The sequence below is a fragment of the Ensifer sp. BR816 genome, from assembly GCF_000378985.1.
Taxonomy (GTDB): Bacteria; Pseudomonadota; Alphaproteobacteria; order Rhizobiales; family Rhizobiaceae; genus Sinorhizobium.
The window spans coordinates 676,787-785,729 of record NZ_KB905370.1 but is presented as its reverse complement, the minus strand read 5'-3'; the positions used below and the strand labels follow the sequence as shown (position 1 = coordinate 785,729).

At 63.6% G+C, this 108,943-nt stretch carries 111 protein-coding genes and 4 pseudogenes (1 of these 115 only partly in view); 48 read left to right on the top strand and 67 right to left on the bottom strand.

Annotated elements, in window-relative coordinates; translation table 11 throughout:
• The 8 genes from RHIBR816_RS38220 to pheT all read left to right on the top strand — a co-directional run.
• On the top strand, positions 1 to 226 hold a 226-nt coding region (locus RHIBR816_RS38220), incomplete at its 5' end, for a hypothetical protein (RefSeq protein ID WP_210163045.1).
• A gap of 101 nt (positions 227 to 327) precedes the next feature.
• Positions 328 to 693: a PepSY domain-containing protein gene (locus RHIBR816_RS0103760; protein WP_245262554.1), complete on the top strand. Its 366-nt coding sequence runs from the start codon at positions 328 to 330 to the stop codon at positions 691 to 693.
• Between the two features lie 7 nt (positions 694 to 700).
• Complete coding sequence (locus tag RHIBR816_RS0103755) at positions 701 to 1,366, top strand: response regulator transcription factor (protein WP_018235200.1); 666 nt, start codon at positions 701 to 703, stop codon at positions 1,364 to 1,366.
• The gene (locus RHIBR816_RS0103750) at positions 1,363 to 2,733 is read left to right on the top strand and encodes a sensor histidine kinase (RefSeq protein ID WP_018235199.1); all 1,371 of its coding nucleotides are present in this window, start codon (positions 1,363 to 1,365) and stop codon (positions 2,731 to 2,733) included. Before RHIBR816_RS0103755 ends, RHIBR816_RS0103750 begins: the two co-directional genes overlap by 4 nt.
• A gap of 160 nt (positions 2,734 to 2,893) precedes the next feature.
• A complete protein-coding gene (gene rpmI, locus RHIBR816_RS0103745) occupies positions 2,894 to 3,097 on the top strand; it encodes a 50S ribosomal protein L35 (RefSeq protein ID WP_012710090.1) in 204 nt (67 codons plus the stop codon).
• 38 nt (positions 3,098 to 3,135) lie between these two features.
• Positions 3,136 to 3,540 (top strand): 50S ribosomal protein L20, encoded by a 405-nt coding sequence (gene rplT, locus RHIBR816_RS0103740; protein WP_012710091.1) that lies wholly within the window; start codon positions 3,136 to 3,138, stop codon positions 3,538 to 3,540.
• A 153-nt stretch (positions 3,541 to 3,693) separates the two neighbouring features.
• On the top strand, positions 3,694 to 4,776 hold the full coding sequence (gene pheS / locus RHIBR816_RS0103735) for a phenylalanine--tRNA ligase subunit alpha (protein ID WP_026186614.1): 1,083 nt from the start codon (positions 3,694 to 3,696) through the stop codon (positions 4,774 to 4,776).
• A 34-nt stretch (positions 4,777 to 4,810) separates the two neighbouring features.
• Complete coding sequence (pheT, locus tag RHIBR816_RS0103730; protein WP_018235197.1) at positions 4,811 to 7,237, top strand: phenylalanine--tRNA ligase subunit beta; 2,427 nt, start codon at positions 4,811 to 4,813, stop codon at positions 7,235 to 7,237.
• A gap of 367 nt (positions 7,238 to 7,604) precedes the next feature.
• Here the strand turns inward: pheT and RHIBR816_RS0103725 are convergent, their stop codons facing one another.
• From RHIBR816_RS0103725 to RHIBR816_RS0103680, 10 genes are all read right to left on the bottom strand, one after another.
• A complete protein-coding gene (locus tag RHIBR816_RS0103725) occupies positions 7,605 to 8,210 on the bottom strand; it encodes a deaminase (protein WP_018235196.1) in 606 nt (201 codons plus the stop codon).
• A 54-nt stretch (positions 8,211 to 8,264) separates the two neighbouring features.
• Complete coding sequence (locus RHIBR816_RS0103720) at positions 8,265 to 9,737, bottom strand: nucleobase:cation symporter-2 family protein (protein ID WP_026186613.1); 1,473 nt, start codon at positions 9,735 to 9,737, stop codon at positions 8,265 to 8,267.
• Between the two features lie 279 nt (positions 9,738 to 10,016).
• Positions 10,017 to 11,741 (bottom strand): ABC transporter substrate-binding protein, encoded by a 1,725-nt coding sequence (locus RHIBR816_RS0103715; protein WP_018235194.1) that lies wholly within the window; start codon positions 11,739 to 11,741, stop codon positions 10,017 to 10,019.
• A gap of 79 nt (positions 11,742 to 11,820) precedes the next feature.
• Entirely contained in the window at positions 11,821 to 12,102 is a 282-nt protein-coding gene (locus RHIBR816_RS0103710; protein ID WP_018235193.1) for a DUF2160 domain-containing protein, read from the bottom strand.
• Positions 12,103 to 12,132: 30 nt separating this feature from the next.
• Entirely contained in the window at positions 12,133 to 12,957 is an 825-nt protein-coding gene (locus RHIBR816_RS0103705; protein WP_018235192.1) for a carbohydrate ABC transporter permease, read from the bottom strand.
• Between the two features lie 21 nt (positions 12,958 to 12,978).
• Positions 12,979 to 13,845, bottom strand: a complete 867-nt coding sequence (locus tag RHIBR816_RS0103700; RefSeq protein ID WP_018235191.1) for a carbohydrate ABC transporter permease — start codon at positions 13,843 to 13,845, stop codon at positions 12,979 to 12,981.
• Between the two features lies 1 nt (position 13,846).
• Positions 13,847 to 14,917 carry an ABC transporter ATP-binding protein gene (locus tag RHIBR816_RS0103695; protein ID WP_018235190.1) on the bottom strand — a complete coding sequence of 357 codons (1,071 nt, stop codon included), beginning with the start codon at positions 14,915 to 14,917 and terminating at the stop codon, positions 13,847 to 13,849.
• Between the two features lie 22 nt (positions 14,918 to 14,939).
• Positions 14,940 to 16,010 carry an ABC transporter ATP-binding protein gene (locus RHIBR816_RS0103690; RefSeq protein ID WP_018235189.1) on the bottom strand — a complete coding sequence of 357 codons (1,071 nt, stop codon included), beginning with the start codon at positions 16,008 to 16,010 and terminating at the stop codon, positions 14,940 to 14,942.
• A 48-nt stretch (positions 16,011 to 16,058) separates the two neighbouring features.
• On the bottom strand, positions 16,059 to 17,576 hold the full coding sequence (gene glpD / locus RHIBR816_RS0103685; protein ID WP_018235188.1) for a glycerol-3-phosphate dehydrogenase: 1,518 nt from the start codon (positions 17,574 to 17,576) through the stop codon (positions 16,059 to 16,061).
• A 130-nt stretch (positions 17,577 to 17,706) separates the two neighbouring features.
• Positions 17,707 to 18,471, bottom strand: a complete 765-nt coding sequence (locus tag RHIBR816_RS0103680; RefSeq protein ID WP_018235187.1) for a DeoR/GlpR family DNA-binding transcription regulator — start codon at positions 18,469 to 18,471, stop codon at positions 17,707 to 17,709.
• Positions 18,472 to 18,646: 175 nt separating this feature from the next.
• Between RHIBR816_RS0103680 and RHIBR816_RS0103675 the strand changes: the two genes are divergently transcribed.
• From RHIBR816_RS0103675 to RHIBR816_RS0103640, 7 genes are all read left to right on the top strand, one after another.
• Positions 18,647 to 19,417, top strand: coding sequence for an SDR family NAD(P)-dependent oxidoreductase (locus tag RHIBR816_RS0103675; RefSeq protein ID WP_018235186.1), 771 nt, complete (start codon positions 18,647 to 18,649; stop codon positions 19,415 to 19,417).
• Between the two features lie 33 nt (positions 19,418 to 19,450).
• Positions 19,451 to 20,347 (top strand): LysR family transcriptional regulator, encoded by an 897-nt coding sequence (locus RHIBR816_RS0103670; protein WP_018235185.1) that lies wholly within the window; start codon positions 19,451 to 19,453, stop codon positions 20,345 to 20,347.
• Positions 20,348 to 20,520: 173 nt separating this feature from the next.
• Positions 20,521 to 21,000, top strand: coding sequence for a formate dehydrogenase subunit gamma (locus RHIBR816_RS0103665; RefSeq protein ID WP_018235184.1), 480 nt, complete (start codon positions 20,521 to 20,523; stop codon positions 20,998 to 21,000).
• Positions 20,997 to 22,553 carry an NADH-quinone oxidoreductase subunit NuoF gene (locus tag RHIBR816_RS0103660; protein WP_018235183.1) on the top strand — a complete coding sequence of 519 codons (1,557 nt, stop codon included), beginning with the start codon at positions 20,997 to 20,999 and terminating at the stop codon, positions 22,551 to 22,553. The genes RHIBR816_RS0103665 and RHIBR816_RS0103660 overlap by 4 nt, the downstream gene beginning before the upstream one ends.
• A gap of 226 nt (positions 22,554 to 22,779) precedes the next feature.
• On the top strand, positions 22,780 to 25,659 hold the full coding sequence (fdhF, locus tag RHIBR816_RS0103650) for a formate dehydrogenase subunit alpha (RefSeq protein ID WP_018235181.1): 2,880 nt from the start codon (positions 22,780 to 22,782) through the stop codon (positions 25,657 to 25,659).
• A gap of 8 nt (positions 25,660 to 25,667) precedes the next feature.
• Complete coding sequence (fdhD, locus tag RHIBR816_RS0103645) at positions 25,668 to 26,552, top strand: formate dehydrogenase accessory sulfurtransferase FdhD (RefSeq protein WP_018235180.1); 885 nt, start codon at positions 25,668 to 25,670, stop codon at positions 26,550 to 26,552.
• Positions 26,542 to 26,775 carry a formate dehydrogenase subunit delta gene (locus RHIBR816_RS0103640; RefSeq protein WP_018235179.1) on the top strand — a complete coding sequence of 78 codons (234 nt, stop codon included), beginning with the start codon at positions 26,542 to 26,544 and terminating at the stop codon, positions 26,773 to 26,775. The genes fdhD and RHIBR816_RS0103640 overlap by 11 nt, the downstream gene beginning before the upstream one ends.
• A 59-nt stretch (positions 26,776 to 26,834) precedes the next feature.
• Here RHIBR816_RS0103640 and RHIBR816_RS0103635 read toward each other — a convergent pair whose 3' ends face one another.
• From RHIBR816_RS0103635 to rocF, 3 genes are all read right to left on the bottom strand, one after another.
• Positions 26,835 to 27,314, bottom strand: a complete 480-nt coding sequence (locus tag RHIBR816_RS0103635; RefSeq protein WP_014766159.1) for a chemotaxis protein CheW — start codon at positions 27,312 to 27,314, stop codon at positions 26,835 to 26,837.
• A 194-nt stretch (positions 27,315 to 27,508) separates the two neighbouring features.
• On the bottom strand, positions 27,509 to 28,714 hold the full coding sequence (rocD, locus tag RHIBR816_RS0103625; protein ID WP_018235178.1) for an ornithine--oxo-acid transaminase: 1,206 nt from the start codon (positions 28,712 to 28,714) through the stop codon (positions 27,509 to 27,511).
• 61 nt (positions 28,715 to 28,775) lie between these two features.
• Positions 28,776 to 29,699: an arginase gene (gene rocF, locus RHIBR816_RS0103620; protein WP_018235177.1), complete on the bottom strand. Its 924-nt coding sequence runs from the start codon at positions 29,697 to 29,699 to the stop codon at positions 28,776 to 28,778.
• A 139-nt stretch (positions 29,700 to 29,838) separates the two neighbouring features.
• Here rocF and RHIBR816_RS0103610 point away from each other — a divergent pair, with 139 nt between their 5' ends.
• Both RHIBR816_RS0103610 and RHIBR816_RS0103605 read left to right on the top strand, forming a co-directional pair.
• The gene (locus RHIBR816_RS0103610) at positions 29,839 to 30,273 is read left to right on the top strand and encodes an Lrp/AsnC family transcriptional regulator (protein WP_018235175.1); all 435 of its coding nucleotides are present in this window, start codon (positions 29,839 to 29,841) and stop codon (positions 30,271 to 30,273) included.
• Positions 30,274 to 30,348: 75 nt separating this feature from the next.
• Entirely contained in the window at positions 30,349 to 30,828 is a 480-nt protein-coding gene (locus tag RHIBR816_RS0103605) for a VOC family protein (RefSeq protein WP_018235174.1), read from the top strand.
• A gap of 122 nt (positions 30,829 to 30,950) precedes the next feature.
• Here the strand turns inward: RHIBR816_RS0103605 and RHIBR816_RS0103600 are convergent, their stop codons facing one another.
• Positions 30,951 to 31,310, bottom strand: coding sequence for a nuclear transport factor 2 family protein (locus RHIBR816_RS0103600; protein WP_018235173.1), 360 nt, complete (start codon positions 31,308 to 31,310; stop codon positions 30,951 to 30,953).
• A 151-nt stretch (positions 31,311 to 31,461) separates the two neighbouring features.
• On the bottom strand, positions 31,462 to 32,457 hold the full coding sequence (locus RHIBR816_RS0103595) for an aldo/keto reductase (protein WP_018235172.1): 996 nt from the start codon (positions 32,455 to 32,457) through the stop codon (positions 31,462 to 31,464).
• A gap of 192 nt (positions 32,458 to 32,649) precedes the next feature.
• Between RHIBR816_RS0103595 and RHIBR816_RS0103590 the strand changes: the two genes are divergently transcribed.
• Complete coding sequence (locus tag RHIBR816_RS0103590) at positions 32,650 to 33,540, top strand: LysR family transcriptional regulator (protein ID WP_026186612.1); 891 nt, start codon at positions 32,650 to 32,652, stop codon at positions 33,538 to 33,540.
• 84 nt (positions 33,541 to 33,624) lie between these two features.
• Here the strand turns inward: RHIBR816_RS0103590 and RHIBR816_RS0103585 are convergent, their stop codons facing one another.
• Positions 33,625 to 34,116: a ferritin-like domain-containing protein gene (locus RHIBR816_RS0103585; protein ID WP_026186611.1), complete on the bottom strand. Its 492-nt coding sequence runs from the start codon at positions 34,114 to 34,116 to the stop codon at positions 33,625 to 33,627.
• A 219-nt stretch (positions 34,117 to 34,335) separates the two neighbouring features.
• Between RHIBR816_RS0103585 and RHIBR816_RS0103580 the strand changes: the two genes are divergently transcribed.
• Both RHIBR816_RS0103580 and RHIBR816_RS0103575 read left to right on the top strand, forming a co-directional pair.
• Positions 34,336 to 35,106, top strand: a complete 771-nt coding sequence (locus RHIBR816_RS0103580) for an SDR family oxidoreductase (RefSeq protein ID WP_026186610.1) — start codon at positions 34,336 to 34,338, stop codon at positions 35,104 to 35,106.
• Between the two features lie 21 nt (positions 35,107 to 35,127).
• A complete protein-coding gene (locus RHIBR816_RS0103575; RefSeq protein WP_026186609.1) occupies positions 35,128 to 35,751 on the top strand; it encodes a hypothetical protein in 624 nt (207 codons plus the stop codon).
• A gap of 175 nt (positions 35,752 to 35,926) precedes the next feature.
• On the opposite strand, the gene RHIBR816_RS0103570 is transcribed toward RHIBR816_RS0103575, so the two are convergent.
• Complete coding sequence (locus tag RHIBR816_RS0103570; RefSeq protein ID WP_018235167.1) at positions 35,927 to 36,877, bottom strand: aldo/keto reductase; 951 nt, start codon at positions 36,875 to 36,877, stop codon at positions 35,927 to 35,929.
• A gap of 311 nt (positions 36,878 to 37,188) precedes the next feature.
• Here RHIBR816_RS0103570 and RHIBR816_RS0103565 point away from each other — a divergent pair, with 311 nt between their 5' ends.
• Positions 37,189 to 38,175, top strand: a complete 987-nt coding sequence (locus tag RHIBR816_RS0103565) for a Gfo/Idh/MocA family protein (RefSeq protein ID WP_018235166.1) — start codon at positions 37,189 to 37,191, stop codon at positions 38,173 to 38,175.
• 55 nt (positions 38,176 to 38,230) lie between these two features.
• On the opposite strand, the gene RHIBR816_RS0103560 is transcribed toward RHIBR816_RS0103565, so the two are convergent.
• Positions 38,231 to 38,641: a hypothetical protein gene (locus tag RHIBR816_RS0103560; protein ID WP_018235165.1), complete on the bottom strand. Its 411-nt coding sequence runs from the start codon at positions 38,639 to 38,641 to the stop codon at positions 38,231 to 38,233.
• Between the two features lie 125 nt (positions 38,642 to 38,766).
• Here RHIBR816_RS0103560 and RHIBR816_RS0103555 point away from each other — a divergent pair, with 125 nt between their 5' ends.
• The 3 genes from RHIBR816_RS0103555 to RHIBR816_RS0103545 all read left to right on the top strand — a co-directional run bounded on the left by RHIBR816_RS0103555 (position 38,767) and on the right by RHIBR816_RS0103545 (position 41,924).
• Complete coding sequence (locus RHIBR816_RS0103555) at positions 38,767 to 39,561, top strand: helix-turn-helix domain-containing protein (protein ID WP_018235164.1); 795 nt, start codon at positions 38,767 to 38,769, stop codon at positions 39,559 to 39,561.
• Positions 39,562 to 39,613: 52 nt separating this feature from the next.
• Positions 39,614 to 41,197, top strand: coding sequence for an exodeoxyribonuclease VII large subunit (gene xseA, locus RHIBR816_RS0103550; RefSeq protein ID WP_026186608.1), 1,584 nt, complete (start codon positions 39,614 to 39,616; stop codon positions 41,195 to 41,197).
• A gap of 115 nt (positions 41,198 to 41,312) precedes the next feature.
• Positions 41,313 to 41,924 carry an NAD(P)H-dependent oxidoreductase gene (locus RHIBR816_RS0103545; RefSeq protein WP_018235162.1) on the top strand — a complete coding sequence of 204 codons (612 nt, stop codon included), beginning with the start codon at positions 41,313 to 41,315 and terminating at the stop codon, positions 41,922 to 41,924.
• A 5-nt stretch (positions 41,925 to 41,929) separates the two neighbouring features.
• Here RHIBR816_RS0103545 and RHIBR816_RS0103540 read toward each other — a convergent pair whose 3' ends face one another.
• On the bottom strand, positions 41,930 to 42,427 hold the full coding sequence (locus RHIBR816_RS0103540; protein WP_018235161.1) for a MarR family winged helix-turn-helix transcriptional regulator: 498 nt from the start codon (positions 42,425 to 42,427) through the stop codon (positions 41,930 to 41,932).
• A 127-nt stretch (positions 42,428 to 42,554) separates the two neighbouring features.
• On the opposite strand from RHIBR816_RS0103540, the gene RHIBR816_RS0103535 reads away from it, so the two are divergent.
• Positions 42,555 to 43,430, top strand: coding sequence for an EamA family transporter (locus RHIBR816_RS0103535; RefSeq protein WP_026186607.1), 876 nt, complete (start codon positions 42,555 to 42,557; stop codon positions 43,428 to 43,430).
• Between the two features lie 303 nt (positions 43,431 to 43,733).
• Here the strand turns inward: RHIBR816_RS0103535 and RHIBR816_RS0103530 are convergent, their stop codons facing one another.
• Positions 43,734 to 44,990, bottom strand: a complete 1,257-nt coding sequence (locus tag RHIBR816_RS0103530) for an aminopeptidase (RefSeq protein WP_018235159.1) — start codon at positions 44,988 to 44,990, stop codon at positions 43,734 to 43,736.
• 84 nt (positions 44,991 to 45,074) lie between these two features.
• Positions 45,075 to 45,761, bottom strand: coding sequence for a glutathione S-transferase family protein (locus tag RHIBR816_RS0103525; RefSeq protein WP_018235158.1), 687 nt, complete (start codon positions 45,759 to 45,761; stop codon positions 45,075 to 45,077).
• A gap of 86 nt (positions 45,762 to 45,847) precedes the next feature.
• Here RHIBR816_RS0103525 and RHIBR816_RS0103520 point away from each other — a divergent pair, with 86 nt between their 5' ends.
• The gene (locus RHIBR816_RS0103520) at positions 45,848 to 46,303 is read left to right on the top strand and encodes a MarR family winged helix-turn-helix transcriptional regulator (protein ID WP_026186606.1); all 456 of its coding nucleotides are present in this window, start codon (positions 45,848 to 45,850) and stop codon (positions 46,301 to 46,303) included.
• A gap of 5 nt (positions 46,304 to 46,308) precedes the next feature.
• Here the strand turns inward: RHIBR816_RS0103520 and ybaK are convergent, their stop codons facing one another.
• From ybaK to tatA, 4 genes are all read right to left on the bottom strand, one after another.
• Positions 46,309 to 46,782, bottom strand: a complete 474-nt coding sequence (gene ybaK, locus RHIBR816_RS0103515) for a Cys-tRNA(Pro) deacylase (protein ID WP_018235156.1) — start codon at positions 46,780 to 46,782, stop codon at positions 46,309 to 46,311.
• 5 nt (positions 46,783 to 46,787) lie between these two features.
• Entirely contained in the window at positions 46,788 to 47,138 is a 351-nt protein-coding gene (locus RHIBR816_RS0103510; protein ID WP_018235155.1) for an ArsC family reductase, read from the bottom strand.
• Between the two features lie 77 nt (positions 47,139 to 47,215).
• Positions 47,216 to 47,845 carry a YitT family protein gene (locus tag RHIBR816_RS0103505; protein ID WP_018235154.1) on the bottom strand — a complete coding sequence of 210 codons (630 nt, stop codon included), beginning with the start codon at positions 47,843 to 47,845 and terminating at the stop codon, positions 47,216 to 47,218.
• 12 nt (positions 47,846 to 47,857) lie between these two features.
• Entirely contained in the window at positions 47,858 to 49,027 is a 1,170-nt protein-coding gene (gene tatA / locus RHIBR816_RS0103500) for a tyrosine aminotransferase (protein ID WP_026186605.1), read from the bottom strand.
• 211 nt (positions 49,028 to 49,238) lie between these two features.
• Between tatA and RHIBR816_RS0103495 the strand changes: the two genes are divergently transcribed.
• The gene (locus tag RHIBR816_RS0103495; RefSeq protein WP_018235152.1) at positions 49,239 to 49,709 is read left to right on the top strand and encodes an Lrp/AsnC family transcriptional regulator; all 471 of its coding nucleotides are present in this window, start codon (positions 49,239 to 49,241) and stop codon (positions 49,707 to 49,709) included.
• Positions 49,710 to 49,727: 18 nt separating this feature from the next.
• On the opposite strand, the gene RHIBR816_RS0103490 is transcribed toward RHIBR816_RS0103495, so the two are convergent.
• From RHIBR816_RS0103490 to RHIBR816_RS0103460, 7 genes and pseudogenes are all read right to left on the bottom strand, one after another.
• Positions 49,728 to 50,786, bottom strand: coding sequence for a succinylglutamate desuccinylase/aspartoacylase family protein (locus RHIBR816_RS0103490; RefSeq protein ID WP_026186604.1), 1,059 nt, complete (start codon positions 50,784 to 50,786; stop codon positions 49,728 to 49,730).
• 79 nt (positions 50,787 to 50,865) lie between these two features.
• Positions 50,866 to 51,452, bottom strand: a pseudogene (locus RHIBR816_RS38975) (hypothetical protein).
• A gap of 4 nt (positions 51,453 to 51,456) precedes the next feature.
• Complete coding sequence (locus RHIBR816_RS0103480; RefSeq protein ID WP_157628138.1) at positions 51,457 to 53,136, bottom strand: SWIM zinc finger domain-containing protein; 1,680 nt, start codon at positions 53,134 to 53,136, stop codon at positions 51,457 to 51,459.
• Positions 53,108 to 53,533: a hypothetical protein gene (locus RHIBR816_RS35245; RefSeq protein WP_018235146.1), complete on the bottom strand. Its 426-nt coding sequence runs from the start codon at positions 53,531 to 53,533 to the stop codon at positions 53,108 to 53,110. Before RHIBR816_RS35245 ends, RHIBR816_RS0103480 begins: the two co-directional genes overlap by 29 nt.
• A 119-nt stretch (positions 53,534 to 53,652) precedes the next feature.
• A complete protein-coding gene (guaA, locus tag RHIBR816_RS0103470; RefSeq protein ID WP_018235145.1) occupies positions 53,653 to 55,215 on the bottom strand; it encodes a glutamine-hydrolyzing GMP synthase in 1,563 nt (520 codons plus the stop codon).
• Between the two features lie 106 nt (positions 55,216 to 55,321).
• Positions 55,322 to 55,960 carry a 5'-methylthioadenosine/S-adenosylhomocysteine nucleosidase gene (locus RHIBR816_RS0103465; protein WP_018235144.1) on the bottom strand — a complete coding sequence of 213 codons (639 nt, stop codon included), beginning with the start codon at positions 55,958 to 55,960 and terminating at the stop codon, positions 55,322 to 55,324.
• Entirely contained in the window at positions 55,957 to 56,409 is a 453-nt protein-coding gene (locus RHIBR816_RS0103460) for a PaaI family thioesterase (protein WP_018235143.1), read from the bottom strand. The genes RHIBR816_RS0103465 and RHIBR816_RS0103460 overlap by 4 nt, the downstream gene beginning before the upstream one ends.
• 159 nt (positions 56,410 to 56,568) lie before the next feature.
• On the opposite strand from RHIBR816_RS0103460, the gene RHIBR816_RS0103455 reads away from it, so the two are divergent.
• Positions 56,569 to 57,123 carry a GNAT family N-acetyltransferase gene (locus RHIBR816_RS0103455; RefSeq protein WP_026186603.1) on the top strand — a complete coding sequence of 185 codons (555 nt, stop codon included), beginning with the start codon at positions 56,569 to 56,571 and terminating at the stop codon, positions 57,121 to 57,123.
• A gap of 189 nt (positions 57,124 to 57,312) precedes the next feature.
• Here the strand turns inward: RHIBR816_RS0103455 and RHIBR816_RS0103450 are convergent, their stop codons facing one another.
• The 10 genes from RHIBR816_RS0103450 to RHIBR816_RS0103405 all read right to left on the bottom strand — a co-directional run bounded on the left by RHIBR816_RS0103450 (position 57,313) and on the right by RHIBR816_RS0103405 (position 69,321).
• Positions 57,313 to 58,395 (bottom strand): DUF1513 domain-containing protein, encoded by a 1,083-nt coding sequence (locus tag RHIBR816_RS0103450; protein WP_018235141.1) that lies wholly within the window; start codon positions 58,393 to 58,395, stop codon positions 57,313 to 57,315.
• Positions 58,396 to 58,628: 233 nt separating this feature from the next.
• Positions 58,629 to 59,618: a magnesium transporter CorA family protein gene (locus RHIBR816_RS0103445; RefSeq protein ID WP_018235140.1), complete on the bottom strand. Its 990-nt coding sequence runs from the start codon at positions 59,616 to 59,618 to the stop codon at positions 58,629 to 58,631.
• Between the two features lie 304 nt (positions 59,619 to 59,922).
• A complete protein-coding gene (locus RHIBR816_RS0103440) occupies positions 59,923 to 61,047 on the bottom strand; it encodes an imelysin family protein (protein WP_018235139.1) in 1,125 nt (374 codons plus the stop codon).
• A complete protein-coding gene (locus RHIBR816_RS0103435; RefSeq protein WP_018235138.1) occupies positions 61,047 to 62,558 on the bottom strand; it encodes a di-heme oxidoredictase family protein in 1,512 nt (503 codons plus the stop codon). Before RHIBR816_RS0103435 ends, RHIBR816_RS0103440 begins: the two co-directional genes overlap by 1 nt.
• 283 nt (positions 62,559 to 62,841) lie before the next feature.
• Positions 62,842 to 64,119, bottom strand: a complete 1,278-nt coding sequence (locus RHIBR816_RS0103430; RefSeq protein WP_018235137.1) for an imelysin family protein — start codon at positions 64,117 to 64,119, stop codon at positions 62,842 to 62,844.
• A 207-nt stretch (positions 64,120 to 64,326) separates the two neighbouring features.
• Positions 64,327 to 65,616, bottom strand: a complete 1,290-nt coding sequence (locus RHIBR816_RS0103425; protein ID WP_026186602.1) for an RsmB/NOP family class I SAM-dependent RNA methyltransferase — start codon at positions 65,614 to 65,616, stop codon at positions 64,327 to 64,329.
• A 130-nt stretch (positions 65,617 to 65,746) separates the two neighbouring features.
• Entirely contained in the window at positions 65,747 to 66,121 is a 375-nt protein-coding gene (locus tag RHIBR816_RS0103420) for a septal ring lytic transglycosylase RlpA family protein (protein ID WP_018235135.1), read from the bottom strand.
• Between the two features lie 464 nt (positions 66,122 to 66,585).
• Complete coding sequence (locus RHIBR816_RS0103415; RefSeq protein ID WP_018235134.1) at positions 66,586 to 67,458, bottom strand: SDR family oxidoreductase; 873 nt, start codon at positions 67,456 to 67,458, stop codon at positions 66,586 to 66,588.
• Positions 67,446 to 68,618: a tRNA epoxyqueuosine(34) reductase QueG gene (gene queG / locus RHIBR816_RS0103410; protein ID WP_018235133.1), complete on the bottom strand. Its 1,173-nt coding sequence runs from the start codon at positions 68,616 to 68,618 to the stop codon at positions 67,446 to 67,448. Before queG ends, RHIBR816_RS0103415 begins: the two co-directional genes overlap by 13 nt.
• A 10-nt stretch (positions 68,619 to 68,628) precedes the next feature.
• A complete protein-coding gene (locus tag RHIBR816_RS0103405; protein WP_026186601.1) occupies positions 68,629 to 69,321 on the bottom strand; it encodes a glutathione S-transferase family protein in 693 nt (230 codons plus the stop codon).
• Positions 69,322 to 69,570: 249 nt separating this feature from the next.
• Here RHIBR816_RS0103405 and RHIBR816_RS0103400 point away from each other — a divergent pair, with 249 nt between their 5' ends.
• Positions 69,571 to 70,377, top strand: a complete 807-nt coding sequence (locus RHIBR816_RS0103400; RefSeq protein WP_018235131.1) for an undecaprenyl-diphosphate phosphatase — start codon at positions 69,571 to 69,573, stop codon at positions 70,375 to 70,377.
• A gap of 132 nt (positions 70,378 to 70,509) precedes the next feature.
• Here RHIBR816_RS0103400 and RHIBR816_RS35570 read toward each other — a convergent pair whose 3' ends face one another.
• The 7 genes from RHIBR816_RS35570 to dnaN all read right to left on the bottom strand — a co-directional run bounded on the left by RHIBR816_RS35570 (position 70,510) and on the right by dnaN (position 75,775).
• Entirely contained in the window at positions 70,510 to 70,671 is a 162-nt protein-coding gene (locus RHIBR816_RS35570; RefSeq protein WP_018235130.1) for a hypothetical protein, read from the bottom strand.
• Positions 70,672 to 70,898: 227 nt separating this feature from the next.
• On the bottom strand, positions 70,899 to 71,879 hold the full coding sequence (locus RHIBR816_RS0103390; RefSeq protein ID WP_018235129.1) for a complex I NDUFA9 subunit family protein: 981 nt from the start codon (positions 71,877 to 71,879) through the stop codon (positions 70,899 to 70,901).
• Between the two features lie 132 nt (positions 71,880 to 72,011).
• On the bottom strand, positions 72,012 to 72,299 hold the full coding sequence (locus RHIBR816_RS0103385) for a DUF1330 domain-containing protein (protein WP_018235128.1): 288 nt from the start codon (positions 72,297 to 72,299) through the stop codon (positions 72,012 to 72,014).
• A 125-nt stretch (positions 72,300 to 72,424) separates the two neighbouring features.
• Positions 72,425 to 73,129: an orotidine-5'-phosphate decarboxylase gene (pyrF, locus tag RHIBR816_RS0103380; RefSeq protein WP_018235127.1), complete on the bottom strand. Its 705-nt coding sequence runs from the start codon at positions 73,127 to 73,129 to the stop codon at positions 72,425 to 72,427.
• A 7-nt stretch (positions 73,130 to 73,136) separates the two neighbouring features.
• Positions 73,137 to 73,718 (bottom strand): histidine phosphatase family protein, encoded by a 582-nt coding sequence (locus RHIBR816_RS0103375; RefSeq protein WP_018235126.1) that lies wholly within the window; start codon positions 73,716 to 73,718, stop codon positions 73,137 to 73,139.
• 11 nt (positions 73,719 to 73,729) lie between these two features.
• The gene (pmtA, locus tag RHIBR816_RS0103370; protein ID WP_018235125.1) at positions 73,730 to 74,332 is read right to left on the bottom strand and encodes a phospholipid N-methyltransferase PmtA; all 603 of its coding nucleotides are present in this window, start codon (positions 74,330 to 74,332) and stop codon (positions 73,730 to 73,732) included.
• A 324-nt stretch (positions 74,333 to 74,656) separates the two neighbouring features.
• A complete protein-coding gene (gene dnaN / locus RHIBR816_RS0103365; protein WP_018235124.1) occupies positions 74,657 to 75,775 on the bottom strand; it encodes a DNA polymerase III subunit beta in 1,119 nt (372 codons plus the stop codon).
• A gap of 234 nt (positions 75,776 to 76,009) precedes the next feature.
• Here dnaN and rsmI point away from each other — a divergent pair, with 234 nt between their 5' ends.
• The 9 genes and pseudogenes from rsmI to RHIBR816_RS33660 form a co-directional block, all read left to right on the top strand.
• Positions 76,010 to 76,957 carry a 16S rRNA (cytidine(1402)-2'-O)-methyltransferase gene (gene rsmI / locus RHIBR816_RS0103360; RefSeq protein ID WP_034814853.1) on the top strand — a complete coding sequence of 316 codons (948 nt, stop codon included), beginning with the start codon at positions 76,010 to 76,012 and terminating at the stop codon, positions 76,955 to 76,957.
• Complete coding sequence (locus RHIBR816_RS0103355) at positions 76,947 to 77,315, top strand: YraN family protein (protein ID WP_018235122.1); 369 nt, start codon at positions 76,947 to 76,949, stop codon at positions 77,313 to 77,315. The genes rsmI and RHIBR816_RS0103355 overlap by 11 nt, the downstream gene beginning before the upstream one ends.
• 107 nt (positions 77,316 to 77,422) lie before the next feature.
• Positions 77,423 to 78,721 (top strand): extracellular solute-binding protein, encoded by a 1,299-nt coding sequence (locus RHIBR816_RS0103350; protein ID WP_018235121.1) that lies wholly within the window; start codon positions 77,423 to 77,425, stop codon positions 78,719 to 78,721.
• Between the two features lie 125 nt (positions 78,722 to 78,846).
• Positions 78,847 to 79,767, top strand: coding sequence for an ABC transporter permease subunit (locus RHIBR816_RS0103345; protein WP_018235120.1), 921 nt, complete (start codon positions 78,847 to 78,849; stop codon positions 79,765 to 79,767).
• A gap of 10 nt (positions 79,768 to 79,777) precedes the next feature.
• Positions 79,778 to 80,620, top strand: coding sequence for a sn-glycerol-3-phosphate ABC transporter permease UgpE (gene ugpE / locus RHIBR816_RS0103340; RefSeq protein WP_026186598.1), 843 nt, complete (start codon positions 79,778 to 79,780; stop codon positions 80,618 to 80,620).
• Positions 80,621 to 80,861: 241 nt separating this feature from the next.
• A complete protein-coding gene (locus RHIBR816_RS0103335; protein WP_018235118.1) occupies positions 80,862 to 81,986 on the top strand; it encodes a sn-glycerol-3-phosphate import ATP-binding protein UgpC in 1,125 nt (374 codons plus the stop codon).
• Positions 81,983 to 82,972: an endonuclease/exonuclease/phosphatase family protein gene (locus RHIBR816_RS0103330; protein ID WP_018235117.1), complete on the top strand. Its 990-nt coding sequence runs from the start codon at positions 81,983 to 81,985 to the stop codon at positions 82,970 to 82,972. The genes RHIBR816_RS0103335 and RHIBR816_RS0103330 overlap by 4 nt, the downstream gene beginning before the upstream one ends.
• A gap of 176 nt (positions 82,973 to 83,148) precedes the next feature.
• Entirely contained in the window at positions 83,149 to 84,096 is a 948-nt protein-coding gene (gene gshB, locus RHIBR816_RS0103325) for a glutathione synthase (protein ID WP_018235115.1), read from the top strand.
• Between the two features lie 128 nt (positions 84,097 to 84,224).
• Positions 84,225 to 84,872 (top strand): annotated as a pseudogene (locus RHIBR816_RS33660) (magnesium chelatase domain-containing protein); the annotation flags it as partial.
• 95 nt (positions 84,873 to 84,967) lie between these two features.
• On the opposite strand, the gene RHIBR816_RS0103315 reads toward RHIBR816_RS33660, so the two are convergent.
• Complete coding sequence (locus RHIBR816_RS0103315; RefSeq protein ID WP_026186597.1) at positions 84,968 to 86,443, bottom strand: DNA sulfur modification protein DndB; 1,476 nt, start codon at positions 86,441 to 86,443, stop codon at positions 84,968 to 84,970.
• Between the two features lie 525 nt (positions 86,444 to 86,968).
• Here RHIBR816_RS0103315 and RHIBR816_RS0103310 point away from each other — a divergent pair.
• Positions 86,969 to 88,018 (top strand): hypothetical protein, encoded by a 1,050-nt coding sequence (locus RHIBR816_RS0103310; protein ID WP_018235110.1) that lies wholly within the window; start codon positions 86,969 to 86,971, stop codon positions 88,016 to 88,018.
• Positions 88,019 to 88,311: 293 nt separating this feature from the next.
• On the top strand, positions 88,312 to 88,827 hold the full coding sequence (locus RHIBR816_RS0103305; protein ID WP_018235109.1) for a hypothetical protein: 516 nt from the start codon (positions 88,312 to 88,314) through the stop codon (positions 88,825 to 88,827).
• 90 nt (positions 88,828 to 88,917) lie between these two features.
• Here the strand turns inward: RHIBR816_RS0103305 and RHIBR816_RS0103300 are convergent, their stop codons facing one another.
• Positions 88,918 to 89,487: a recombinase family protein gene (locus RHIBR816_RS0103300; RefSeq protein ID WP_018235108.1), complete on the bottom strand. Its 570-nt coding sequence runs from the start codon at positions 89,485 to 89,487 to the stop codon at positions 88,918 to 88,920.
• A 224-nt stretch (positions 89,488 to 89,711) separates the two neighbouring features.
• Here RHIBR816_RS0103300 and RHIBR816_RS35240 point away from each other — a divergent pair, with 224 nt between their 5' ends.
• On the top strand, positions 89,712 to 90,509 hold the full coding sequence (locus RHIBR816_RS35240; protein ID WP_018235107.1) for a GIY-YIG nuclease family protein: 798 nt from the start codon (positions 89,712 to 89,714) through the stop codon (positions 90,507 to 90,509).
• Between the two features lie 160 nt (positions 90,510 to 90,669).
• Here the strand turns inward: RHIBR816_RS35240 and RHIBR816_RS0103290 are convergent, their stop codons facing one another.
• From RHIBR816_RS0103290 to RHIBR816_RS33650, 5 genes are all read right to left on the bottom strand, one after another.
• Positions 90,670 to 90,924, bottom strand: coding sequence for a hypothetical protein (locus RHIBR816_RS0103290; RefSeq protein WP_018235106.1), 255 nt, complete (start codon positions 90,922 to 90,924; stop codon positions 90,670 to 90,672).
• A 14-nt stretch (positions 90,925 to 90,938) separates the two neighbouring features.
• The gene (locus RHIBR816_RS0103285; protein WP_018235105.1) at positions 90,939 to 91,325 is read right to left on the bottom strand and encodes a hypothetical protein; all 387 of its coding nucleotides are present in this window, start codon (positions 91,323 to 91,325) and stop codon (positions 90,939 to 90,941) included.
• A 213-nt stretch (positions 91,326 to 91,538) separates the two neighbouring features.
• On the bottom strand, positions 91,539 to 91,721 hold the full coding sequence (locus tag RHIBR816_RS37385) for a hypothetical protein (protein ID WP_157628137.1): 183 nt from the start codon (positions 91,719 to 91,721) through the stop codon (positions 91,539 to 91,541).
• 199 nt (positions 91,722 to 91,920) lie between these two features.
• Positions 91,921 to 92,544, bottom strand: coding sequence for a helix-turn-helix domain-containing protein (locus RHIBR816_RS0103275; RefSeq protein WP_018235103.1), 624 nt, complete (start codon positions 92,542 to 92,544; stop codon positions 91,921 to 91,923).
• Positions 92,545 to 93,174: 630 nt separating this feature from the next.
• Positions 93,175 to 94,770 carry a recombinase family protein gene (locus tag RHIBR816_RS33650; protein ID WP_245262553.1) on the bottom strand — a complete coding sequence of 532 codons (1,596 nt, stop codon included), beginning with the start codon at positions 94,768 to 94,770 and terminating at the stop codon, positions 93,175 to 93,177.
• Positions 94,771 to 94,825: 55 nt separating this feature from the next.
• Here RHIBR816_RS33650 and RHIBR816_RS33645 point away from each other — a divergent pair.
• Positions 94,826 to 95,722 (top strand): annotated as a pseudogene (locus RHIBR816_RS33645) (YifB family Mg chelatase-like AAA ATPase); the annotation flags it as partial.
• A gap of 64 nt (positions 95,723 to 95,786) precedes the next feature.
• Here the strand turns inward: RHIBR816_RS33645 and cysK are convergent.
• Positions 95,787 to 96,755 carry a cysteine synthase A gene (cysK, locus tag RHIBR816_RS0103260; RefSeq protein ID WP_018235100.1) on the bottom strand — a complete coding sequence of 323 codons (969 nt, stop codon included), beginning with the start codon at positions 96,753 to 96,755 and terminating at the stop codon, positions 95,787 to 95,789.
• Positions 96,756 to 97,003: 248 nt separating this feature from the next.
• Between cysK and RHIBR816_RS0103255 the strand changes: the two genes are divergently transcribed.
• Together RHIBR816_RS0103255 and RHIBR816_RS0103250 are read left to right on the top strand one after the other, a co-directional pair.
• Positions 97,004 to 97,636 carry a LysE family translocator gene (locus RHIBR816_RS0103255; RefSeq protein WP_026186595.1) on the top strand — a complete coding sequence of 211 codons (633 nt, stop codon included), beginning with the start codon at positions 97,004 to 97,006 and terminating at the stop codon, positions 97,634 to 97,636.
• Positions 97,637 to 97,715: 79 nt separating this feature from the next.
• Positions 97,716 to 98,465, top strand: a complete 750-nt coding sequence (locus RHIBR816_RS0103250; RefSeq protein ID WP_052522714.1) for a gamma-glutamylcyclotransferase — start codon at positions 97,716 to 97,718, stop codon at positions 98,463 to 98,465.
• Here the strand turns inward: RHIBR816_RS0103250 and RHIBR816_RS0103245 are convergent.
• Positions 98,429 to 98,734 carry an NIPSNAP family protein gene (locus RHIBR816_RS0103245; protein WP_018235097.1) on the bottom strand — a complete coding sequence of 102 codons (306 nt, stop codon included), beginning with the start codon at positions 98,732 to 98,734 and terminating at the stop codon, positions 98,429 to 98,431. The two genes, RHIBR816_RS0103250 and RHIBR816_RS0103245, sit on opposite strands and share 37 nt — an antisense overlap.
• On the bottom strand, positions 98,731 to 99,645 hold the full coding sequence (locus tag RHIBR816_RS33640; RefSeq protein WP_018235096.1) for a DMT family transporter: 915 nt from the start codon (positions 99,643 to 99,645) through the stop codon (positions 98,731 to 98,733). Before RHIBR816_RS33640 ends, RHIBR816_RS0103245 begins: the two co-directional genes overlap by 4 nt.
• A gap of 135 nt (positions 99,646 to 99,780) precedes the next feature.
• Here RHIBR816_RS33640 and RHIBR816_RS0103235 point away from each other — a divergent pair, with 135 nt between their 5' ends.
• Positions 99,781 to 100,215, top strand: coding sequence for an Lrp/AsnC family transcriptional regulator (locus RHIBR816_RS0103235; RefSeq protein ID WP_026186593.1), 435 nt, complete (start codon positions 99,781 to 99,783; stop codon positions 100,213 to 100,215).
• A 58-nt stretch (positions 100,216 to 100,273) separates the two neighbouring features.
• On the opposite strand, the gene dut is transcribed toward RHIBR816_RS0103235, so the two are convergent.
• Entirely contained in the window at positions 100,274 to 100,750 is a 477-nt protein-coding gene (gene dut / locus RHIBR816_RS0103230; RefSeq protein WP_026186592.1) for a dUTP diphosphatase, read from the bottom strand.
• Between the two features lie 92 nt (positions 100,751 to 100,842).
• Here dut and RHIBR816_RS0103225 point away from each other — a divergent pair, with 92 nt between their 5' ends.
• Positions 100,843 to 102,426, top strand: coding sequence for a peptide chain release factor 3 (locus RHIBR816_RS0103225; RefSeq protein ID WP_018235093.1), 1,584 nt, complete (start codon positions 100,843 to 100,845; stop codon positions 102,424 to 102,426).
• 7 nt (positions 102,427 to 102,433) lie between these two features.
• Here RHIBR816_RS0103225 and RHIBR816_RS0103220 read toward each other — a convergent pair whose 3' ends face one another.
• From RHIBR816_RS0103220 to RHIBR816_RS0103205, 4 genes and pseudogenes are all read right to left on the bottom strand, one after another.
• Positions 102,434 to 102,805 carry a hypothetical protein gene (locus RHIBR816_RS0103220; RefSeq protein ID WP_018235092.1) on the bottom strand — a complete coding sequence of 124 codons (372 nt, stop codon included), beginning with the start codon at positions 102,803 to 102,805 and terminating at the stop codon, positions 102,434 to 102,436.
• 93 nt (positions 102,806 to 102,898) lie between these two features.
• A pseudogene (locus RHIBR816_RS33635) lies at positions 102,899 to 103,593 on the bottom strand (B3/4 domain-containing protein).
• A gap of 18 nt (positions 103,594 to 103,611) precedes the next feature.
• Positions 103,612 to 104,514: a DMT family transporter gene (locus tag RHIBR816_RS33630; protein ID WP_018235091.1), complete on the bottom strand. Its 903-nt coding sequence runs from the start codon at positions 104,512 to 104,514 to the stop codon at positions 103,612 to 103,614.
• 179 nt (positions 104,515 to 104,693) lie between these two features.
• On the bottom strand, positions 104,694 to 105,506 hold the full coding sequence (locus RHIBR816_RS0103205) for an AraC family transcriptional regulator (protein ID WP_026186591.1): 813 nt from the start codon (positions 105,504 to 105,506) through the stop codon (positions 104,694 to 104,696).
• A 103-nt stretch (positions 105,507 to 105,609) separates the two neighbouring features.
• Here RHIBR816_RS0103205 and RHIBR816_RS0103200 point away from each other — a divergent pair, with 103 nt between their 5' ends.
• Together RHIBR816_RS0103200 and RHIBR816_RS0103195 are read left to right on the top strand one after the other, a co-directional pair.
• Positions 105,610 to 106,134 carry a helix-turn-helix transcriptional regulator gene (locus RHIBR816_RS0103200; RefSeq protein WP_026186590.1) on the top strand — a complete coding sequence of 175 codons (525 nt, stop codon included), beginning with the start codon at positions 105,610 to 105,612 and terminating at the stop codon, positions 106,132 to 106,134.
• Positions 106,135 to 106,209: 75 nt separating this feature from the next.
• On the top strand, positions 106,210 to 107,193 hold the full coding sequence (locus tag RHIBR816_RS0103195) for an NAD(P)-dependent oxidoreductase (RefSeq protein ID WP_018235088.1): 984 nt from the start codon (positions 106,210 to 106,212) through the stop codon (positions 107,191 to 107,193).
• Between the two features lie 268 nt (positions 107,194 to 107,461).
• Here RHIBR816_RS0103195 and RHIBR816_RS0103190 read toward each other — a convergent pair whose 3' ends face one another.
• From RHIBR816_RS0103190 to iolE, 3 genes are all read right to left on the bottom strand, one after another.
• The gene (locus RHIBR816_RS0103190; protein WP_018235087.1) at positions 107,462 to 107,863 is read right to left on the bottom strand and encodes a GFA family protein; all 402 of its coding nucleotides are present in this window, start codon (positions 107,861 to 107,863) and stop codon (positions 107,462 to 107,464) included.
• Between the two features lie 80 nt (positions 107,864 to 107,943).
• Positions 107,944 to 108,744, bottom strand: coding sequence for a 5-deoxy-glucuronate isomerase (iolB, locus tag RHIBR816_RS0103185; protein WP_018235086.1), 801 nt, complete (start codon positions 108,742 to 108,744; stop codon positions 107,944 to 107,946).
• A 163-nt stretch (positions 108,745 to 108,907) separates the two neighbouring features.
• Positions 108,908 to 108,943, bottom strand: the end of a protein-coding gene (gene iolE / locus RHIBR816_RS0103180; protein WP_018235085.1) for a myo-inosose-2 dehydratase. Its footprint extends 867 nt past the window's final position; the window shows 36 of its 903 coding nt (coding positions 868-903); its start codon lies beyond the right edge, outside the window; the stop codon is at positions 108,908 to 108,910.

Below are 108,943 nucleotides of genomic sequence, written 5' to 3'. Positions count from 1 at the left end.
GGTGGCGGCGGCGAAGGCGGAACTCCAGCGGGGAACTGATCCGCTTTCGGCTGAGCCTTTCACTGCGGCGGTGGCTTTCGCCATCGCCGTAGTCGTCAAATTCGTGCCTCTTGCAGCATTCCCGCTGCGAGGGGCGCATCCGCTTCAGCAAAAATCGAAGCGCCACCCGTGTTTCGGTCACTTTTCTGACCGATGTTGCCGCGACCTGTTATCGAGGGGACAATGAGAGACCAAATCTGCCTTGGGCGGGCTGCGCCGCCGCGGCCCTCTTTGCCGATGCGGCGAAGTCTGGCTGCGTTTCTTTGCTGGTCGTTGGCGTCGTGTATCGTGCCGTTGTCCGCGAGCGGGGCCGCTTTGGCCGACGACGGCAAGAGCGGCCGCGACAAGTCGGGTGCCGGCGGCAGCGCCGCCGATACCGGTACCGGCGGCGAGAGCCCGTCAGGCCCCGAGGACAACGGGAACCGGGAAACCGGGGGCCAGGAGGATGCGCGCGAGGCCGTCGTCAAGGGGGAGATCCTGCCGCTCAGGAAACTGCTCGCCCTCGTCGATCGCGATCGCTACGGCATGGTCATCGCGGTCGATCTGGTGCGGTACATGGGGAGCGCCATCTATCGGCTGAAGACACGTGATGGCGCAGGCGTCATCCGCGATTTGAGGATCGATGCGCGCACCGGCAGATTCGTGAAATTCTGAGGCAGACATGCGCATACTTCTGGCAGAGGACGATCCCAATATCGCTGGCCATGTCCGCGGCAAGCTCGAGGCCGAAGGCTACGCGGTCGATACGCTTGCGCACGGCCCCGACATTTGGGAGAGGGGCGAAGACGGCGGCTATGCGGCCATCATCCTCGACCTCGGCCTGCCCGGCCTCGATGGATTGTCGATCCTCAAGCGCTGGCGCCACGACGGCGTCGAAACGCCCGTCGTGGTCCTGACTGCCCGCGGATCCTGGATGGAACGCGTCGACGGTTTCGAGGCCGGCGCCGACGACTACATACCCAAGCCGTTTCGAGCCGAGGAACTGCTGGCGCGGCTGCGGGCGCTGCTGCGGCGCGCCGGCCCGCGTTTCCAGGTCATCAAGTCGGCGGGCCGCTTTACGCTTGACGAGGCGACCCGCCGCGTCACCTTCGACGGCGAGGCGCTCGAACTCAGCCCGCTCGAATTCCGGATGGTTGCCTACTTCATCGAACGCAAGGGCGAGGTGCTCAGCCCGCTCGAACTGGCAGGCCATGTCCAGGGACGCGACGACGATTCGGCCAAGAATGCCGTCGAAGCGATGGTCGCCCGTTTGCGCCGCAAGACCGAAAGCGGCGCCATCGAGACGCGGCGCGGTTTCGGCTATCTCCTGCCGGACGCCCCTGCATGATGCGCTCGCTGCGGCTGCGACTGGCGGTCGGAGCGGTAATCGCGATCGGCCTTGTCTTGCTCGTGGCATGGCTTTCCCTGACGCGGCTGTTCACCGACCACGTGGTCGGGCGCTACCGCAGCGAGATGATGACGACCGTCGACACGCTCGCCGCCGAACTCGCCGTGCGGGGCGGCAAGCTAGTGCTCGCCCGCGAGCCGGCCGATCCGCGTTTCGACCTGCCGAACGGCGGCCGCTATTGGCAGATCTCGCCGGTCGACGGCAACGATATGCTGCGGTCGCGCTCGCTTTGGGACGTGTCGATCGATCCCGGCGCGCCGCCCAGCCTCCACTATGAGGGGTTTACCACCAGCGAAGGTCCGGACGGGCGTCCGATGCTGGTGCACAGCCAAACGCTGTCGCTTGGCGAGGATGCCCGGCCGGTCCGCTTCGTCGCGTCAGCGGCGTTTCCGCAGCGGGAACTGGACGAGGCGCTGGGGGATTTCCAGGCGCCGTTGCGGCTGATGCTGCTTGCCACCGCCGGGGTCCTGGCCGCCGCCGCCTTTTTCCAGAATGCCATAGGGCTTGTACCGCTCCGCCGCCTCAGCGAGCGGGCGGCTGCCGTGCGCGCCGGCCGCGAACGGGATTTCGGGACCTCCGGCCCGAGCGAGGTGCAGCCGCTGGTCAGCGAGATCAATCTCCTCCTCAAGGAGCGCGAAGAGGCGGTCGAGCGCGCGCGTGCCCGCGCCAGCGATCTCGCCCATGGCCTCAAGACGCCGCTGACGGTGCTGGCGCAGCTTGCCGATCGGCTTCCGCCGGAGGATCGCGCCTTGGCGCTCAGACAGGTGGAACTCGCCCGCCAGCGGGCCGACCGGCAGCTGCAGGCCGCGCGCATGGGCGTCGAGCGGATGGCGACGACGTCGGTCATGGGGCTCGGCGGCAAGCTTGTCAGCGTCCTTCGTCCCGTCACAGCCGAGCGGAACGTCGCCTGGGAGGTCTCGATCGACGGCTCGCTCTCTCTTGACGTCGATCCGGCCGACCTTGCCGAGTGCCTCGGCAATCTCCTCGACAACGCCGCCAAATGGGCGCGCTCCTTCATCCGCTTCTCGGCACGCCGGGCGAACGATGCGATCACCATCGTGATCGAGGACGACGGGCCCGGCATTGCCGAGCGGGACCGCGAGGCGATCCTCAAACGCGGCGCGCGGATCGACAGCACCGACGAGCGGGAACCGGAAGGCACCGGGCTGGGTCTGGCGATCAGTGCGGATATCGCCGACGCCTACGGCGCCTCCTTGATCCTCGATCAGTCTGATCTCGGAGGGCTGAGAGCGCGGCTGACCTTTCCTGTCAGGGTCGTGCGGCGTCCGTTGCGCGGCCCCGCCTGACGCCGTGGGCTCAGGATCTACTGGCGGCTTGCGCTTTTGCGGGACTTCGGCTACAAGCCCTCGTCCGAACGGTCCGGCAGGGCATGCCGTGGCCGTTCTTAACGCTGGAAACCAGCCTCGTCAGCCGGTTTCGCATATCAAAGAACAATGGAGTAGCAAAATGCCCAAGATGAAGACGAAGTCGTCTGCCAAGAAGCGGTTCAAGGTCACCGCTACTGGCAAGGTGCGCGCTGCCGCTGCTGGCAAGCGCCACGGCATGATCAAGCGTACCAACAAGTTCATTCGCGACGCGCGCGGGACCATGGTTCTCGCCGAGCCTGATGGCAAGAAGGTCGTAAAGAACTACCTGCCGAACGGTCTCTGAGACTTCAGGCATATTGGACACGTTAAGGAGATCATGACATGGCACGTGTAAAACGCGGTGTAACCGCCCACGCCAAGCACAAGAAGACGCTCAAGGCCGCCAAGGGTTTCTACGGCCGCCGCAAGAACACGATCCGCGCCGCCAAGGCAGCGGTCGATCGTTCCAAGCAGTACGCCTACCGCGACCGCAAGGTTAACAAGCGCAATTTCCGCGCCCTCTGGATCCAGCGCATCAACGCTGCTGTCCGTGAATTCGGCCTGACCTACGGCCGCTTCATCGACGGCCTGAACAAGGCTGGCATCGAAGTCGACCGCAAGGTTCTGTCCGACATGGCGATCCATGAGCCGGCAGCATTCGGCGCGCTCGTCGAGGCTTCCAAGAAGGCGCTTGCCTATCTCAAGGAAGCCGGCACGGCAAACGAGTTTGAAAGCGCTGTCCGTTAAGCCAGCGTTTTCCCAAGACCGTTTCTGAAATTGTTGGGAAACCCGCGCTGGCAGGGCTGGCGCGGGTTTTTCTTGTTCGGCTCGATCGCCGGCGATCCCATCGCTGAAGTGCTTGAACCGATACCGAACCATTCCCGCATCGAGGCAGACAGAATGAGCGAATTGGAGACATTGGAACGGACGTTGCTGGCGGAAATCGATGCCGCCGCCGACGAGGGAGCGATCGAGGCGTTGCGCGTCGGCGCGCTCGGCAAGAAGGGTTCGATATCGGAACTCTTGAAGACGCTCGGCACGATGAGCCCGGACGAGCGCCAGACCCGCGGCGCCCGCATCAATGCGCTGAAGAATATCGTCAGCGAGGCGATTTCGGCCCGGAAGCTCGCCCTCAAGGATGCGGCGATCGCCGAACGTCTGGCGCGCGAGACCGTGGATATCAGCCTGCCGGTCCGCTCCTCGCCCGCCGAGCGTGGCCGCATCCATCCGATCAGCCAGATCGTCGACGAGATCACCGCCATCTTCGGCGACATGGGCTTCTCGATCGCCGAGGGGCCGGACATCGAGACGGACTATTACAACTTTACCGCCTTGAACTTCCCCGAGGGCCATCCCGCCCGCGAGATGCACGACACGTTCTTCTTCCAGCCGGACGAGAAGGGCGAGCGCAAGGTGCTGCGCACGCACACTTCGCCGGTGCAAATTCGCACGATGGAAGCTGAGCAGCCGCCGATCCGCATCATCATTCCCGGCAAGACCTATCGCCAGGATTCCGACGCCACCCATTCGCCGATGTTCCATCAGGTCGAGGGCCTGGTCATCGACAAGACGGCGAACGTCGCCAACATGCGCTGGGTGCTGGAAGAATTCTGCAAGGCCTTCTTCGAGGTGGACCAGGTGACGATGCGCTTCCGCCCATCCTTCTTCCCCTTCACCGAGCCGTCCTTCGAGGTCGATATCCAGTGCGATCGCTCTGGCCCGATCGTCAAGTTCGGTGAAGGCAAGGACTGGATGGAAATCCTCGGCTGCGGCATGGTGCACCCGAATGTCTTACGCGCCGGCGGCCTCGATCCGGACGAGTATCAGGGCTTCGCCTGGGGCATGGGCCTCGACCGTATCGCCATGCTCAAATACGGCATGCCGGACCTGCGCGACTTCTTCAACGCCGATGTCCGCTGGATGACCCATTACGGCTTCCGCCCGCTCGACATGCCGACGCTGTTCGGCGGCCTCTCTGCTTAGTTTGGCGTGAAAATATTAGGACACAGGTGAAATCATGAAGTTCACGCTTTCCTGGCTGAAGGACCATCTGGAAACCGACGCCTCGCTCGAGGAAATCTGCGCCCGCCTGACGATGATCGGGCTCGAGGTCGAGGACGTCGATGACAAGGCCGCCTTCAAGCCCTTTGTCATCGCCAAGATCGTCTCCGCCGAACAGCACCCGAACGCCGACAAGCTGAGGGTGCTGATGGTCGATACCGGCAACGGCGCGCCGGTGCAGGTGGTCTGCGGCGCGCCGAACGCGCGCAAGGGTCTCGTCGGCGCCTTTGCCGCCCCCGGCACCTATGTGCCCGGCATCGACGTGACGCTCTCGGTGGGTAATATCCGCGGCGTCGAAAGCCGCGGCATGATGTGCTCGGAAAAGGAGTTGGAGATTTCCGACGACCATACCGGCATCATCGACCTGCCCGAGGACGCCCCGCTCGGCACCAGCTACGCGGCTTACGCGGGCCTCGACGATCCGGTCATCGAAATCAACCTGACGCCGAACCGCCCGGATTGCACGAGCGTTCACGGCATTGCCCGTGACCTCGCCGCCTCCGGTCTCGGTACTCTGAAGACGCGGGCGGCGCCGTCATTCCCCGTCGAAGGCGCAACGCCGGTCAAGGTAACACTCGAGCTTGGCGAAGACAGGCATCTCTGCCCCGGTTTCGCGCTGCGCCTGGTGCGCGGCGTCAAGAACGGCCCGAGCCCGGCCTGGATGCGCCAGCGGCTGACGGCGATCGGTCTTCGGCCGATCAACGCGCTGGTCGACATCACCAACTACCTCACCTTCGATCAGGGCCGCCCGCTGCATGTCTTCGACGCGGCCAAGGTCGCCGGCAACCTGACGGTTCGCCGCGCCAAGGAAGGCGAGAAGGTGCTGGCGCTCGATACGCGCGAATACACGCTGTCGGCTGCCAATGTGGTGATCGCCGACGAGGATGGCGTCGAATCGATCGGTGGCGTCATGGGCGGCGAGCATTCCGGCTGCGACGAGGCGACCACCGACGTGCTGATCGAATCGGCGCTCTGGGACCCGATGAACATCGCCAAGACCGGCCGCACCCTCGGCATCATCACCGATGCGCGCTACCGTTTCGAGCGGGGCGTCGATCCGGAATACATGGTGCCGGGCCTCGAACGCGCGACCGAACTGGTGCTGGAGCTCTGCGGCGGTACAGCCGCGAAACTGGATGTCGTCGGCTATGACGGCGACACGGCCAAGGTCGTCGACTTCCCGGTCTCGGAAGTGAAGCGGCTCACCGGCCTCGAAGTATCCTCCGAGGAGAGCATCTCGATCCTGCAGAAACTCGGCTTCGGCGTCGAGGGCTCCGGCGAGCGCCTGTGTGTCACCGTGCCTTCCTGGCGGCCCGACGTCGACGGCAAGGCGGACCTCGTCGAGGAAGTGATGCGCATCCATGGCGTCGACAACATCGTCGCCGCAGCCTTGCCGAGCCACAACGCCGTCAACGGCAAGATCCTGACGACGCTGCAGATCCGCACCCGCCAGGCGAGACGTGCGCTTGCAAGCCGCGGCATGCTCGAAGCGGTTACCTGGTCCTTCATCTCGGAGGAGCAGGCGAAGCTCTTCGGCGGCGGCCAGGCGGCGCTGAAGCTCGCCAACCCGATCGCCGCCGACATGTCCGACATGCGGCCGTCGCTCTTGCCGGGTCTTCTGACCGCCGCGCAGCGCAATGCCGACAAGGGCTATGGCGACGTGGCGATCTTCGAAGTGTCCGGCACCTATGAGGGCGACACGCCCGAGGCGCAGCGCCGTGTCGCCGGCGGCGTCCGCCGTGGCACCGCATCGATGAACGGCGCCGGCCGGCTCTGGTCGAATGCCGCCAAGGGCGGCGGCAAGCCTGTCGACGTCTTCGACGCCAAGGCCGACGCGATCGCTGTCCTGGAGGCCTGCGGCGTGCCGATGGGCAATGTCCAGTTCGAGGCCGGCGGCCCGGCCTGGTACCATCCCGGCCGCTCCGGCACGATCAAGCTCGGCCCGAAGATCGTGCTCGGTGCCTTCGGCGAGTTCCACCCGAAGACGCTCGACGCGCTCGATGTCTCCGGCCCGATCGCCGGCTTCGAGATCTATGTCGATGCCATGCCGGAGCCGAAGAAGAAGACGACGCGCACCAAGCCAGCGCTGGAGCTCTCGCCCTTCCAGGCGGTCAAGCGCGACTTCGCCTTTGTCGTCGACAAGCAAATCGAGGCGGGCGCTGTCGTCCGGGCCGCATCCGGCGCCGACCGGAAGCTGGTGACAGCTGTCAACGTCTTCGACGTCTTCGAGGGCGCCTCGCTCGGCGAGGGCAAGAAGTCGATCGCCATCGAGGTCACGATCCAGCCGGTCGAGCGAACGCTCACCGACGAGGACTTCGAGGCACTGACCTCGCGGATCGTCGCCAACGTCGCCAAGTCCACCGGCGGCGTGCTGCGCGCCTGAGGAAGGGCGGTACGGCCAGAGTGAGACGGAGCGGCGGCGAATGCCTCTCAAGATTCGCGCCGAGGCCGAAGACCATCCGGCCGCGAGCGGACTGCCCCTCATCCCGCTGCCGCGAACTTCTCCCCGCAAGCGGGGCGAAGGGACTTGCCGCGCCGCCCAAATCCCCACTCCCCGCCTGCGGGGAGGGGGTTAGTCCTCGGGTAAGTCCGAGGAGAGGGGCATTCTTACGACCAGATCTCGAACTGGGAATTCGCCCGTTCAGTCCTCCGTTAAAAGCGGATGAGTTCACAGAGGTTCGCGCCGAAGCCCTCCCGGCAGGATGGATGCTTCGGTCCTGATCGAGATGATGCGATCTCCCGCAGAGCCGCTAGTTCAGCGGAATGGCGTTGTTCTCCTTCCCGGCCTGGTAGGCGGCTGAGAGTTCGGCGTATGTGCGGGTGATCGCCTCGGCGCGCTGTTGAAGCCGGTCACGGTCGGGCTCGGGAATGGTGGCAATCAGATCGTGGATCGACTGACCTTTCCAGAAGGCGTTCGTCCGATTGTAGCCGCCCGGCTCCAGCGTGAAGACTTCCTTGAGGATCTTCAGGTCGTGCGGGATCGAAAAGGAGTCGCGCGAATCCTCGTGGCTGAAGAAATAGTAGAAATTGTCGAAGCCCGCCCAGGTGATCGCCGACAAGCACATCGAACAGGGTTCGTGCGTCGACAGGAAAATGAGGTCGCGCGAATCCGGGCGTTCGGTGCCCGCCAATTCGTAGAACCGCTTCAAGGTATGCACTTCGCCGTGCCAGAGCGGATTCTCGGTTTCGTTGTTGGTCTCGACGAGGACGATCGAGAGGTCGGATTTCCTCAGCAGTGCGGCACCGAAGATCTTGTTGCCGGCGGCGACCCCGGCTTCCGTCGCCGGGATGATCCCGTCTTCCATCGTGGTCAGAAGGGCTTCGAGCAGCCCGAGCACTTCGTGTTGTTGTTGCATGATTGTTCCTTGTTGTGTCCGCGTCGCTCGGGCGAGACGACAATTCGATGTGGATCAGTGCGCTTCCGACGCGATCACCGGCACCTCGATGCCTTTCGCGTCGTAGAGCTTGCCATTGAGGAAGTAGTCGCCATCGTGCAGCCGCGCGATGTCCTGGTACCGGAGCGTCCGCTCCGTCCCGGCGACAAAGACCGATTGCTGGTCGGAGTTGCCGGTGGTCAGGTGGTTGAAGATCAGATTGAGGCTGATCGCCATCAAGGCGGCGGAACTGATGCCGGAATGGAAGATCGTCGCGAACCAGGCCGGGAAGTGCTCGTAGAAGCCGGGGGAGGCGATCGGGATCATGCCGAAGCCGATTGAGGTGGCGACGATAACGAGGTTCATATTGTTGTTGTAGTCGACCTTTGAGAGTGTCCGGATGCCACTCGCCGCAACCGTGCCGAAGAGCACGATGCCGGCGCCACCGAGCACGGCGCTCGGAACCGCTGCGACGATGCGGCCCATGACCGGCAGCAGGCCGAGCATCACGAGAAACAGCCCGCCGGTCGCCACCACGTAGCGGCTCTTGACGCCGGTGACCGCCACCAGCCCGACATTCTGGGCAAAGGCGCTCTGGGTGAAGGAGCCGAAGACCGGCGCGATGAGGCTCGACAGCATGTCCGCCCTCAGGCCGTCGCCGAGGCGGCGCGAATCCACTTTCGTCTCGATGATTTCGCCGACGGCAAGGATATCTGCCGAGGTCTCGACCAGCGTCACCATGATGACGATGAACATCGACACGATCGCGGCAATCTCGAAGGTCGGATAGCCGAAGTGAAAGATTGTCGGAAGTGCGAAGAACTGTCCTTCGGCGACCCGCGAAAAATCGGCCATGCCGGCGAAGTAGGCGATGCCGGTGCCGATGATCAGCGCCAGCAGGATCGAGAGCCGCGAGATCGCGGCGCTTCCGAGCTTGCTGAGCAAAAGCACGATGACGAGTGTTACCGCCGCAAGCTGGATGTTGGCCGGACTGCCGAAGTCCGGTGCGGCGCTGTTGCCGCCCATCGCCCAGCGTGCCGCGACCGGCATCAGCGTCAAGCCGATGGTGGTAATCACGATGCCCGTGACGAGCGGCGGGAAGAAGCGGGTGACCCGCGAAAAGATCGGCGTGATCAGAAGACCGATCAGCGATGCGGCCATGACCGCGCCCAGCACCGACTGCATGCCGCCATTGCCGGAAATGGCGATCATCGTCGCGACGCCGGAAAACGAAACCCCCTGGACCAGTGGCAACCGGCTCCCAAAGAAGGGCAGGCCGAGCGTCTGCAGGATTGTGGCGAGGCCGCCGGCAAAAAGCGACGCCGTGACGAGCAGGCCGATCTCGCCGGGACTGAGGCCGGCCGCCTGACCGAGGATCAGCGGCACGGCAACGATGCCGCCATACATTGTAAGCACGTGCTGCAGGCCATAGGCCAGGTTGGCGCCGATGCCGAGCTTCTCATCCTCCGGGCGCGCTTGCGCCGCAGTTTCCTCTGCGCTGTTTGCCAAGGTAATCTCCTCCAATACCTTTGCGTGCATTCCCCACACCTCCTCCACGAGATGGGTGGCAAACTATGGCATCGGCTGCGGAGCCTGACTTTATCGAAAAAGGGGAAACAGTTTACGGTTGCAACGCGGTAATGCGTTCGATCAGGTCCGATGCGCGAACAATGGACCGGCTCCCCGCCGCAAGGAAAGCGAAAACCGGAGCTGTTGCCAGCCCCGGCGCGCCGCATCTCCGTTCGTGTGCGCCGCCCGAACATCCGGGCGGCGCTTTTCTCGCTGGACTTAGTTGGTCTGCCAGCTCTTGACCAGCTCGTCGTAGTTGACGGTGACCGGCTTTTCCTTCTCGTTCTCGACCTTCAGCTGCGGCGCGAGGTTGCCGGCCTTCACCGCTTCCGCGTTCCAGTATTCGAGGTCGTGCTCTTCGGCGAGCTTCGGACCGATATCGCCCTGGATGCCGGCGCGCTCGAGGCGCTGCAGCACCTTCTCCTGCTCGGCGCAAAGCGAGTCCATCGCTTCCTGCGCGGTCTTGGCGCCGGAAGACGCATCGCCGATCGCCTGCCACCACAGCTGTGCCAGCTTCGGATAGTCAGGCACGTTCGTGCCGGTCGGCGACCATTGCAGGCGGGCCGGTGAACGGTAGAACTCGATCAGGCCGCCGAGCTTCGGTGCGCGCTCGGTGAAGCTCGGATGGTCGAGCGTCGACTGGCGGATGAAGGTGAGGCCGACATGGCTCTTCTTCACGTCGAGGGTCTTCGAGGTGACGAACTGCGCATAGAGCCAGGCGGCCTTGGCGCGGTCGTCCGGGGTCGACTTCAGCAGCGTCCAGGAGCCGGCGTCCTGATAGCCGAGCTTCATGCCGTCTTTCCAGTAGACGCCATGCGGCGAGGGGGCCATGCGCCATTTCGGCGTGCCGTCGGCGTTGACGACCGGCAGGCCGTCCTTGACCATGTCTGCGGTGAACGCCGTGTACCAGAACATCTGCTGGGCGATCGCACCCTGAGCCGGCACCGGACCGGACTCGGAGAAGGTCATCCCTTGAGCTTCCGGCGGAGCGTAGCTCTTCAGCCAGGTCAGGTACTTGTCGATCGAGTATACCGCGGCCGGGCCGTTCGTGTCGCCGCCACGTGCGACGCAGGAGCCGACCGGACGGGAATTCTCGTCGACCTTGATGCCCCACTCGTCGACCGGGCGGCCGTTCGGGATGCCCTTGTCGCCGTTGCCGGCCATCGACAGCCAGGCGTCGGTGAAGCGCCAGCCGAGCGACGGGTCCTTCTTGCCGTAGTCCATGTGGCCATAGACCTTCTTGCCGTCGATCTCGCGGCCGTTGAAGAATTCGGCAATGTCCTCATAGGCCGACCAGTTGACCGGAACGCCGAGGTCGTAGCCGTACTTGGCCTTGAACTCTTCCTGGATCTTCGGGTCGTTGAACCAGTCGTAGCGGAACCAATAGAGGTTGGCGAACTGCTGGTCGGGAAGCTGGTAGAGCTTGCCGTCCGGAGCGGTGGTGAAGGATTTGCCGATGAAGTCGTCGATGTCGAGATTCGGGTTGGTGACGTCCTTGCCTTCGTTGGCCATCCAGTCGGTCAGGTTGCGAGCCTGCTGGTAGCGCCAATGGGTGCCGATCAGGTCAGAATCGTTGATATAGGCGTCATAGACGTTTTCGCCCGACTGCATCTGCGTCTGCAGCTTTTCGACGACGTCGCCTTCGCCGATCAGGTCGTGGGTGATCTTGATGCCGGTGATCGCGGTGAAGGCAGGCGCCAGCACCTTCGATTCGTATTCATGGGTGGTGATCGTTTCGGAAACGACCTTGATTTCCAGGCCGGCAAACGGCTTCGCCGCATCGACGAACCATTGCATTTCCGCTTCCTGGGCGCCGCGGTCGAGCGAAGAGAGATCGCCGACTTCCTTGTCCAGGAACTGCTTTGCCTCATCCATGCCGGCGAAGGCCGAGCCGGTAAGTGCCAGCAGCATGGCCGCCGTCGTTGTCAAAAGGTGCCGTCGCATAAATTTCCTCCCTTTGGGTTTTGCGATTGCGTTTCCTTGCAGTTTCGAAGGGCGCAACCGCGCCCCTCATTCCGATGCCTCAGACGTAGCGGAACACGCCGATGGCGTAGATCACCGAGAGGGCGAGCGCCCACCAGAGATTTGCGCCGACCAGCCCCAGCCAGGCGAGGTGAATGAATGCGCTTCCGAGCAGCGAGACGAAGAGCCGGTCGCCACGGGTCGTCTCGAAGCGCAGGATGCCGACGCGCGGGTTGCCGCCCGGCGAGACATATTCCCAGACGCCCATGCCGAAGAGCATCAGCGCGATCGTTAGGAAGAACAGCGCCGTCGGCAGCGTCCAGGCCATCCATGAAAAGTCCATGTGCGAAATCTCCCTAGAGTGGTCGGAGGTCTAGACGCGGCCGAGCGCGAAGCCCTTGGCGATGTAGTTGCGGACGAAGTAGATGACGAGCGCGCCGGGGATGATCGTCAGCACGCCGGCGGCGGCGAGCACGCCCCAGTCGAGGCCGGAGGCCGAGACCGTGCGCGTCATGGTGGCGGCAATCGGCTTGGCGTCGGTCGTCGTCAGCGTGCGGGCGATCAGGAGTTCGACCCAGGAGAACATGAAGCAGAAGAAGGCGGCGACACCGATGCCCGAGGCGATCAACGGCACGAAGATCTTCACGAAGAAGCGTGGGAAGGAATAGCCGTCGATATAGGCGGTCTCGTCGATCTCCTTCGGCACGCCCGACATGAAGCCTTCCAGGATCCAGACGGCGAGCGGCACGTTGAACAGGCAGTGCGCAATCGCCACCGCGATATGGGTGTCGATCAGGCCGAAGGCGGAATAGAGCTGGAAGAAGGGCAGCGCGAAAACCGCCGGCGGCGCCATCCGGTTGGTCAAAAGCCAGAAGAACAGGTGCTTGTCGCCGAGGAAGCGGTAGCGAGAGAAGGCGTAGGCCGCCGGCAGCGCCACGCTGACCGAGATCAGCGTGTTCATCACCACGTAGGTGATCGAGTTGATGTAGCCGTTGTACCACGAGGGATCGGTGAAGATCACCGCGTAATTGCGAAGCGTCGGGTTCTGCGGCCACAGCGAAAAGGTGCTGAGGATCTCGCTCGTCTCCTTGAAGCTCATGTTGACGAGCCAGTAGATCGGCAGGAGCAGGAAGACGATATAGATCGTCGGCACCAGCCAGGAGAGGCGCTGCGAAAGTGGTTGTTTGTTGGTCATCATGATGGTTCCTCCCTCCTGTTCTCAGCCCTGCGCGTCGCTCGTGGTCATCACGGTGTAGAAGATCCACGAGAGCAGCAGGATGATGAGGAAGTAGATGATCGAGAGGGCTGCGGCGGGGCCGAGGTCGAACTGGCCGATCGCCATCTTGACGAGATCGATCGACAGGAAGGTGGTCGAGTTGCCCGGACCGCCGCCGGTAACGACGAAGGGCTCCGTATAGATCATGAAACTGTCCATGAAGCGCAGCAGGAAGGCGATCAGCAGCACGCGCTTCATCTTCGGAAGCTGGATGTAACGGAACACGGACCAGCGCGAGGCGCCGTCGATCTTGGCGGCCTGGTAATAGGCATCCGGGATCGAGACGAGGCCGGCATAGCAGAGCAGCACGACGAGGCTGGTCCAGTGCCAGACATCCATGATGATCAGCGTCACCCAGGCGTCGAGCGGGTTCTGCACGTAATTGTAGTTGATGCCGAGCGTGGCGAGCGTGCGGCCGAGCAGGCCGATGTCGACGCGGCCGAAGACCTGCCAGATGGTGCCGACGACGTTCCACGGGATCAACAGCGGCAGCGCCATCAGCACGAGGCAGATCGGCACGCCGATGCCCTTCTTCGGCATGTTGAGGGCAATCACGATGCCGAGCGGGATCTCGATCGCCAATATGATCGCCGAGAAGATCAGGTTGCGGGTGAGCGCATCCCAGAAGCGGTCGGATTCGAGCACGTCCAGGAACCAGTCGGTGCCGGCCCAGAAGAACTCGTTGTTGCCGAACGTGTCCTGTACCGAATAGTTGACGACGGTCATCAGCGGGATCACCGCCGAGAAGGCGACGAGCACCAGAACCGGCAGGACCATGAACCAGGCCTTGTTGTTCCAGGTCTTTTCCATGTCAGGCCTCCTCGCCGACGCGCCAGGAATCGGCGTAGATATTGATGGCCTTCGGATCGAAGGTGACGCGCGGCTCGGCGGGGATCTCGCCGTCTTCGTCGACGATGATCGAGATCGGCCGGTCGGCGAAACGGGCGCGGACGATCTTGTGCCGGCCGATGTCCTCGACCTTGGTGATCGCCACCGGCATGCCGTCGCGGCCGAGCGAGATGAATTCCGGGCGAATGCCGAGTTCGGTCTTGGCGCCTGCCGCGACCTTCGGCTGGAAGGTGAGGGCGATGCTCTCGCCGCCGACAGCTGCCCTGTTGCCGGCGATCTCGGCCGGCAGGACGTTCATGCCCGGCGAACCGATGAAATAGCCGACGAAGGTGTGGCGCGGCCGCTCGAAGAGTTCGGCCGGCGTGCCGATCTGGACGATCTGGCCGTCATACATGACGACGACCTTGTCGGCGAAGGTCAGCGCCTCGGTCTGGTCGTGGGTGACATAGACCATGGTGAAGCCGAACTGCTTGTGCAGCCGCTTGATCTGCGAGCGCAGCACCCATTTCATCTCGGGATCGATGACGGTCAGCGGCTCGTCGAAAAGGATGGCGCTGACATCGGAGCGCACCAGGCCGCGGCCGAGCGAGATCTTCTGCTTCTGGTCGGCCGTCAGGCCACGCGCCGTCTTGTTCGCCCAGCCGCCGAGGCCGGTCATCTCGATGATTTCCTTGACGCGGCGGTCGACTTCCGTCTCCGGCACATGGCGGTTGCGCAGCGGAAAGGCGAGATTGTCGTAGACGGTCATCGTGTCGTAGATGACCGGAAACTGGAACACCTGGGCAATGTTGCGGTGCTGCGTCGTCAGATGCGTGACATCGGTGCCGTCGAAGAGGATGCGGCCTTCCGACGGGTTGATCAGCCCGGAAATGATGTTGAGCAGCGTGGTCTTGCCGCAGCCCGAAGGGCCGAGCAGCGCGTAGGCGCCGCCGTCGTTCCATTCGTGATGGACTTCCTTCAGCGCGTAGTCGGCTTCCGACTTCGGCTTGGCGCCATAGGCGTGGCGGATATGTTCGAGATTGATGCGTGCCATGGTCTCCTCCCAGCGCCTCCCTTTAAGCGGTTCCGCCGATCGCCCGGCCATCAGGCCCGAAGGCCATCAGGTGGCGGGTGTCGACGAAGACCTCGAGGGTCGCGTCCGGTTCGATGTCGTGAACGCCGGGAGCCAGCATGACCCAGCGCGCGTCGGCGTAGCCGACGTGAATGAAGCTTTCCGACCCGGCGATTTCGGAAATGGCCGTCTTGACCGTGAGCGAGTTGCCGCTGCCGTCCGGCCGGTCGAAAGAGATGTGGTGCGGCTGAAAGGCGACCGTACACGGCCCGTCGGAGACCGCGGCAAGATGCGGGGGAACGGAAAGGACCGGCTTACCTTCGAGCGCGAAATGCGAACCCGCTTTGACCAGTTCGATCGTGTTCAGCGGCGGATCGGCGAAGGTGCGCGCGGTGACGATGTCGACCGGGCGGCGGTAGACGTCGATGGTGCGGCCGAACTGGGTGATGCGCCCCTCGCTCAACGAGGCCGTGTTGCCGCCCAATAGCAGCGCCTCCGAAGGTTCGGTCGTCGCGTAGACGAAGATGGCGCCCGAGGCGGCGAAGATCTTCGGCAGTTCCTCGCGCAGTTCCTCGCGCAGCTTGTAATCGAGATTGGCGAGCGGCTCGTCGAGCAGCACCAGATCGGCATTCTTGACGATAGCTCGGGCGAGTGCGGTGCGCTGCTGCTGACCGCCCGAGAGGTTGAGCGGCGTACGGTCAAGATAGGGGGTGAGCTTGAGGAGTTCGGCGGCCTTGCGGACCTCCCGGTCGATCGTGGCGTTGTCGGCACCCTTGATGCGCATCGGCGAGGCGATGTTGTCGTAGACCGTCATCGCCGGATAGTTGATGAACTGCTGGTAGACCATCGCAACCGAGCGGCTCTGCACCCGCAGCCCGGTGACGTCGGCGCCGTCGAAATGGATCGAACCGGAGGCTGGCTTGTCGAGACCGGCCATAAGCCGCATCAGCGACGTCTTGCCGGACAGCGTCGGGCCGAGCAGCACGTTGAGCGACCCCCGCTCCAGCGCAAGGTTGGTCGGGTGAATATGCGTCTCCCCGCCCACGACCTTGGATATGTTCTTCATTTCAAGCATTGAATTCTCCGGTGTTCCACCCAGCCATCGGCAGTTTCAATAAGGACGTCAGGCAGCGGCGTTGACCGCGCCGCGCATGTAGTCCTCCAGTTCCGCGGTCTCTGCCGGCGTGAGCTTCAAACCCAGTTTCGTGCGGCGCCAGAGCACGTCCTCGGCGCTGCGCGCCCATTCCTGCCCGATCAGCCATGAGACCTCGACCTCGTAGAGATCGGCACCGAAGCGCCGCCCGAGATCGGCCTCGCTCGCAGCGTGGCCGAGCAGATTTGCCGCCAGCGTGCCGTAGAGCCGGACCAGCCGGCGAGCATGCGAGGCTGCGAGAAAAGGGTAGCGCGCCTTCAGCAAATCGACTTCGGTGTCGTAGCCGGTTACCGGGAAGTCCCCGCCCGGCAGGCGCGACGCGGCCGTCCATCCATTGCCCTTCGCCCCAATCGCCTCGCCGATCTTCTCGAGCGCCGATTCGGCCAACCGCCGATAGGTCGTCAGCTTGCCGCCGAAGACGTTGAGAAGCGGCGCCTGGCCGTTCTGGGCTTCAAGGCGCAGGACATAGTCGCGGGTCGCCTCCTGCGCCTTGCTTGCCCCATCGTCGAAGAGCGGGCGGACGGCCGAATAGGTCCAGACGATATCCTCCCTGGTTACCGGGTCGCTGAAATACTCGCTCGCCGAGGCGCAGAGATAGTCGATCTCGGCATCGCTGATGCGCGCCTCCGCGAGGTTGCCGGCAAAATCCCGGTCGGTGGTTCCGATCAGGGTTAAATCGTCCTGGTAAGGGATCGCGAACATGATGCGCCCGTCCGGATTCTGGAAGAAATAGGCGCGCGGATCGTCGAAGCGTTTCCTCACGACGATATGGCTGCCCTGGACGAGGCGGACATTGTGGACATCGTTCTTGCCGATCGCGTCGGCGAGCACCCGGTCCACCCAGGGACCGGTGGCGTTGACGAGCAGGCGGGCGCGGATGGTTTCACGCGTTCCCGTCTGTGTGTCCTCGGTTTCGATCGCCCAGCGACCACTGTCGCGCCGGGCCGAGACGACGCGGGTCCGGGCCATGATGCGGGCGCCGCGATCGGCGGCGTCGCGGGCGTTCAGCACCACCAGGCGGGCGTCATCGACCCAGCCGTCGGAATATTCGAAGGCCTTGGTGAAGAGACGCTTCAGCGGCGCGGCGGCGGGATCGCGGGTCATGTCCAGCGTGCTCGTCGCCGGCAAGAGCTTGCGCCCGCCGATATGGTCGTAGAGGAAGAGCCCGAGGCGGATCAGCCAGGCGGGGCGCAGCCCGCCCTTGTGATAGGGAAGGACGAAGCGCATCGGCCAGATGACGTGCGGCGCCATCGCCCAGAGCACCTCGCGCTCCATCAGCGCCTCGCGCACCAGCCGAAATTCGTAATGCTCGAGATAGCGCAGGCCGCCATGGATGAGCTTGGTGGAGCCGGACGAGGTGCCGGAGGCGAAATCGTTCATCTCGGCGAGCGCCACGGAATATCCCCGGCCGACCGCATCACGCGCAATGCCGCATCCGTTGATGCCGCCGCCTATGACAAAGACGTCGAAGATTGCCTGCTCTGACACCGTGATTTCCCCTCCACTTTTCGCAATGCACAAATTGATGCGATCGCGAAAGTGAAGGCAGTTAAAACGAAAACATTTCGAATGTCAAACGAATGTTTCCCGAATCTGGCGGAGCAGGCGTTCGGTGCGATCAGGCCTCGGTTTCGACCAGCTTCACGCCTTGCTCGGAACAGATTTTCCGAACGTTTTCAACGATGCAACGGTCGGTGATGAAGGTCTGGACCTGGGAAATGTGGCCGATCCTGACCGGTGCGGTGCGTTCGAACTTCGTCGAATCCGAAACGAGGATGACGTGGCGTGCATTGGCGATGATCGCCTGTGCGACTTTCACTTCGCGGTAATCGAAATCGAGAAGCGCACCGTCATGGTCGATCGCGGAGGCGCCGATGACGGCGAAATCGACCTTGAACTGCCTGATGAAATCGACCGCCGCCTCGCCGACGATGCCGCCGTCCGAACCGCGCACGACGCCGCCGGCGATCACCACCTCGATCGAGGGATAGATGCGCAACCGATTGGCGACATTGATATTATTGGTGATGACCATCAACTCCCTGTGGTCGAGCAGCGCCTCGCCAACCGCTTCGGTAGTGGTGCCGATATTGATGAACAGCGACGCGTTGTCGGGAATAAGAGCGGCAGCGGCGCGGCCGATCGCCTGCTTTTCCGACGCGGCGATCTGGCGGCGGGCGTCGTATTTCACATTCTCCTTGCCGCTCGGAAAGATCGCGCCGCCGTGAATGCGGTTCAAGACCCTGGCATCGCAGAGGTCGTTCAGGTCCTTGCGGATCGTTTGCGGCGTTACCGAGAAACGGTGGGCAAGTTCCTCGACGAGCACGCGGCCTTCAGCCTTTGCCAGGTCCAGAATCTCCGCTTGCCGTCCGGTGAGATACATGCTTCGCTCCCTCTGCTTTCGTTTACCTTCATAATATGCAAAAACGAAAGCCGTGCAATTTCAGAATCAGCGATTGGTTGCGAATTCGATCTTCGGGTCACAATCGCCGAAACCAACCATTGCAATCCATCGTGCGCTGCGCCAGCGTGGCTTTTCTAGAGGGAGGAGGCCAACCATGTATCATCCGGCCTTGTTCAAGGGCGTGAATGTGGTGGTGACCGGCGCCGGCCGGGGCATCGGCCTCGAGGTCGCCCGGCAGTTCCTCGATTGCGGTGCGCGGGTTCTCATCCATGCCGGCCGGACGATTTCCGGCACGCGCCCCGATTTTCTCGAGCTGGCGGCGGCTGAAGGCAGGGCAATCCTCTCGGCGGCGGATTTTCTTGCCGCCGGCGGCGTCGAGAGCCTCGCCGACGAGGTGAGGAACCGCTTCGACAGCCTCGACGTGCTCGTCAATAACGCCGGCACCATGGTTGGTCGTTTTCCGGCGGCGGACCTGACCGACGATCAATACCGAACGATCGTCCAGCTCAATCAGACCTCCGTCGTGGAGATGACCCGAGCGATGCTGCCGCTGTTGCGCAAGGGCACGCACCCGGCGATCGTCAACACCGTGTCGATCTCGGCGCGCTCCGGCGGCAGCGCCGGTTCGTCGATCTATTCGGCCACCAAGGCCTTCATCGCCACCTATTCCAGGGCGCTTGCGCGCGAGCTGGCGCCGGAAGGCATCCGTGTCAATTGCGTCTCGCCCGGCACGATCACCACCGATTTCCACGAGCGCTACTCGACCGCGGAAAAGCTCGAGGCGACGCGCAGGTCGATCCCGCTCGGGCGGCTCGGAACCGCGGAAGACTGCGCCCCCGCCTATCTCTTTCTCGCCTCGCATGCGCTTTCCGGCTATATCACCGGCCAGGTGCTGGAGGTGAACGGCGGGCAGTTGATCGCTTGAGCGGCCATTCGAAATCGATTCTAAAGGCCAGGCATGATCGATAAGCTGGAGTTCTTTCTCGTCCTCGCCCGCGAACGGCATTTCGGTCGCGCGGCGGAGGAGTGCGGCGTGACGCAGCCGACGCTCTCGGCGGCGATTCGCCAGCTCGAGGACCAGCTCGGCGTCATCCTCGTCAATCGCGGCTCGCGCTTTCAGGGGTTGACCCCCGAGGGCCAGCGGGTGCTTGAATGGGCGCGGCGGATTGTCGGCGATACCCGCACCATGCGCGAGGAGATGCGGGCGGCGCGCAAGGGTCTCTCTGGCCATATTCGCCTTGCCGCCATCCCGACGACCCTCTCGATGGTGCCGCTCATCACCGCGCCATTCCAGGAAAAGCATCCCGACGTCACCTTCTCGGTGCTTTCGACCACCTCGCTGCAGATCCTGGCGCTCCTCGAAAATCTCGAGATCGATGCGGGGCTCACCTATCTGGAGAACGAACCGCTCGGCCGCGTCACCAGCGTACCGCTGCAGATCGAGCAATATCATCTGGTTACTGCCGCCGGCACGGCGCTTTCGGATCGCGAAAGCGTGACCTGGAAAGAGGTTAGCAATATTCGGCTTTGTCTATTGACGGCCGACATGCAGAACCGGCGCATCATCAATCAGCATTTTGCCGAAGCCGGGGCGGTGGCGAGCCCGACGCTCGAATCGAACTCGATGATCGTGCTCTTTTCGCATGTCCGGACCGGCCGGTGGGCGACCATCATGCCCTATAACGTCGCGAAATCATTCGGTTTTCACGAGGATATCCGGATGATCCCGATCATTGAGCCGGACGTGCGCCACACGGTTGGCCTGGTCGCGACCTATCGTGAGCCGTTTACGCCGTTGGTCTCGGCGCTGCTGCACGAGGCGCGCATTCTCAGCGAGCGCAACGCTGTTCAATAGATTTTTTCTATCGATCAACGGAACAGCATTATTGACCCTTTCGGCCTTAAGCGCGAAGCTTGTTGTCTGTGCAGAGGCCGAAGAGGCTCCGATCTCTGCAAGAGCGTATGAAATCCGGTGCAGGGCGGTCCGGCAGACCTTGCTATGCGCCGCGAGCCGGGAGGGCTCTTCGCGTGAATATTCATCTGCACGGCGCAGACGTGACCGAGCGTACGCTGGCGATTGTCGGCGAACTCAAGGGGCTGGAAGGCCCGCTCCTGCCGATCCTGCACGAGATCCAGGACGAGTTCGGCTATGTGCCGGAGGAGTGCCTGCCGGTCCTCGCGCGCGAGCTCAACCTGTCGCGCGCCGAAGTCTACGGCGTCGTCACCTTCTATCATGATTTCCGCAAGCATCCGGCCGGGCGGCATGTGCTGAAGCTCTGTCGCGCCGAGGCCTGTCAGTCGATGGGCGGCGACCGGCTTGCGGAGCGTGCCAAGGCGCTGCTCGGCATCGATTTCCACGAGACGACGCCGGACGGCGCCGTGACGCTCGAGCCGGTCTACTGTCTCGGGCTCTGTTCCTGCTCGCCGTCGGCGATGCTCGACGGCGAGGTGCATGCGCGGCTCGACGATGCCGAACTGGAAGCGCTTGTCGCGGAGGCACGCCGATGACCGTGAAGATCTACATTCCACGCGATGCAGCGGCCCTTGCACTTGGCGCCGAAAAGGTTGCGACGGCGATGGCCGAGGCAATCGCCGCCCGTGGCCTCGACGCCACGATCGTCCGCAACGGCTCGCGCGGCATGCACTGGCTGGAACCGCTCGTCGAGGTCGAAACCGCCGAAGGCCGCATCGCCTATGGTCCGGTCAAGGCGCGCGACGTCGCCTCGCTTCTCGATTCGGGCTTGCTTTCCGGTGGCACGCATCCGCTCTGTCTTGGCAAGACGGAAGAAATCCCCTTCCTCAAGAACCAGACGCGGCTGACCTTCGCCCGCTGCGGGGTCACCGATCCCCTCTCGCTCGACGACTATCGCACCCACGGTGGCTTGCGCGGCCTTGAGAAGGCCGTCTCGATGCAGCCGGCGGCGATCGTTGCCGAGGTCACCGAAAGCGGCCTGCGCGGTCGCGGCGGCGCCGGCTTCCCGACCGGCATCAAGTGGAAGACCGTTCTCGAGGCCCAGGGCGCGCAGAAATACATCGTCTGCAACGCCGACGAGGGCGATAGCGGCACCTTCGCCGACCGGATGATCATGGAAGGCGACCCCTTCGTGTTGATCGAAGGCATGGCGATCGCCGGCATCGCCACCGGTGCGACCAAGGGTTACATCTATACCCGATCCGAATACCCGCATGCCATTGCCGCGATGAGCGCTGCGATCGAGAACGCCCGCGCCGCCGGCGTGCTCGGCGCCTCGGTGCTCGGTTCCGCCCACGCCTTCGACATGGAGGTCAGGACAGGGGCGGGCGCCTATGTCTGCGGCGAGGAAACCTCGCTCTTGAACAGCCTCGAGGGCAAGCGCGGGCTGGTGCGCGCCAAGCCGCCGCTGCCGGCCCACAAGGGCCTGTTCGACCGTCCGACGGTGATCAACAACGTCATCTCGCTCGCCTCGGTGCCGGTCATCATGGACAAGGGCGCTGCCTACTACCGCGACTTCGGCATGGGAAGGTCTCGCGGTACGATCCCGATCCAGATCGCCGGCAACGTCAAGCATGCCGGACTTTACGAAACCGCCTTCGGCCTGACGCTCGGCGAGATCGTCGACGAAATCGGCGGCGGCACGGCGAGCGGCCGGCCGGTCAAGGCGGTGCAGGTCGGTGGTCCGCTCGGCGCCTATTTCCCGCGGGCGCTGTTCGACACGCCTTTCGACTACGAGGCCTTCGCCGCGAAGGACGGGTTGATCGGCCATGCCGGCATCGTCGTCTTCGACGACACGGCCGACATGCTGAAGCAGGCCCGCTTCGCGATGGAGTTCTGCGCGGTCGAGAGCTGCGGTAAGTGCACGCCCTGCCGCATTGGCTCGACGCGCGGTGTCGAGGTGGCGGACAAGATCGCGGCCGGCATCGAACCGGAGAAGAACCGCGAACTGCTCGCCGATCTCTGCAACACGATGAAGTTCGGCTCGCTCTGCGCCCTCGGCGGCTTCACGCCCTATCCGGTGATGAGCGCCATGACGCATTTCCCGGAGGATTTCGCGCCGGCGCCGGTGGTGGAGGCTGCGGAATGATGAACGCGGCGAGCACCCCCCTCTGGCCTGCCGGCCATCTCCCCCACAAGGGGGGAGATCGACTCGCGGCGCCCCGCCCGCTGCCGCCAAAACGATTCCGCGAGTGGACCCCTCTGCTGGGGACGCAGATCGTGCCACATCCATTCTCCCCCCTTGTGGGGGAGATGCCCGGCAGGGCAGAGGGGGGTGAGCCCTCGCTGAACGCAATTTCTCAGGAGGCCCGTTAATGTCTCTCATTCATGAAATCAATTACGGCACTCCTGCTTCCAAGTCCGAAAAGCTGGTGACGCTGACGATCGACGGGCAGGAAATCAGCGTGCCGGAAGGCACGTCGATCATGCGGGCGGCGATGGAAGCCGGTATCGAGGTGCCGAAGCTCTGTGCCTCCGACATGATGGATGCCTTCGGGTCCTGCCGCCTCTGTCTGGTCGAGATCGAGGGCCGGGCCGGCATGCCGGCCTCCTGCACGACGCCGGTCGCACAGGGCATCAGCGTTTCGACACAGACGCAGCGCCTGAAGGACGTCCGTCGCGGCGTCATGGAGCTTTACATCTCCGACCACCCGCTCGACTGCCTGACCTGTGCGGCCAATGGCGATTGCGAGCTGCAGGACATGGCGGGCGCCGTCGGCCTGCGCGACGTGCGCTACGGCTATGACGGGTCCAACCACGTCCAGGCGCGCAACAATGGCGAGATCAATCGCCAATGGGCGCCGAAGGATGAATCCAACCCGTATTTCACCTTTGATCCGGCGAAGTGCATCGTCTGCTCGCGCTGCGTGCGGGCCTGCGAGGAAGTGCAGGGCACCTTCGCGCTGACGATCAGCGGCCGCGGCTTCGATTCGCGCGTCTCGGCCGGCATGAGCGAGGATTTCGTCTCCTCCGAATGCGTCTCCTGCGGCGCCTGCGTGCAGGCCTGCCCGACGGCGACGCTGACGGAAAAGTCGGTGATCGAGATCGGCCAGCCGGAACATTCGGTCGTCACCACCTGCGCCTATTGCGGCGTCGGCTGCTCGTTCAAGGCGGAGATGCGCGGCGAGGAACTGGTGCGCATGGTGCCGTGGAAGGACGGCCAGGCGAACCGCGGCCATTCCTGCGTCAAGGGCCGTTTCGCCTATGGCTACTCCAGCCACAAGGACCGCATCCTCAATCCGATGATCCGCGAGAAGGTCAGCGATCCCTGGCGCGAGGTTACCTGGGAAGAGGCCTACGCGCATGTCGCGTCCGAGTTCCGCCGCATCCAGTACCAGTATGGCCGTGATTCCGTCGGCGGCATCACCTCGTCGCGCTGCACCAACGAGGAAACCTATCTGGTGCAGAAGCTGGTGCGTGCCGGCTTCGGCAACAACAATGTCGACACCTGCGCCCGCGTCTGCCATTCGCCGACCGGCTACGGCCTCAACCAGACCTTCGGCACCTCGGCCGGCACGCAGAATTTCGACAGTGTTGAGGAGACGGAGGTTGCGGTTATCATCGGCGCCAACCCGACCGACGGCCATCCGGTCTTCGCCTCGCGGCTGAAGAAACGGCTGCGCGAGGGCGCAAAGCTGATCGTCATCGATCCGCGCCGCATCGACCTCGTCCGCTCGGCCCATGTCGAAGCCTCGTACCACCTGCCGATCAAGCCCGGCACCAACGTCGCCATTCTGACGGCGCTCGCCCATGTCATCGTCACCGAGGGCCTCGCCAACGAGACCTTCATCCGCGAGCGCTGCGACTGGTCGGAATTTGAGGATTGGGCGGCGTTCGTCGCCGAGCCCTATCACAGCCCGGAGGCGACCGAAGCTTATACCGGCGTTCCGGCGGAGCTCGTGCGCGGTGCCGCGCGTCTGTACGCTACCGGCGGCAACGGCGCGATCTATTACGGCCTCGGCGTCACCGAGCACAGCCAGGGTTCGACGACGGTCATGGCGATCGCCAACCTCGCCATGGTGACCGGCAACATCGGCCGGCCGGGCGTCGGCGTCAATCCGCTGCGCGGCCAGAACAACGTGCAGGGCTCCTGCGACATGGGCTCCTTCCCGCACGAGCTGCCCGGCTACCGGCATATTTCCGACGACGCGACGCGCGAGACCTTCGAAAAGCTCTGGGGCGTGAGCTTGAGCAACGAGCCGGGCCTGCGCATCCCGAACATGCTTGACGCGGCGGTCGACGGCACCTTCAAGGGGCTCTACATCCAGGGCGAGGACATCCTGCAGTCCGATCCGGACACCAAGCACGTGGCCGCCGGCCTCGCGGCGATGGAGTGCGTCGTGGTGCAGGACCTCTTCCTCAACGAGACGGCCAACTACGCGCATGTCTTCCTGCCCGGCTCGACCTTCCTCGAAAAGGACGGCACCTTCACGAATGCCGAACGGCGCATCAATCGCGTCCGCAAGGTGATGCGGCCGAAGAACGGCTATGCCGACTGGGAGGTGACGCAGAAGATGGCGCAGGCCATGGGGCTCGACTGGAACTATCGCCACCCGTCCGAGATCATGGACGAGATCGCGGCGACGACGCCGACCTTCGCCTTGGTCTCTTATGACTATCTCGACAAGATGGGTTCGGTACAGTGGCCCTGCAACGAGAAGGCACCGCTTGGCTCGCCGATCATGCACGTCGACGGTTTCGTGCGCGGCAAGGGCAAGTTCATCCGCACGGAATATGTCGCCACGGACGAGAAGACCGGACCGCGCTTCCCGCTGCTGCTCACCACCGGCCGCATCCTCAGCCACTACAATGTCGGCGCCCAGACACGGCGCACCGACAACGTCGTCTGGCACCCGGAAGACCGGCTGGAGGTCCATCCGCACGATGCCGAGCAGCGCGGCATCCGCGACGGCGACTGGATACGGCTTGCCAGCCGCTCGGGCGAAACGACGTTGCGCGCACTCATCACCGATCGCGTCGCGCCGGGCGTCGTCTACACCACCTTCCACCATCCGACGACACAGGCGAACGTCATCACCACCGACTTCTCCGACTGGGCAACCAATTGCCCGGAATACAAGGTGACGGCGGTGCAGGTCTCGCCCTCAAACGGTCCTTCCGACTGGCAGGTCGACTATGACGAGCAGGCCCGCCAGTCGCGGCGGATCGCCGGCAAGCTGGAGGCGGCGGAGTAGGGGGCGGAATGGCGGACAAGCGACTTCCTCCCTCTCCCACGGCAGCCGCAGTCGCCGCGGCCGACAGGACCCGGTTCAAGACGACGGCGAAGGTTCCGCAAGCCGCCCGGCGCGCGGGCGCGATGATCCGGCAATCGCGCGTCGTGCCGGAAGAAACGGCGATCGCCTTGACCTATGGCGGTTCTACCCATGCGGTGATGATGGCGACGCCCGCCGATCTCGAGGATTTCGCCGTCGGCTTCAGCCTGACCGAAGGCATCATCACCGACCCGGACCAGATCGAGACGGTCGATGTCGTTGCCGAGGACAAGGGTATCGACCTGCAGATCATGCTCAGGGACGAGCAGAACGACGCGCTGCGGCTGCGCCGTCGCCACATGGCCGGGCCCGTCGGGTGTGGCCTCTGCGGCATCGAATCGATCGAGCAGGCCGTGCGGGCGACGCCGGACGTCTCGGGCTCGGCCCTCAGGCTCTCCGAGCAGGATATCGTGCAGGCCGTCGGCCTGCTCAACGGCCAGCAGCCACTGCACCTCGAGACCCGCGCCGTGCACGGCGCCGCCTTCTACGTTCCGGGCCGGGGACTGATCGCGGTTCGCGAGGATGTCGGCCGCCACAATGCGCTGGACAAGCTGACCGGTGCCGCCGCGCGCGCCGGCTTCAAGGGCGCTGAAGGCGCGGTCGTCGTCACCTCCCGCGTCTCCGTCGAGATGGTGCAGAAGACGGCGATCGCCGGCAGCCCCGTGATCATCGCCATTTCGGCGCCGACGGCGCTTGCCATCCGCACGGCGGAGGCGGCCGGCATGACGCTGGTCGCGCTGGTGCGCGGCGACGAATTCGAAATCTTCACCCATCCCGAGCGCATAGAGAGCGGAGCAGTCGCCGATGTCGCCTGAAAATCCCAACGCCAAGCTGATCTATATGGCGAACCAGATCGCGACCTTCTTCCAGAGCCAGCCGGCCGACCAGGCGGCGCAAGGGGTGGCGACGCATATCAACAAGTATTGGGAGTCGCGCATGCGCCGCAAGCTGTTCGAGCATATCGAGCACGGTGGCGAAGGACTGAACCCCCTGGTGCTTGAAGCGGCGCCGAAGATTCGTCGCCCGGAAGCGGCATAGCCCAAACAAAGGGCCGCCTCGCATAAGCGAGACGGCCCGATCGGTTGGATTTGCCGATGTCAGGCGGCGAGATCCTCGACCTCGCGTTCCTTGAACATGCGCGCGAGGTTGAGGAAGCAGATCATGCCGTTTTCGTTGGCGATGATGCCTTCGGCGAAACTCTTGTCGAAGGAGGCGGTGACTTCGGGTACCGGCTGCACCTGGCTGCCCTGCACCGTCAAAATGTCCGAGACGCGGTCGACGACGAGGCCGATCACCATGTTGTGGACTTCGGCGACGACGATGGCGCTACGCTCATTGGCGACGGTCGATTTCATGCCGAGCTTGTGGGCGAGGTCGATGATCGGAATCACCGTGCCGCGCAGGTTCATGACGCCGATCACTTCCGGCGGCGAATGCGGGATCGGCGTCGACGGCGCCCAGCCGCGGATTTCGCGGATCGTTGTCGTCTTGACGCAGAACTCCTGGTCGTGGAGACGGAATGCGATGATCTCCAGCGTCTCGCCGTCAAATCCAGCCGTTTTCAACGTGCCTGTCATTTAAAGCTCCTTGCCGTCGGCGCCTGTAAGGCGCGACTCGGTGATGAGGTCCGCCGACGACATCCGGCGACGCGCAAGCCGCATCATGCGCGGGGAGCCCGCCTTGCGCTTTGGCGGACATCCTAGTCCGGGATTCGTTAAGACTTGCTTTTTGCGAGGCCCTGCAAGGCTGGCCTTCCCCGCCGAGGCCGGACTCAGACGGAAGCGAGCACCGCGGCAAAATGCTCAAGCGCCCAGTCTACCTCAGCGGCGGTGATGACCAGCGGCGGGGCGATGCGGATCGTGTCGCCATGGGTATCCTTGGCGAGAATGCCGCGCTCCTTCAGCGCCTCGCAATATTTGCGGGCGCCGCCGGCCTCGGGCACGAGTTCGACGGCGAGCATCAGGCCGCGGCCGCGGACCTCTTTGATCATGTTGGAGCGAATGTCCGTCAGCCCGGTCATGAAACGCTCGCCCATCTGCGCCGAATTCTCGATCATGCCCTCTTCGGTCAGCACCTTCAGCGCAGCCCTGGCGATCGCGCAGGCGAGTGGATTGCCGCCGAAAGTGGAGCCGTGCTGGCCGGGTTTCAGGACGCCGAGCACCTCCGAATTGGAGAGCACGGCGGAGACGGGGTAGAAGCCGCCGGAAAGCGCCTTGCCGATCAGCGTCACATCCGCCTCGATGCCCTCGTGCTCTTCCGCGAGCAGCCTGCCGGTGCGGCCGAGACCCGTCTGGATCTCATCGAGCACGAGCGTGATGCCGTGCTGCGTGCAGAGCTCGCGCACCGCCGCGAAATAGCCCACCGGCGGCACGATCACGCCGGCCTCGCCCTGGATCGGCTCGACCAGAAAGGCGACAGTGTTTTCGCTGATCGCCGCCCGAAAGGCGTCGATGTCGCCGAAGGGGACGATCTGGAAGCCGGGCGCAAAGGGCCCGAAGCCGTCATGCGAATCCGGATCGGTGGAGAAGCCGACAATGCCGATCGTGCGGCCATGGAAATTGTTGGAGCAGACGATGATCTCGGCCCGGTCGCGGGCGACGCCCTTCACCTCGTAGCCCCATTTGCGGACGGCCTTGATCGCCGTCTCCACCGCCTCGGCACCGGAGTTCATCGGCAGCACCTTGTGCGAGCCGGTGAGGCCGGCGACCTCCTCGTAAAAGAGAGCGAGCTGGTCGTTGCGGAAGGCGCGCGAGGTGAGCGTCAGCTTCTGCGCCTGCTCCACCATCGCCTTGAAGATCTTCGGGTGGCAATGGCCCTGGTTGACGGCCGAATAGGCCGAGAGGCAGTCGAGGTAGCGGTTGCCTTCGACGTCCCAGACGAAGACCCCTTCGCCGCGCGTCAGCACGACGTCGAGCGGCTTGTAGTTGTGAGCGCCGAGCCGGGATTCGGTCTCGATCAGGGCAGCCGTGGTCTTCATCAACGCTCTCCGCTCTGTCTTGCGGCCGCCGCCTCGATCGGCGGCGGTACGGGTTTTATTCTCAGGCGCTGCGGGTCGGACGGTCAAGGATGCGGCGGCCGAAGAGGCTTGCCGTCAGTTCCACCAGGACGCGGGCGCTCTTGCCGCGATCGTCGAGGAACGGGTTGAGTTCGACGACGTCGAGCGAGGAGACGAGGCCGCTGTCGCAAAGCATCTCCATGATGAGATGGGCCTCGCGGAAGGTGGCGCCGCCCGGCACCGTGGTGCCAACGCCCGGCGCAAACTCCGGATCCATGAAATCGACGTCGAGGCTTACATGCAAGAGGCCGTTGGCGGCGCGCACCTCGTCGAGGATCTGACGCATGATATGCGCCATGCCGATCTCGTCGACGGCGCGCATGTCGTAGACATTGACGCCGTGCTCGGCGATCTCCTCGCGCTCGCGCGCATCGACCGAGCGGATACCGACCTGGTAGACCCGTTTCGGATCGACGAGCGGCCGGTTCTTCTCAAGGATCGGTGCGAACTCCGCCTCGCCGCAGAAGAAGGCGACCGGCATGCCGTGCATGTTGCCGGAGGGCGAGGTCGACGGCGAGTTGAAGTCCGCATGGGCGTCGAGCCAGAGCACGAAGAGCGGCCGGCCGACTTCGTCCGCATGGCGCGCCATGCCCGAGACACTGCCCATCGAGAGGGCGTGATCGCCGCCGAGAATGATGGGGAAATGTCCCTTGCGGGCCGTGTCGTGCACCGTGTCGTTGAGCGCCCGGGCAAAGGCGGCAACCATCTGCAGATTGTTGGCGCCCGGATGGTTCGCGAGGTCGCGGGCCGGCAGCGGTCGCAGATCGCCTTCATCGTGAACCGTATGGCCGAGATCCGCGAGGACCGTGTCGATGCCGGCGATCCGAAGCGCCGTCGGGCCCATGGCGGCGCCGCGGCGGCCGGAACCTTCCTCGATGGGTGCGCCGATCAACGTGATGGTCTTCATGTCCGCCTTCTCTCCGTTCGAATCCCTAGGGTCGATGCGGATTATCGCCAAAAGCTGTGACGGCAAAAAGATGGAAAACTGCCGATTAGAAGGCTACACTTCGCATTATGATAAGCTGTATTTGACAAAGTGGCAGTGAATGGACGATCTCGACCAAGCCCTCATCAGCGCCCTTCGGCAGAATGCTCGAACCCCGGTCTCGACCCTATCGGCGATGACCGGCGTATCGCGCGCCACAATTGCCGCGCGCATCGACCGGCTGGTCGCCAATGGAACAATCGCGGCCTTCACCATCCGGACGGGATCAGAGATCCCCGCCTCCGGGGTTCGCGCCGTCGTCATGATCGAGGTTCACGGCAAGATGGCCGATCGCGTCGCCGAGCAATTGCGCGGTCTGCCGCAGGTGCGGGCGCTGCACAGCACCAATGGGCGGTGGGACTTCATCGCCGAACTCGAGGACCGCGACCTCGCCAGCTTCGACGAGACCTTGCGGCGCATAAGGTTGATCGACGGTATCACCGTCACGGAAACGAACATCCTGCTGAAGACCAGCAAGCTGACCGGGGCCTTCTGATTGCATGTAGTTTGTTCTTGATTTGTTCTCATGGTCGTCTAAGATGCTCCGTCTCAGCGAACAAGGGAGGATGTCATGGCCATTTCCGGTGGCGGCGCAATGGCGCGACAGATCTGCATAAAACTGTTCGTCAGGCACGGGGACGAGGAGCGGGCAATCGCCTTTTATCGCGAGGTTTTCGGTGCCGAGCTCTTACAGCGTCACGAATGGAGCGGCATTCTGACGAGCGCCGATCTCGGCATCGGCGACTCGATTTTCCGGGTGGCCGGCGCCAATCCGCGCCGCGATGCCGAACCGCGTCTCGGCGGGCCGCGCTCGCCGCATGCGCTCGGCACGACCGCAGCGATCCTCGAACTGCATGTCGATGACGTGGATCGCGTGCTCGCCCGGGCGATGGGCGCCGGCGCCAGCCTGCGCAACGCCGTCGAGACCCTGCCGACCGGCGACCGCGTCGCCGCCCTCATCGATCCGTTCGGCCATATCTGGGCACTGTTCACGGCGATCGACGAGAGCGAGCGTCTGGACGCCTTCGGAGTCGATCGGAATGCGGCTTGAGCGAGGGCCGCCTTTCGGTAGTGCCCCGCCCACCTCACAAGGGACCCAAACGGGGAGGAGGTGGGCGTGGCAGACTTCAATGCGACCTTGAAAGGTCTCTGTTCCGGGGGCAATTACTCGGATTATGCGTGGCGATGCCAGATCTTGTTGACGATCAGCCAACGCCCGTCGACCTTCAGCAGCGACAGGTAGTCCGTGTAGCGCGAGCCGCCGAATTCGTCGATCACCTTGACGCTCGCCGCGTCGCCGGTGATGTGGATCATCTCCACCTCCATCAGCGGCTGCGTCTCCGGCGGCGCCGATCCCTCCGCCACGACGGCGGCGATGAAGGCGTCGCGGCTCAGCCACTCGACCGAGTCTTGAAAATTGCCCACGATCGAGGCGCTCGGGTGAAAGGCCTTTCGCAGCGCCGCCTCATTGGCGAAAGCCATGCCATCGACATAGAGATGGACGACTGCGCTGATGGCCTGTTCATCGGACATACCTGGTTCCTCCATTTCCGGAGCGGGCAGGGCAACGCTCTCGCGCGTGATCGAAGCCGCCTCCGATGCCGCTCCAGTCATAATCGAGGCGGACACCTCATAGTTAGGGTATCACAACGGAATTGCGATACCCGTGGTCCGTACTCGGCACTCAGCGGTTCGTCAGAGCCAGCGATGCCTCGGTGTACCGCTTGCCGGCGACGAGTGCGGGGGACAGCGCCTCGCCGAGTTCGGCGCGTTCCGCTGCAGAAAGAACGATATCGACAGCGGCGATGTTCTGCTCCAGATGATCGAGCCTGCGCGCACCGGGGATCGGCACGATGTCCTCGCCCTGGTTGATGACCCAGGCGAGCGCAAGCTGGGCGGCCGTCACGCCCTTCTCCTTGGCGAGGCTCTGCAGCTTTTCGATCAGCGCGGCATTGGCGTCGAAGTTCTCCGCCTGGAAGCGCGGCAGCGAGCGCCGGAAATCGTCGGCTTCGAGATCTTCGACCTTGCGGATCGCGCCGGTGAGCATGCCGCGCCCGAGCGGGCTATAGGGGACAAGGCCGATGCCGAGCTCGCGACAGGTGGCAAGCACTTCGTCTTCCGGGTCGCGCGACCAGAGCGAGTATTCGCTCTGCACCGCCGCGATCGGATGGACGGCGCGGGCGCGACGGATGGTGGCAGCACTCGCCTCGGAAAGGCCGATTGCCCGAACCTTGCCCTCGCGCACGAGTTCCGCCATGGCGCCGACCGTGTCCTCGACCGGCACGTCCGGATCGATGCGGTGCTGGTAGTAGAGATCGATGACATCCGTATCCAGCCGCTTGAGCGAGGCTTCTGCCACCGCCTTCGCATGTTCCGGCCGGCCGTCGACGCCCTTGATCGCCTGGGCGGCCGGCACGCCCGATTCGATACGGAAGCCGAATTTCGTCGCGATCACCACCTGGTCACGCCTGTCCTTCAACGCCCGGCCGAGGAGCTTCTCGTTCTCATAGGGCCCGTAGACCTCTGCCGTGTCGAAGAGGGTGACGCCGAGGTCGATGGCGCGATGCAGCGTTCGGATCGAGTCGCCTTCGTCCGCCTCGCCATAGGCGAAGCTCATGCCCATGCAGCCGAGGCCGATGGCCGAGACGGTGAGTTCATTGCCGAGCTTGCGGGTCTTCATAGGATTTCCTTTCCGGCTGGAACAACGCGGAGACGCGGTCATGCGGGAGGGACCAAAGCGGCTGCGTCGAAATGAGAGATGACCGAGGAGGCGTGGTTCTGCAGCGCCTCCGACGACGAGGGAAAGATACGCTCCGCATCGGCGGCTGAAAATCGCTGCCAATTCTCACGGGCTGTTCTATTATTTCGATCAATGAATCGCACCCAACTCTCCCAGCTCGCGGTCCTCTCAGCCGTTGCCGCCCATGGCAGCTTCCGCGGCGCCGCCAAGGAACTCGCGATCGCGCCTTCGGCCGTCAGCCACGCCGTCGCCAGCCTCGAAGCGAGCCTCGGCGTGCGCCTCCTCGCGCGCACCACACGTAGCGTCGCGGCGACGGAGGAGGGTAGATGCCTCCTCGATCGGCTTCGGCCGGCGCTCGACGAAATTGCCCACGCGCTGGAATTGGCGGTGGATGCCAGGCAGCGCCCGGCCGGTAATCTGCGCATCACCGCGCCGCGCTTTGCCGCCGATCTGCTTCTCGCCCCGCGGCTCGGCGACTTTCTCATCCGCTATCCTGACATCGTGCTGGAGATCGCCAATGAGGACGGCTTCACCGATATCGTCGAGGCGGGTTTCGACGCCGGCATCAGGCTCGGCGAGAGCCTGGAGGCCGACATGATCGCGGTCAAGATCGGCCCGGATTTGAAGAGCGCGGTCGTCGCCTCGCCCGCCTATTTCGAGCGGTTCACACGGCCGCTGCATCCGCGCGACCTAGCAGCGCATCGCTGCATCCGGCGACGCTTTTCGAACGGCACGTTCTATCGCTGGGAGTTCGAGAAGGAGGGGGAGGAGATCACGGTCGCGGTGGCTGGTCCGCTGATCCTCGGCGAGGACCGGCCGATCATCAAGGCGGCGATCGGCGGCGCGGGCCTCGCCTACCTCTTCGAGCCGCGCGTCAGCGGCTATGTGGCCGAAGGGAAATTGCTGCGGGTGCTCGAGGATTGGTGTGCGCCCTATGCCGGCCCCTATCTCTACTATCCAAGCCGCCGGCAGATGCGCCCGGCGCTCAGGGCCTTCATCGATTTCTTCCGGCATGCGGATTGACCGGCGACCGGCCGCCAATAGAGCGGGATGAGAAAAGAGTGCACGGTTTTCCGTCCCGCATCCCGCTCTAGCTCAAGAATCGGATCAGGCGGCTTTCTTGTTCGATTTCGCCGTCGCAAGCTTCGTCAGATCCTGGTCGGTGACGACTTCTTCCTTCAGCGTTGCGTCGAAAAGCGGTACCGCATCCTTGAGGCCGATGGTCTGGGCCCAGCTCTTCAAGGTGCCGTAGCGAGCAATCTCGTAGTGTTCGACGGACTGCGCGGCGGAGATCAGCCCGGCGTCGAGGGCTGGCGTGCCCTTGAACTCGTCCATGATCTCCTCGCCCTCGGCAATAATCCCCTCGATCGCTTCACAGGTTTTGCCTTGCGCCCGCTTGCCGATCAGTTCGAAGACCTGCTGCAGCCGCTCGACATGGATTTCCGTCTGCTCCCGATGCTTTTCGAACGCTGCTTTGAGCTCCGGCGCCTGCGCGCCGCGGGCCATCTTTGGAAGAGCCTTCAGGATCTTGCGCTCGGCATAGTAGATGTCCTTCAGCGCGTCGTAGAACAGGTCGTCCATTGTCTTTTCCCTGGGCATTTGTCGATTTCCTTCCTTGTCCGGTGGGGAGGTTGCGATGTGACGCCCAACCAACATCAGACAGGGGTATTTGTTCCTTTCTTCGGGGAAAATGCGTGGACGCCCTTCATTCCCGTCGATCTTGAGCGCGGCCGCTTCCGCTTCAGCTGAAATCGGGTGGCAGCGGCCGCCACCGTCTGGGATTTTCGATCCGTCGATATCAATGGCGAGGAAGATGAAATGCTGAGACTTGCAGGAAAGGTGGCGATCGTGACGGGTGCGAGTTCGGGAATAGGCCGTGCGGCCGCCCCCCTTTTTGCGCGGGAAGGCGCAAAGGTGGTGATCGCCGCGAGGCGTGCCGCGGCTCTCGAGCAACTCGTGGAGGAGATCGCGCAAGAGGGCGGTGAAGCGGCAATGCTTGCCGGCGACCTGCGCGACGAAGGTTTGAACGAGGCGCTTGTCGATCTGGCGCTGAGCCGCTTCGGCGGATTGGACGTCGCCTTCAACAATGCCGGCGGGTTGGGCGCCATGGGCGAGGTCTCGTCGCTCTCCGCCGAGGGATGGCGCGAAACGCTCGACACCAACCTGACCAGCGCCTTTCTCGCCGCCAAACATCAGGCTCCGGCCATGATTGCGGGTGGCGGCGGTTCGCTCGTCTTCACCTCGAGCTTCGTCGGTCACACGGCGGGCTTCCCCGGTATGGCCGCCTACGCGGCCAGCAAGGCGGGGCTGATCGGCCTGGTGCAATCCTTGGCGGTCGAGTTCGGAGCGCGCGGGGTGCGGGTCAATGCACTGCTGCCTGGCGGCACCGACACGCCCTCCAATGCCGCGAACCTGCCGGGTGCTTCTCCCGAGACGCGCGGCTTCGTCGAAGGTCTGCACGCGCTGAAGCGCATGGCGCAGCCGGCGGAAATTGCCGAGGCCGCGCTTTACCTCGCCTCCGAGGGTGCTAGCTTCGTCACCGGCACCGCATTGCTGGTCGATGGCGGCGTTTCGATCAGCAGGACGTGACGAACGGGCGGAGGGGGAAGCATGAGGAAACCCGGGTCGATGAAGGCGCTGGAAGATCTCGGCCGCGTGCGCCTGTCCAAAAACTTCTTCCTGCGCGATTTCCTGCATTCGGAGATCGCCGATTTCTACCGTATCCCGAACGTCCCGGATGATCCTGAGCTTGCAATCGCGGCTGGTCGCAAGCTCTGCGAGGAACTTCTCGAGCCGCTGCAGGCGACCTTCGGGCGGCTCCACATCCGCTCCGCCTATCGCAACCGCGTCGTCAACGACTTCGGCAACAGGAACAAGCTCAACTGCTCGACGAATGCCGCAACGGCGGCTGACCATATCTGGGACATGCGCGACGCGGACGGCTGCATGGGGGCGACCGCCTGCATCGTCCTCCCCTGGGTCTGGGACCGGGAGCGCGGGGAGGGCGGCTGGCAGAGCCTGGCCTGGTGGATCCATGACCACCTCCCCTATGCCTCGCTCTGCTTCTTCCCGAAGCTTTGGGCCTTCAACATCCAATGGCACGAGCGGCCGCAGCGCAGAATCCGCAGCTTCGCCGAGCCGCGCGGCCTTTTGACGAAGCCGGGCATGGCCAATCACGAAGGCAGCCACGCGGATCTATACGCCGGGTTTCCGGCGCTCGTGAGGGAGTCGTAACGAAAGGCCCTCCCCAACCCCTCCCCACAGGTGGGAGGGGCTCGCACTCGTCGCCCCGTCCGGTGCCATACGCAACATCCGGGCTCGATAGACCGTTGAAATTCTCATGGGCGGACGCGGCAAGTTAAGCCCCTCCCACCTGTGGGGGGTGGGGAGGGGTCTTCTCGCGCGCGCGTCATCCGCTCACATCGTTCAGCCGCTGGATCGCCTCCTCCGAGAGCTTGACTTCCGCCGACCTCACGAGGCTTGCCAGCTGATCGAGATTGGTGGCGCTGGCGATCGGCGCGGTGACGCCGTCGCGGGCGATGATCCAGGCAAGCGCGATCTCCGCCTGTTTCGCCCCGGTCTCCTCGGCGATCTCGTCGAGCACGCCGAGAATGCGCATGCCGCGACCGTCGAGATATTTTTCGACGCCGCCGCCGCGCGCCGAGCCTTCGAGATCCGTGTGCGAGCGGTACTTGCCGGAAAGAAAGCCCCGGGCGAGGCTGAAATAGGTGATGACGCCGAGCTCCTCGGCGATGCAGAGGTCGCGCAGCGGCCCATCATAGGCGGCCCGGTCGTAGAGGTTGTATTCGGGCTGCAGCACGTCGTATCGCGGCAGATTCTTCGCCTTCGCGACTCCGAGGGCGTCGCCGAGTTGCCTTGCATCGAGATTCGAGGCGCCGATCGCCCGCACCTTGCCCTGGGCGAGGAGCGTGTCATAGGCGGCGAACGTCTCCTCATAGGGGGCTTCCGGATCCGGCCAATGCGCCAGGTAAAGGTCGATATGGTCGGTCTGCAGGCGCTTCAGTGAGTCCTCGACCGCCTGCAGGATCCAGCGGCGCGAGAGACCCTTCCGCCCCGGGCCGAGTTCGGAGCCTACCTTGGTGATGATCACCGCCCTGTCGCGCGGACGTCCGAATTGTCTCAGCCACCTGCCGATGATCGTCTCGGATTCGCCGCCGGTGTTTCCGGGGACCCAGGAGGAATAGACATCCGCCGTGTCGACGGCGTTGAAGCCTGCATCGAAAAAGGCATCGAGGAGGGCGAAGGACGTTCTCTCGTCCGCCGTCCAGCCGAACACGTTGCCACCGAAGACCAGCGGGGCAATGGAAAGACCCGTACGGCCAAGTCTGCGCATTTCCATGGTTTCGCTCCACAGGGTTGGATGAAAACAAGCTGCGATCGGGAGGATTGCCGGAACAACATAGGTCAGAGCCCGTGCGATGACACCCTTCGTCACCGAATTTCTGATCCGCGCACCGCTTGCTAGGCACGTACCTCGGCGATAGTGTCGGTTCGCTTGATCGCGCGATTTGGATAATCGTACCGCGATCGGTCCTCGCTAAAAATGCGAGCCATTTTCCGCCCGCGTCCCGCTCCGAGCTCAGCAATCTATCAGGATGCGGGCTCGTCAAGAGCCTCACTTCACGTTCCGCTCGAAAAGGAGACTGTCCCATGTTGCGCTTCGGAATTCTGTCGACGGCCAGGATCGGCCGCGAACTCGTCGTGCCCGCCATTCAGGACGCCGAGAATTGCGTCGTCACGGCAATCGCCAGCCGCGAGCGGGAGAAGGCGCGGGCGATGGCTGACCGCTTCTCGGTGCCGCATGCCTTCGGCTCCTATGAGGAGATGCTCGCCTCGGATGTCATCGATGCCGTCTATATCCCGCTCCCGACGTCGCAGCATGTCGAATGGGCAATCAAGGCAGCCGATGCCGGCAAGCATGTGCTTTGCGAAAAGCCGCTGGCGCTGAAGGCCGAGGAAATCGATGCCGTGATCGCGGCGCGCGACCGCAACAAGGTGCTGGTTTCGGAAGCCTATATGGTCACCTACAGCCCCGTCTGGCGGAAGGTGCGCTCGCTCATTGCCGAGGGCGCGATCGGCAAGCTCAGGCATGTCCAGGGCGCCTTTACCTATTACAACCGCGATCCCGGCAACATGCGCAACGTCCCGGCGCTCGGCGGCGGCGGCCTGCCGGATATCGGCGTCTATCCGGCGATCACAACGCGCTTCACCACCGGCAAGGAGCCGTTGCGCGTTCAGGCCGATACGGACCGCGATCCGGAATTCGGCACCGACATCTATTCAAGCGTGCGCGCCGACTTCGGTGATTTCGAGCTGAGCTTCTACATCTCCACCCAGCTCGCCGCCCGCCAGGTCATGGTCTTCCATGGCGACCAGGGTTTCATCGAGGTAAAATCGCCCTTCAATGCCGATCGCTACGGCCGCGAGGAAGTGGAACTCACCAACCAGAACCACGCCCAGTCGCAGCTTTTCCGCTTCCAGGATGCGCGCCAGTACAAGCTCGAGGCGGAAGCCTTTGCGCGTGCGGCGAAGGGCGAGACGGAAGAGGTCGTGACGCTGGAAAGCTCGCGCCTCAACCAGAAGTTCATCGACGCGATCTACCGGGCCAGCGAGAAGGATGGCTGGGAAACGGTCTGAGGCGAATCGAAAGACGGTCCGCCAAACGCGGACCGTCGCATTCGTTGGCTGGACGCTAAGCTGCCGGTCGCATGCCCGCCTGGGCGGCACCTTTCAGTTTCAGGAGGAGAAAGTCGGCGACGCCGATCATCGCCGCGACGATCAATCCGATGCCGATTGCCGTCAGCGACGCATAGGCGAGCGCGAGAATGGCGAGACTGGCAACCTGCCAGAGGATGTCACCGGCAATGCTGATCCGGGCAGCCAGCGGGCTCGGCCCTTCTTTTCTTGCCGAGACCAAGTGGAAAGCACCCCAGAGCAGGAGGCCCACGCCGAGCGCGCCGATAACCATCGGCGCCACAACGGCGCCGAGCAGCGCCGCCAATGGTGCGGCGTCGACGATCAAAACCGTGCCGGCGACGAGCGAGACGATGCCGTCGGCAATGAATGCCTTGTTGAGAAGCGAACGGTGGGAAAGGGCGAGCATGTCGATCTCCTTCGGTTATCGATGATGCGATGCTGGCCTGATGCGGTCATCAAACCAATTACCTCTGAGGTAATGGATTTCCCGTTGTGTTCGGCCCATTCTTGCCGCGCAGCGAGGAGAGTGGCATGGGATTCGGCAGTCAGTTGAAGGAATGGCGTGGTCATCGCCGCATGAGCCAGCTGGATCTCGCGACCGCGGCGGGCATTTCCACCCGGCATCTTTCCTTTCTCGAGACCGGGCGGTCGCGGCCGACCGAGGGGATGATCCTCAGACTCGCCTCGGTGCTCGATATCCCGGCGCGCGACCAGGGCTCGCTCTTTTCCGCGGCCGGCTATCGGCCGCGCATGACGACGCGTCCTGCCTCCGGTCTCGACGCGATGCCGGCCGCCATCGCCGGCGCGATCCGTTTGATGCTCGACCGGCACGACCCGTACCCGGGCCTCGTCCTCGATCATCAGTACAGCGTACTAATGGCCAATCCGGCCCTTGCAGCGCTCGCCGAGGCGGCCGATGTGCCGTTCGGGCCGGGCGAGAATTTCCTCGACGCTTTCCTCGGCACCGAGAGCGTCCGTCGCCTCGTCGTGAATTGGGAGGCTGCAGCCGCCGACCTTGTCCAGCGGGTCCGGACGGAGGCCTGGCTGCAGGGGCCGCGCAGTCTGCTGCAGCGCCGGCTTGACCGGCTCGCCGCCGATCCGGCGGTCGCCAAGGCGCTTGACAGCTATCCCGCTACGGATCGTTTGCCGGTGCTGCCGATCGAACTGCGTGTCGGCAATACGGAACTGCGCTTCATCACGACGCTGTCGACCTTCGGTTCGACCCAGGACGCGCTGGTGGAGGGCGTGCTGATCGAATCCTTCTTTCCGGCGGACGAGGCGACGCGGCGCTTTTTCGAGAAGGCGACCTCGCCAGAAAAACCGTAGATAGGCGCGCGTGCCTGCTGATCTTCGGCGCCCGGTCGGCTACAAAGGGCGCATGACTTCGTTTTTCGATTCCGATTCTCCGTCCAATGTCGCCGAATATTCGGTGTCGGAGCTGTCCGGCTCGATCAAGCGCACGCTCGAGCAGGCCTTCGAGCATGTGCGGGTGCGCGGCGAGATCTCCGGCTATCGCGGGCCGCATTCCTCTGGCCACGCCTATTTCGCGCTGAAGGACGATCGCGCCCGGATCGAGGCGGTGATCTGGAAGGGTACCTTCTCGCGGCTGAAATTCCGGCCGGAGGAGGGGATGGAGGTGATCGCGATCGGTCGCGTCACGACCTTCCCCGGCTCGTCGAAATACCAGATCGTCATCGACTCGCTGGAGCCCGCGGGCGCCGGCGCGCTGATGGCGCTCCTCGAGGAGCGCAAGCGCAAGCTCGCCGCAGAGGGACTGTTCGATGCGGCGCGAAAGCGGCCGCTGCCCTTCATGCCGAAGGTGATCGGCGTCGTCACCTCTCCAACGGGCGCCGTCATCCGCGACATCCTGCACCGGATCGCCGATCGCTTCCCGGTCCATGTCGTCGTCTGGCCGGTGCGCGTGCAGGGTGACGGGGCGAGCGACGAGATCGAGGCCGCCATCCGGGGCTTCAACGCGCTCGACGTCGGCGGACCCATTCCGCGTCCGGACGTGCTGATCGTCGCGCGCGGCGGCGGCAGTCTCGAGGACCTCTGGTGCTTCAACGACGAAGCAGTCGTGCGCGCCGCGGCGGCCTCCGGCATCCCGCTGATCTCGGCCGTCGGGCACGAGACCGACTGGACGCTGATCGACCATGCCTCGGACCAGCGGGCACCGACGCCGACCGGTGCGGCCGAGATGGCCGTGCCGGTGAAGGCCGATCTCGAGGCGCAACTCGCCAATCTTTCTGCCCGGCTGCAGGCGGCCGCGACACGGCAGATGGATCATCGGCGCCATGCGCTGCGGGCGCTCGCCCGGGCGCTGCCGTCGCTCGACCAGTTGCTGGCGCTGCCAAGGAGGCGCTTCGACGAGGCCGCCGCCGGGCTCGGCCGCGGGTTACAGATGAACACCGCCAACAAGCGCCGCAGCTTCGAGCGCATCGCCGCCCATTTGCGACCGGAACTGCTGACAACGAAGATCCGCGAGCAACGCCGGCATCTTCTCGAGGCAATGAACAAGGCCGAGCGCTGCGTCGAGCGCCAGCTCGACCGCCGGCAGGCGCGCGTTTCCGCCGCCGACGCATCGCTTCGGGCGCTGCCGTCGCGCCTGGTCAGCCAGATCCACCGCGCCTCGGACCGTGTCTCGGGCTTGAGCGCGCGCGCCGATGGAGCGATCGCCGCCGAGATGCGCCGGCTGAAGGGCGCGCTCGCGGCGCAGGACCGCGTGCTGCAGTCGCTTTCCTATCGCAACGTCCTGCAGCGCGGCTTTGCGCTGGTGCGTGATGCGGCCGACAATCCGGTGAAGCAGGCGGCGGCAGTGACGGCGGGCATGACGCTGTCGCTCGAATTCGCCGACGGCCGCGTCTCCGCCGTCGCCGGCGAGGAGGGCGCCTCCCCGCCGCCATCGCCGAAGAAACGGCCGGCGCGGCCGGCAGAGCCGACGAAGCAGGGCAGCCTGTTCTAGAGCAATTCCAGGAAAAGTGTGTAACGGTTTTCCGCCCGGAATTGCGTAATTTCAAAGAGTTGGATCATTTCACCGTTTCAATGAAACGATGAAATGATCTAGGAAGGGCGGCGCGATGCGAATTCTGATGGTGCTCGCCCATCCGCTCGAGGACAGTTTTGCGGCGAGCGTCGCCCGCGCCGCCAAGGAGACCTTGGAGGGCCGCGGCCACCGCGTCGATCTGCTCGATCTCTATCGCGAAGGCTTCGATCCGCGGCTGACGATTGCCGAGCGCGGCAGCTATTTTGCCGAGCGCGGCAGCTATTTTGCCGAGCGCTATGACGCCTCCGACGTCGCCGGCTGGATCGAGCGGTTGAAGGCGGCGGAAGGCCTCGTGCTCGTCTTTCCGCAATGGTGGTTCAATTTCCCGGCGATCCTTAAGGGCTTCTTCGACCGCGTCTTCGCGCCGGGCGTGGCCTTCGAACACGATCCGGCGGGCGGACGCATCGTCCCGCGGCTCACGAACATCAGGCTCTTCTGGGCGCTGACGACCACGGGCTCACCCTGGTGGGTGGTGCGTCTCTATATGGGCGATCCTGTGCGCCGTCTGCTCAAGCGCGGCATCGCCGCCTTCTGCAGCAAGGATGTCGATTTCCGGATGATTAGCCTCCACGACATGGACCGCGCGACGGAGGCGAAGCGTAAGCATCATCTCGAGCGTGTGCGCGCTCTGATGAGCCGCATCTGATCAGCTCATTCGAAGGTCGCGAGGAATTTCCTGAGCAGCGCGTCGAGCGCTTCCCGCTCCTCGGGCGCGAGGCTTGCGATCAGGCGCTGCTGGTTGGCGACGTGGGCGGCGACAGCGGCATCGATGCGCTTCAAGCCCTCTGGCGTCAACGCGATGATCACCCCGCGCCTGTCTTCGGGATTATCCAGCCGCTCGACGAGGCCTGCTCTTTCGAGTTGGTCGATGCGGTTGGTCATGGTGCCGGAGGTCACCATTGTCGCCGCAAGCAGTTCGCCGGGCGAAAGCTGAAACGGCGGGCCGGAACGGCGGAGCGTCGCCAGCACGTCGAAGCTTGCCGATGTGAGGTCGTGTTCGGCAAAGACCGTTTCCTGTTCCCTGGCGACATGGGCCCTGAGCCGCGCCAAGCGCCCCAGCGGACCCATGGCGGAGATGTCCAGCTCAGGCCGCTCCCGGCGCCACTGTGCCAGGATCTTGTCCACGTGGTCCGTATCGCTTTGCTTCATTTTTTGGCCGTTGCCCGATAAGCGGAGCCGCTCCGCGCCTTCGTCATGGCTCTAAACGCCTAGCATCTTGACGTCAAGATAAATTCCGCTAATGTATCTTGATATCAAGTCACTTGAGATGAAGATAATGAAGAAGCAAAACTTGGACCTTGCCTTCACCGCCATAGCCCCGGCAATTTGGGGAAGTACCTATCTGGTTACCACCGAATTCCTGCCGGCCGGCTACCCGCTGACGGTAGCGATGCTGAGAGCGCTGCCTGCCGGCCTCCTGTTGCTGCTCGTCGTCCGGCAGATGCCGAAGGGCATCTGGTGGCCGCGCAGCTTTCTGCTCGGCGCGCTCAATTTCTCCTTCTTCTGGGCGATGCTGTTCGTCTCGGCCTACCGCCTTCCCGGCGGCGTCGCCGCGACCGTCGGCGCCATCCAGCCGCTGATCGTCATCATGCTGTCGCGTGTCGTGCTGGGTTCGCCGGTCAAGGCGCTGAGCGTCGTTGCCGGCATCGCCGGCATTGCCGGGGTGGCGCTTCTGGTGCTGACGCCCGGGGCGGCACTCGATCCGCTCGGCGTCGCGGCTGGCCTCGCCGGCGCGGTCTCCATGGCCTTCGGCACGGTGCTGAGCCGGCATTGGGCCCCGCCTGTCTCGCCGCTCACCTTCACCGCCTGGCAACTGGCGGCCGGCGGGCTTCTCCTCGTGCCCGCGGCACTCTTCTTCGAGCCCTCCCTGCCGTCGCTCACCGCCTCCAACCTGATGGGTTTCGCCTATCTCGGCCTGATCGGCGCCGCCTTCACCTATCTTCTATGGTTCCGCGGATTGTCGCGGCTCGAGCCGTCCCAGATCTCGCCGCTCGGCTTCCTGAGCCCGGTTGTAGCGATTCTGCTTGGCTGGGGCGTGCTTGGCCAGCAGTTGACGGCGGTGCAAGTGTTCGGGATCGCCGTCGTGTTCGTGAGCGTCTGGATGAGTCAGCGTGCCCAGATGGCGCGGCGCGCCGCATCCCTTAGGACATAGCAATCGAACTATGCAGGGGCATCGCCGCGCTCAGAGCCATCCTTCGATGGCTGGACATGTGAGCTGAGGCGGCCTTCATCACCCCCCTCTGCCCTGCCGGGCATCTCCCCCACAAGGAGGGAGATCGGCTCGGCGCAATGTCTTGCCCGACCGGAACGTTTGGCGTTGCCGAAGCCGCAGCGAAAAGTCGAGAGTAGCAAGTCGAGCGATGCATCACCGCTTGCCAATCTCCCCCTTGTGGGGGAGATGCCCGGCAGGGCAGAGGGGGGTGTAGTCGGGTGCCAGCGCAAGACTTACATGGACTTAAGCCCACTCGCCCTGGCGCATCACCGGCACATGGGCGCCGTCGGCGCGCACGCCATCAATGTCGACCCTGCCGGAGCCGATCATCCAGTCGATATGGATGAGGCTCGAATTGCCGCCCTGGGCGCGGACCTGCTCCTGGCTGAGGCTGGCGCCGTTCAGGAAGCACTTCGAATAGCACTGGCCAAGCGCGATGTGGCATGAGGCGTTCTCGTCGAAGAGCGTGTTGTAGAAGAGGATGCCGGAGGCTGAGATCGGCGAGGAATGCGGCACCAGCGCCACTTCGCCGAGCCGGCGGGCACCCTCGTCGGTGTCGAGCACCTTCTTCAGCACTTCCTCGCCGCGCGAGGCCCTGGCCTCGACGATGCGCCCCCCTTCGAAGCGCACCTCGATATTGTCGATCAAGGTGCCCTGGTGCGACAGCGGCTTGGTGCTCGACACATGCCCCTCGACACGCAACGCATGCGGCGTCGTAAACACCTCCTCGGTCGGGATGTTCGGGTTGCAGGTGATGCCGTTCTTCGCGGTCGAAGCGCCGCCGTGCCATTCGTGGCCGTCGGCGAGGCCGACCGTCAGGTCGGTGCCCGGGCCGCTGAAATGCAGCGCAGAAAAGCGCTCCTCGTTCAGCCAGGCCGAGCGCCGGCGGAGATTGGCGTTGTGCTCCGCCCAGGCGGCGATCGGGTCGTCGGCGTCGACGCGGGAGGCGGCGAAGATGGCGTTGGCCAGTTTCTCGACGGCGATCGCTTCGGGATCGTCGGAAAACACCTGCTTCGCCCAGGACGGGTTCGGATAGGAGACGATGTTCCAGTTGATGTCGAAGTTGGAGATCTTTTCGAGCGCCGGCTTGTAGGCGATCGAATTCGCCCGGTTCGCGCGGGCCACTTTTTGCGGGTCCTCGGACGACAGCAGCATCGGGTTGTCGCCGGCGATCGCCAGACGAGCCGCGCCGCCTGCGAAGGCCTTCGCCATGCCCTCGTAGAGCCAGTCGCTTGCCCGGTCGAAGCTCTCGTCCGGCGCATGGGCGTAGCGGGCAAGCGTCGCCTCCTCGTCGGCATAGAAGGTCGTTACCAGCCCGGCGCCGGCCTTGTAGGCATGCCTGGTGATGAGACGCACGAGCGGCAGGGCGGCGATCGGCGCGGTCATCAACAGGTCCTGGCCGCGCTGCAATTGCAGGCCGACCTTGATGGCGACCTCGGCGAGTTTTTCGAGCTTGGCGGCATCGACGGGATTTCTGGCCGACTGGAGGGGGGCGTTCATGGCAGCTCCTGTTCTTCTTCCTGCGGGTGTCATGCGGTTTTAGACCGCTTCCGGCAAAAACAGAAGGCTCCGTGTTTCCCCAATTCAGGCCGCGATCTTTCCCGTTTTCAACAAGGCCGCGTCGTGTTTCTCGAGGAATGCCATCAGCCGCGCGGCATAATCGTCGCCGACCGCTGCCTTGACGCTCGGACGCGCGGCCAGCGCCTTCCGCCAGTTGGCAACACGCGGCAGACCGTCGAAGATGCCCTGCTCCGCGATCGTGTCGAAGACGTCGAAATAGCGGAAGACCGGCGCGAAGACGGCATCGACCAGGCTGAAACCGACTCCGGCAAAATAGGGTCCATCGCCGAGTTCCGCCTCGACGGTCGCGAATTTCGCCTTGAGCACGTTGCGCTTGACTTCGAGCGTGTCACCATCTTGCGTGGTCTCGTAGACCCAGAGATCGGAAAGGATGGAGGAGCCGAATTCCATCCAGCCGCGGTGTCGTGCCCTGGTTAGCGCATCGGCGGGGTGCAGCTTCGCGCCCGGCTGCGTCTCTTCGAGATATTCGCAGACCACCGTGCTTTCGAAGAGGATCGCTTCGCCCTCCTCTTGCGCAATGCGCAGCAGCGGCACCTTGCCGAGAGGCGAGATCTTCAAGAACCACCCGGGCTTGTTCGCAAGGTCGATATAGACGCGCTGGAAGGGCATGCCCTTTTCATGAAGCGCAATCGCGGCGCGCTGCACATAGGGGCAGAGATGGTGGCTGATCAGGGTGAGGGATGATGGCATCGGGGCTTCCTCTGTTGATCACAAAGTAGATGCAATTGCATATATAATGACTTGCCAAATCCGTCAAGATAGATGTAATTGCATCTATGAGGAATGAGGACGGATCTGGGCGAAACGCGCCGACCTTGGCGACCACCGAGGCCTGGGTCGGGCTCATGCGGGCGCAGCAGCGCGTGCTTGCTGCCATCGAGAAGGAGTTTAAGGCGGCAGGTCTCCCGCCGCTTTCCTGGTACGACGTGCTCTGGGAACTGGTGAAGGTCGAAGCAGGCAGGCTACGCCCGTTCGAGATCGAGGCTCGGACGCTTCTTGCCCAATACAATCTTTCCCGCCTGATCGATCGGCTGGAAAAGGAAGGACTAGTGCGCCGCGAGTCCTATGACGAGGATGCGCGCGGTTGCTGGGTCACCGTCACCGAAGCGGGGAGGGCGATGCGGGCTCGCATGTGGGAGACCTATTCGCAGTCGATCGAGACGCATGTCGGCACGAAGCTCAGTGAGCCAGAGGCCAAGGCGCTCGCCGCCCTGCTTTCAAGACTCTCCTGACGTCGTCAGGCGATCAGCGCCGCCTCAATCGCCCTGAGAACCGCCCGCACATCCTTCGGGTCGAGCCGCACCTGCAGCCCGCGCTGGCCGCCATTGATGAAAACCAGCGCTTCCGCGAGCGCCGCTTCTTCGATCGCCGTCGGCACGAGCTTCTTCTGGCCGAAGGGGCTGATGCCGCCGACGTGATAGCCGGTCAACCGCTCGGCGTCGGCCGGCTTCATCATGCTGGCCGACTTGCCGCCGAAGGCGGCGGCAAGCTTCTTCATGCTCACTTCCCGGTCCGACGGCACGATGCAGCAGACCGGCTTGCCGTCCACCTCCGCCATCAGCGTCTTCAACACGCGCGAAGGGTCCTCGCCGAGCGCTTCGGCCGCCTGCAACCCGACGCGCTCGGCCCCCGGATCGTAGTCGTAGCTGTGCACCGTGAAGGCGATGCCGGCCTTGGTGAGCGTCTGCGTTGCCCGGGTGGTCCTGGACATCGAGCTCAGGCGCCGAATTCGGCTTCGTAGAGCTCGGGCTTGAAGCCGACGACGAGCTTGCCCTCGGCTTCCAGCACCGGCCGCTTGATCATCGACGGCTGCTCCAGCATCAGCGCGATCGCCTTTTCGGCGGTCAGATCCTGCTTCTCCGCCTCCGGCAAATTGCGGAAGGTCATGCCCTGTCGATTGAGGACCGTCTCCCAGCCGAGTTCGGCGCACCAGCGCTCGAGGTGAGCGCGGTCGATGCCCTCGGCCTTGTAGTCGTGGAACCGGTAGGCCGCGCCGCGGCCGTCGAGCCAGCCGCGCGCCTTCTTCATCGTATCGCAGTTCTTGATGCCGTAGATCGTGACCGTCATTGCCTATTCTCTTCCGCCGGATTCGGGATCACACATAGCCGCAGGCGGCGGCGGAGAAAAGTCCGGAGGCGGCGATCTCAGGTCACGCCGACATAGCGTCCGGGCCTGTGGTTGATCGCCAGCATCATATTGACGACGGTTGCCCCGAGCACCGAGAGCATCAGGTTGGCGGGCGGCAGCACGAAATAAGCGGCGGCGAGAATTGCGAGGTCGACCGCCAGTTGCAAATAGCCGGCCCGGATGCCGCTCTTTTCCTGCAGGTAGATCGCCAGGATGTTGATGCCGCCGAGGCCGGTGCGGTGGCGGAAGAGGACGAGCAGCCCCATCCCCATCAGCCCACCGCCGACGATCGCCGCATAGACCGGGTCGAGCCGCGCGAACTCGACCCATTCAGCCGTCAGCCGCGAGAAGAGCGAGACGAGGCTGACGGCGAAAAAGGTGCGCAGCGTGAAGAGCCACCCGAGCCGCCTGATCGCCAAGATGTAGAAGGGCAGGTTGACGAGCGAGAACATCAGCCAGAAGCTGGTGCCGGTCGCATATTGCAGGAGCAGCGCCAGCCCGGCGGTGCTGCCGGTCAGGAGCACCGCCTTGCTGTAGATCACCACCCCGAGGGAGACGATGAGCGTGCCGGTCAGGATGGCGAGCACGTCCTCGTAGAGTTTATGGCGTTCGACCGGAGAGTCGACCGCTTCGCTGTTGGCTGTCATCCGGCGGTCCGTTCAAAGGCTCGTGAATTTCTGGATGACGCCGGCGACCTCAGCCGTCTTCAGCCCGGCAATGTTGATGCGGCCCGAGCCCGGCATGTAGATGCCGTGTTCTGTCCGGAGTCGCATCACCTCCGCTTCGGTCAGCGGCAGCATCGAGAACATGCCCTCCTGGTCGGCGACCGCTCCAAGGCTCTGCCAGCGGCTCCTCAGCCCTTCGGCAAGCGCCCGGCGGATGCCGGTCATGCGCAGCCGCATGCCTTCCAGTTCCTCGGCCCAGTCGCGGGCAAGCTCGGGATCCGCAAGGATGGTGCGGACGACCGCCGCGCCGTGGTCTGGCGGCATGGAATAGCTGGTGCGGGCAAGGCCGGCGAGATTGGAACGTACCGTATCGGCGGACGAGGCCGAGGCAGTGACGCCGAAGATCGCGCCGGTGCGCTCGCGATAGAGGCCGAAGGATTTCGAGCAGGAAACCGCCACCAGCGCTTCCGGAACGACGGTCAAGAGGTGCCTAAGCCCGGCGACATCCTGCTCGGGGCCGCGGCCAAAACCCTGATAGGCGAGATCGACGAGCGGCAGCAGGCCGCGCTCGGCGACGAGGGCGGCGATCTCCATCCATTGGGGTTCGGTCAGCACGCCGCCGGTCGGGTTGTGGCAGCTCGCATGCAAGAGCACCGCGTCGCCGGCGGCAGCACCTTCGAGCGCGCTGACGAGATTGTCGAAGGTCACCGACTGCGACGGAATGTCGAAGAAGTCGTAGGTGGCGATTTCGAGGCCTGCCGCCTTGAAGATCGGCGCATGGTTCGGCCAGCTCGGCAGGCCGAGCCAGATCCGTCGGCCGCCCATTCTGTAGATCAGATCCGCCGCCAGGCGCAGCGCGCCGGAGCCGCCGGGGGTCTGCACGCCAGCCACATGGCCGCGCTCGACCGTGTCGCCGCCGACGAGCGTCCAGAGATGATCGAGGAACACCAGGTCGCCTTCGGGCCCGACATAGGCCTTGGTCTCCTGCGTTTCAAGGAGGCGCTTCTCCGCCGCCTTGACGGCCCGGAAGATCGGCGTGCGGCCGGTTTCGTCGCGATAGACGCCGACGCCGAGATCCACTTTGCCGGGGCGCTCGTCCTTGCGGAAGAGGCCGATCAGGGCCAGCAGCGGATCGTCGGGTTGGCGGGCGAGGGCGTCGAACATCTGGAAAATCCTTGGAACTGGGATCAGTCGATAGTCGTCTTGCGTTGGCTCAAACGCAAGCCGCATTAGCGGCTTGTCGGTTTCCTATGTAGAACAAGCCTGGCGCAAATTCGACGCCGTATTTGCCTGGATTTGCCGCTACTCATGCGCATTTTTGCGATAGAATGCGTACATACTGCATCAAATTTGCTCAAGCCCGCGGTGAGGCCTCATGGAAATCGAAAGAACGGGACTGGACGCGACCGACCGGCGGATCATCAGGCTGCTGATCGACGACGCATCGCTGAGCAACAACGAACTCGCCGCCCGGATTGGCCTGTCGCCGGCGCCGCTGTCGCGGCGGCTGGCGCGTCTCTATTCGTCCGGCGTGATCCGCCAGACGGTGATCGTCGACCCGAAGGCGCTGGGGATCGGATTTCACGCCTTTGTCGAGGTGACGCTGGAACGCACCGCCAGCAAGGTCGGCCAGCGCTTCATCGAACTGGTGTCGCGCATGCCGGAGGTGGTCGAGTGCCACACCGTCGCCGGCGATTTCGACTTCCTGCTGAAGATCGCGGTGCGCGACGTGGCGGATTACAAGCGCCTGCTGTGGAGCGAGTTCGAGCAGATCGCGGAGATCAAGACGCTGCGCTCGACCATCCTGCTCGACAGCCCGAAAATGCAGGGTGGCGCTACGCCGTAGGCGGCGGCACTCAAAGAGTCACGGTTCCAGCGTACCCGGCCTGCGGATCGCCCGCGACGGCTCGGCGCAGGCGATCTTCATCAGGTCCGACCGGCGGCGGGCGATGCGGGTCGAAACGCGGGTGACGATCAGGCCGTCCTGGGGCGCCCGAACCTCGACCGCTCCATCCGGCATGCCGGGCCTCGTCAGGATCGTCGCGAGCAGGTCTCCGGTTTTGATGCGCTCGCCGATGTCCTTGTGGAAGAGGATGGCGCCCGCCTCCGGCGCACGGATCATCTCGATATTGTCGAGCGGCGCAACGACCCCGCCAAAGGCCGGAAGGGACGCGCGATCCGCCGCGACGACGCCGCGCGCAGCGAGGAAACTGTAGAGTCCTTCCGCATCCTTGCGGGCCATTTCCGGATAGACGTCGCGCGTGCCGCGAAGTTCGACGGTCACCGAGAGCCGGTCGCGCAGGGCCTTCTTCTCGCCGGTGTTCTCGCACTTCCAGGCATAGGCGACGGCCTCCTCGAAGGCGGAGCTTTCGCCATCCGAGAGAAACACCGCATCCATGCCGAGTGCAGCGGCAAGATCGGCCGCCTCGGGCCAGAAGGCCTCGTCGATATAGGCGTATTGCAGCCCCTCGTCGTCGCAATGCAGGTCGAGAACGAGATCGCAACTGAGTGCCTTATGCAGAAGCTGCCGCTTCAGCCGGTCGATGGCCGAATGCCGGTCGAGATCTTCAATGAGGCCGGCGCGCTCGCCGAGTGTGATCAGGGGAAAATCGCGATTGAAATTGGTGCGGGTGCCGAGATCGAACCGGCCCTGCAGCTCGCCGAAATGCGTCTGCGCCGAGCCGATCGGATTTGCCTGTGGGACGACGGTGATGTCGCCGAGGATTGCGCCTTCGCTTTCGGCCTGGCGCAGTCGCTCCACGAGAAAATGAAGCAGTGCTGTGCCTGGCAGTTCGTTGGCGTGGAGGGCGGCCTGGATATAGGTCCGCGGTGCCTCGGGTCTGGTCCCGGTGAACCGGAACACCGGCAGCCGCCATTCGAGGCCAGGCGTGTCGCCGGCGATGATGATCTCGGAAATTTCCACTTTGCCGTCCTCAATGGTTCGGGCGATACCCATCGCTATTTGCTTGAGCCTCGCCACGCAAGCCGATTGACTGGCCGAATCAATCCTCTTCGACCGTGGGCAGGTCGAGCGCGGAGCGCAGCACTCCCTTTCCCCGCTCATAGAGCATCGCATAGCGCGCCGGCTCCAACAGGTCGGCACGCGGCGCAAATCCCGCGACGACCTTGTTGAAGGGGATTGCGCCTCAGCCTGGCGTAGGGCAATCGAATTTGCCTTTGGGACACCGGCTGAACTTGCAGAGGCGCCCGAGATAACGGTCGCTGCCCGGTTCGAACAGGAAGCCATCGACCTCATTGCTCGGAACGCTCATGCCTGCTCCCGCTTCGAAGGCCGCGCGCAGGGCCCTGGTGCACGCTTTCCGCAGGTCGCCGAGCCGCTCCTGCGAGTCGATCCAGATGGCCCTGTCGAGATCGCCGCATTCGTGCCAGACCTCGATGCCGCGGCGGCGAAAGTCTCTGAAACGGGGACCTCCTTCCACAGCGGCTTTGCAACCGAGCCGATGACGGCGATCGCCTCGACTTCCGGGAAGGTCGCCCAAGCGCGAGCGATGATGTCCGCCGCCAGGCGGTAATCCTGCGGTCGCTTGAGAAGATAGCGGTTCTGGCTGTCGATCTCGGCGCGACGCATTCGATCACTCCAGGAGCTTCATGAAGTTGCGCTTGCGGTTATGCTGCGCCTTCAGTTCGGCGAGATAGGCCGAGTGCTCGGTGGCGTTTCGCCAGCTGCCGATGCGCGCGATCAGCGCTGCCGCTTCCTCGTAGTTGTGGTTGCCTCCGAGCTTGACGAGCTCCTCCACGCGCTCGGCATAGACCCGGACTGCGTGCTGCGGATGAGTGGCTTCGCTCGCGCGCGCGAGACTTTGTCTCTTATAGACCGATACGTCGTATTTTTCCGCCGCCGCCCAGGCTGTGTCGAACCGATTTTCTTTTATCAGGATCTCGATGAGAAGATCGGGTTGGGCGAAACGAAAGCCATCCTGTTTGGCGAACCGGGACTCGATGAGCCTTACCGCCTTGTCGCATGCGGCCTCCCCCTCCAACTGGCGAAGCCGTTCATAGAGCGCGGAACTCGGAGATTCGAAGGCACGCCACAAAAGCTGCAAGGCTTCCGTACCCCGGCCAACCTTCGTCAGCAGGTCGGCAGCGAGGAAGACGAGCCGCTCGTCCTGCCGTTCGTCTTCGAAGATCCACAGGCCCTCCTCGACCCAGCGAAGAGCCTCGTCCTCGCGGTCATGCCGCCGGCAGAAGTCAGCCAGTTCCAGATAGTTCGACGGTGACGACAGGTCCTTCGTGCGCAGTGCGATGCGCGCCGCGATATCGCCTTCGTCTGCGGCGACCGTATCGAGGATGCGCTGCAACTGACCATAACCGGCTACATATTCGGTTCGGTTCCGCACGCCGCCGCCGCGCCTTGGCGGCAGTTTCTCCCATTCCACGAGGGCGAGACGGCGATACTCGGCGAGCCCCTCTGCACCCAGGACATCCGCATAGATGCCGGCGGCGTTGAAGAACGTGTCGTAGTCCCCGCCCATCTCGCGCTCGAAGAGGTACTGGGCGAGCGTAGCGGGGTCCGGTCGAGCAACGCGCACCGAAGCGAGATGGATGTCGCGGGCCTGAGTGAGAAGCTCGCTGCCGTGGCCATCGGAATCATCGATGTCCTGGAGCGCGTCTTCGATCCGGTCGATCGACCGTTCCGCAAGTTCGCGTGCAAGCGCGCCATGGCCAGCAGCAGAGAGGCCGGCGAGAGTGTCGAGCACCGCCGCCACGCCCGCGGCCCATTCGTCTGCCTCGCGATATCCCACGTAGCCGTCCGTATGTGTGGCGCCGTCGATCGCCCGGAGCATCCGCGTCTGGATCGCCTTGCCGTCGCCATGCGTCGCAGCGGCGGCCATGTCCAATCGGCGGAACAGCGCCAGATCGAACTCGCTGAGGTCCATGATCATGTCGATGAGCGCGTCGACGCCCTTGCTTTGCAAATAGGTGCGGATACGCGTCGCCGCATCGACGCCGTCCTCTTCGGCCCCCTGGCCGCCAGCGTTCGCCGCCAGTGCGGTCGCAACCATGTGCTTGCAACAGCCCCGATCCTCGAAGGCCGGGCAGGAGCAGTTGCCGTCGATCGTCTCGCCGCGGCCGTTAAGCTCGACCCGGTAGTCCTCGGTGCCGTTCACCTGCGCCAGCACGCGTTGCGGCTGAACGGCGAGGAGCTCGACGCGATTGTCGCGAAAATACGCCTCGCCGCGTGCATAGACCTTGCTGCCGACGAGGTTGCGCAAGGCACCGGTGCTAAAGCGTGGTTTGCTTGCAGAGTTCATAGGGGCTGAAGCACCTCTTCGGTTCGATGAGGTGGAGCGCCTCTTCGAGGGGGACGCCGGAATACAGGCGCCACCATCGCCCCGTGTGCCTGTACCACATGACGTCGAACAGGACGTCCGTGAGGCTTTCCTCCCGATGATCGAGGCGTGCAAAGCCCGTGTCGAATTCCTCGCCGGCATTGTCGGCAAAGCCGGAGCGATAGCGCGTGATGAAGCTGTACTTGCTGCCCCGCCACTTGCCGAGAATGTCGATCGGGTAGTTGAACGCCATCGGCCGAATCTGCGGACGGAAGCGGGGTTTCAGTTTCTCGGCGATGAATCTTTCGCACGTGGCGGCGATGGCGGCTTTCTGGTCAGGGGCGAGCGTCTTGACCCACGTCCATCCTGCCTTTGCCATCGTGCTCCCCTCGCCGCATGCATGAAGCGGGGCCAGCCTATACGGAAATCGCTCGGACACAAGTTGTTGGACGGATTGTCCTCAGCGAACACACCCCTGCCTTGTCGGGGGTCCGCCCCTCACTCCCACTCGATCGTGCCCGGCGGCTTCGAGGTGACGTCGTAGACGACGCGGTTGATGCCGCGCACCTCGTTGATGATACGGGTCGCCGCGCGGCCCAGGAATTCCATGTCGTAGTGGTAGAAGTCGGCGGTCATGCCGTCGACCGAGGTGACGGCGCGCAGTGCACAGACGAATTCGTAGGTCCGCCCGTCGCCCATGACGCCGACCGTCTGCACCGGCAGAAGCACGGCGAAGGCCTGCCAGATGGCGTCGTAGAGGCCCGCCTTGCGGATCTCGTCGAGATAGATGGCATCCGCCTCGCGCAGGATTTCGAGCTTCTCGCGGGAAATCCCGCCGGGGCAGCGGATGGCAAGGCCGGGGCCGGGGAAGGGGTGGCGGCCGATGAAGCTGTCCGGCAGGCCGAGTTCGCGGCCGAGCACGCGCACCTCGTCCTTGAAGAGCTCGCGCAGCGGCTCGACGAGCTGCATGTTCATGCGCTCCGGCAGGCCGCCGACATTGTGGTGCGACTTGATCGTCACCGACGGGCCGCCGGTGAAGGAAACGCTTTCGATCACGTCAGGATAGAGCGTGCCCTGGGCGAGGAAATCGGCGCCGCCGAGCTTCTTCGCCTCTTCCTCGAAGACCTCGATGAACAGTCGCCCGATGATCTTGCGCTTGGTTTCCGGATCGCTGACGCCCGTAAGCTCGCCGATGAAGCGGTCGGAGGCATCGATATGGAGGAGATGCAGGTTGTAATGCTCCTGGAACATGGCGACGACATTCGCCGCCTCGTCCTTGCGCATCAGGCCGTGGTCGACGAGGATGCAGGTGAGCTGGTCGCCGACCGCCTCGTGGATGAGGAGCGCTGCAACGGAAGAATCGACGCCGCCCGAAAGCGCGCAGATCACCTTCTTGTCGCCGACCTGCTCGCGGATCGCTTCGACCGCCTTGGCGCGGTAGGCCGACATCGTCCAGTCGCCGCGGATTCCGGCGATCTTGTGGACGAAGTTGGAGATCAGCTTGGCGCCGTCGGGCGTGTGCACCACTTCCGGATGGAACTGCACGGCGTAATATTTGCGCGTCTCGTCGGCGATGAAGGCGAAGGGGGCATTGGACGAGGTCGCCACCACCTCGAAGCCTTCCGGCAGCGCGGTAACGCGGTCGCCATGCGACATCCAGACCTGATGGCGGGAGCCGAGCGACCAGACCCCGTCGAAGAGGGCGCATTCCTTTTCGACTTCCAGGAAGGCGCGGCCGAATTCGCGATGATGGCCGCTTTCCACTTTGCCGCCGAGCTGCGCGCACATGGTCTGCTGGCCGTAGCAGATGCCGAAGACCGGCAGGCCGCTTTCGAAGATCGCCGAAGGCGCGCGCGGCGAGCCGATGTCGAGCGTCGAGGCCGGGCTGCCGGACAGGATCACGGCCTTCGGCTTCAGGCGCTCGAAGCCCTCTTCGGCCGATTGGAACGGCACGATCTCGCAATAGACGCCGGCCTCGCGCACGCGCCGCGCGATGAGCTGCGTTACCTGGCTGCCGAAATCGACGATCAGGACGGTGTCGGGATGGGCTGTCTGGGTCATGGCGGGCCTTCAGGCAAGCTTGATCATGGCGAGCCTTTAATGAAAGGCCGCCCTTGGCGCAACGATTTCATTGCACCCCGACAATTTCGGACCTCCTGCAGAACCGTCAGAGCCGGATTTCGCCGCTTGCGAGAGCGTCTTCGAGCCGATCGATGGCGCCTGCCAGCCTCTCGTCGATGATGTGCAGATATTCCGTCCAGTCGTCGACATGTTTCAGCTCGGCCTTGCCGTCCGATATGCCGCGCAGCCCGATCAGCGGTACGCCGAAGGCCTGGCAGGCGCGCAGGATGGCGTAGGTCTCCATCTCGACCATGTCGGCGTCGATATCGTCATAGGCCTTGCCGGAGACGATATTGGCGCCGGTCGAAAGCCGCGCCTCCTTCACGCCCGGGACGCGATGCGGCAGCTTGACGACGGCCGGCAGGTCGAGAAAGGGCGTCGCGCCCTTCTCGAAGCCGAGCGGCGAGGCGTCCATGTCGCGATAGCCGACCGAGGTCGCCTGGTAGATTTCCGTTTGTTCGAGCGTCGAGGAACCGGCGGAGCCGAGCGAGACGAGAAGATCCGGCAGCCTGCCCGAAGCCTTGAGCTCGCAAAGCGCCCTGGTCAGGCCGACGGCCGCCTCGACCGGGCCGACGCCGGTCATCAGCGGCCTGATCCGGTCGCGAAGGCAGGGGCCGTATTCCGGGTCGACGGCCATCACGTAGAGGATGTTCTTGCCGGCGACCGGCTTCAACTCGAAACTCATCCCTCGATCCCCTCGCGGCCGCGCACCACCATCATCGTTCCGGTCATCGAGGCGATCAGCTTCGCCGGCCCGTCCGACCTCACCGCATAGGCCTTGCCGTCCGAAACGATGATCGTCGTGCCCGGCTTCGTAACCTCGCCGCGAAAGAGGAAGCGCTCGCCGCGGCCGGGCGACAGGAGATTGACCTTGAATTCGATCGTCAGCAGCGAGGCGTCGGGATCGATGAGCGAATAGGCCGCATAGGTGCCGGCGGCATCGAGTGCCGCCGAGATCACGCCGGCATGCAGGAGACCATGTTGCTGCGTCAGCTTGGGATCGAACGGCAGTTCGATTTCCACCGTGCCCTGCTCGACGAGGGTGAGTTCCGCCCCGATCGTGCGCATGGCGGCCTGGCGGCCGAAACTCTCCCGGATGCGGGCACGAAAATCGTGCGGCTCGCTGTCGTCCATCAGTTAAAAAGCCCCTTGCCGAAACGGACCGGAATGCCCGATCGCGCCGACAGTTGCATGCGTCGCGACCGAGGACAAGCGCAATCGTCCGCACGTCACGGCCGCGAACCCGGTGCCGACGGACTTTCGGGAGGCACGTCGCATCCATATATCATCCTGATGAGGAATTTCAGGCGCATAGAGATCCGCCCGGCCATACCGGATGACGTGATGATGATCGCGTCGGTGCTGGTGAGCACCTGGCGCGCGACCTTTCGCGGGATCATTTCCGATGCCTATCTCGACGCCATGAAAGTCGAGGACCAGGCTATCGGCCATGCGCGGCGAATGCGGATTCCAGCAGCCTTCCTCCTGGTCGCCGTTGATCTCTCGAAAGAGCGGGTGATCGGCTTCGCCAATTACGGCCGGGCGCGGTCCATGCCACCGGCCTTCGACCGGGAACTCTACGAGCTCTATCTTCTGCCGGAATTTCACGGCGCCGGCATCGGCTCGGCACTGGTGCGCACCGTCGCGGCCCATTGCCGGGAAATGCAGGCCTCGTCGCTCTTTGCCTGGGTGCTGGCAGCCAATCCGAACCGGGCCTTCTACGAGCGGCTCGGGGCACGAGCGGTGGGAGAGGGGCGGGTCAGCGTCGGCCGCGAGAGCCTGGAGCAGATCGCCTATCGCTGGGATGACCTGGCAACGCTTTCGGGGCTCGGGGATCGTTCGGCCTGATTCCGGAGAAGACCTCTCCCCAACCCCTCCCCACAGGTGGGAGGGGCTACGCGGCCGCGGCGATCGCCTGCGCAGCTTCCCGCCATTGCGCTCGTCGAAGCGCTGAAACAGAAGTGGAAACGGCGCGGCAGGTTAAGCCCCTCCCACCTGTGGGGAGGGGTTGGGGAGGGGTCTTTCATCGATCCGGCGCTATCCCAGCCGGACGATGTGCTGATCCCAGGCGACCGGGCTTCGGCGGTCCCTGAACCGGCCGTCATAGGAGGAGACGGCGAAGCCGGGCTTCGCGGCGGCAACGCCCGCCGCATCCGCGACCCGTTCCTCCTTCAGGACCGCCCCCGTTTTCGCATCGAGCGTCACAGCGACATTTCCCTTCGGCGATGTGAGGCCGACAAGTCCCTCGCGGCGGTTGACGGCGATGGCGCCGACATAATTGGCGAGGGCGGCGGTCGTGCGCTCGGGCAGGGGGACAAAACTCAGTTCCTCTCCCTTTTTGAAATACCCGACAAGCGGCGGCAGGTCGTCGCGCGCGCCCTCGTACTGGCAGGCGAACCAGACCCGGCCGTCGGCGCCGATGTCGACGTGGCGGGTGGAAAGCCGCTTCAGTTCCGGTGGCAGGCCGTGTTTCTCGATCAGCGCGCCGGTCGCGGTGTCGACGAGCGCGAGGCTCGGCTCCATGTGGTCGAGATTGAGCTTGGTGCGGCCGAAATCCGGATGGGTCTCGATGCCGCCATTGGCGATTGCGAGCGTCCGGCCGTCGGCGGTCAGCGTCATGTCGTGCGGGCCGATGCCATAGGTCGGGAATTCGCCGGTGCGGATAAAGCCGCGCGTCCCGTCATAGACGCCGATCATGCCACGATTGGCGGAGAAATCGTTCTCCGTGGCGTAGAGCAGCCTCCCGTCGACCGAGAAGCAGCCGTGGCCGAAGAAGTGGCGGCCTTCGGCGGCGGTGATGACGACCGACTCGGCAGTGCGATCGGTCGCCAGGATCATCGCATAGGTTCCCGGCCGGCGCGCAAAGGCGACCGCCCGGCGGGTCGCCGGCGAGAAGGCCATGCCGTGCGCCCGCGCCGGCAAGAGCGTTCGCTCGACGATCTCTCCCTCTTCCGTCAGCGTCGCCACGCCATAGCTGCCGTCCGGTGCCATGAAGGCCGAGGCGAAGACGGCGTCGGTCCGCTCGAGCGCGAAGGCGCCGCGCGCGCCAAGCGTCGCCATCCAGGCGGCCCCGGCCATTTTGACGAAGCTGCGTCGATCGACGAGGTTTTTGGTGCTCATGCGACTGGCCGGGTGGTCGACAGTGAACTGCTCTCGACGGAGAGGCGGTCCTGAGGCGCAACCCCTCCCCAACCCATCCCCACAAGGGGGAGGGACTTACAGTGTCGCACCAAATCCGCCCGGCTCGAACAGTTCCGCGAGTTCGGACGTCGCAGATGGCGCTCGGCGGGCCGCGGCGGGCAAGCCCCTCCCCCTTGTGGGGAGGGGTTGGGGAGGGGTCCAGACCGCATGATCTACAGCCAGCCTCGGCGCTTGAAATAAAGATAGGGCAACAGCGCGGAAACCGCCATCGCCGCCAGTGCATAGGGGTAGCCGAGCCGCCAATGCAGTTCCGGTATGACGTCGAAGTTCATGCCGTAGATCGAGGCGACGAGCGTCGGCGGCAGGAACACGACCGCCGCGACCGAGAAGATCTTGATGATCTGGTTCTGCTCGAGATTGATCAGCCCCAGCGTCGCATCGAGCAGGAAGTTGATTTTGTTCGACAGGAACAGCGCGTGGTCGCCCAGCGAGGCGGCGTCGCGCTGAATCAGCTTGATCCGCTGCCGGCTCTCCTTGGCCAACTTGCGCGCCGTGCTCCCTTCCGCCGCGACGTGATAGGCGACGAGCCTGCCGATGCTGACCAGGCTTTCGCGGATGGTCGTCAGAAGGTCGCCCTTCTGGCCGATCTGCTCGATCAGCGACTGCAGGTCGCGCGTCTTCTTGGTGGCGCTGGCATGCGACTTGCGGAAGACCTCGCGCGAGATCGCGTCGACCTCGTTGCCGGCCCGTTCGAGCGCGTCGGCAATCCGGTCGATCATCGCCTCGAGCAGACCCAGCATGACCAGTTCGCCCGTCTCGCAGACGGCGCCGTTCGGCTTCTGGATGCGGGTTGCATAGACCTGGAACGGCTTCGGGTCGGCGTGGCGGACCGTGACGAGCGTCGCGCCCTTCAGGACGAAGGTCACCGGCACCTTGGCGGGATAGTCGCTGTCGAGCTTGGCGGTCGCGGTCATGGTCATGAATTCCGCGCCGTCCTCCTGGTAGAGACGGTCGGAGAGTTCGATTTCCTGCATCTCGTCGCGGGTGGGGATGGCGATGCCGAGATGCTCCTCGACCAAGCGCGTTTCATCGGCCGAGGGGTTGAAGAGGTCGAACCAGGTCACCGGCTCCTGGAAGGCAGGACCGGTGGCACGATCGACGAGCATGAGGTGGCCGTTCTGGCTTGTGTAGATGCTGAGCATTCTGGGCTCCATAGGCGAGGTCATCCGACCGCCTGGAGCCCTGATCAATCAGGTCCGTGCGGCCGCAATGAAGACTCGACTTCGACTGTCGGGGTTCATCTTGGGTTGGTCCTTCGTGGGTGAAGCATGCCCGCGAGACGGGCATGGATGCGCTTTGCTCCCAAATTCGCGGCTTGTCAACCTGGGGCTTTTTCACGCTACTGCATGTTCCTTAAATCGTAGCCGATTTAAGGGCAAAACATGCAGTAATTCCAAGTGCTACAGCGTCCTTTGTGCGTCTGAAAGGACGCACGGCGCTGTAGTGTCAATCGCCGTCCGCGAAGGAAAACCCCGCCCCGAGCCCGATCGCGCCTCCGAAATCCCGGTTCAGCCGGTCGAGGAGATCGGCGGTGTTGAGACCGATGAAGTCGAGTCTGGAGCGTTGCTTCTCATCGGTGAGCGCTGCATCGATCGGGCCATCAATGCGGTCGGTCGCACTGATCAGCGCCTTGAAGAGAAAATTCACCGAACCGGCGATCGAGCGGCTGTCGCCGGGAAGCAGGTTCTCCATGCCGGCGACGTTGAAGAGGGTCTGCAGGCCGCGGAGATTCGCGGCAAGGGACGCCATCGTATTGCCCGAACGCCAGTAGATGGCGAGTTTCGGGCGGCCCTTGTCCGCCTTGCCGGCGGTCGGCCCGGCATAGAACGGACGCAGCCGCTGGTCCTTGATCATCTCGACGCTGTGTACGAGAACACCGAGCAGTTCCGTCGCCGCTTCCTTATTGTCGCGGAAAAGCGGGTTGTCGGGGCCCGCCTTCTTCCAGGCGGACTGGATGCCATCCGGCTTTTCCCAGGCGGCAAGAAGCTCGCCGGCAATCGTCGTCAGGTTCTGCGCGATCGCCATTCCGTAACGGCAGCGAAATCCGCCTTCCTCGCTGGCGAGCGACTCGGCTCCGGTGCCGTAAAGAACATATTCGAGCGCGCCGAGGCCCTGTACCGCGACGCTCTTCGACTTGAGGCTCTCTGCCTGCGTCGCACTCTCGTCGCGCTTGGCAAGAATGGCTTGCACCTGCTTGAGGCCGGTGCTCTTGCGATCGGGATAGAACAGGAAGCGCTCGAACCTGTTCTGCTCGAGGGCCGGTCCAAGGCGGATGATCTCGATCGCCGACCATTTGCGCACGACATCCGAAAAGGCCGCTCGCGCTTCATCGAGTGCCGCGGTGGACGGAGTCGCGCAAAGCGCGGCGTTTTTCTCGCCGAGGTCGGCCGTCGCCCGCGACAGGTCGCGATAGCCGGGAATGATGAAATTATCCAACGCCTTCGCCATCACGCCCGGAAGTGCCGCTTCGTCGAGGACGCGCGGCGAAAGGGCGTTGCCCTCCTGTGCCACCACGGGCGTGGCGGCTGCAAGAAGCAGGAAGCCGAGAGTCAAGGAAAGGCTCAGGCGCATCAGAGCGACTCCAGAAAGGAAAGCAGGGCGTTTCGGTCATCCTTCGACAGGGCGGCGAAGGCATTGCGGGCCTTTTCCGCCTCGCCGCCGTGCCAAAGGATGGCCTCGGTGAGATTGCGGGCACGCCCGTCGTGGAGCAGGAACGTATGGCCGCTGACGGTCCTGGTCAGGCCGATCCCCCAGAGCGGCGGCGTGCGCCATTCGCGTCCGTTGGCAATTCCGACCTGCTGGCCGTCGGCGAGGCCGTCGCCCATGTCGTGCAGCAGGAAATCGGAATAGGGCCAGATGAGCTGGAAGGCCAGCTCCTTGTGCGGCGCATCGCGCCGGGTGACGTATTTCGGCGTGTGGCAGGTCGGACAGCCCGCGTCATAGAAAAGCCGTTTGCCCTCTAGCGTTTGGGGAAAGCTTGCCTTGCGCCGGGCCGGCACCGCGAGATTGGCGGAATAGAAGGTGACGAGGCCGAGCACCGGGTCGGGCGCCTCGACCGGCCCGAGCCGCGCCTGGACACCGGTCGGAAGCGTGAGGCAAGCGCCCTGCGCCTTGGTGCAGTCGCCATGGCCGCTGTCGAAGGCCGGCGTTGAAATGCCGATATCGACCGCAAAGGCGTCTGCGGCCTGTTGGCGAATGGTCGTGTTCTGGGCCTTCCAGCCGAAGCGGCCGAGCGTGATCGCGCCACCGTCCCGGTCCCGGACGAGTGCCGCCCGTCCGCTGATGCCGTCACCGTCCCGGTCGTCCGGGTCGTCTTTCGCAAGAATGTCCGCTTCGTGGATCATCTCGATGAGGCCGAGCCCGATCATCGCCGGCGCGACGCGCGGCGAAACGGTCGTCATCGGGTCCATCGGGCCATAGCCGAGATCGGTGACTGCATACTGCGGCTTGCGGAGCTGGACGACCTCGCCATCCGCAAGCGGCACCGCCTCTTCCCGGTAGCTGACCTTGAGACGACCTTCGGCGGCGAGCCCGGGCACGGCACCGTCCTGCAACTGCGCGCCGTAGACGGGATCCGGGAAATTGAGCGTCCGGTGGTCAGCGAGGAGGCGCCGTTCGGCTTCGTCGCGCGGCGGACGGGCGAGACGGTAGACCGTCGACGTCGCATCCGCCCCCTCCGGCGGGCGGCCCCGGCCATCGCGCGGATGGCAGCTTTCGCAGGCGCGGGCGTTGTAAAGCGGGCCGAGCCCGTCGGAGGCTTGGGTCGAGGAGGGGGTGGAGACCCAGAGTTTTTCGAACAGCGCCTTGCCGAGCTTGAAATTCTCTTCGTCCTCGAACGGCAGGTTGTCCGAGAATTGCTGGAAGACCTTCTGGTCGATCGGTGCGACCGTGGTCGTGGCGCCCGCCGACATCGCCTCGAATTGTTCGGCCTTGGAAAAGTCCTGGGTCGGCCGGGTTACGGTTTCGACGCGTTTGAGATCCTGTTCGGAAAGGTCGTCGCGGGCCGGCAGGCACCCCCCTCTGCCCTGCCGGGCATCTCCCCCACAGGGGGGGAGATCGGCAAGTGGCGATGTCCCGCTCAAGGAATTCGCCTGCGCGCGATCGGTTGAGTTCGACGGGTTCGATATTTGCGAGCTGATGGGGCAAGGCCTTGCCTCCGGCCAATCTCCCCCCTTGCGGGGGAGACGCCCGGCAGGGCAGAGGGGGGTATCAGCGCGGGAGTCGGGGCCAATGCCCGACGTCACTGATGCCGCGGCAGCAGCGCCGATAAGCGCGGCGAGCGGCAACGCGAGGAAGTGGGCAGTCAGGACTTTCATCGGACGAGAGCCGGGCCGCACCTCTTCGGGAGCGACCCGCCTTTCCGGCTTATTGGAAAACCGCGTTAGGATTATCCAGGCTGTCCGAACCTTCAAGCTCGATCGTGCCGAGGTCGAGCGCCGCGATGACCCGTTCGACGGTCTTGGCCTGGGTGATCAAGCCGTCGATGGCGGTCTGAACGGTCGCGTTGCCTTCCGCATTGCCTTCGCCGATCATCTGATCATAGGCCTCGGTTTCGGCCCGCTTGGCCATCGCCTGCATCTTCTCGACCGTCGTCGCGAGATTGGTCGTCATCTCCTTGTCGAGCGCGGCGTCCTTGGCGGCGACGAGCTCTGAAAGCGACGGGCCGGTGAGCTTCGTGCCGTCGATCCGGGTGTATTCGCCCGTATAGGCGGACTGGATGCCGATCGCGTCATGCAAGTGCGAATTGTGGGTGTTGTCCGAGAAGCAATCATGCTCCTCTTCCGGATCGTGCAGCAGCAGGCCGAGCTTCATGCGCTCGCCGGCAAGTTCGCCATAGGAGAGCGAGCCCATGCCGGTGAGGATCGCCGCGAGGCCGGCCTTGGGGTCGGTTTCCACCCCCTTGGCCGCGGCGCCCTCCGGTGCCCAGTTGGCGGCCATTTCCTTGAGGTCGGAGACGAGCAGGTCGGTCGCCGCCTTCAGATAGGCGGCGCGGCGGTCGCAATTGCCGTTGGTGCAGGCCTTGGCGTCGAAATCGGTATAGGTGCGTTTGCCGGCGCCCGGGCCGGTGCCGTTCAGGTCCTGGCCCCAGAGCAGGAATTCGATGGCGTGGTAGCCCGTCGCGACATTCGCCTCGATGCCGCCGGCTTCCTGCAGCGTGCCGGCCAGGAATTCCGGCGTGATGTTCGCCGCGTCGACGTCCTTGCCGTCGATCTTGATCGTCTTGTTGGCGATGACATTGGCGGTGAAAAGGGCGTTCTCGTCGCTCTCGGTGCCGTAGCTCGGATCGACATAGTCGATCAGGCCCTCGTCGAGCGGCCAGGCATTCACCTTGCCTTCCCATTCGTCGACGATCGCATTGCCGAAGCGGTAGACCTCGGTCTCCTGGTAGGGGTTGCGCGCCTTCAGCCAGGCCTCGCGCGCCGCCTTCAGCGTCTCGTCGCTGGGGCTGGCGATCAGCGCATCGACGGCCTTGTCGAGGGCTTCGGCGGTGGTCAGCGCGTCCTCATATTTGGCGTGCGCGATCGCCGCATAATGCTTGACGACGGCGGCCGCGTCTGTCGCGGCGTTGGCCGGCTGCAGGGCCAGCACGGACGTGGCCGTCATGAGTGTCAGCGCGGCGGCGCGGATGAAATTCTTGGTCATGACCCTCTCCTTCGCTTTTTGCAGGCCGGCCGAGCGAAGCGGCTTGAGGCCGGTAAAGCGCCCATGTCATGAACCAAAAGCAAACTGGTGTCAAAGCGTATAGTTTAGAACATTTTCAATTTTGCGACTTCCCCTTGCAGGCATTTGTTTCGGTGTCTGCCGTTGCCCCAATCGCTGCACTCTTTTGGGCCACATGCACTGGGCCCACTAGCTTTTCCTGCCCATCAGGCAGAAGAAGAAGCCGTCGGTTCCGGTCGATGCGGGCGTTAGCGTGACGGTCTTCATGTCGGCGGACCAGGGCTGCGGCTTGTCGGTGCCGAACAGCGTCGCCCATGTCTCTGCGGCCGAGAGGATCTCGAACTCCGGATTGTCCTCGCAGAAGCCGTAGACCTGCGCTTCGTTTTCTTCGGGAAGCACGGAGCAGGTCACATAGATCAGGTGCCCGCCGGGGCGGACAAACTGGGCGGCGCCGGCAAGCGCCTCCTCCTGCTGTGCCAGTCGCTCCTCGAGGTTCTTCTGCGTCAGGCGCCACTTCGTATCCGGCCGGCGCCGCCACGTTCCGGTCCCGGTACAGGGGGCGTCGACGAGCACCCGGTCGCAGCGACCGACGAGCGTTGCAAGCGAATCTGCCGACTCATGCACCTGCACATTGCGGGTACCGGCGCGCTTCAGTCGCTCGATGATCGGCGCCAGCCGCTTGCGGTCGGTGTCATAGGCATGCACCTGGCCCTTGTTGTTCATCGCCGCGGACATGGCGAGCGTCTTGCCGCCGCCGCCGGCACAATAGTCGAGCACCTGCTCGCCCTCGCGCGGGAAGACGAGATCGGCGACGATCTGCGAACCTTCGTCCTGAACCTCGAACCAACCCTTCTGGAACGAGATTTCGGCGGTGACGTGCGGCAGGCGCGCGGCGCCTTCGCCGGCGGGGATGCGCACGCCATGGCGGGCAATGGCCGCCGGTTCGGCGCCGCTGCGCTCCAATGCCTTCAAGACCTTGTCGCGGCTCGCCTTCAGCGTGTTGACGCGAAGGTCGAGGGTCGGCCGGCCGGCGAGCGCCCTGGCTTCGTCGAGCCAGTCGTCGGAGAAGTTTTCTTCGAAAGAGGCCTGCGTCCACTCAGGGATATCGCCTTGCACGTGGAGCGGTGCGCCTTCGATACGGCGCTCGCGGAACGCCTTCATCGTCTCTGCCGACGGGGCTTGCGGGGCGAACTTGTCGTCGGAGAGTTCCGCCGCGAGCCTGTCGGGCGTGAAGCCCCATTGGCGGTAGATGACCGCGTGGCCAAGGGCGGCCGGGCTGTCGCTATCCATCAGATAGGCGTGGGAGAGTTTCATCCGCAGCGCGTCATAGACGATGTTGCCGATGGCGGCGCGGTCGCCCGATCCGGCAAAGCGATGCGAGAGGCCCCAGTCCTTGAGCGCGTCGGCGACTGGGCGCTTGCGCTTCTCGATATCGTCAAGAACGTCTATGGCTCCAGCGAGCCGTCCGCCCAATCGCATCTTCGATCAACTCCTTTTTCGCCGTGGTAGCGGCGATGGCACCGAAGAGCAAGTGAGCGGTCGCATTATGTGCGGGAGCAATCGCGCCCCGCGGAACAGAACCGTCCAGCCTCAAGCCGACGGTGAGGGATCAGGAATTGACGACCTGGTAGCAGATGCTGGCAGTGCCCGAGCGGATCATGCCGATCTGCGAGGCGGCCGCCTTGGAGAGATCGATGACCCGGCCGCGAATGAACGGACCGCGATCATTGATCCGCACGACGACGGTCTTGCCGTTTCGCCGGTTGGTGACCTGGACCTTGGTGCCGAACTTCAGGCTTCGGTGCGCGGCCGTCAGACGCGCGGCGTTCATGCGCTCGCCGGAGGCGGTTTTCGAGGTGAGGGCATACCAGGAGGCGCCACCACAATTCGGTGCCTTTGCCTGGCTGTCGGATGCCGAGACGAGACCCATCCCGACGGCGAATAGCGCTGCGGCGGCAGCAGTCTTGATTTTCGCGGGCTTCAAGCGACGACCTCTTCGGATTGAATGTTCGACTAGTTCCCTTTTCCGTTCGAGCTAATTAGGGCGAAACATGGCAAAAACGTGCTTCAACCTTTAACCATTCATTAGGATTTATTGAAAAATCCCGTCGTTTTAAAACGGGATGCCGTTTTAATTGCTTTAGATAGGCCAAAGAAGTTCTTTTGAATCAGCGCCTAAACGTTTCCTTCGCGCTTTGGTTCCGCGCAACTGCCCGGCCGATGTAAAAAATCATTTAAAATTTCGATTCGCGTGAATTTCGACGAGTTTCCATCATCAAATTCTGCAGCTATCGTCTAGGTTGTGGAGCGTGGCGAAGTATAGGTCAAAATATGGCAGTATGAGGCAGTCAAGGTGAGTCGTCCGAATCTATTACTTTCGGATGATCTCACAGCATGCTTTTGGCGGTGGAGAGATATTCTGATCGACGTATCGGCGACGTGGATTTACTATCCACGCCAGGTCCCGCTTGCCCATAGCTGTGCAAGCGAAACGCGATAATTCGGAAAGGCAAAATCGAAGCCGGCCTCGCGCAGCCGCGCATTGGAGACGCGCTTGTTCTCGCCGTAGAAAGTGCGCGCCATCGGCGACATCTCCGCGGTTTCGAACGGCACTTCCGGCGGCGGCGCGACGCCCATCAGGCGGGCGGCCTCCGCGACCACATCCTGCGGCGGCCCGGGTTCGTCGTCGGTCACGTTGAAAACGCCGCCCAGGCCGCGTGTCGCAAGAAAGGCGGCGGCGGCGCCGATATCCTCGACGCGGATGCGATTGAAGACCTGGTTCGCCTTGACGACCCGCCGCGCCGTGCCTTCGGCGAGGTTGCGGAAAGCGTTGCGCCCCGGCCCGTAGATGCCGGCGAGCCTGAGCACGGCAACGGGCATGCCCTGCTTCGCGCCATGGTCCAGCCAGGCATTCTCCGCCTCGACCCGCTCGACGGATCGCTGGGAGACCGGCTTCAGCGGCGTCGCCTCCGATACCCAGCCGCCGTCATGATTGCCATAGACGCCGACGGTGGAGAGATAACCGACCCAGCGAAGGTTCGGCAGGAGCTCGTCGAGCGGCGGCGTCCCGGCGCGGAACATCGGATCGCCATCACGTCCCGGCGCAATCGACTGGATGAGGTGCGTCGCCGTGCCCATCGCGCCGGCGAGCTCCGCGGAAATCGTCGCTCCGTCGAACAGCAGGGGCTTTATGCCGGCCGCATCGAGGCCCGCCAGCTTGTCCGGCGAGCGGGTCGTTCCGGTCACCGATTGTGCGGCGGGGGCAAGCGCCTTCGCAATCGCCGTGCCGGAATAGCCGGCGCCAAGTATCAGGACATGCATCGGCTCACTCCTGCCATTTCCCATTCCGAAAGCACCTCGTCGTCGGTTTCCTGCCCGCACTCCCCGGCAAAGGCGGCGAGCTCATCCGCCTCGATCAGACGCGAAAGCGCCCAGACGGCCATCCCCCTGACGGCCGGGGCGGCGTCACGCGCCAACGCCTTGCAGGCGGGTACGAACCTCTCTTCACCGGAATTGCCGACGGCGATCAAGACATTTCTGACGAAGCGGTCGCGGCCGATGCGTTTGACCGGAGAGCCGGAAAACAGGCTGCGGAAGGCGGCGTCGTCGAGTGTCAGCAGGGAGGCGAGCTCCGGTTCCTTGAGATCTTCGCGCGCCTTGAGCTTCATTTCCGAGGCCGAGCGGGCGAATTTGTTCCAGGGACAGACGGCGAGGCAATCGTCGCAGCCATAGATGCGGTTGCCGATCAGCGGTCTGAGTTCGCGGTCGATCGGCCCCTTGTGCTCGATCGTCAGGTAGGAGATGCAGCGCCGCGCATCGATCCGATAGGGCGCCGGGAAGGCGTCGGTCGGACAGGCGTCGAGGCAGGCCCGGCAGGAGCCGCAACGGTCGCGCTCGGGATCGTCGAGGTCGAGGTCGGCCGTCGTGAACAGGCTGCCGAGAAACAGCCACGAGCCGAATTCGCGGCTGACCAGATTGGTGTGCTTGCCCTGCCAGCCGATACCGGCCTTTTCCGCGAGCGGCTTCTCCATGACCGGGGCGGTATCGACGAAGACCTTGACGTCCGCGCCGGCGCGCGCCGCAAAGCGGGTGGCGATTTCCTTCAGCCGCCCTTTGACGACGTCGTGATAGTCCCGGTTCTGGGCGTAGACGGAGATTGCGCCCCGGTCGCGCTTGGCGAGGACCGCGAGCGGGTCGGTGTCTGGGCCGTAATTCATGCCGAACAGGACGATCGAGCGGACCTCGCTCCACAGCACGCGCGGATCGGAGCGCCGCCCCGCCGTCTCGGAAAGCCATTCCATCGTCCCGTGACAGCCTTCGGCAAGGAATTGCCGGAGCCGGCCCGGCGCTTGCGGAATCGCGTCCGGTCGGGTGATCCGACAGAGGTCAAAACCCTTGGCCGCGGCTTCCTCTTTCAGGAAGGCGGTGAGCGTCCGTCGTCTCCTGCCCTGGTTCTCCGCTCTTGCAGCGTCGCCGGGCATCGTCGTGTCCTTAGAAATCGAGATCCGCATAATGGGAGACGGGGGTTACGCCGCGCACCCGCTCGGCGAGCAACGGGCGGAAGGACGGTCGGGATTTCAGCCGCTGGTACCACTCCTTGGCGGTCGGCGCGTCGGACCAGTCGATTTCGCCCAGATAGTCGAGGACGGAGGTTGCGGCGGCCGCCGCGAGATCGGCATAGGAGATGCGGTCTCCCGCAAGCCAGGGGCGCGAACCGGCGAGCCAGGAGAGGTATTTCATGTGCTGGCGGATATTGCTCCGCGAGGTCCTGAGGACCTTCGAATCCGGAGCGCCGCCGCCCTGGTCGGGGGTCATCTGCAGCTTGAAGACACGCTCGCGCACCAGCGGCCGCGTCACGTCGGCCTCCATCTTCTGCAGGAACCATTCGGTGAGCCGGCGAATCTCGGCCCGCTGGAACGGATCCTCCGCCAGCAACCGGCGATCGCGCTTCATGATACCGCTGGTCTCGTCGAGATATTCGGAGATGATCGTCGCGCCGCAAAGGGCTCGCATGCTGTCATCGACATAGACCGGCAAGGTGCCGGCCGGGTTGAGCGCAAGGAAGTCGCGCCGGTTCTCCCAGGGCTGTTCTTCGCTCAGTTCCGTCTGATAGCCATATTCCGAGAGAATAAGGCGTACGAACCGCGAGGCAGAGGACATGGGGTGGTGATACAGTGTCGGCATCGATGATCAGATTGGAGCTGTTTACGGGGATCCACAGCGCCGTGCGTACGCACAAAGGACGCTGTAGCACTTTGAATGGCTGCATGTTTCATCCTTAAATCGGCCCGATTTAAGGAAACATGCAGTAGGCATCGCGGCATATGCAACTGGCCACGGCTTCATACAACGAGCTATAGGTAGTTGCGGTGGCAAACACAAGAGAATCGACCTTCTCCTCCCAAATCCAAGCATATCAGGAACCGTTCATATATGGCCGATCAATCGATCATCAGCGCGCTCGTGCTCGGGCTCATCGAAGGGCTGACGGAGTTTATCCCCGTCTCGTCGACGGCGCATGTCCTTCTCGCCGGGCACTTCCTCGGCTTCAAGTCGCCGGGCAACACCTTTGCCGTTCTCATCCAGCTCGGTGCCATCCTTGCCATCCTGCTCGTCTATTTCCAGAAGCTCCTGTCGATCGCGCTGGCCCTGCCAACGAGCCCCAAGGCGCGGCGATTCGTGTTCTCGGTGCTCATCGCCTTCCTGCCGGCGGCGCTCATCGGGGCGGCGGCGCATGATTTCATCAAGTCGGTCCTGTTCGAGACGCCGATGCTGATCTGCATCGTGCTGATCGTCGGTGGCGTCATCCTCTATGTCATCGACCACCTGCCGCTGACGCCGCGCTACACCGACGTCTTCGATTATCCCCCGTCGCTTGCCCTGAAGATCGGCCTCTGCCAGTGCCTGGCCATGATCCCGGGCACGTCGCGCTCAGGAGCGACGATCGCCGGCGCGCTGCTGATGGGAACCGACAAGCGATCGGCTGCCGAGTTCTCCTTCTTCCTCGCCATGCCGACCATGGTCGGCGCCTTCACCATCGATCTCTACAAGAACCGCGACGCGCTCTCCTTCGACGATATCAGCTTGATCGCCGTCGGCTTCATCGCCGCCTTCGTCGCGGGGATTTTCGTCGTGCGCTCGCTGCTCGACTTCGTCTCGCATCGCGGTTTCACGCCCTTCGCGATCTGGCGCATCATCGTCGGCACCGCAGGCCTGATCGGCCTCTGGGTGCTTGGGTAGGCTCAGCCCGAAAAACATAAAGCCGCATGCGCCTCTTTCGAAAACGCATGCGGCCCCTGGCCCCCGCCAAAAACCTAAAGATCTGCCTCCCGAACCGCGACTGTCGTCACCGCGGTGAGGCAGGTGGCCGGCTTACCAGCCGGAAGCGCCGACCGACGCCGTCGTGCACGGGTCGACGCCATAGGCAGGCGTGCAGCCCTTGCTGCTGCTCGCCACAGTACCCGGTGCGATGAATGAGCCAGCCAGAATGATCAGTGCCGCAGACGCAAAAAAGATTGCGATCGACTTGCCCATGGGACGTTATGCCTTTCGAGTATGATGTTGTCACCGCCTGCGCTCGCCGCGCCGTGGGTGCGAGCGGTGTTTATTCGCCGGGCGTGTCATGATCAATATCAGGGCATGCTGAATCTGCGGTAAACACCATTCCCGTTTTCGACTGCGGCAGAACTGCAACGCTGTGGCATCATGGCCACAAGCAAAAGCCGCCGGCGGCACCGGCGGCTGCAATCAAACGGTAACAATCAGGCCGCGCGGCCGCCGCGCGTATACTGGCCGTGCGGGCGAAAACGCACCAGATAGGTCGGCAGGATCGAATCGAGCAAGGTCGGCTCGATGCCGATTCCGCTGAGCGTCCGGCCTTCCGCTTCGGCCGCCGCGGACACGACATTGTCGGATTTCAGCAACACCACCTGGTCGGCGGTAATCGGCGGCGCGATGAAGGGCACGAGCGACGCGACGCTGCCGAGAAGCGATGCGATGCCGAAGGGGATCGAGACGAAGGAACGCTTGCGGTCGATCGTGTTGAGCGTGATCTCAAGACATTCGCGGAACGACAGCACCTGCGCACCGCCGAGCTCATAGATCGTCCCGCCCTTGAGCTTACCGTCGACGGCGCGGGCGACGGCTTCGGCGACATCCGTCACATAGACCGGCTGGAACTTGGTCTGGCCGCCGCCGATCAGCGGCAAAGCGGGCGCGAAGCGCGCCATGCTGGCGAACTTGTTGAAGAAGTCGTCCTCGGGGCCGAAGATGATCGACGGGCGCAGTATGACCGCCTCGGGGACGGTTTCGAGGACGGCGATCTCGGCGCGGCCCTTGGTACGCGCGTATTTGGATTCGGAATTGGTGTTGGCGCCGATGGCCGAAACATGCGTCAACGTCGCACCGGCCGCGCGAGCGGCTTCGGCGACGGCCCGGGCGCCGAAGTCCTGTACCGCGTCGAAGGTGTTGCGGCCGCTCTCGAAGAGCACGCCGACGCAGTTGATCACATGGTCGGCGCCCTCGACGGCGCGATCGACGGACTTGCGATAGCGCAGATTGGCTTGAACGAAGGAAATCTGGCCCATGGTGCCGAGCGGCTGGAGGTGACCCGCAAGATCAGGCCGGCGCACCGCGACACGGATGCGATAGCCTCGCTTGGCAAGCGCGCGCACCACATGACGGCCGACAAATCCGGATCCGCCGAAAATCGTTACCAGCGGCGGAAGGTTGGACAAGGTCATGGGAAGCGCACTCCTGGAGTCGTTGGCAAGAACTGCTTGCTACATAGCCGAAGCGGCGGGCAAGGTGAAGCCATTCCGCGCATGCCCGCGGAGGCAGCGTCCGCCGATTTTGGCGGGCCAGGCAGCGTCTTCTCAGACGCCCTCCACCACGACCATCTCGGCATCGGCGACCTCCTGGCGGATTGCCGCGGCGATCTGGTATTCCGGGGAGTTGTAGCAATCGATCGCGTTCTGCAGGGACGGAAATTCGATCACCACATTGCGGGCGCGCACCGCACCCTCCAGCCGTTGGAATTCGCCGCCGCGCGCCAGGAAGGTCGCGCCATATTTCTCGAAGGCCGGCTTTGCGGCCGCCACATAGTCCTTGTAGCGCTCGGGGTCCCTGATATCGACCCGAGCAATCCAGTATCCCTTGGCCATTGCGAGCTCCTCGTCTTTCCAAAAAGCACAGACGGGATCGTTACTTCCGGCAATTCTGGGTCGAGGTCAAGCACGCCGCTCACTGGAAGTCGATAAAGCCACAGGGGTTGCCGCCTGTCGGCGGATCAACCGGAAAGGGCGCTCTCCATCTCCGCCAGGATGGTGCGGCTGGCAGCCAGCGGATCGGCGGCCTTAACGATCGGTCGGGCGACGACGAGATGGCTCGAGCCTGCCTTGATCGCCTCGGCCGGCGTCATCACCCGCTTTTGGTCGCCTTTCTCCGCACCGGCCGGACGAATGCCGGGTGTCACCACCGCCATCTCCGCGCCGATGATCTTGCGCACGGCGGCGGCCTCCTCCGCCGAACAGACGATGCCGCCCATGCCGGCGGCGCGCGCCTGTTCGGCGCGGCGCAGCACGAGACGATGCGGGTCGGATCCGTAGCCGGCATCGATCACGTCCTGCGCGTCCATCGAGGTCAGCACCGTGACGCCGAGCAGGCAGAGATCGGAGCCTCTCGCCGCTTCGACCGCCGCCTTCATCGCTTTCGGATAGGCGTGCAGCGTCAGCATCGACATGCCCATCCTGGCGATGTTCTCGACGCCCTTCGCCACCGTGTTGTCGATGTCGAGCAGCTTCATGTCGAGGAAGACCTTCTTGCCGCTTGCCGCGAGATCGCGGGCGAATTCCAGGCCGCCGGCAAAGGCGAGCTGATAGCCGATCTTGTAGAAGGCCACCTCATCGCCGAGCGTAGAGACGATCTTTTCTGCCTCGGCGATCGTCGGAATGTCGAGGCCGACGATCAGCCGGTCGCGCGCGCTTGTTTCCATGTCGAGATCACCCCTGCCAAAATTCCATCGGCGTCCAGTCGCATGTGATGGCGCGATCCGCAAGACGGAAGGCAAAGAGATTGCCGCCGCCCGGCAGCTGGTCGGCGCTGCGGGCGATCGGCTTGCCCGTCATTCGGCATTTGAGCAGCGTGCCGACGCCGCCATGGCCGACAAAGGCGATCGGGATAGCCGGATCGTGGCGGTCGAGGATGGAGAACACGGCCCTGGAGATACGCGCCTGGGCGTCGATCGCGCGCTCCCAGCCGGCATGGCTCTCCTCGGGACGGGCGAAGAAGCGGTCCGCCGCCCTCTCGAAATCCTCGGGCGGCAGGAAGCCCGTCGAGGAGCGGTCGTTCTCGCCGGTTTCCTCGTCGGTCTCGATCGGGACGCCGGCGGCTTCGGCGAGGATTGCCGCGGCTTCCAGCGCTTTCCGCTCCGCGCTGGAGATGATGCGGCCGAGCAGCCGGACCCATGGCTGTTCGGCGGTTACGCGCAGCCGCTCGCGGCCGAGGTCGGACAGGCCCCATTGCGGCACCGCGACGGCAGGATCGATCTTGACTTGCGGGTGCGTGAGATAGACGCCGAACACGGGCAGGCGGTCTAATGGGCCTTGCTGTAGACCCAGAGCTGAGCCGGCGGGATGTTGCGCACGACGAAATCGTAATGCTGGATGCGGTAGCGATCCGGCATGGCGACGACCGGCGACATCGGCCCATAGGAGATCTGAACGACTGGACGCCCGAAGGGGATGCGCGACAGCAGGTCGTCGATCAGCTCGACGCGGCGGTGCATGGGGAAGTTGAGGAGGGGGACGGCGGAGACGACGCTGTCGAACTGCTGGCCGTTCAGCGGGCCAAGCGTGCGTGAAAGGTCGAAGGCATCGCCGTTGATGAAGTGCACGCCGGCAAAATCCTCCTTCAGCTGGTTGAAGAATTCGGTCGAGTATTCGACCGATACCAGCCGCTCGGGAGAGATGCCGCGCTCCAGGATCGCCTTGGTGATCACGCCCGTCCCCGGCCCGAGTTCGAGCACCGGCAGCCCGGAACGCGGGTTGACGACGCTTGCCATGCGTCGCGCCGTCACCGTGGAGGTCGGCAGGATCGCGCCGACGGCTTTGGTGTTGTTCATCCAGCCCTTGAAGAAGCGAATCTCTTCGTCGAACTTCTGACCGAACTTTTCCTTCACCTTCAGGCGCAGACTCATCGAATCCCCTCAGCTTCTTTGTTCCATGACTAAGCGCGCGTCGCCGCAATCCGGCGGCCCCGCGCGAACATCTGCCTCATAATGTGCTCCCATCTGCGGCGAAAACAAGTCGCCCTGCGTCTGAAAGCGACACTTTATCAACAAACAGCGACGTCGCACCTGTGAAAAACCCGCCAGGCGGCGCATGGCGGGTCTCAATTCGGTATCGTGCCACCGCAGGCTGCCTCGAAATCGCAGCCACATTAAGGGTCAAAACGTGCAGCAATGCAAAGCGCTGACGCGACCTTTGCGCGTCTGATCAAGACGGAACGTCCCGCCCACGTCTCACACGCGCATCGGCATGAGCACGTAGAGTGCGTCCTCCGCGGCCAGGTCGCGCACCAGCGTCGGCGAACCCGGGTCCGCCAGCATGAAGACCGCTTCATCGCCGGTCAGCTGGGCGGTGATGTCGAGCAGATACTTGGCATTGAAGCCGATTTCGAGCGGATCGCTCTCGTAACCGACCGGCAATTCTTCCGTAGCGCTGCCGGAATCGGGATTGTTGACCGTCAGCGTCATCTGGCCCTCGTTCAGGGCAAGCTTGACGGCCCGGCCGCGTTCCGAGGAAATCGTCGAGACCCGGTCGACGGCCTGCGCAAAGGACTGGCAGTCGACGCGCAATTCCTTGTCGTTCCCGGCTGGAATCACCCGCTGATAGTCCGGGAACGTGCCGTCGATCAGCTTCGAGGTCATGACGATCGAGCCGATCGTCAGGCGGATCTTCGCATCCGAGACCTCGACCGTCACCACAACGTCCGGCGTGTCGAGCAGCTTCTGCAATTCGCTGACCGTCTTGCGCGGAATGATGATGCCGGGCATGCCCTCGGAGCCGGCCGGCGCCTCGATGTCGGCGCGCGCGAGGCGATGACCGTCGGTCGCAACGGCGCGCAGCTTGAGCTCGCCCTTGTTCTCCACCGTGTGGACGAAGATGCCGTTCAGGTAGTAGCGCGTTTCCTCCGTCGAGATCGCGAACTGCGTCCTATCGATCAGCATCTTCAGATCCGTCGCCTTGAGGCGGAAGGAATGCGAGAAGCTTCCGGCCGTCAGATCCGGGAAGTCCGATTGCGGCAGGCATTGCAGCGAGAACTTGGAGCGGCCCGAGGCGACCGTCATCGCCGTGCCCTCGGCATTGGTGGCGAGCAGCACCTCCGAACCGTCCGGCAGCTTGCGGACGATGTCGTAGAGGAGATGGGCCGGAACGGTCGTGGCGCCGGCCTGTTCGACCTGAGCCGGGGTTGCCTCGGTGATCTCCAGGTCGAGGTCGGTCGCCTTCATCTCGAGGCTGGCGCCGTCGGAGCGCAGCAGCACGTTCGACAGGATCGGGATCGTATTGCGCCGTTCGACCACGCGATGGACATGGTTCAGCGATTTCAAAAGGTTGGACCGCTCGAGAGTAATGCGCATGGGATGCTACCGCTTTCAACCATTGCCGGACGGGCGGGCGCCCGCCGCAGCGTCAAACTGCGTGTGTCCCGGCCGGTCGGCCGGAGCGATGTGGACGGGCAAAATGGCAGAAAAATTGCCGCGAAAGCAAGCGGTTTCGCGGCCTTTTCCCAAATGCAGACGCCCGCGCGGATGAGGCACCCTTGCCCTCAGCTTGCCGCTCACTCATAAAGGGCGCGAACCGGCAAGCCGGGCATGAGCGGGAACATGGCGTTGGACAAGCAGCAATCGACCGAGGCGGCGGAGAAGGAGAGGCACCGCAGCTTCCGCCTGCACAATGCAAGCATTCCGGCGCGCCCCCTGGAGCCGGCGCTCTATCTGGTGGCGACGCCCATCGGCAACCTCGCCGACATCACCTTGAGGGCTCTGGAGACGATTGCCGGCGCCGATCTGCTTGCCTGCGAGGACACGCGGGTGACGCGCGTGCTCCTCGACCGCTACGGCATCGTCAATCGGCCGGTCGCCTACCACGAGCACAATGCCGCCGAGGCCGGGCCGCGGCTGCTTGCAGCGCTCGCCGAGGGAAAGTCCGTCGCGCTCGTCTCCGACGCCGGCACGCCGCTTGTCTCCGATCCCGGCTACCGCCTGGCGCAGCTCGCCATCGACGCAGGCCACAAGGTCGTCCCCATTCCCGGACCGTCGGCACCGCTCGCAGCGCTCGTAGGATCGGGACTTCCGAGCGACGCCTTCCTTTTTGCCGGCTTCCTGCCCACCAAGGACAAGGCGAGGCGCGACCGGCTCAGGGAATTCGCCGGCGTCCCGGCGACGCTCCTCTTCTTCGAATCGCCGCATCGCATCGCCGCGACGGTGGCCGCGGCCGCCGAGATTTTCGGTGCGGAACGGAAGGCGGCTGTCTGCCGCGAACTGACCAAAACCTTCGAGGAGTTTCGCCGCGGCACGCTCGGTGCGCTCAGAGCCTTTTATGACCAAGGCGCGAACGTCAAGGGCGAGATCGTCCTGGTGGTCGCTCCGCCGGATGCAAAGCCGGCCCCTGCGGCCGAGGATGTAGACGCGCTGCTGAACGCGCTTGCCCGCGACATGCCGATGGGCAAGGCGGCGACGGAAGCGGCGCGCCAAACCGGCCTGCCGCGCAAGGAACTCTACGACAGGCTCCTGGGCCTGAAGGGTGGCCATGAGGACTGAGCGTCCGGATTCCCGCAAGCTCAAGGCGCTGAAGCGCGGTCATCTCGCTGAATACCGCGCTGCGCTCTGCCTGATCGTCAAGGGCTACCGGATCGTCGCCATGCGCTATCGCACCAAGCTCGGCGAGATCGACATCATCGCCCGGCGCGGCGACCTGATCGCCTGTGTCGAAGTGAAGGCCCGGGCGAGCTTCGACGGTGCCGTCTTCGCCGTCTCCGATACGGCGCAAAGGCGGATCAGGGCGGCGAGCGATATCTGGCTGTCGCGTCAGGCGGATTTTCACCGTCTCTCGGTCCGCTACGACATCGTCGCCGTCATGCCTTGGCGCTGGCCGCGGCACCTGCCGGACGCGTTTTGACCAAACGATCAAAAATGTAATCGATCCGACACAAAATCATTACGGGCCTGTCACCGAAGGTCACTACTCCACTGCCACCGCAACCACGGTGGAGAGGGACCCCAGACATGTTCAAAACGACTTCGCTTGCAGCCATCGCTGTTGCATTTTCCACGACGACGTCGCTTGCCGCGACCAACATCACCTGGTGGCACGGCATGGCCGGCCGCAACGGCGAGGTGATCAACGAGGTCGCCCAGAAATTCAACGCCTCCCAGAGCGCTTGCGCCCTCACCCCCGTCAGCAAGGGCACCTATGAGGAGGCGCTTGCCTCCGGCATCGCCGCCTTCCGCGCCGGCGAACAGCCGAACATCCTGCAGGTCTTCGACGCCGGTGCCGCCACCATCATCAACGCCAAGGGCGCCGTCATTCCGGCCGAAGACCTGATCACCAAGGCAGGCTACAGCTTCGACCGAGCCGCCTTCATCGACGGCGTGCGCCATTTCTACGCCGATAGCGAAGGCAAGTTCGTCGGCATGCCGTTCAATTCCTCGGCGCCGATCATGTATATCAACGACGAGGCCCTGAAGAAGGCCGGCGTCGAGGCTCCGAAGACCTGGGAAGAGTTCGAGGCCATCGCACCGAAGCTGAAAGAGGCCGGCTTCATTCCGCTCGTCCAGTCGCAGCTCACCTGGCAGTTCACCGAGAACTTCTTCTCGCGCAACAACATCCAGTTCGCCACCAACAACAACGGCTACGACAGCGTCGTCGACACCAAGCTCAAGGTCACCGACCCGAACCTCGAAATGATGTTCGAGAAGCTGAAGGCCTGGAAGGATGAGGGCTATTTCGCCTTCTACGGTGCCGGCTGGAACGACAACCAGAAGGTCTTCGAAGACGGCAAGGCAGCTCTTTGGATCGGCTCCTCCGGCTCCTTCGGCGGCCTGCAGAAGACGGCTACCATGCCCTTCTCGGCGACCTTCCTGCCCTATTGGAGCGCGATCAAGGGCGCCGGCACCAACTCCTTCATCGGCGGCGCCGCACTCTTTGCCATGTCCGGCAAGTCGGACGAGGAAAACAAGTGCGTCGCCGATTTCTTCCAGTTCCTGACCTCGCCGGAAGTCCAGTATTTCTACCACAGGGCCACCGGCTATGTTGCGATCACCAAGGCGGCCTATGAGCTTGCCCAGAAGGACGGCTACTACAAGGAGAAGCCGGTCGCCGAAGTCGGCATCAAGCAGCTCCTGCTGCCGGCCGGCGAATGGTCCAAGGGCTACCGTCTCGGCTTCTATCCGCAGATCCGCGAGATCATGGAGCGCGAATACGGCCGCATCTTCTCCGGCGAAGCGACCGTGAAGGATGCGCTTGAGGCGATCGAGAAGGAAGGCAACGAACTGCTCGCCCGCTTCGCCAAGACGGCCGGCTGATTGCGATGAGCGAGGCGAGCCCCTCTCCCTGGCCCTCTCCCCGCGCGCGGGGAGAGGGGAATGCTGCCGACAATGGAGCGTCCCTTCTCCCCGCAATGGCGGAGAGAAGGTGGCCGGCAGGCCGGATGAGGGGCCGCTTCAAAGATCAAGGACAGCAGGCAGCCGCCAAGCGCGTGCAATTCGCCTCGCCTTTCCTGCCCTACCTCTTTCTCGCGCCGCAGCTCGCGATCATCTTCGTGTTCTTCTACTGGCCCTCGGTGCAGGCGATCCAGTCCTCCTTTTATCTCGAGGATCCGTTCGGTTTCGGCTCGACCTTCGTCGGCCTGACGAACTATGCCGACGTCCTGAAGTCGACCGAGTATTTCGGCATCGCGCGATTCACGGCGATCTTCACCGCCCTCGTCACCTTCTTCGCGCTGGCGATCGGGCTGCTGCTCGCCGTCAAGGCGGACGGCGTCATTCGCGGCAATGCGGCCTACAAGACGCTGCTTATCTGGGTCTATGCGATCGCCCCGCCTGTCGCCGGCCTGATCGGCATGATGTTCTTCAACCAGCATATCGGCCCGCTCGTCGAATTCGCCCGCTGGTTCGGTTGGGACATCAAGGTCGGGCTCGATTATTTCGACACGGCCTTCGCGATGATCGTCGTCGCGGTCTGGAAGCAGATCCCCTACAACTTCATCTTCTTCCTCTCGGGACTTCAGGGCATTCCGGTTTCGGTGCGCGAGGCGGCGGCGATCGACTGCCGGTCGGAACTGCGCCGTTTCTGGACGGTCATCCTGCCGCTGCTTGCGCCGACGGCCTTCTTCCTGCTGATCATCAACGTCACCTACGCGCTTTTCGACACGTTCGGCATCATCGACGTGATGGTGAAGGACAAGGCCGCCAACAATCCGATCACGCTCGTCTACAAGGTCTATATGGACGGTTTCCGCGGCAGCGATCTCGGCGGTTCGTCGGCGCAGTCGGTGATCCTCATGGTGATCGTCCTGGTGCTCACCATCTTCCAGTTCCGCTTCATCGAGCGGCGCGTGCACTATAATTGAGGTGATGCCGATGCATCGCACCCGCTTCTTCGACCATGTCATTCTCCTGATCGGCGTCTTCATCATGGTGGCGCCCGTCGTCGTCGCCTTCATGACCTCGACCCATGAGGCGGCCGACATCCACCGCAACGGTCTCAGTCTCACCTGGGGCGGCCATTTCGCCGAGACCTATGAGACGGTTTTGACCCGCGAGGGCGGCTTCACCGGCAAGGTCACCGGCTTCAACATGATGCTGAACTCGATGATCCTCGGTCTCGGCTTTGCCGTCGGCAAGATCGTGCTCTCGATGCTTGCGGCCTATGCGATCGTCTATTTCCGCTTTCCGCTGGCGAGCTTCTTCTTCTGGGTGATCTTCACGACGCTGCTCCTGCCGCTCGAGGTCCGCATCCTGCCCTCCTACGAGGTGATGAACGCCCTGAAGCTGACGAACACCTATACCGGGCTGATCGTGCCGCTTCTCGCGTCCGCGACCGGCACCTTCTATTTCCGACAGTTCTTCAAGTCGGTGCCGGACGAGCTCCTGGAGGCGGCGCGGATCGACGGCGCGGGGCCGTTCAAGTTCTTCATCGACGTGCTGGTGCCGCTGTCGCGCACCATGATGGCGGCGATCTTCATCATCATGTTCGTCTACGGCTGGAACCAGTATCTCTGGCCGACGCTGATGACGACGGACGAGGGCTTCTTCACGCTGGTGCGCGGCATCAAGCAGATCCTGCTCGTCTGGGTCGGCTCCAACATTCCCGATTACAACGAGGCCTTCGCGCTGGCGATCCTCGCCATGCTGCCGCCGGTGATGATCGTCGTCATCTTCCAGCGCTGGTTCATCAAGGGGCTTACGGAAAGCGACAAATAGAGCATTTCCAGGCGAAGTGTGTGCGGTTCGCCGTCCGGAATGCGGAAGCAAATAGAGCATTTCCAGGCGAAGTGTGTGCGGTTCGCCGTCCGGAAATGCGGAAGCAAAGAGAGCATTTCCAGGCGAAGTGTGTGCGGTTCGCCGTCTGGAAGTGCGCGGACACAAAAAGTGGAACGACCGGAGGCGCGGCGGGTTTTACACCGTTCCCGCTCCGCATTCCGCATTGACCAACGGAGCTAGCATGGCGGCGATCGATATCGCAGAGGTGTCTAAAATCTACTCGGGCAATGTCGAGGCCGTAAAGTCGGTCTCGATCGACATTGCCGACGGCGAATTCATCGTCCTTGTCGGACCCTCCGGCTGCGGCAAGTCCACGCTTCTGCGCATGGTCGCCGGGCTGGAAACGATATCGAAGGGCAGCGTGACGATCGGCACGCGTCTCGTCAACGATGTCGATCCGGCCGAGCGCGACGTCGCCATGGTCTTCCAGAACTATGCGCTCTACCCGCATATGACGGTCTACGAGAACCTCGCCTACGGCCTCAAGAACCGCAAGACGCCGAAGGCGGAGATCGACGCGCGGGTCGCGGAAGCCGCGCGCATGCTGGAGATCGAGCCCTATCTCGACCGCAAGCCGCGGGCGCTTTCGGGCGGCCAGCGCCAGCGCGTCGCGATGGGCCGGGCGATCGTCCGCAAGCCGGCCGCCTTCCTTTTCGACGAGCCGCTCTCCAACCTCGATGCGAAGCTGCGCGTCTCGATGCGCGGCGAGATCAAGCGCTTGCAGAAGCGGCTCGGCACCACGTCGCTTTACGTGACCCACGACCAGCTCGAAGCGATGACGCTCGCCGACCGGCTGGTGGTGCTGAACGGCGGCCGCATCGAGCAGATCGGCCGGCCGCTCGAGGTCTATCACGCACCGGCCTCGACCTTCGTCGCGAGCTTCATCGGCTCGCCGGCGATGAACCTCCTCAAGGGCGTGCTGGAAGGCGGCCGCCTGCATGTCGGCACGCATGCGATCGACCTCGATTATCCGGCGCCGGCCGAGGGGGCGGTGACCGTCGGGCTCAGGGCGGAAGACTTGCGCCCGGCGTCTGCCGGCGAGCAGGCCTTGCTCTTCCGCGTCGACTATGTCGAGGAACTCGGAGCGCAACGCCTGGTGCACGGCGCGGTCGAGGATCAGGCGCTGACCGTCGCATTGTCGCCGGAAACGCCGCTTGCCAGCGAGCTTGCGATCGCCATGCCGACGGATCGGCTGCATTTCTTCTCGGCGGAGAGCGGCAAGCGGCTTCCTCGCCCAGCGGTGACCGGCATGGCGACAGCTGCACCTGCCCGCCCGCAAACCGTGAATTTGGAGCATGCACTGTGATCGAAGAGACCGTAGCGACACTCACCGCGCCCTCGCGGGCCGACCGCGAGGGCTTTCTCCGCATGGAACGCAGCATTGCCGTCCATGACGCGATCATGGCGGGGCTCGAGGCGATGAACGTGATCGAGATCGGCGGCGCCGCCACGGCACCGGCGCCGCTTGCCTTTCCCTTCACCGTCGCCGCCTGGAACCTCGAACGCTGCCTCTTTCCCGAAGAAAGCGCCGACCATCTCCGCGCGACCGGTGCGCCTGTCGTTCTGCTTTCCGAGATGGACAACGGCATGGCCCGCACAGGACAGCGGCATACGACGGCCGAGGTCGCGGCCGCACTGGAAATGCAATATGCCTATGGCGTCGAATTCATCGAACTGGGGCTCGGCTCGGATACCGAGCGCGAATTCTGCAGGGACGACTTCAACGACAAAGGTTTTCATGGCAACGCCCTGCTGACCTCCAGCCCGGTCCAGCGCTCCTTCCTTTTGCGGCTTTGGGGCGAGCGCCTGTGGTTCGGTGACAGCGACCAGCCGCGCGTCGGCGAGCGCATCGCCCTCGGCGCCGTGATCGAGACCGAGACCGGCCCTCTCATCGCCGTTTCCACGCATCTGGAAAGCGCCACCACCGCTGCCTACCGCGAGCGACAGGTCAAGGAACTGATCGACGCCCTGGACGCCGCCTTTCCAGGCCTCCCGATCCTGATCGGCGGCGACCTCAACACGGGCAATCATATCGGCGGCGATTTCGAGGCGGAGGGTCTTTTTGCGGCGAGCGCCGAACGCGGCTTCACCCGCCACGGCGGACCGATCGATCAGATGACCACCCGTCCGAGCCTGATCACCCGTTGGCCGAAACGGGCGATGAAGCTCGACTGGTTTTTAGCGCGGGGGCTGAAGATCGGCGAAAGCCGCATCGTTCCTTCGCTCGACGCGTCAGACCGTCCGCTCTCCGACCACGACCTCATCACCTGCGTCGTCGAGGGTTTCGAATAGGCGCCGGTCTCCTTGCCTAAGCGCCTTGCGCATTCTACATGTTGCGGGCTCCTGCGGCGCCATAGGCCGTTTCGGGTGCACGATCGTCGCGGTAGCGCTTTGAATTGCTGTATAATTTCGCCGAAGCGACATCCGCCTCGAAGGAATGCGGCAAGGGAACCAACGGGAACGGGAAAATGGCAGGTATCGTCAATGTCGGGGTCCAGATGGACCATGTCTCGGGCATCACCATTGCGGGCGATTCGACCTTTGCCATGAGCCTCGAGGCGCAGGCGCGCGGTTACCGGCTGTTCCACTACACGCCCGACAGGCTGTCGCTGCGCGACGGCAAGGTCTATGCGACCGCGCAGCAGATGACGCTGCGCGACGTCAAGGGCGACCATTTCACCCTGGACGAGCCCGAGCGGATCGATCTTTCGACCATGGACGTCATCCTGCTTCGCCAGGATCCGCCCTTCGACATGGCCTATATCACCTCGACGCATCTCCTGGAGCGGCTGCACCCGAAGACGCTCGTCGTCAACGATCCGGCCTGGGTCCGCAATTCGCCGGAAAAAATCTTCGTCACCGAATTTCCCGACCTGATGCCGCGGACGCTGATCACCCGCGATGCGAGCGAGATCGCCCGATTCCGCGAGGAGATGGGCGACATCATCCTGAAGCCACTCTACGGCAATGGCGGCGCCGGGGTCTTCCATTCGGCGCGCGACGACCGCAATCTCTCGTCGCTCCTTGAAATGTTCGGCCAGATGTTCCGCGAGCCCTTCATCGCCCAGGAATACCTGCCGGCGGTCCGCAAGGGCGACAAGCGCATCCTGCTCGTCGACGGCGAGCCGGTCGGCGCGATCAACCGGGTTCCGGCCGAACACGACGCCCGCTCCAACATGCATGTCGGCGGGCGCGCCGAGGCGACCGAACTCACCGCTCGCGAGAAGGAAATCTGCGCCCGCATCGGCCCGGCGCTGAAAGCCCGGGGCTTCCTCTTCGTCGGCATCGACGTGATCGGCGATTACATGACGGAGATCAACGTCACTTCGCCGACGGGCATCCGCGAGGTCAAGAAGTTCGGCGGCGCCGATGTCGCCAGCCTGCTTTGGGACGCGATCGAGCAGAAACGCGGCTGACCGGCCGACCCAAAAGCATATCGCGTCGTTTGTTCTATTATTGTTCTTGTTTTTAAGCGCGTACCGTGCAAGATTTGGATTGCTACCGGCGGCGGTTGTGTGGTGCAGGCTGGAGCAATGGGGGCATCATGGTCGCGCGCGTCAGCACGGTTGCGTTTCAGGGTATCGAGGGTGTTCCGGTCGACGTCCAGGTGATGGTGGCGCCCGGCAAGGTCGGTATGCAGATCGTCGGGTTGCCGGACAAGGCGGTTGCCGAAAGCCGCGAGCGCGTTCAGGCGGCGCTGCACGCCTCGGGTCTGGCGTTGCCGGCCAAGCGTGTCACGGTCAATCTGGCGCCGGCGGACCTGCCCAAGGAAGGCAGCCATTTCGACCTTGCCATCGCGCTCGGGCTGATGGCGGCGCTCGGCGCGATACCGGCGGACGCGCTTTCCGGCTATGTCGTCATCGGCGAACTCAATCTCGACGGCACGATCGCGCCGGTCGCCGGCGCGCTGCCGGCGGCAATCGGTGCCAATGCGCTCGGCAAGGGGCTGATCTGCCCGGCCGAAAGCGGCGCGGAAGCGGCCTGGGCCGGGTCGGAGATCGACATCCTCGCGCCACGCAGCCTGATCGCCATCGCCAATCATTTCCGCGGCACGCAAGTGCTCTCGCGCCCCGAGCCCGCCATCCGTGCCGCGGCCGCCAATCTTCCCGATCTCGCCGACATCAAGGGCCAGGAAAGCGCCAAGCGGGCGCTGGAGGTGGCGGCGGCCGGCAACCACAACCTGCTGATGTTAGAGACAAAGGACCTCGGGCTGGTTTCCCGTGGAGAGGTTATTGGCCACAGGAGGATACCCCCCGGAGCTGGGGGATACCCTTTCTCATTGCCGTCTTACGCCGCAGCAGGTGCGTCAGCATTTGGGAGCGGCTCTGCGCCCCGCCTGGACGGAAAGCTGAGCCGCCAGCGGATCATATCGGCAAGAATTGGGTAGATGTCGTTATGTTTAGCGCCGAAGCGCATCAGCCCGCCCTGATGACTTCCGATGTCCCTGTTCCCGCTTTCCTCGCTCGGCAAATAAGCTGACAGGCCGGTAAGGCCATGTGCGTGGCGCTCAGCATCTGTCAACTCGTAATACCGCCAGAGCGGGTTATCGTGGCTGAAATCGATGTCGGTCAACTTCCCGAGGAGATCATCGACAAGCTCGTCACCATTGGCCGGCCGGCGGTTGCTGAAAGCGAAATCGTAGACCAGTTTGGCCAGTGCCTTAAGCACGACCGGCTGAGCAGCTACGGTCTTCTCGCGCGCCTTGTCCTCGCCGAAGCCTGGGATTGCATCGACGGCGGTCCAAAAGCGATAAGCCACGCCGGTTTTCCCATGAACCATCGCCGGGCTGGCGCCGTTTATGTTGGTCTTGTTCAGGAACAACAGCGCATTCACGGCTACGAGATCTTTCCGAGTGATACCGCCTTCATCGTCATTCCAATTCTTTACGTCCTGCTCGGTGACACGGAGGCCGAGCTTGTCCACGAGCTCGTCTTTGATGAACAAGTTGACCGGGTTGGAGTTGTCGAACTGAAGGGCGAGATTGGTGTCGACCTTCTTACCCAGCCTGTTCAAGTCGTGGAACAGCTGGCGCTCTTCGTCCGGCTTCAGGCCAAGATGAACCTCAATCAACAGCGTGCAGTAAGTACGGGCGACTTCGAAGCACTCCTCCCAGGCTGTCAGCTCTTCAGTTGAGAGCGCCTCTCCATCTTTGGAGCCAAAGAGGTTGGCACCCTTTTTCGGATAGGTTTTGGACGCCCGTATGGTGTCGAGGAATTCAAACACGATCTGCATCGCCTTACGGCGGTGCTGACCGTCGACAACCCAGAGAACATGCCGCTGGGACAGGAAGACCTTAAAGGATGCCGTTTCGTCAGTCCGGCGATCCACCATCCGATCCCCTCGAATGTCGTTGCCGCGAGGATCGCATTCGCGAACATTCACGACAATCGGCTGAATCGCCATGTAGGGCTGCCGACCCAGCGCGTGCATGATCTCGTTCAGGCGGATTGAAGGGGATTTCTTCAGAATGTCACGCCGCTCAATGGCCGCCGATACGAGGCCCTTAAGAATGTAGTGAGCCAACTTATTCGCGTGCGTGGGGTCAAGTTTGCGCTGCGCGATTGCATCCCCATCGCGGCCAGGGTCATTCGCCACCTCGGACATAGCGAAGAATTCGTGCATGGGCATCTGCATCAGAAAGGTGCGATTGCCAAGATTGTGGCCGATGAAGACCTTCATGGGTTTCTCGGAGGTGTCACCGCCGTCGAGGATTTCATCGAGCGTTGCGAGGGGGGAGGGAAGGCCGTTCTGAGAGGGGATCATTCGTGCGTCTCCGGTTGATAATGACGACCAAAATAGCTCCCAGGGACGCAAAGTCAACATCATGAACATCAAAAAAAATATCCCAGGGGACTTTTTACGGATGTGCCTGGAGATTGATCGTTCGGTTCACCGCACGAGAATGCCTCCAGACGCATCACAAGCTCAGCTCGACGGGTCGGTACTGTTTCACATTCCCAGACGATCAATACTTCCCACCCGCGCGACAGAAGCTCCTCTATGGCGCGATTGTCACGCTCGACATTAGCTCGCAGTTTGGGCTCCCAAAAATCCAGGCGAGATTTAGGTAGTCGCGCGAGCTTGATGGTGTGAACGGGGAGGCGTCGAAGGCTGCCACATCGCCGGTAGTGGTTCGTTGGATGTTCTGGCGGTTGGCCAGATGTTCCGCTGTGTTCGCGTACCGTTCATGTCGAGGGCTTTATTCGAGGGTTCTTATAAGCTACGTTTTGATTGCGGAGGATGATTCGCCTCAGCCAATGGCTGTAGCTCTTCTTGGATAGGAGCCTCATGAACGCAGTTCGTAAGCAGTCGTTCGAAGCAAGGCCGGAATACTTGAAGGCCAACTTTCTCGAACACATCGCCGCGATGGGTCGACCTCGGGACTGGCAGTACATCACACATGCCCCTCCACCCGATGGCGACGTCGAAGTGCTCCTTGAAGGCTTCGTGCTGCCGAGGGAGAGTGTGCGGCTTCACGGTCTTGCCGCCTGCCCAATCTGCTCCCCGGAAAGTCCGAAATACATGAAGGGCCACTTGCTCTGGTCGCGCGTCGATGGGGGCCTATACGCGGTAGGCCATTGCTGCGGGCACCACTACTTTCAAGATGGTTTGCTTCGGCAGGCGCTCAGGCGTCATTCGTCAAGCGAGCGGCGCAAGGATGATGAGCGGCTTCTCGAACATAACTGGATGATCCCTCAAGCCATCGTTCGGGCTTGGGACGGGATGCAACCACAGGTCCGCGCTCTTGACGCGGTCACAAATGCATTGCGGGCGGGCATGAGTGCTGGCCTTTGTCGGAGCATCCACCGGATGGTCAAGGACACCGGCTACCTGCTCGTGTCGGAGAAGGTCGACCGAAAAGAGGAAATGCGCGGCGCGCTTCGATCCATCGAGGTTCCCTTCGGGGACCGGCCTCTTGCGGGGGCATCGCTCCTGCGTGGTGGCAGCCGCCCAATGGCCCAGGAAGGGAAGATCGGGGGCCTCGTTGCGGCCATTGATGCGGTCGCGTGGGCATCACAGGATGACGCCATTTGGTGGATGTGCGAGCAGCCAGACGGGGAGCTTCGTCGCTTGGTGAGCATCGTGGAGGAGGTGCTGGATTGCATGAGGGCTGCGCTCGCAGACTTGGAAGCTCTCCGAGCGTTTCTCGATCCCGACAATGTCGAGATCATCACCGCGTGGTCCCGGCAGGCTCATGGCCGAGGGCAACGCATCCAGCTTTTCAACGAAGAGGGCGTGATTTCGATATGGCGGGGAGGGAAGCGACAGAAGAAGTTCCGGCTGCCTGCCTCTATCCTCCAAGACGCAGGCGTGGTTCCATCCTTGGAGCGGCCTTAGCGGGCTATCGCCTCGGGGCGCTGCCGCTAAGGCCGCATAGCTGGCGAAGTGGGTCCATCATGGTCAACGAGAGGCTACATCCATCTCCTCCGCCCGAACTTCGAATAGTCCGACGTGACGATGGCCCCTTTTGCCTCAGGATTGGTCTGCGCGGGCAAGACGGGTCTCGGAGTACAGTGTTCCGGTTCTGGTCAGACAGAAGAAGGGGTAACACACGGGACGACATCTACATCGCGAGCAGAAGCATCGCGGGTGCATTGAAAGTCAGTCTACATGCATCTGGGAAACGGCAGGTGAGCTTCACCCGTCAGTACGCTGACAGGGAGCCAAGCGAGCGCATTCCTCTCCCGAAGAACCGCCACCTCGTTTCGTGGGATGCTCCACACTGGGTAGCTGATGGATTGGCTTGGGAGTTCATCGTCCGGTTTCCTGAGGGCCAACTTCGCAAGCTGCCGGTCGCGAAGGGAAGCACGGTCGAGTGGATAGATGTGCCCACACCAGCGCCGGGCGTTGACCTTCTACTTCTCGCATTTGAACCGGGACGAGACTACAACATCACTTTTCGAGGGGCGACACCGATGTTCGGACATGGACTTCCAGATGGCCGATACATCATGCTGGCCGCAAGAATACACCCCCTGCGTCCGACCAGTCCGAACGCCAGCGGTAGTGACACCTCCACGGCTGACGAGATCGATCGCGGCCCTGAGGAGGGTCATCGAGCACTCCTCCTCTTCACAACGAACGAAGGCGTTCACGGCTTCGCAGACTACGCCGTTGACAATGGCCAGATGACCATAACGGCGTGACGGTCGATCTGGTGCACCTGCATGAAGCGACGAAAAAGCATTATCGCTCCCACGAAAGACAAGATGGGAAACCATCAAGACGTTTCGGCCTTACGAGTTGGCATCATCCCGCAACATCCTGAAGACGCTCGACCGGCTCACGCCCAGCTCCTCGATGATGGAGTCAATGGTCTTCCCTTCAGCCTTCATCCTGCGAATGTCCTCTGCCTTCCTCCTCGCTGTCGGTGCTCGTCCCTGATACTTACCTTCGGCCTTCGCCTTGGCGATGCCTTCCCGCTGCCGTTCCAGCATCAGCTCCCGCTCGAACTCAGCAATGGAGCCCAGCAGGTTCAGCATCAGCTTGCCGGTGGGTGTGCCAGTGTCGAGGTTCAAAGCCAGCACACGCAGCTCCACGCCCTTGGCCTTCAGCTTGCTGGTGATGTCCACAAGGTTGGCCATCGAGCGGGCGAGGCGGTCCAGCTTAGTCACGACAAGCGTGTCACCCTCACGCACATAGTCCAGTGCTCGCTCCAGCTCAGGGCGCTTGGTATCGACGGACGACACTTGCTCTTGGAACACCTTCGTGCAGCCAACCGCTTTCAGGTCTCGAAGCTGGGCCTCAAGTCCTGCGGTCTGGTCGAGGGTGGAAGTGCGAGCGTAGCCAATGATGGCAGATGTCATGGTGGTGTCCTCTGTAGTGCCGTTGAAGTCTTAGGTGTTGTGACACTAACAGTGCCAAAAGTCAACACCCATTCATGTGGCACTGCGGTAAGGCGTCTTTCGAGAGAGTCACATGACCCTGCCCTGTGGCACTGTAAGACCGCCTTGAGACAGTCACCCGGTATCTGTTACCGGGGTTAGGCCATCGGGGGATGATGTATGCGGGACGGGATGAGGGAGGGCACATGGTTGAAGTCTTCAAAGTAGCCGACCAATACACCAGGGAGCAGGTGGCTACGCAGATCGGTATGCCCGTTGAGCGGCGTGGAGGGGCGTGGGATACCGGCTACGACGAGTGGAACGGGCAGGCGTTCATCTTTGCCAACGTAGGGATCGCGGGCCGCACTGGGCACGACTACGGCAACAGGTGGGAGGGCAAGAACCTAATTTGGTCTGGCAAGACAAACGCGAGGCGGGGGCAGCCTCAGATCGACCGAATTATATCCAACTCCATTGATGTCCACGTGTTCTGGCGCGGGACCGACCGTTCTCCCTTCACCTATGCCGGTCTAGGTACAGCCATTGCAGCCACAGACGGTACGCCCGTCCAGGTGACCTGGAGCTTTGAACGGAATGATCCGGGCGCTGGACCGGCCCTACCAAATACTTCGCCAACGTGGCGGCGAGGGCCTCCGCCTGTTTCGGGTGAAGCCATTGTTGTGCGCCAGAGTGGCGAAACACACGTCTATCTACTTCGCCTAGAAGGCCCGGTCGGCGCGTTTGTTGATCTGCCACCTGGGCACAGTGTGATCAAAATCGGCATGTCTGGGAACGTCGAGCGTCGTGTCGCCGAATTGAACGCAGGCTTTCCACCAGGTTCTAAGGTTCGATGGTGTGCGGTGCGAACCCACAAATTCGACGCTGCTCGGGCCGCATGGGAATTGGAAGGGCAACACCTTGAAGCGTTGCGCAAGGACGGAAGGTGGATAGGCGGCGAGTTCGCTGTGGTGCCTGACGGCATGATGGAGGAGCTGCTGTCATGACGCTCCAACGCGGGGTGCCGGGGGGAACCGAGCGAGCCTTATATCTGATCTGACCTCTCAAATTTCTTCGGCAATTATTTTGGGGCATGCTTGTCGCACGACCGGGAGGAGACGACGACAGCCTCTCTCAAGCCGTAGTCGTCCCATTCACCGGGAGGTTTCAGTCCCTTTCGGGTGGCCTCAGTCGGACATCTCCGGCCCACCTCTTGGCACTTGGCCTGCCATCGTCGAAGTCGATCTCGACCCAGCCCACATGCCCCCGTCGAGCGAGGACATCACAGGCCATAGGGCCGGGGAGCGAGGTAATCTCGTTGAGCACTTCTCCCATGAACTCAAGCCGATAGCGTCGAAGACCGTCCTTCCGCCTGGGCAGGAGAAGAGCATCGACATGAAGGGCTGCTGTCGCTGCTGTCATCGAGGGTCTCCTTCTCAAGCGACCGTAGAGAGGCGTTCATGGTTGGACGGGTGATTGTCCATCTCGGCGTCTGAACCCTCATGAATGTGGCCCTGACACGGCTTTCTGAGCGGCTTAACGCGAGGCCTACCGTGGTCATCGTCCTCGACCGTCATGCCAGCGGCTTTGACCAGATCGGGGAAGACCATGCGGGCGTACGACCGTGAGAAGTCCCACATCTCCGCTCGACCAGAGAGACCCATCGAAGCCAGATATTGGCAACCATGAGCGGACGGGAGGTGTGTACCGAGGATGACAACGCGGCCGTTGAAGATGACCGAGTAGAGGGTGTGCCGCTTATCCCGCTTGGTCGGGACGATGTAGAAGCGGTGGGCGTAGGCGGTGTTGGTATGAGTGATCATGCGTTCGTTCCTTGGGTTTGGTGAAGGATCGAACAGGCGCGGTGTTCATCGATGCGGACGGTGTTGTGCGACCGGCACAGGAGCGAAAGGGCCGACCAAGGTTTGCAAGGCCTTGGCCGACTGCTCTCCCAAACCACAGGATGAACAAATGAACGACCTGTTCCCGCGAGGTGCAGGTGCGCATGGGGCGCTGGTCGATGGTGATGATGGTGGTCAGTCGGGGATGTGGCCCCAGCTTCGCCGGGTGATGACAAACCAGATCGCTGGCTGCTTCACTCCGAACTGTCGGGCGATCACTGTTTGAGCAACGCCATCACGGTGCAACTGGCGAATGACCGGGATGTCGGCTTCGGTCAGCTTGGCGCGGTAGTGCTTGGAGCCACGGGCGTGGTTCATGAGAATGTCCTTGTGGAAGGTTGATGTGGAAGTGACGGGGCCGGAAGCCGTCGTGATACTGCACTGGTCAGGCGACAGCCGGGATGATGATGAGGTGATGGTGTCGAGGGAGGACACCATCCTCAGACCTCAACCACCATCACCCACAATAAAGATCACCCCAGCTTGTCTCGTCGAAGGTTACCTATATATAGAGATGTCAACCAGCTAAGCTGTTGATAAAATTTGAGAAACACCGTTTTGGAGGTCTCCCAAATGGCCATTCTGCGTGAACAGTTGAAGCTCCTCGTTCACTATCATTGAACAGCCAATGTTTGGACACCGCTTGACGGGATACACCGAGGCGTCTGGCAATCTCGGCCTGTGACATCTTCCCGAGTCGCAAACACCGCCTGACCTTCTCTCTGGTCGGGAGTGCTTCATCGAGCTGTATCGTCTCTCGGTCCTCTGGGAAATCCTCGTTGAAGAACGGGCCGCTGCTGATACGTGCAGCCCGCGTTCCCCGCTCCCGTGTCTCCCGCAGCTCCACCTCAAGGGCTTCACAGGGCTGCTCTCGGAGACGCCTGACGGTGCGTTGGGAGATGTCCAACTCCCCGGCAATGGCGCATGTCGTCCATCCCAGCTCGATCAGGATGTGGACGGCCTTGTGGTTGAACTCTGTGGCCTCCTTGCGAGCTTGATTGGCTCTCTTGAGCGGGAGTTCAACAGGCCGGGGCGGGTCGTCCTGATCGACACGGCGAAGGGCCTCAAGCGCCGTGGCGAAGGGTTGACTATGAATGTCAATCGGCAGCGTGTCGCCGCCGTGGTCTGCGTGTACGTCCATACGGAACGTCCTCATTTCGTTGGCTATGATGTTGTTGTCGACTGCGTGCTCCCTCGGGCGGCCCCGAAAAGACGATCTCCCCGAACCGTCAGGAACGAGGAGACCGCAAGCAGGACCAACGATGAGGGATGTGATGAAGTCTCATCACGCCGCACTCCCGGCTGTCGGATCGCCATGAGTTGGCAGTGCGGTAGGCTGACCGAAGCCAGCGGGGGACAGATGAACGCTCTTTATCCTAAATTGCGGGGTAATTGCGCGCTCAATTTTATTCCAATGCAAGGGGTAATTAGAGGTTGCCGTCTCTATCAATAACAACCAGATGATCACCCTCCGATCTTTTCCGTATGCGTGGGGCAATCTCGATTTCTCTATCCGTATGGTGGCGGTAATCGACCGAGCGATACTGAGCAGGGGCTGATCGGTCTCTGCGTCGTTGAGTTTCTTTCGGCCACTGCCTCCAGCCCGCCCTCATGAGCCTCGCAGACCGGAGGAGCGGGCGTTGGCCTCGACATGACCGGCGCACCCAAACGCCTCGCCACGGTCACGCCTGATCGAAAGACTGCATTCCATAAGCAAAGCCCCCGAAGATCGCTCAACGGGAGCTGTGAAGGTCGTGTGAGGTGGAACTGATCAGGCCGCGCTCGGTAGCTTTGGATCGGGGACGGTGCGGCCCTCGTTCAGCTCAGTCTCCAGAGGCATGGCATACACAATCCCCGTCTGCTCCCCCTCAGCGTGTTTCCAGTGGAACCATAGCTGACCGTCCCGATAGTCTACGACGACCTTCGAGAACAACTGCCGCATGGTCGCGTTGATCTTCGCGACATCACGCTCCTCGTCCTGCGTCTTCGCCACCAGCTCCTTCACGGTGTTCTGCACCCGGTTGGTCAGGCTGTCGGCTATCAGCTCCTCGATCTCCTCCAGCCTCTTATCGATCTCGTCGCGCTCATGCTCCATCGTCCTCAGGCGGCTCAGCAACGCTTTGGAGTGTCCTGCCCGGGCGATGGCCTCGACCAGCCGCTCGATCTCCTCGTACATGACGCTACGGTGGACAAGCAGTTCCTCCCACTTAGACTGCAGCCCTTCGTGCGGTGAAGGTAGCCCGCCAAGCAGCGCCTCGACATGATAGAAGATGGCGTGCTCGACGTTCTCCATCCTGACCTGCTTATAGTCACACCCAGCGCCCACCTTGGCCCGTGAGCATACCAGATAAGGCCTCCCCTGCTTGGTGCCTGAACCCTTATTGATGCGCGTCATTGAGGCGTCACATAGAGGGCACCGAGCAAGGCCAGCTAAGATGTTCGCTACTGGCGCACGCGTTGATGTCGGTCGGGCACTGATCATCGAGGCCACACGTTCGAACGCCTCACGCTCAACCACGGCAGGGAAATAGCCCTCGATAGTCCCGGTCGGAATACGGACCTTCTTACCGTTGATCCTCTCGGCACGGTGTGGCGTGAAGTTTCCAATCACTGCGTGGTCTGCCAGCATCTTGTTGACGTAAGAGCGCTGCCACATCTTCCCCCGCCCGAAGACAGGGACACCGTCTCGGTTCAGCCTCTCAGCGATGCTGTGCTGCCCCACGCCGTCCAGCGTAAGGGCGAAGACATAGCGGACTATGTCGGCACGCTCGGGGATGACATCGAAGCCGGTGCGGTCAGCGTTCAGTCGAAGCCAGCCGGGGCACAGAGCGGTCAGTGGCTTGTTGCCAGCCTGGGCCTTGTCCCGCTTATTCGCCCACGCTGCAGCGACCCTTCGACCCTTTTTGGCGCTCTCCTCATGCGCACGGGATGCCACCAGCAGCGCGACCATGAGGGCCAAGGGGTCTTCATCGAGTGTCTCCTCGGTGTATTGGCGACCATCATCGAGCGTGACAACGGTAATGCCCGCTTCACAGATGCGCTCCAAGACCTTCACTGCCTTCCTCGGCTTCTGGCGGCTGAGGCGGTCAAGGCTCTCTACGAGGAGATAGGCGCCTCTCTGAATGTCCCCGTGATGGACAGCAGCGAGGAATTCACCAAGGCGTCCCGTTTCCTCGTTAGCGCCAGTGAAGGCCGAGACACCGAGATCACGGAAGGTGAGCTTATCGTCAAGCTCAAGTCCCTGCAGGGCCGCGTAGCGTACTGCCGCTTCCGTCTGACGACGTAGGCTATCGCCAAGCTCTTGCTCTGGCGTCGAGAAGCGGATGTAGCTGTAGGCCTTGGGTTTGGTCGTAGTGAGGTCGTTCATGGTCAGGCGCATATCACAGAAGCTTTCGAAAATGTATGGGTCTCTTGTATCTACCATGCTGATGGTCGGGCCGCCCGGTTCCGGCAAGTCGATGCTCGCCGCACGGCTGCCGTCGATCCTGCCGCCGCTGTCGCCGTCCGAGTTGCTCGAAGTGTCGATGATCCATTCGATCGCCGGGCAATTGCCGGGCGGCAAGCTCTCCGACCGCCGGCCGTTCCGCGCGCCGCACCATTCCGCCACCATGGCGGCGTTGATCGGCGGCGGCTTGCGGGCAAAACCCGGTGAGGCGTCGCTCGCCCATCATGGCGTCCTGTTTCTCGACGAGTTTCCGGAATTTCCGCCGCAGGTGCTCGACGCGCTGCGTCAGCCTCTCGAAACCGCGGAATGCGTCATCGCCCGCGCCAACCACCGCGTCAGCTACCCGGCGGCGATCCAGCTCGTCGCGGCAATGAACCCCTGTCGCTGCGGCATGGCCGGCGAGCCGGGACGCAGTTGCGCCCGCGGACCGCGCTGCATGGCCGATTACCAGGCGCGGATCTCCGGCCCGCTGATGGACCGCATCGACATCCGTATCGACGTGCCCGCCGTCAGCGCCGCCGACCTCATCCGCCCCGGCACCGCCGAGGCGAGCGCCGCCGTCGCAAGCCGCGTTGCGCGTGCCCGTGAACTGCAGCGGGATCGCTTCGCCGCCCACGGCCATCCGGAACTCACGAGCAATGCCCGCTGTTCGACGGCGATGATCGAGAAGATCGCCGAGCCGGACGCCGCCGGCCTCCAGCTCTTGAGGGATGCTGCGGAAAAGATGAAGTTCTCCGCGCGCGGCTATCACCGTGTGCTGAAGGTTGCACGAACGCTCGCGGATCTCGACGGCACGCAGACCGTCGGCCGCATCCATCTTGCCGAAGCGATCTCCTATCGGGTCGCCGGCGAGCGCCTGCCGGTGGCGGCGTAGCGATGGTGAGTCAGGTTACACGCAATCCGCCTGCCGACCGCGATACGTGGAGAGAATTGGCGCCCTACGCGCCCAACCCCTCGAACAGCACGGTCGAAAGATAGCGCTCCGCAAAGGACGGAATGATCACCACGATGGTCTTGCCGGCGTTCTCCTCGCGCTGGCCAACTTCGATGGCGGCCTGCAGTGCCGCACCGGATGAAATGCCGACCGGCACGCCTTCGAGCCTCGCGACGAGGCGGGCCACCTCGACGGCTTCGCCCGCGTTCACCGTGATCACCTCGTCGTAGACGCCCGTGTCGAGGATCGACGGCGCGAAGCCGGCGCCGATGCCCTGGATCTTGTGCGGCCCGGGCGCACCGCCGGAAAGGACCGGGGACTCCTCCGGTTCGACGGCGATCACCTTGACCGACGGCTTGCGCGCCTTCAGCACCTGCCCGGCGCCGGTGATCGTGCCGCCGGTGCCGATGCCGGAAACGAGGATATCGACGCTGCCCTCGGTGTCGTTCCAGATTTCCTCGGCGGTCGTCTTGCGATGGATCTCCGGATTGGCCGGATTTTCGAACTGCTGCGGGATGATGGCGTCGGGCAGCGTCTCGGTGAGTTCCTGCGCCTTGGCGATCGCGCCCTTCATGCCCTTCGCGCCTTCGGTCAGGACCAGTTCGGCGCCGAGCAGCGACAGCATTTTGCGCCGCTCGACCGACATGGTCTCCGGCATGGTGAGGATCAGCCGATAGCCCTTGGCGGCGGCGACGAAGGCGAGCGCGATGCCGGTATTGCCGGATGTCGGCTCGACCAGCGTCGTTCGGCCGGGCGTGATCTTCCCCTGCGCTTCGAGCGCCTCGATCATCGCGACGCCGATGCGGTCCTTGACCGAGGCGATCGGGTTGAAGAATTCCAGCTTGGCGAGCAGGTTCGCCTTCACGCCCTTTTCCCCGGCGAGCTTGTCGAGCCGCACGATGGGCGTGTCGCCGATCGTCTCGGTGATCGAGGAAAAGACGCGGCCGCGGCCGGGTTTGCGCGCTTCGGGCATGGGTATCTCCCTTCGTTCTGAAATACTGTGGCGACAATAGGGGCATTGATCGGCCTGTGCCAGAGCAGCATCGTCGCGCCTGCGGCGGCCGAGAGAAAAAGCGGCCGCAAAACCCCTGGTTGGCAGATCATTTTTTCAGCGCCTGGCGGGGCGGGTTTTGCGGGAAAAATTGATCGGGTGACAAGAACGGCATTGTCGGGCGCCGGGCGAACCGACACGTTCCGGAAACCGTGGATGGGGGACGCATCGTGCCGGAAATTCAGAACCTCGTGGTCTTCGCCCTGATAGCGCTCGGCATGGTGCTGACGCCGGGGCCAAACATGATCTACCTGATCTCCCGTTCGATCTGCCAGGGTCCGGGCGCCGGCCTCATCTCGCTCGGCGGCGTGGCACTCGGCTTCGTCTTCTACATGGTCTTCGCGGCGCTCGGCATCACCGCCCTGTTGCTCGCGGTTCCCTTCGCCCACAACGGGCTGTGCTTCGCCGGCGCACTCTATCTCCTCTTTCTCGCCTGGCAGGCCGTGAAGCCCGGCGGTCGCTCGCCGTTCCAGGTCCGCGACCTGCCGCAGGACGGACCGCGCAAGCTCTTCGTCATGGGCCTCGTCACCAGCCTGCTCAATCCGAAGGTGGCGGCGCTCTACCTTTCGCTGCTGCCGCAGTTCATCCGACCGGAATCCGGAAGCGTGCTCCTGCAGTCGCTCGTTTTCGGCAGCCTGCAGATGGCAATCAGCGTCAGCGTCAATGCGCTGATCGCGGTGACCGCCGGGTTGATCGCCGCCTTCCTCGCAGGCCGGCCCCTCTTCATGCTGGTGCAGCGCTGGATAATGAGCACCGTGCTGGCCAGCCTCGCCGTCAGCATGGCTGCCGAGGCGCGCCGGTAAAGCGAGGTCGCCCCGAAAGGCCAGCTTGCACCCGGGGGACGGTTGCGCGATCCTCCTCGGCGTGGCGGAGATTTTGACCATGTCCGGCAGATCAGCATCCTTCAGCTTGACCGCGGCCCATGTCGCGCAGGTCCACAGAGCGGTTGCGGACGGCGGTCCGGGAGCCGGGACGATACTGCACACAGATGCGGACTATGACGACTGGGTGGCGCGGATGACGAAGAGCCATCCGGCGCCGGGCTCGCCAACCCTGCTCTTCGCCTATGGATCGCTGATCTGGAGGCCGGAGATCGAGCATGTCAGGGAAGAAATCGGCATCGCCCGGGGCTGGCATCGATCGTTCTGCTTGCGGATGCTCCGCTTTCGGGGAACACCCGAAGAGCCGGGCCTCATGATGGCCCTCGACCGCGGCGGGCAGTGCCGCGGCGTTCTCTACGAACTGCCGAACGGCGACCTCGAAGGCCAGCTCGGAAGGCTGTTCCGGCGAGAGTTCACCTATAAGCCGCCCAACAGCATGCCCCGCTGGATCAAGGTCGAGACGGCACGGGGATCCGTTCCTGCCCTGGGGTTCGTCATGAACCGCACTTCGTCGTTCTATGCCGGAAGCCTTCCCCTCGAGGTCGTCGCCGAAGTCCTGGCGCGCGCCTGCGGCCATGTCGGCTCGGGCGCGGAGTATCTCCTCAACACGGTGACGCATCTCGAGGCCAGGGGCATTCGCGACCGCAACTTGTGGCGCCTGCAGGCGCTCGTAGCGGAGTGCATCGAGCGCAATGCTGCGCCCTCAGGCGGTCCTCATTCGAACACTGGACGCATGAAGCTGCGCTCGTAGCTGACGATGCAGCGCGTCTCCTCGGCATAGGCGAAGGCCGCTTGGCATTGCGGATCGGCGGCCATCTGCTCGCGATAGGTCTCGTAAATTGCGAGCGAGGGAAAGCTGAAGAGCGCGAGCGCGATGTTGTTGGCGCCCTCATGCGGCATGAAGTAGCCGTGATGCGTGCCGCCGAGCCGGTTCACCAGCGGAATCCAGAGCTTGGCGTAATGCTCGAATTCCTTGAGCTTGTAGGGGTCGACGACGTATTTCAGGTAGCAGGTGATCATGAGGCGCTCCGCTCGGTTTGCCGGTTGATGAGGGGAAGCGAACGCAGCGTCCAGCCGAGATTGGTGCCGGCTGCCGCAACAAGGATCGCAGCCGATCCGGCGATCTGTACCGGCTGTAATTCGTGCCCGAAGGCGACCCGGTCGACGAGGATCGCGGCGATCGGATAGATGAAGGAAAGCGCGCCCGTCACATGGGTCGGCAGCCTCTGGATCGCACCATAGAGCAGGATATACATGATGCCGGTGTGAACGACGCCGACGGCGATCAGCAAGGTCCATTGAAACGCAGTCTGCGGCAGGGGCGCGGTCATTGCGAAGGGCGCGAGCATCGCCGCGCCGGTGACGACCTGGATCAGCGCGATGAGTTGCGGCGGCGTGCCCTTGAGAAGCTTGGTGACGATCGCCGCGATCGCGTAGAAGAAGGCCGCGCCGAGCGAAAGCGCGATGCCGGCTAGATAGTCGCCGGTTGCGGTACCGCCCGCCGGCTTGGCGGAGACGATCGCCAGCATGCCGACAAAGGATACCGAGAGCCAGAAGAGCTTGGTTGGGGTGATCTTCTCGCCCAGGAAAAGCGCCCCGAGCCCCAGCAGCATGAAGGGCTGCGTGTTGTAGACCATCGTCGCAATCGAGATCGAGGCGTGCGAATAGGCCTCGAAGAGCAGCAGCCAGTTGACGACGATCGCCACACCGCCGAGCACGGAGAGAGCCACGATTCTCGGCCGGAAGTGCCTGAGGTCGATCAGGCCAAGCAATACGGCAAGGATCGCCAGCGTCACGGCCCCGAAGACGCAGCGCCAGAAGACGACGCCGGCCACCGGCTGGCCCGACATCAGCACGAACCAGCCGATCGTCCCTGAAATCAGCATTGCTGCCGTCATCTCCGCGCTTCCGCGCCGCAAATCGCTGTTCATCGCTCTCGCTCCATTGCTGATTTGACTGCCAGAGTAATGAGTCTGTTTGTGGGAATATATGGATAAACAAAGGATAATGTGAAATAATGCCTAATTATCAATGGCAAATTGCCGAACTATCTTATGGAGCTGCCAATGCTCGACGAGCTTGACCGTCGTATTCTGGAAATTCTCGCGGCAAATGCCCGCGTGTCGTTGAAGGAGCTCGCGCTGGAAGCGGGGCTCTCCTCGCCGAGCGCCGCCGAGAGGCTGCGCAAGCTCGAGGAGCGCGGCGTGATCAACGGCTTCACCGTCTCCGTCAATCCGGCGCGGCTCGGCTATCCGCTGCAGGCGGTCGTCCGCGTCAGGCCGATGCCGGGCATGTTGCATATCGTCGAAAAGCTCATCCAGGAGACGCCGGAGATCGTCGAGTGCGACAAGATCACCGGTGACGATTGCTTCGTCGCCAAGCTCCTCGTCCGCGACATGGGCGAGCTGGACACGATCCTCGACCGCATCGCCGAGAAGGCGCAGACCAACACGTCGATCGTCAAGTCGACGCCGGTCAAGCGGCGCCTGCCGCCGCTTTAGATTTCTTGTTTATGCATGTCGTTTCCCAAAACCGCTGCACGCTTTCGGGCGACATGCATCAGTTAGCTCCAGTCGAGCCGAAGCCGCCGGCCCCACGGGCGGTCGCCGTCGCGCCGTCCGCCTCGCGGATTGAGACCTGGATCACCGGCGCGATCACCATCTGGGCGATGCGCATGCCGCGCTCGATGATGAAATCCGCCTCGCCGAGATTGACGATGAGCACCTTCACCTCGCCGCGATAATCGCTGTCGACGGTGCCCGGCGTGTTGAGGCAGGTGATCCCGTGCTTGAAGGCGAGGCCGGAGCGCGGCCGCACCTGGCCTTCATGGCCGGCGGGGATTTCGAAGATGAACCCAGTCGGCACCAGCGCCCGCTCGCCCGGGGCAATCGTCAGCGGCTGATCGGCGGAAACGGCGGCACGCAGATCCATGCCCGCGGCACCCGCCGTCTCGTAGGCCGGCAGGTCGAGGCCCTCGGCATGCGGCAGGCGGACGAGGGTAAGGGCGTGGTGTTTTTCGGGAGCGCTCATGGTCATTCCACCATAAGCAGGGTCGGGGTCCCGGCAGTCAATTGCATATTGCCGCCCAAGCCTGTAAAGGACGCCGCAACTCACAGGATACTCAGATCATGGCCGAAAGCATTGCCGAGGCGGTCTCCCGCCGCCGCACATTTGCGATCATTTCGCACCCGGACGCCGGTAAGACGACGCTCACCGAAAAGCTGCTGCTCTTCGGCGGTGCGATCCAGCTCGCCGGCGAAGTGAAGGCCAAGAAGGATCGTATCCAGACCCGTTCCGACTGGATGAAGATCGAGCGCGAGCGCGGCATCTCGGTCGTCACCTCGGTGATGACCTTCGAATACGACGACACCGTCTACAACCTTCTCGACACGCCCGGCCACGAGGATTTTGCCGACGATACCTATCGGACGCTGACGGCGGTCGACGCGGCCGTCATGGTGATCGACGCCGCCAAGGGCATCGAGCCGCGCACGCTGAAGCTCTTCGAGGTCTGCCGCCTGCGCGACATCCCGATCATCACCTTCGTCAACAAGATGGACCGCGAGAGCCGCGATCCCTTCGAGATCCTCGACGAGGTCGAGCACAAGCTGGCGCTCGACTGCGCGCCGGTCACCTGGCCGATCGGCCGTTCGAAGACATTCTGCGGCACCTATCATCTTGCCACCAACGAGGTGCGCGGCGCCGACACGCAGGAGCGGCTGACCAAGGTCAACGATCCGGAAATGGCCTCGCATCGCCTGCCGGAGAACGAGCGCGACGCCTTCATCGAGGAGACGATGCTGGCGATCGAGGCCTGCAAGCCCTTCGACCGCAAGGCTTTCCTCGAAGGCCATCTGACGCCGGTCTTCTTCGGCTCGGCGCTGCGCAATTTCGGCGTTCGCGACCTGATCAATGCGTTGAGCGACTTCGCGCCGCCGCCGCGCGCCCAGGTCGCCGACATCCGCACCGTCGAGGCGACCGACGACCGCATGACCGCCTTCGTCTTCAAGATCCAGGCGAACATGGACCCGAACCACCGTGACCGCATCGCCTTCGTTCGCGTCTGCTCGGGCAAGCTCGAGCGCGGCATGAAGGCACGGCTGTCGCGTACCGGCAAGCAGATGGGGCTGACCGCGCCGCAGTTCTTCTTTGCCTCGCAGCGCCAGCTTGCCGATACCGCCTTCGCCGGCGACGTCGTCGGGATCCCGAACCACGGCACGCTCAGGATCGGCGACACGCTGACCGAGGGCGAGCCGCTCGTGTTCCAGGGCGTGCCGAACTTCGCGCCGGAAATCCTCCGCCGCGTGAGGCTCGAGGACGCGATGAAGGCGAAGAAGCTGAAGGAAGCGCTGCAGCAGATGGCGGAAGAGGGCGTCGTGCAGCTCTTTTCCCCGGACGACGGCGCGCCTGCCATCGTCGGCGTCGTCGGTGCGCTGCAGCTCGACGTGCTGAAGGAACGCCTGCAGGCGGAATACGGCCTGCCCGTTTCCTTTGAAATGTCACGCTTCTCCGTCTGCCGCTGGATCTCCGCCGACAATCCGGCCGAACTCGACAAGTTCATCACGGCGCGCCGGGGCGACATCGCCCGCGACCTCGACGGCGATCCGGTGTTCATGGCCCAGGACGGCTTCTCGCTGCGCTACGAGTCGGAACGCTACCCGGCGATCAAGATGGTGGCGATCAAGGAGTATCACGTCGCCAAGGCGGCGTGATCGACCCTTACGAGAACGACATTCGCAGCGCCAGGATCAGCTGTGCGACGCGGATCGTGACGATCACGTAGACCGCGGCGACGAGAAGCTGCAGCGCCACATGCCGCCGGACTTTCGATAGCCTGTAAAGACCGTCGACGAAGTTCATCAGGAACAGCGCGATACCGATCGCAAAGACGATATAGCCGGCGACCGAGATATTCAGCAGTCCCTTGGCTTCGATGAGGTCGGGGTTTTCGACGGCGTGGATTCCCGCCGCCGTGACCAGTGTCGCGACGACCAGGTTGCGGGCGTGACGGAAGATCTCTTCGAGCCCGCCGCGATCGAAGAGCGCCTGCTTGGCGCGTGCAGCAAGTGATGGAACGCCTCGATCAAGCATGGATTTGATCCTCGCTGTCGCGATTGGTACGCGCCTTAGCCGTTCAAAGCTTTTTGGCAGCAGTGAGGCGATGACCAAGCGAATGGTGGCCGTTCAGCAATCAAGACGCGGCGCCGTCCGGCCCAGTATCGCGCGCCGAGGCTCGACGGACCAGACGGCACGGATGGCGGCGCCAAGTTCGTCGGTGAGCCGTTTCACATCAGACGACGCGCCGGCATGCAGCGCCTCGGCGACGATCAGCACGCGCTTTGTCTCGTCGCGCACGGCCGAATAACCGCTCTGGCGATTGGTCCAGCGCCGCGCATGCGCCCGCCCTTCCGCATCAGCGAAGATGACTTCCTGCGGCTCGGGATGTTCGGTTTCACCGGCAAAGGTCGTGTAGATCTCGCTGCCGGCAGCTCGGCGCACTTCGAGATGGGCCGCCACCTTGTCGAGATCGAAGACTGCGATCGGAACCGCAAAGGCGAGCGAAGCCGCATTGCAAAGATCGATCAGCGGATGGATTTTGGGTAGCGTTCCCTCCTTCCTGAACCGCCTGAGCAGCGCCTCCGAGGCTGAGCGATATTGCGTCGGCTTCATCCCCATGCGCGAAAAGGCGCGGCGCGCCAGGCCTGTATTTCGGGAAGATCACCCTCTGCAGCTTCTGCAAGTCGGGCTTTCGCGACGGCCTCGAACTCATCGCCATGGGCTGCGACGGACATGTCGCGATGGATGCCCTCGACATGGAGGACGCCCGCCGCAAGTTCGGGGAACTCTGTCCAGATATCGGTCGAGTGACGGAAATGCATGAGGCTGCTCCTGTTCAATCAGGTTCGGGCCGTATTGGCAGGCTGAGTCGTCGGTCCGAAAATGCCGAGGCAGAGTACCGAGACAAGGACGCAGCCGATGCCGAGCAGCTGATTGAGAGCCAGCGGTTCGCCGAGCACCGCGAAAGCAAGCAGCACCGCGGAAACCGGCGCAAGCGCGGTGAAGACCGACGCTTCGGTACCGCTCACCTTGGCCAGCCCCGCATACCAGAGCAGGAAGCCGCCGACGGTCGGCACCAGTGCATAATAGACGACGGCGGCAATGGCAGCCGTGGTTATCGATCCGGCCCAGGGAACCTCCGCAAGCGCAATCGGCGCGGCGATCGCGCCGCCGAGGCCCGCCATCAGGCCGGACAGCGTCAGCGGTGGGATTACGCGCTTCAATCGCTTGTTGAGGAGGATGAACAAGCCTTCGCAGATGACGGCGCCGAAGATCAGCAGGCTACCGGTGAGCGAATGCATGCCGCCCGTCTCCGATCGGAAAACGATCGTCAGCACGCCTGCGGCGGCAAGAGCGATCGCGAGAAGCGTCGAAGGATGCGGTCTTTCACCAAGGATGATGATGGCGATCGCCGCCGAGACGACGGGAAGCGTACCGATGATTACGCCGGCATCTGCCGCGGGGGTGAACTTCAAGCCGGAAATGAGCAGGGTCGTATAGCCGACGCCGCCGGCGCCGGCCTGCAGGAAAAGGATGAGCCAGTCGCCCCTTGGGAGCCGCGGCCACGGCGTTCGGGTTCCCCGCATCAGCAACAGCAAGAGCGGGAAAGCGATGGCGAAGCGCAGTGCCGTCGCGGTGAAAGGCGGCAGGCCGGCGGCGATGATCTTGCTCGTAGCAACCGTGCTCCCCACCAGAACCATCGCGAGAGACAGATAGAAATACCCCTGAACTTGCTTCGACATGCTGCCGCCATTTACTTGTTTGGAGGCGGCAGAAAATCGCATCGGGGGTTGGCGGTCTTGTACGGAATTGCAGGTCATAAAGCGCGTCGCATTCAACCATATTCATGCGACGCGCTTTGGGTCTTTGTTTTGTGCATGTCGTTGTCCCAAAACCGCTGCACACTTTTGGGCGACATGCACTAACCGACAGCCCGCGCATAGGCGCCTGGCGAAAACCCATACTTGCGGACGAATACCCGCGTCATATGGCTCTGGTCGGCAAAGCCGCCGGCAGCCGCCGCCTCCGCAAGCGGCGTACCCTTGCCGATCAGGCGGCGGACGATATCGATGCGCCGCTGCATGAGATAGGCATGCGGCGTCAAGCCGATCGCCCTGGCAAAGCCGCGCACGACCTGGAAACGGCTCAAGCCGCTTTCGCGGGCGAGGTCCGCCAAGGTGAGCGGCGTCAGCGGATCGTCGTCGATCAGGTTGACCGCCGCTGCAATTGAAGCGGGCACTTTTTGCCCGGCGGCGGATCGGGGGACAAGACGCATCGCCTCGGCAAGCAACGTCACCGCCAGTTCCTCCCAACGAAGCTTGGACTCGTTGCTGCCTGCGGTCGCCGCGGTCGCGAAGATCGCGCGAAAGCGGGCGGCAAGGGCAGCGTTCCGGATGACAGGATCCGCGAACTCGCAGGTCTGTCTCCGGCCTTCGCTGATGTCGCTGACGATAGCCTCGACCAGCGACGGCGCGAGATAGAGCATCCGCCAGGAGCGACCGGAGTCGCCGATCGGCGTACCGTCGTGGACCTCGCCCGGATTGACGGTGATCACGTCGCCGGCTTCGGCCTCGACGGTGCCGCGCCCGCTCAGCGACTTCTGCGCGCCTTGGTGAATGAGGCCCATGCCGAATTGCTCATGGGTGTGGCGCGCGAAGGAATGGCGTGTCGCGGCTTCGACCACGTCAACCCCGTCAATGCGGCGCGGCATCACGCTGAATTGGCCTTTCGTCACGATCCGATCGCCGTCTGTGTTCTTCGTTGAGCCCGAATGCTGGTATAGCCTTTCCGTCGTCCCGCGGCAAAGCGGCACGCGGTTCGGATTCGAGGAGGCGGCAATGCTTTACACCGGGAGAGCGCTGAAGCGGTTGCGTCTGATGCGTGGCATCAAGCAAAGCCACGTGGCGGAGCTGCTGAACGTCACGCAGGCGACCGTTTCGCGCTGGGAGACAGGCGTCCTGATGCCTGCGGAGGATCAGCGAGCCGCTCTCGAACGCCTCTTCGCACCCCAGGCATCGACCGCCGATCAAGCCATCAAGCGGCTCGTCGAAACCTCGACAGCGCGCGTCCATCTGATTTGCGACCACTCGCATCGACTGCTGGCGGCGTCGCCGGGCCGGCGGAACGAATGGCGACGAGACATGCTCGGAACGCCGATGTTCCGCTATGCGTCGGAGGGCATTCAGCAGGCCGAGGCGGCGCTTCAAGATCTTGGCTGGTATCACGGCCAGACGTCGTCGCTTGTCGTCGAGACCGGGCCGAACGGCCGCGACGACGTGCCGATCCTCGCGGGCAGCGTGCTGTGGGAACGCATTCCCCTTTCGGACGGAGCGATCGGTCGCCTGGTGACGACGCTGACGTGATCGCGGGGGTATAATTTATGCCTTGTCGCTCCCCTGCGGCCGCGTTTAGCCTTCCAGGAAACGAGGAACGAACGGATGACGACTCTGGTGACGGGGAGCGCGGGCCATCTCGGCGAGGCGCTGATGCGGGTATTGCGCCGGGCGGGGCGCCCGGTGCGCGGCATCGACATCAAGCCCTCGGAATTCACTGACCATGTCGGCTCGATCACCGATCCCGCCTTTGTCCGGCACGCCGTCAAGGGCGTGCGCGCCGTCATCCATGCGGCGACGCTGCACAAGCCGCATGTGGCAACGCACGGCTATTCGGAATTCGTCGAAACCAATATCACCGGGACGCTCAACCTGCTCGAGGCCGCAGCCGATGTCAGTGTCGGCGCCTTCGTCTTCACCAGCACCACCAGCGCCTTCGGCTCGGCGCTGACGCCGGCACCCGGCGCGCCGGCCGCCTGGATTACCGAGGATGTCACACCGATTCCACGCAACATCTACGGCACAAGCAAGCTTGCGGCGGAAGGACTTTGCGAACTTTTTGCCCGGCGGCACGGGCTGTCCGTCATCATCCTGCGCACCTCCCGCTTTTTTCCCGAGGCCGACGACGATGCGGAAATCCGTGGCCGCTATGAAACGGAGAATGCGCAAGCGAGCGAACTCCTCTACCGCCGGGCCGATATCGAAGACGTGGTGAGCGCCCATCTGGCGGCGCTGGAGCGCGCAGAGGAGATTGGCTTCGGGCGCTATATCGTCTCGGCGCCGACGCCCTTTTCGCCGGACGACCTGGCCGAGCTCAGGACGGACGCCGCGCGCGTCGTTCTGCGCCATTTCCCGGAATGCGAAGCGCTTTATGCAGAACGGGACTGGAAGCTCTTTCCGTCGATCGACCGGGTTTATGTGAGCGCCCGGGCAGTCTCATCTCTCGGCTGGCGGCCTAAATATGATTTCCGGCACGTGCTTTCTTGCCTAAGCCGGGGAGAGGATTTCCGAAGCCCGCTCGCGCGCGAAATCGGCTCAAAAGGGTATCATGACACGGTATTCGCCGAGGGACCCTATCCGGTGGCGTAGTCATCGGTTCGCGGAGATTGCGCGGGGTTGGATCTGTGGAGTGCCCCTGGGTCGCACCCCCCTCTGCCCTGCCGGGCATCTCCCCCACAAGCAGGGAGATCGGCAAGGCGCGGTGTCTCGCTCGATCAAATACACTGAGAACATGCCGTTGCCTTCGAGGGCTTCGGCATTTGCGGACTCATCGCCTGGCAGCGCATTGCTTCTGGCCAATCTCCACCCTTGTGGGGGAGATGCCCGGCAGGGCAGAGGGGGGGTATCAACACCTCTCTTATTCCCGTGACCTGCCCGGGAGTTCGCCGACGTCGACCCAGGGCAGGGCGGAGGAGCACCAGATCTGCGACCGCGGCCTGAGTTCGCGCCGCTGGTTGATCGTGCCGACGCGGATGCCGATCTCCTCCGCATCCTCGCCCTCGCCGGTCGTATAGACCGGCGAGCCGCATTGCGGACAGAAGAATTGCAGCCGCTTGCGGCCGTTCTCGGCAGTCTTGATATAGAGCTTCGGCTCGCCGCCGGTCAGCCGGAAGGAGGCGCGCGGCGTGCCCGCCGTCACGCGATAGGCGGAGCCGGTGAGTTGCTGGCAATCGGTGCAGTGGCAGATCGACACGTCCTCCGGGTCGATCTCCGCCTCATAGGTCACGAAGCCGCAATGGCATTGGCCGTCGATGTGCATGGGAGGGCTCCTCGTCGCTTTGCCTCAGCAAGATACGATAGGGCGCCCGCTCGATTCGTCGAGTGTATTGCCGCCCCGGCTCAGATGCCGGTGAACAGCCACTCGTGTTCCTTGGCGTTGTGGAACTTCCAGATCCGCTTCGGTCCGGCCATGACATTGAGGTAATAGGAGTCGTAGCCGTGGATGGCCGCAACCGGATGGTAGCCCTTTGGAACGAGCGCCACGTCGCCGTTTTCCACCGCCATGGTCTCGTCGAGCGTGCGGTCGTCCGTATAGACGCGCTGCATGGCAAAGCCCTGCGGCGGGTTGAGGCGGTGGTAATAGGTTTCCTCCAGATAGCTTTCGGCCGGCAGGTTGTCCTGGTCGTGCTTGTGCGGCGGGTAGGAGGAGGTGTGGCCGCCGGGCGTGATCACCTCGACGACGAGCAGCGACTGTGCCGAACCGTCGTCCTCCGGCATGATATTGGTGACGTAGCGAGTGTTGGTGCCCTTGCCGCGTGTCATCTGCGGATGCGTGCCGGGGCGGATGACCTTCGCCTTGAAGCCTTCGCCGCCGGGTGCGGAGCAGACGGCGAGCTCGAGGTCCGTCGTCGCCTCGGCCTGCCACTTGCTGCCCCTGGGCACGTAGACGGCATAGGGCTGACCCTCGAAGGGCGTCATGCGCTCGCCCAACTCCCCGAAATCCTCGCCGTCGACGGAGATCTGCGCCTTGCCGCTGACGAGCACTAGGCAGAGTTCCTTGTCGCCCGCTTCGCCTCCGGTCTTTTCCCCCGGCTTCAGCCGGTTGAGCGCAAAACCGACATAGGTCCAGCCGGCGCTCTCCGGCGTGATGTCCTGCACCAGGCCGGATTGTGCCTTGGGTTTGACGAGCAGTTTGGACATGTGACGGTCTCCTGTTTGTTAGGTTCCGGGCGCGGCGCTTAGCCCCTCTCCTCGGGTTTAACCCGAGGACTAGCCCCGCAAGCGGGGAGGGGACTTCGACGGCCCGGCATATCCCTTCTCCCCGCAAGCGGGGAGAAGGTGGCGGCAGCCGGATGAGGGGCAGTTATGCCCGATCCAGTCCCGCTTCCTTGGCGAACGC

Coding starts and splice junctions, on each gene's coding strand:
- RHIBR816_RS0103450 (WP_018235141.1), bottom strand. CDS start 58,395: ATGAGCACCAAAAACCTCGTCGATCGACGCAGCTTCGTCAAAATGGCC.
- rsmI (WP_034814853.1), top strand. CDS start 76,010: ATGAGCGGGAACATGGCGTTGGACAAGCAGCAATCGACCGAGGCGGCG.
- RHIBR816_RS0103275 (WP_018235103.1), bottom strand. CDS start 92,544: ATGGACGTACACGCAGACCACGGCGGCGACACGCTGCCGATTGACATT.
- RHIBR816_RS0103290 (WP_018235106.1), bottom strand. CDS start 90,924: ATGACAGCAGCGACAGCAGCCCTTCATGTCGATGCTCTTCTCCTGCCC.
- RHIBR816_RS0103300 (WP_018235108.1), bottom strand. CDS start 89,487: ATGACATCTGCCATCATTGGCTACGCTCGCACTTCCACCCTCGACCAG.
- pmtA (WP_018235125.1), bottom strand. CDS start 74,332: ATGAGTCTGCGCCTGAAGGTGAAGGAAAAGTTCGGTCAGAAGTTCGAC.
- RHIBR816_RS0103235 (WP_026186593.1), top strand. CDS start 99,781: ATGCTCGACGAGCTTGACCGTCGTATTCTGGAAATTCTCGCGGCAAAT.
- RHIBR816_RS0103195 (WP_018235088.1), top strand. CDS start 106,210: ATGACGACTCTGGTGACGGGGAGCGCGGGCCATCTCGGCGAGGCGCTG.
- RHIBR816_RS0103605 (WP_018235174.1), top strand. CDS start 30,349: ATGGCCATTTCCGGTGGCGGCGCAATGGCGCGACAGATCTGCATAAAA.
- RHIBR816_RS0103560 (WP_018235165.1), bottom strand. CDS start 38,641: ATGCTCGCCCTTTCCCACCGTTCGCTTCTCAACAAGGCATTCATTGCC.
- ugpE (WP_026186598.1), top strand. CDS start 79,778: ATGCATCGCACCCGCTTCTTCGACCATGTCATTCTCCTGATCGGCGTC.
- gshB (WP_018235115.1), top strand. CDS start 83,149: ATGGCAGGTATCGTCAATGTCGGGGTCCAGATGGACCATGTCTCGGGC.
- RHIBR816_RS0103220 (WP_018235092.1), bottom strand. CDS start 102,805: ATGCTTGATCGAGGCGTTCCATCACTTGCTGCACGCGCCAAGCAGGCG.
- RHIBR816_RS0103595 (WP_018235172.1), bottom strand. CDS start 32,457: ATGAAGACCCGCAAGCTCGGCAATGAACTCACCGTCTCGGCCATCGGC.
- RHIBR816_RS0103640 (WP_018235179.1), top strand. CDS start 26,542: ATGTCGCCTGAAAATCCCAACGCCAAGCTGATCTATATGGCGAACCAG.
- pyrF (WP_018235127.1), bottom strand. CDS start 73,129: ATGGAAACAAGCGCGCGCGACCGGCTGATCGTCGGCCTCGACATTCCG.
- RHIBR816_RS0103635 (WP_014766159.1), bottom strand. CDS start 27,314: ATGACAGGCACGTTGAAAACGGCTGGATTTGACGGCGAGACGCTGGAG.
- RHIBR816_RS0103695 (WP_018235190.1), bottom strand. CDS start 14,917: ATGGCACGCATCAATCTCGAACATATCCGCCACGCCTATGGCGCCAAG.
- RHIBR816_RS0103675 (WP_018235186.1), top strand. CDS start 18,647: ATGTATCATCCGGCCTTGTTCAAGGGCGTGAATGTGGTGGTGACCGGC.
- RHIBR816_RS0103245 (WP_018235097.1), bottom strand. CDS start 98,734: ATGATCACCTGCTACCTGAAATACGTCGTCGACCCCTACAAGCTCAAG.
- RHIBR816_RS0103310 (WP_018235110.1), top strand. CDS start 86,969: ATGAACGCAGTTCGTAAGCAGTCGTTCGAAGCAAGGCCGGAATACTTG.
- RHIBR816_RS0103250 (WP_052522714.1), top strand. CDS start 97,716: ATGTCCGGCAGATCAGCATCCTTCAGCTTGACCGCGGCCCATGTCGCG.
- RHIBR816_RS0103405 (WP_026186601.1), bottom strand. CDS start 69,321: ATGCCGACACTGTATCACCACCCCATGTCCTCTGCCTCGCGGTTCGTA.
- RHIBR816_RS0103460 (WP_018235143.1), bottom strand. CDS start 56,409: ATGGACGACAGCGAGCCGCACGATTTTCGTGCCCGCATCCGGGAGAGT.
- RHIBR816_RS0103350 (WP_018235121.1), top strand. CDS start 77,423: ATGTTCAAAACGACTTCGCTTGCAGCCATCGCTGTTGCATTTTCCACG.
- RHIBR816_RS0103540 (WP_018235161.1), bottom strand. CDS start 42,427: ATGAAGCAAAGCGATACGGACCACGTGGACAAGATCCTGGCACAGTGG.
- RHIBR816_RS35245 (WP_018235146.1), bottom strand. CDS start 53,533: ATGGCAAAGGCAGGATGGACGTGGGTCAAGACGCTCGCCCCTGACCAG.
- RHIBR816_RS0103440 (WP_018235139.1), bottom strand. CDS start 61,047: ATGCGCCTGAGCCTTTCCTTGACTCTCGGCTTCCTGCTTCTTGCAGCC.
- RHIBR816_RS0103520 (WP_026186606.1), top strand. CDS start 45,848: ATGAGGAATGAGGACGGATCTGGGCGAAACGCGCCGACCTTGGCGACC.
- rpmI (WP_012710090.1), top strand. CDS start 2,894: ATGCCCAAGATGAAGACGAAGTCGTCTGCCAAGAAGCGGTTCAAGGTC.
- fdhF (WP_018235181.1), top strand. CDS start 22,780: ATGTCTCTCATTCATGAAATCAATTACGGCACTCCTGCTTCCAAGTCC.
- RHIBR816_RS0103570 (WP_018235167.1), bottom strand. CDS start 36,877: ATGGAAATGCGCAGACTTGGCCGTACGGGTCTTTCCATTGCCCCGCTG.
- RHIBR816_RS0103335 (WP_018235118.1), top strand. CDS start 80,862: ATGGCGGCGATCGATATCGCAGAGGTGTCTAAAATCTACTCGGGCAAT.
- RHIBR816_RS0103505 (WP_018235154.1), bottom strand. CDS start 47,845: ATGACAGCCAACAGCGAAGCGGTCGACTCTCCGGTCGAACGCCATAAA.
- dnaN (WP_018235124.1), bottom strand. CDS start 75,775: ATGCGCATTACTCTCGAGCGGTCCAACCTTTTGAAATCGCTGAACCAT.
- RHIBR816_RS0103430 (WP_018235137.1), bottom strand. CDS start 64,119: ATGACCAAGAATTTCATCCGCGCCGCCGCGCTGACACTCATGACGGCC.
- ybaK (WP_018235156.1), bottom strand. CDS start 46,782: ATGTCCAGGACCACCCGGGCAACGCAGACGCTCACCAAGGCCGGCATC.
- RHIBR816_RS0103600 (WP_018235173.1), bottom strand. CDS start 31,310: ATGTCCGATGAACAGGCCATCAGCGCAGTCGTCCATCTCTATGTCGAT.
- RHIBR816_RS33650 (WP_245262553.1), bottom strand. CDS start 94,770: ATGAACGACCTCACTACGACCAAACCCAAGGCCTACAGCTACATCCGC.
- xseA (WP_026186608.1), top strand. CDS start 39,614: ATGACTTCGTTTTTCGATTCCGATTCTCCGTCCAATGTCGCCGAATAT.
- RHIBR816_RS0103580 (WP_026186610.1), top strand. CDS start 34,336: ATGCTGAGACTTGCAGGAAAGGTGGCGATCGTGACGGGTGCGAGTTCG.
- RHIBR816_RS0103525 (WP_018235158.1), bottom strand. CDS start 45,761: ATGCCATCATCCCTCACCCTGATCAGCCACCATCTCTGCCCCTATGTG.
- iolB (WP_018235086.1), bottom strand. CDS start 108,744: ATGTCCAAACTGCTCGTCAAACCCAAGGCACAATCCGGCCTGGTGCAG.
- RHIBR816_RS0103710 (WP_018235193.1), bottom strand. CDS start 12,102: ATGGACTTTTCATGGATGGCCTGGACGCTGCCGACGGCGCTGTTCTTC.
- RHIBR816_RS0103705 (WP_018235192.1), bottom strand. CDS start 12,957: ATGATGACCAACAAACAACCACTTTCGCAGCGCCTCTCCTGGCTGGTG.
- RHIBR816_RS0103480 (WP_157628138.1), bottom strand. CDS start 53,136: ATGAACTCTGCAAGCAAACCACGCTTTAGCACCGGTGCCTTGCGCAAC.
- RHIBR816_RS0103750 (WP_018235199.1), top strand. CDS start 1,363: ATGATGCGCTCGCTGCGGCTGCGACTGGCGGTCGGAGCGGTAATCGCG.
- RHIBR816_RS0103315 (WP_026186597.1), bottom strand. CDS start 86,443: ATGATCCCCTCTCAGAACGGCCTTCCCTCCCCCCTCGCAACGCTCGAT.
- RHIBR816_RS0103590 (WP_026186612.1), top strand. CDS start 32,650: ATGAATCGCACCCAACTCTCCCAGCTCGCGGTCCTCTCAGCCGTTGCC.
- RHIBR816_RS37385 (WP_157628137.1), bottom strand. CDS start 91,721: ATGAACCACGCCCGTGGCTCCAAGCACTACCGCGCCAAGCTGACCGAA.
- RHIBR816_RS0103190 (WP_018235087.1), bottom strand. CDS start 107,863: ATGCACATCGACGGCCAATGCCATTGCGGCTTCGTGACCTATGAGGCG.
- guaA (WP_018235145.1), bottom strand. CDS start 55,215: ATGACCCAGACAGCCCATCCCGACACCGTCCTGATCGTCGATTTCGGC.
- RHIBR816_RS0103425 (WP_026186602.1), bottom strand. CDS start 65,616: ATGCGATTGGGCGGACGGCTCGCTGGAGCCATAGACGTTCTTGACGAT.
- RHIBR816_RS0103345 (WP_018235120.1), top strand. CDS start 78,847: ATGAGGGGCCGCTTCAAAGATCAAGGACAGCAGGCAGCCGCCAAGCGC.
- RHIBR816_RS0103200 (WP_026186590.1), top strand. CDS start 105,610: ATGCTTTACACCGGGAGAGCGCTGAAGCGGTTGCGTCTGATGCGTGGC.
- pheS (WP_026186614.1), top strand. CDS start 3,694: ATGAGCGAATTGGAGACATTGGAACGGACGTTGCTGGCGGAAATCGAT.
- RHIBR816_RS0103545 (WP_018235162.1), top strand. CDS start 41,313: ATGCGAATTCTGATGGTGCTCGCCCATCCGCTCGAGGACAGTTTTGCG.
- RHIBR816_RS0103555 (WP_018235164.1), top strand. CDS start 38,767: ATGGGATTCGGCAGTCAGTTGAAGGAATGGCGTGGTCATCGCCGCATG.
- RHIBR816_RS0103715 (WP_018235194.1), bottom strand. CDS start 11,741: ATGCGACGGCACCTTTTGACAACGACGGCGGCCATGCTGCTGGCACTT.
- tatA (WP_026186605.1), bottom strand. CDS start 49,027: ATGTTCGACGCCCTCGCCCGCCAACCCGACGATCCGCTGCTGGCCCTG.
- RHIBR816_RS0103385 (WP_018235128.1), bottom strand. CDS start 72,299: ATGGCCAAGGGATACTGGATTGCTCGGGTCGATATCAGGGACCCCGAG.
- RHIBR816_RS0103455 (WP_026186603.1), top strand. CDS start 56,569: ATGAGGAATTTCAGGCGCATAGAGATCCGCCCGGCCATACCGGATGAC.
- RHIBR816_RS0103690 (WP_018235189.1), bottom strand. CDS start 16,010: ATGCTTGAAATGAAGAACATATCCAAGGTCGTGGGCGGGGAGACGCAT.
- RHIBR816_RS0103465 (WP_018235144.1), bottom strand. CDS start 55,960: ATGAGTTTCGAGTTGAAGCCGGTCGCCGGCAAGAACATCCTCTACGTG.
- fdhD (WP_018235180.1), top strand. CDS start 25,668: ATGGCGGACAAGCGACTTCCTCCCTCTCCCACGGCAGCCGCAGTCGCC.
- rocF (WP_018235177.1), bottom strand. CDS start 29,699: ATGAAGACCATCACGTTGATCGGCGCACCCATCGAGGAAGGTTCCGGC.
- RHIBR816_RS0103535 (WP_026186607.1), top strand. CDS start 42,555: ATGAAGAAGCAAAACTTGGACCTTGCCTTCACCGCCATAGCCCCGGCA.
- RHIBR816_RS0103225 (WP_018235093.1), top strand. CDS start 100,843: ATGGCCGAAAGCATTGCCGAGGCGGTCTCCCGCCGCCGCACATTTGCG.
- RHIBR816_RS0103495 (WP_018235152.1), top strand. CDS start 49,239: ATGGAAATCGAAAGAACGGGACTGGACGCGACCGACCGGCGGATCATC.
- RHIBR816_RS0103510 (WP_018235155.1), bottom strand. CDS start 47,138: ATGACGGTCACGATCTACGGCATCAAGAACTGCGATACGATGAAGAAG.
- queG (WP_018235133.1), bottom strand. CDS start 68,618: ATGCCCGGCGACGCTGCAAGAGCGGAGAACCAGGGCAGGAGACGACGG.
- RHIBR816_RS0103285 (WP_018235105.1), bottom strand. CDS start 91,325: ATGATCACTCATACCAACACCGCCTACGCCCACCGCTTCTACATCGTC.
- RHIBR816_RS0103390 (WP_018235129.1), bottom strand. CDS start 71,879: ATGACCTTGTCCAACCTTCCGCCGCTGGTAACGATTTTCGGCGGATCC.
- RHIBR816_RS0103445 (WP_018235140.1), bottom strand. CDS start 59,618: ATGCTCAGCATCTACACAAGCCAGAACGGCCACCTCATGCTCGTCGAT.
- rplT (WP_012710091.1), top strand. CDS start 3,136: ATGGCACGTGTAAAACGCGGTGTAACCGCCCACGCCAAGCACAAGAAG.
- RHIBR816_RS35240 (WP_018235107.1), top strand. CDS start 89,712: ATGGTTGAAGTCTTCAAAGTAGCCGACCAATACACCAGGGAGCAGGTG.
- RHIBR816_RS0103610 (WP_018235175.1), top strand. CDS start 29,839: ATGGACGATCTCGACCAAGCCCTCATCAGCGCCCTTCGGCAGAATGCT.
- RHIBR816_RS0103670 (WP_018235185.1), top strand. CDS start 19,451: ATGATCGATAAGCTGGAGTTCTTTCTCGTCCTCGCCCGCGAACGGCAT.
- RHIBR816_RS33630 (WP_018235091.1), bottom strand. CDS start 104,514: ATGTCGAAGCAAGTTCAGGGGTATTTCTATCTGTCTCTCGCGATGGTT.
- RHIBR816_RS0103585 (WP_026186611.1), bottom strand. CDS start 34,116: ATGCCCAGGGAAAAGACAATGGACGACCTGTTCTACGACGCGCTGAAG.
- RHIBR816_RS33640 (WP_018235096.1), bottom strand. CDS start 99,645: ATGAACAGCGATTTGCGGCGCGGAAGCGCGGAGATGACGGCAGCAATG.
- RHIBR816_RS0103755 (WP_018235200.1), top strand. CDS start 701: ATGCGCATACTTCTGGCAGAGGACGATCCCAATATCGCTGGCCATGTC.
- RHIBR816_RS0103660 (WP_018235183.1), top strand. CDS start 20,997: ATGACCGTGAAGATCTACATTCCACGCGATGCAGCGGCCCTTGCACTT.
- RHIBR816_RS0103355 (WP_018235122.1), top strand. CDS start 76,947: ATGAGGACTGAGCGTCCGGATTCCCGCAAGCTCAAGGCGCTGAAGCGC.
- cysK (WP_018235100.1), bottom strand. CDS start 96,755: ATGCCCGAAGCGCGCAAACCCGGCCGCGGCCGCGTCTTTTCCTCGATC.
- RHIBR816_RS0103530 (WP_018235159.1), bottom strand. CDS start 44,990: ATGAACGCCCCCCTCCAGTCGGCCAGAAATCCCGTCGATGCCGCCAAG.
- pheT (WP_018235197.1), top strand. CDS start 4,811: ATGAAGTTCACGCTTTCCTGGCTGAAGGACCATCTGGAAACCGACGCC.
- RHIBR816_RS0103725 (WP_018235196.1), bottom strand. CDS start 8,210: ATGCAACAACAACACGAAGTGCTCGGGCTGCTCGAAGCCCTTCTGACC.
- RHIBR816_RS0103680 (WP_018235187.1), bottom strand. CDS start 18,471: ATGTATCTCACCGGACGGCAAGCGGAGATTCTGGACCTGGCAAAGGCT.
- RHIBR816_RS0103400 (WP_018235131.1), top strand. CDS start 69,571: ATGGCCGATCAATCGATCATCAGCGCGCTCGTGCTCGGGCTCATCGAA.
- RHIBR816_RS35570 (WP_018235130.1), bottom strand. CDS start 70,671: ATGGGCAAGTCGATCGCAATCTTTTTTGCGTCTGCGGCACTGATCATT.
- rocD (WP_018235178.1), bottom strand. CDS start 28,714: ATGAAGACCACGGCTGCCCTGATCGAGACCGAATCCCGGCTCGGCGCT.
- dut (WP_026186592.1), bottom strand. CDS start 100,750: ATGACCATGAGCGCTCCCGAAAAACACCACGCCCTTACCCTCGTCCGC.
- RHIBR816_RS0103565 (WP_018235166.1), top strand. CDS start 37,189: ATGTTGCGCTTCGGAATTCTGTCGACGGCCAGGATCGGCCGCGAACTC.
- RHIBR816_RS0103415 (WP_018235134.1), bottom strand. CDS start 67,458: ATGCATGTCCTGATACTTGGCGCCGGCTATTCCGGCACGGCGATTGCG.
- RHIBR816_RS0103575 (WP_026186609.1), top strand. CDS start 35,128: ATGAGGAAACCCGGGTCGATGAAGGCGCTGGAAGATCTCGGCCGCGTG.
- RHIBR816_RS0103700 (WP_018235191.1), bottom strand. CDS start 13,845: ATGGAAAAGACCTGGAACAACAAGGCCTGGTTCATGGTCCTGCCGGTT.